The sequence below is a fragment of the Candidatus Chlorohelix allophototropha genome (assembly GCF_030389965.1).
In the GTDB taxonomy this organism is placed as follows: Bacteria; Chloroflexota; Chloroflexia; order Chloroheliales; family Chloroheliaceae; genus Chlorohelix; species Chlorohelix allophototropha.
In genome coordinates, this window is record NZ_CP128399.1 from 230,686 (window position 1) to 346,028 (window position 115,343).

At 46.9% G+C, this 115,343-nt stretch carries 108 protein-coding genes, 1 tRNA gene and 2 other annotated features (2 of these 111 only partly in view); of the genes, 67 read left to right on the top strand and 42 right to left on the bottom strand.

Going from position 1 to position 115,343, the window contains the following annotated elements; genetic code table 11:
• From OZ401_RS01030 to OZ401_RS01045, 4 genes are all read left to right on the top strand, one after another.
• On the top strand, positions 1 to 1,040 hold the 3' portion of the coding sequence (locus tag OZ401_RS01030) for a hypothetical protein (protein WP_341468853.1). The gene continues 304 nt to the left of window position 1, outside the view; the window shows 1,040 of its 1,344 coding nt (coding positions 305-1,344); its start codon lies off the left edge, out of view; it ends in the stop codon at positions 1,038 to 1,040.
• A gap of 34 nt (positions 1,041 to 1,074) precedes the next feature.
• The gene (locus tag OZ401_RS01035; protein WP_341468854.1) at positions 1,075 to 1,947 is read left to right on the top strand and encodes a hypothetical protein; all 873 of its coding nucleotides are present in this window, start codon (positions 1,075 to 1,077) and stop codon (positions 1,945 to 1,947) included.
• 257 nt (positions 1,948 to 2,204) lie between these two features.
• Positions 2,205 to 3,992, top strand: coding sequence for a long-chain-fatty-acid--CoA ligase (locus OZ401_RS01040; protein ID WP_425607618.1), 1,788 nt, complete (start codon positions 2,205 to 2,207; stop codon positions 3,990 to 3,992).
• 126 nt (positions 3,993 to 4,118) lie between these two features.
• Positions 4,119 to 5,078 (top strand): HD domain-containing protein, encoded by a 960-nt coding sequence (locus OZ401_RS01045; protein WP_341468856.1) that lies wholly within the window; start codon positions 4,119 to 4,121, stop codon positions 5,076 to 5,078.
• Between the two features lie 10 nt (positions 5,079 to 5,088).
• Here OZ401_RS01045 and OZ401_RS01050 read toward each other — a convergent pair whose 3' ends face one another.
• Together OZ401_RS01050 and OZ401_RS01055 are read right to left on the bottom strand one after the other, a co-directional pair.
• The gene (locus tag OZ401_RS01050; RefSeq protein WP_341468857.1) at positions 5,089 to 6,111 is read right to left on the bottom strand and encodes an alpha/beta hydrolase family protein; all 1,023 of its coding nucleotides are present in this window, start codon (positions 6,109 to 6,111) and stop codon (positions 5,089 to 5,091) included.
• A gap of 11 nt (positions 6,112 to 6,122) precedes the next feature.
• A complete protein-coding gene (locus tag OZ401_RS01055; protein ID WP_341468858.1) occupies positions 6,123 to 6,806 on the bottom strand; it encodes a GNAT family N-acetyltransferase in 684 nt (227 codons plus the stop codon).
• A gap of 177 nt (positions 6,807 to 6,983) precedes the next feature.
• Between OZ401_RS01055 and OZ401_RS01060 the strand changes: the two genes are divergently transcribed.
• From OZ401_RS01060 to OZ401_RS01130, 15 genes are all read left to right on the top strand, one after another.
• Entirely contained in the window at positions 6,984 to 7,565 is a 582-nt protein-coding gene (locus OZ401_RS01060) for a helix-turn-helix domain-containing protein (protein WP_341468859.1), read from the top strand.
• Positions 7,566 to 7,586: 21 nt separating this feature from the next.
• On the top strand, positions 7,587 to 7,805 hold the full coding sequence (locus OZ401_RS01065) for a PLDc N-terminal domain-containing protein (RefSeq protein ID WP_341468860.1): 219 nt from the start codon (positions 7,587 to 7,589) through the stop codon (positions 7,803 to 7,805).
• 2 nt (positions 7,806 to 7,807) lie between these two features.
• Positions 7,808 to 8,770, top strand: a complete 963-nt coding sequence (locus tag OZ401_RS01070; protein ID WP_341468861.1) for an ABC transporter ATP-binding protein — start codon at positions 7,808 to 7,810, stop codon at positions 8,768 to 8,770.
• Positions 8,767 to 9,549 carry an ABC transporter permease gene (locus OZ401_RS01075; protein ID WP_341468862.1) on the top strand — a complete coding sequence of 261 codons (783 nt, stop codon included), beginning with the start codon at positions 8,767 to 8,769 and terminating at the stop codon, positions 9,547 to 9,549. The genes OZ401_RS01070 and OZ401_RS01075 overlap by 4 nt, the downstream gene beginning before the upstream one ends.
• 610 nt (positions 9,550 to 10,159) lie before the next feature.
• Positions 10,160 to 10,285 (top strand): hypothetical protein, encoded by a 126-nt coding sequence (locus tag OZ401_RS01080; protein ID WP_341468863.1) that lies wholly within the window; start codon positions 10,160 to 10,162, stop codon positions 10,283 to 10,285.
• A 141-nt stretch (positions 10,286 to 10,426) separates the two neighbouring features.
• Entirely contained in the window at positions 10,427 to 11,032 is a 606-nt protein-coding gene (gene recR / locus OZ401_RS01085) for a recombination mediator RecR (protein WP_341468864.1), read from the top strand.
• A gap of 9 nt (positions 11,033 to 11,041) precedes the next feature.
• Positions 11,042 to 13,387: an MGH1-like glycoside hydrolase domain-containing protein gene (locus OZ401_RS01090; RefSeq protein WP_341468865.1), complete on the top strand. Its 2,346-nt coding sequence runs from the start codon at positions 11,042 to 11,044 to the stop codon at positions 13,385 to 13,387.
• 150 nt (positions 13,388 to 13,537) lie between these two features.
• A complete protein-coding gene (locus OZ401_RS01095) occupies positions 13,538 to 13,933 on the top strand; it encodes a hypothetical protein (RefSeq protein ID WP_341468866.1) in 396 nt (131 codons plus the stop codon).
• Between the two features lie 128 nt (positions 13,934 to 14,061).
• The gene (ilvD, locus tag OZ401_RS01100) at positions 14,062 to 15,765 is read left to right on the top strand and encodes a dihydroxy-acid dehydratase (RefSeq protein ID WP_341468867.1); all 1,704 of its coding nucleotides are present in this window, start codon (positions 14,062 to 14,064) and stop codon (positions 15,763 to 15,765) included.
• Position 15,766: 1 nt separating this feature from the next.
• The gene (locus OZ401_RS01105) at positions 15,767 to 16,513 is read left to right on the top strand and encodes a WecB/TagA/CpsF family glycosyltransferase (RefSeq protein WP_341468868.1); all 747 of its coding nucleotides are present in this window, start codon (positions 15,767 to 15,769) and stop codon (positions 16,511 to 16,513) included.
• 10 nt (positions 16,514 to 16,523) lie between these two features.
• Positions 16,524 to 17,543 (top strand): hypothetical protein, encoded by a 1,020-nt coding sequence (locus tag OZ401_RS01110; RefSeq protein ID WP_341468869.1) that lies wholly within the window; start codon positions 16,524 to 16,526, stop codon positions 17,541 to 17,543.
• 9 nt (positions 17,544 to 17,552) lie between these two features.
• Positions 17,553 to 18,557, top strand: a complete 1,005-nt coding sequence (locus tag OZ401_RS01115) for a bifunctional heptose 7-phosphate kinase/heptose 1-phosphate adenyltransferase (RefSeq protein ID WP_341468870.1) — start codon at positions 17,553 to 17,555, stop codon at positions 18,555 to 18,557.
• A gap of 1 nt (position 18,558) precedes the next feature.
• Positions 18,559 to 19,077 carry an adenylyltransferase/cytidyltransferase family protein gene (locus OZ401_RS01120; protein WP_341468871.1) on the top strand — a complete coding sequence of 173 codons (519 nt, stop codon included), beginning with the start codon at positions 18,559 to 18,561 and terminating at the stop codon, positions 19,075 to 19,077.
• A 186-nt stretch (positions 19,078 to 19,263) separates the two neighbouring features.
• A complete protein-coding gene (locus OZ401_RS01125; RefSeq protein ID WP_341468872.1) occupies positions 19,264 to 20,457 on the top strand; it encodes an FHA domain-containing protein in 1,194 nt (397 codons plus the stop codon).
• Between the two features lie 71 nt (positions 20,458 to 20,528).
• Positions 20,529 to 22,031, top strand: a complete 1,503-nt coding sequence (locus OZ401_RS01130; protein ID WP_341468873.1) for a lipopolysaccharide biosynthesis protein — start codon at positions 20,529 to 20,531, stop codon at positions 22,029 to 22,031.
• Here OZ401_RS01130 and OZ401_RS01135 read toward each other — a convergent pair.
• Positions 22,028 to 23,182 carry a glycosyltransferase family 2 protein gene (locus OZ401_RS01135; protein WP_341468874.1) on the bottom strand — a complete coding sequence of 385 codons (1,155 nt, stop codon included), beginning with the start codon at positions 23,180 to 23,182 and terminating at the stop codon, positions 22,028 to 22,030. The two genes, OZ401_RS01130 and OZ401_RS01135, sit on opposite strands and share 4 nt — an antisense overlap.
• 126 nt (positions 23,183 to 23,308) lie before the next feature.
• Entirely contained in the window at positions 23,309 to 23,923 is a 615-nt protein-coding gene (locus OZ401_RS01140; RefSeq protein WP_341468875.1) for a hypothetical protein, read from the bottom strand.
• 175 nt (positions 23,924 to 24,098) lie between these two features.
• On the opposite strand from OZ401_RS01140, the gene OZ401_RS01145 reads away from it, so the two are divergent.
• From OZ401_RS01145 to leuS, 4 genes are all read left to right on the top strand, one after another.
• Entirely contained in the window at positions 24,099 to 24,590 is a 492-nt protein-coding gene (locus OZ401_RS01145; RefSeq protein ID WP_341468876.1) for an arsinothricin resistance N-acetyltransferase ArsN1 family A, read from the top strand.
• A 303-nt stretch (positions 24,591 to 24,893) separates the two neighbouring features.
• Positions 24,894 to 24,966: transfer RNA gene (locus tag OZ401_RS01150), tRNA-Ala, on the top strand.
• Between the two features lie 120 nt (positions 24,967 to 25,086).
• Positions 25,087 to 25,674, top strand: a complete 588-nt coding sequence (locus OZ401_RS01155) for a GNAT family N-acetyltransferase (protein ID WP_341468877.1) — start codon at positions 25,087 to 25,089, stop codon at positions 25,672 to 25,674.
• A gap of 3 nt (positions 25,675 to 25,677) precedes the next feature.
• Positions 25,678 to 28,188 (top strand): leucine--tRNA ligase, encoded by a 2,511-nt coding sequence (gene leuS / locus OZ401_RS01160; protein WP_341468878.1) that lies wholly within the window; start codon positions 25,678 to 25,680, stop codon positions 28,186 to 28,188.
• Between the two features lie 88 nt (positions 28,189 to 28,276).
• Here leuS and OZ401_RS01165 read toward each other — a convergent pair whose 3' ends face one another.
• The 3 genes from OZ401_RS01165 to glpX are packed head-to-tail and all read right to left on the bottom strand — an operon-like array spanning position 28,277 to position 31,647.
• Positions 28,277 to 28,972: a GNAT family N-acetyltransferase gene (locus OZ401_RS01165; protein ID WP_341468879.1), complete on the bottom strand. Its 696-nt coding sequence runs from the start codon at positions 28,970 to 28,972 to the stop codon at positions 28,277 to 28,279.
• A gap of 35 nt (positions 28,973 to 29,007) precedes the next feature.
• On the bottom strand, positions 29,008 to 30,618 hold the full coding sequence (locus OZ401_RS01170) for a glycosyltransferase family 39 protein (RefSeq protein ID WP_341468880.1): 1,611 nt from the start codon (positions 30,616 to 30,618) through the stop codon (positions 29,008 to 29,010).
• A gap of 27 nt (positions 30,619 to 30,645) precedes the next feature.
• Positions 30,646 to 31,647, bottom strand: a complete 1,002-nt coding sequence (gene glpX / locus OZ401_RS01175; RefSeq protein ID WP_341468881.1) for a class II fructose-bisphosphatase — start codon at positions 31,645 to 31,647, stop codon at positions 30,646 to 30,648.
• A 287-nt stretch (positions 31,648 to 31,934) separates the two neighbouring features.
• Here glpX and OZ401_RS01180 point away from each other — a divergent pair, with 287 nt between their 5' ends.
• Positions 31,935 to 33,371, top strand: a complete 1,437-nt coding sequence (locus tag OZ401_RS01180) for a tetratricopeptide repeat protein (protein ID WP_341468882.1) — start codon at positions 31,935 to 31,937, stop codon at positions 33,369 to 33,371.
• 167 nt (positions 33,372 to 33,538) lie between these two features.
• Here the strand turns inward: OZ401_RS01180 and OZ401_RS01185 are convergent, their stop codons facing one another.
• The gene (locus tag OZ401_RS01185; RefSeq protein ID WP_341468883.1) at positions 33,539 to 35,329 is read right to left on the bottom strand and encodes a photosystem I psaA/psaB family protein; all 1,791 of its coding nucleotides are present in this window, start codon (positions 35,327 to 35,329) and stop codon (positions 33,539 to 33,541) included.
• 309 nt (positions 35,330 to 35,638) lie between these two features.
• Positions 35,639 to 37,813 carry a hypothetical protein gene (locus OZ401_RS01190; protein WP_341468884.1) on the bottom strand — a complete coding sequence of 725 codons (2,175 nt, stop codon included), beginning with the start codon at positions 37,811 to 37,813 and terminating at the stop codon, positions 35,639 to 35,641.
• A gap of 248 nt (positions 37,814 to 38,061) precedes the next feature.
• Here OZ401_RS01190 and OZ401_RS01195 point away from each other — a divergent pair, with 248 nt between their 5' ends.
• From OZ401_RS01195 to OZ401_RS01205, 3 genes are all read left to right on the top strand, one after another.
• A complete protein-coding gene (locus OZ401_RS01195; protein WP_341468885.1) occupies positions 38,062 to 39,540 on the top strand; it encodes a TolB family protein in 1,479 nt (492 codons plus the stop codon).
• Positions 39,541 to 39,612: 72 nt separating this feature from the next.
• Entirely contained in the window at positions 39,613 to 41,253 is a 1,641-nt protein-coding gene (locus OZ401_RS01200; RefSeq protein WP_341468886.1) for a UxaA family hydrolase, read from the top strand.
• A 186-nt stretch (positions 41,254 to 41,439) separates the two neighbouring features.
• The gene (locus tag OZ401_RS01205) at positions 41,440 to 41,901 is read left to right on the top strand and encodes a GyrI-like domain-containing protein (protein ID WP_341468887.1); all 462 of its coding nucleotides are present in this window, start codon (positions 41,440 to 41,442) and stop codon (positions 41,899 to 41,901) included.
• A gap of 89 nt (positions 41,902 to 41,990) precedes the next feature.
• Here the strand turns inward: OZ401_RS01205 and OZ401_RS01210 are convergent, their stop codons facing one another.
• From OZ401_RS01210 to OZ401_RS01265, 12 genes are all read right to left on the bottom strand, one after another.
• On the bottom strand, positions 41,991 to 43,436 hold the full coding sequence (locus OZ401_RS01210) for a lysophospholipid acyltransferase family protein (RefSeq protein WP_341468888.1): 1,446 nt from the start codon (positions 43,434 to 43,436) through the stop codon (positions 41,991 to 41,993).
• Positions 43,437 to 43,462: 26 nt separating this feature from the next.
• Positions 43,463 to 43,747 (bottom strand): glutaredoxin family protein, encoded by a 285-nt coding sequence (locus tag OZ401_RS01215; RefSeq protein ID WP_341468889.1) that lies wholly within the window; start codon positions 43,745 to 43,747, stop codon positions 43,463 to 43,465.
• Positions 43,744 to 44,103 carry a putative signal transducing protein gene (locus OZ401_RS01220; protein ID WP_341468890.1) on the bottom strand — a complete coding sequence of 120 codons (360 nt, stop codon included), beginning with the start codon at positions 44,101 to 44,103 and terminating at the stop codon, positions 43,744 to 43,746. The genes OZ401_RS01215 and OZ401_RS01220 overlap by 4 nt, the downstream gene beginning before the upstream one ends.
• Before the next feature lie 167 nt (positions 44,104 to 44,270).
• A complete protein-coding gene (locus tag OZ401_RS01225; RefSeq protein WP_341468891.1) occupies positions 44,271 to 45,377 on the bottom strand; it encodes an NADH:flavin oxidoreductase/NADH oxidase in 1,107 nt (368 codons plus the stop codon).
• 140 nt (positions 45,378 to 45,517) lie between these two features.
• Positions 45,518 to 47,317 (bottom strand): tetratricopeptide repeat protein, encoded by a 1,800-nt coding sequence (locus OZ401_RS01230; protein WP_341468892.1) that lies wholly within the window; start codon positions 47,315 to 47,317, stop codon positions 45,518 to 45,520.
• A gap of 221 nt (positions 47,318 to 47,538) precedes the next feature.
• Positions 47,539 to 48,957, bottom strand: a complete 1,419-nt coding sequence (locus OZ401_RS01235; RefSeq protein ID WP_341468893.1) for a PP2C family protein-serine/threonine phosphatase — start codon at positions 48,955 to 48,957, stop codon at positions 47,539 to 47,541.
• Positions 48,958 to 48,976: 19 nt separating this feature from the next.
• Entirely contained in the window at positions 48,977 to 49,303 is a 327-nt protein-coding gene (locus tag OZ401_RS01240; protein ID WP_341468894.1) for an STAS domain-containing protein, read from the bottom strand.
• Between the two features lie 58 nt (positions 49,304 to 49,361).
• Positions 49,362 to 49,895 (bottom strand): ATP-binding protein, encoded by a 534-nt coding sequence (locus OZ401_RS01245; protein WP_341468895.1) that lies wholly within the window; start codon positions 49,893 to 49,895, stop codon positions 49,362 to 49,364.
• A 286-nt stretch (positions 49,896 to 50,181) separates the two neighbouring features.
• Positions 50,182 to 50,904 carry a DUF4340 domain-containing protein gene (locus OZ401_RS01250; RefSeq protein ID WP_341468896.1) on the bottom strand — a complete coding sequence of 241 codons (723 nt, stop codon included), beginning with the start codon at positions 50,902 to 50,904 and terminating at the stop codon, positions 50,182 to 50,184.
• Between the two features lies 1 nt (position 50,905).
• Entirely contained in the window at positions 50,906 to 52,576 is a 1,671-nt protein-coding gene (locus tag OZ401_RS01255; RefSeq protein WP_341468897.1) for a GldG family protein, read from the bottom strand.
• Positions 52,577 to 53,302, bottom strand: a complete 726-nt coding sequence (locus OZ401_RS01260) for an ABC transporter permease (RefSeq protein ID WP_341468898.1) — start codon at positions 53,300 to 53,302, stop codon at positions 52,577 to 52,579.
• A gap of 4 nt (positions 53,303 to 53,306) precedes the next feature.
• Complete coding sequence (locus OZ401_RS01265) at positions 53,307 to 54,458, bottom strand: ABC transporter ATP-binding protein (RefSeq protein WP_341468899.1); 1,152 nt, start codon at positions 54,456 to 54,458, stop codon at positions 53,307 to 53,309.
• A gap of 459 nt (positions 54,459 to 54,917) precedes the next feature.
• Between OZ401_RS01265 and OZ401_RS01270 the strand changes: the two genes are divergently transcribed.
• The 8 genes from OZ401_RS01270 to OZ401_RS01305 all read left to right on the top strand — a co-directional run bounded on the left by OZ401_RS01270 (position 54,918) and on the right by OZ401_RS01305 (position 64,824).
• Complete coding sequence (locus OZ401_RS01270; RefSeq protein WP_341468900.1) at positions 54,918 to 56,333, top strand: branched-chain amino acid ABC transporter substrate-binding protein; 1,416 nt, start codon at positions 54,918 to 54,920, stop codon at positions 56,331 to 56,333.
• Between the two features lie 170 nt (positions 56,334 to 56,503).
• Positions 56,504 to 57,937, top strand: coding sequence for a branched-chain amino acid ABC transporter permease (locus OZ401_RS01275; protein WP_341468901.1), 1,434 nt, complete (start codon positions 56,504 to 56,506; stop codon positions 57,935 to 57,937).
• Between the two features lie 3 nt (positions 57,938 to 57,940).
• Complete coding sequence (locus OZ401_RS01280; protein ID WP_341468902.1) at positions 57,941 to 59,272, top strand: branched-chain amino acid ABC transporter permease; 1,332 nt, start codon at positions 57,941 to 57,943, stop codon at positions 59,270 to 59,272.
• Between the two features lie 21 nt (positions 59,273 to 59,293).
• Positions 59,294 to 60,088: an ABC transporter ATP-binding protein gene (locus OZ401_RS01285; protein ID WP_341468903.1), complete on the top strand. Its 795-nt coding sequence runs from the start codon at positions 59,294 to 59,296 to the stop codon at positions 60,086 to 60,088.
• 13 nt (positions 60,089 to 60,101) lie between these two features.
• Complete coding sequence (locus tag OZ401_RS01290) at positions 60,102 to 60,836, top strand: ABC transporter ATP-binding protein (RefSeq protein ID WP_341468904.1); 735 nt, start codon at positions 60,102 to 60,104, stop codon at positions 60,834 to 60,836.
• Positions 60,837 to 61,014: 178 nt separating this feature from the next.
• The gene (locus OZ401_RS01295) at positions 61,015 to 62,703 is read left to right on the top strand and encodes a methyl-accepting chemotaxis protein (protein ID WP_341468905.1); all 1,689 of its coding nucleotides are present in this window, start codon (positions 61,015 to 61,017) and stop codon (positions 62,701 to 62,703) included.
• 74 nt (positions 62,704 to 62,777) lie between these two features.
• Positions 62,778 to 63,473: a PspA/IM30 family protein gene (locus OZ401_RS01300; protein WP_341468906.1), complete on the top strand. Its 696-nt coding sequence runs from the start codon at positions 62,778 to 62,780 to the stop codon at positions 63,471 to 63,473.
• A gap of 205 nt (positions 63,474 to 63,678) precedes the next feature.
• Positions 63,679 to 64,824, top strand: coding sequence for a DNA adenine methylase (locus OZ401_RS01305; protein ID WP_341468907.1), 1,146 nt, complete (start codon positions 63,679 to 63,681; stop codon positions 64,822 to 64,824).
• A 57-nt stretch (positions 64,825 to 64,881) separates the two neighbouring features.
• Here the strand turns inward: OZ401_RS01305 and ftsH are convergent, their stop codons facing one another.
• Both ftsH and OZ401_RS01315 read right to left on the bottom strand, forming a co-directional pair.
• On the bottom strand, positions 64,882 to 66,846 hold the full coding sequence (gene ftsH / locus OZ401_RS01310) for an ATP-dependent zinc metalloprotease FtsH (protein WP_341468908.1): 1,965 nt from the start codon (positions 66,844 to 66,846) through the stop codon (positions 64,882 to 64,884).
• Positions 66,847 to 67,216: 370 nt separating this feature from the next.
• Complete coding sequence (locus OZ401_RS01315; protein WP_341468909.1) at positions 67,217 to 68,122, bottom strand: tetratricopeptide repeat protein; 906 nt, start codon at positions 68,120 to 68,122, stop codon at positions 67,217 to 67,219.
• A gap of 391 nt (positions 68,123 to 68,513) precedes the next feature.
• Here OZ401_RS01315 and OZ401_RS01320 point away from each other — a divergent pair, with 391 nt between their 5' ends.
• The gene (locus OZ401_RS01320; RefSeq protein WP_341468910.1) at positions 68,514 to 69,431 is read left to right on the top strand and encodes a hydroxymethylglutaryl-CoA lyase; all 918 of its coding nucleotides are present in this window, start codon (positions 68,514 to 68,516) and stop codon (positions 69,429 to 69,431) included.
• Between the two features lie 40 nt (positions 69,432 to 69,471).
• On the opposite strand, the gene OZ401_RS01325 is transcribed toward OZ401_RS01320, so the two are convergent.
• On the bottom strand, positions 69,472 to 69,726 hold the full coding sequence (locus OZ401_RS01325) for a hypothetical protein (RefSeq protein ID WP_341468911.1): 255 nt from the start codon (positions 69,724 to 69,726) through the stop codon (positions 69,472 to 69,474).
• A gap of 26 nt (positions 69,727 to 69,752) precedes the next feature.
• Here OZ401_RS01325 and OZ401_RS01330 point away from each other — a divergent pair, with 26 nt between their 5' ends.
• The gene (locus tag OZ401_RS01330) at positions 69,753 to 69,950 is read left to right on the top strand and encodes a hypothetical protein (protein WP_341468912.1); all 198 of its coding nucleotides are present in this window, start codon (positions 69,753 to 69,755) and stop codon (positions 69,948 to 69,950) included.
• A gap of 150 nt (positions 69,951 to 70,100) precedes the next feature.
• Here the strand turns inward: OZ401_RS01330 and OZ401_RS01335 are convergent, their stop codons facing one another.
• Both OZ401_RS01335 and OZ401_RS01340 read right to left on the bottom strand, forming a co-directional pair.
• Positions 70,101 to 70,427: a hypothetical protein gene (locus tag OZ401_RS01335; protein ID WP_341468913.1), complete on the bottom strand. Its 327-nt coding sequence runs from the start codon at positions 70,425 to 70,427 to the stop codon at positions 70,101 to 70,103.
• Positions 70,414 to 71,349 (bottom strand): hypothetical protein, encoded by a 936-nt coding sequence (locus OZ401_RS01340; protein ID WP_341468914.1) that lies wholly within the window; start codon positions 71,347 to 71,349, stop codon positions 70,414 to 70,416. Before OZ401_RS01340 ends, OZ401_RS01335 begins: the two co-directional genes overlap by 14 nt.
• Positions 71,350 to 71,665: 316 nt before the next feature.
• Positions 71,666 to 71,925 (top strand) — a binding site (T-box leader).
• Between the two features lie 54 nt (positions 71,926 to 71,979).
• Between OZ401_RS01340 and trpE the strand changes: the two genes are divergently transcribed.
• From trpE to aroF, 13 genes are all read left to right on the top strand, one after another.
• Positions 71,980 to 73,491, top strand: a complete 1,512-nt coding sequence (gene trpE / locus OZ401_RS01345) for an anthranilate synthase component I (protein WP_341468915.1) — start codon at positions 71,980 to 71,982, stop codon at positions 73,489 to 73,491.
• A 38-nt stretch (positions 73,492 to 73,529) separates the two neighbouring features.
• Positions 73,530 to 74,099 carry an anthranilate synthase component II gene (locus tag OZ401_RS01350; protein WP_341468916.1) on the top strand — a complete coding sequence of 190 codons (570 nt, stop codon included), beginning with the start codon at positions 73,530 to 73,532 and terminating at the stop codon, positions 74,097 to 74,099.
• Between the two features lie 12 nt (positions 74,100 to 74,111).
• Positions 74,112 to 75,098 (top strand): tryptophan--tRNA ligase, encoded by a 987-nt coding sequence (gene trpS / locus OZ401_RS01355; RefSeq protein ID WP_341468917.1) that lies wholly within the window; start codon positions 74,112 to 74,114, stop codon positions 75,096 to 75,098.
• Between the two features lie 53 nt (positions 75,099 to 75,151).
• Positions 75,152 to 76,183 carry an anthranilate phosphoribosyltransferase gene (gene trpD / locus OZ401_RS01360; protein WP_341468918.1) on the top strand — a complete coding sequence of 344 codons (1,032 nt, stop codon included), beginning with the start codon at positions 75,152 to 75,154 and terminating at the stop codon, positions 76,181 to 76,183.
• 12 nt (positions 76,184 to 76,195) lie between these two features.
• Positions 76,196 to 77,029: an indole-3-glycerol phosphate synthase TrpC gene (gene trpC, locus OZ401_RS01365; RefSeq protein ID WP_341468919.1), complete on the top strand. Its 834-nt coding sequence runs from the start codon at positions 76,196 to 76,198 to the stop codon at positions 77,027 to 77,029.
• Positions 77,016 to 77,702, top strand: a complete 687-nt coding sequence (locus OZ401_RS01370) for a phosphoribosylanthranilate isomerase (protein ID WP_341468920.1) — start codon at positions 77,016 to 77,018, stop codon at positions 77,700 to 77,702. The genes trpC and OZ401_RS01370 overlap by 14 nt, the downstream gene beginning before the upstream one ends.
• 14 nt (positions 77,703 to 77,716) lie before the next feature.
• Positions 77,717 to 78,952 (top strand): tryptophan synthase subunit beta, encoded by a 1,236-nt coding sequence (gene trpB, locus OZ401_RS01375; RefSeq protein WP_341468921.1) that lies wholly within the window; start codon positions 77,717 to 77,719, stop codon positions 78,950 to 78,952.
• Complete coding sequence (locus OZ401_RS01380; RefSeq protein ID WP_341468922.1) at positions 78,952 to 79,575, top strand: HAD-IB family phosphatase; 624 nt, start codon at positions 78,952 to 78,954, stop codon at positions 79,573 to 79,575. Before trpB ends, OZ401_RS01380 begins: the two co-directional genes overlap by 1 nt.
• Before the next feature lie 16 nt (positions 79,576 to 79,591).
• Entirely contained in the window at positions 79,592 to 79,993 is a 402-nt protein-coding gene (locus tag OZ401_RS01385; protein WP_341468923.1) for a DUF4267 domain-containing protein, read from the top strand.
• Entirely contained in the window at positions 79,990 to 80,784 is a 795-nt protein-coding gene (gene trpA / locus OZ401_RS01390; RefSeq protein WP_341468924.1) for a tryptophan synthase subunit alpha, read from the top strand. Before OZ401_RS01385 ends, trpA begins: the two co-directional genes overlap by 4 nt.
• 75 nt (positions 80,785 to 80,859) lie before the next feature.
• A complete protein-coding gene (gene map, locus OZ401_RS01395; RefSeq protein WP_341468925.1) occupies positions 80,860 to 81,648 on the top strand; it encodes a type I methionyl aminopeptidase in 789 nt (262 codons plus the stop codon).
• 54 nt (positions 81,649 to 81,702) lie between these two features.
• Positions 81,703 to 81,984, top strand: a binding site (T-box leader).
• Complete coding sequence (locus tag OZ401_RS01400; protein WP_341468926.1) at positions 81,945 to 82,106, top strand: hypothetical protein; 162 nt, start codon at positions 81,945 to 81,947, stop codon at positions 82,104 to 82,106. (Overlaps the previous feature by 40 nt.)
• Before the next feature lie 118 nt (positions 82,107 to 82,224).
• Complete coding sequence (gene aroF, locus OZ401_RS01405; protein ID WP_341468927.1) at positions 82,225 to 83,265, top strand: 3-deoxy-7-phosphoheptulonate synthase; 1,041 nt, start codon at positions 82,225 to 82,227, stop codon at positions 83,263 to 83,265.
• 63 nt (positions 83,266 to 83,328) lie between these two features.
• On the opposite strand, the gene OZ401_RS01410 is transcribed toward aroF, so the two are convergent.
• On the bottom strand, positions 83,329 to 83,757 hold the full coding sequence (locus tag OZ401_RS01410) for a cyclic nucleotide-binding domain-containing protein (protein ID WP_341468928.1): 429 nt from the start codon (positions 83,755 to 83,757) through the stop codon (positions 83,329 to 83,331).
• A gap of 108 nt (positions 83,758 to 83,865) precedes the next feature.
• Complete coding sequence (locus OZ401_RS01415; protein ID WP_341468929.1) at positions 83,866 to 84,573, bottom strand: class I SAM-dependent methyltransferase; 708 nt, start codon at positions 84,571 to 84,573, stop codon at positions 83,866 to 83,868.
• Between the two features lie 301 nt (positions 84,574 to 84,874).
• Between OZ401_RS01415 and OZ401_RS01420 the strand changes: the two genes are divergently transcribed.
• The 9 genes from OZ401_RS01420 to OZ401_RS01460 all read left to right on the top strand — a co-directional run bounded on the left by OZ401_RS01420 (position 84,875) and on the right by OZ401_RS01460 (position 92,940).
• Positions 84,875 to 86,152, top strand: a complete 1,278-nt coding sequence (locus OZ401_RS01420) for a tyrosine-type recombinase/integrase (RefSeq protein ID WP_341468930.1) — start codon at positions 84,875 to 84,877, stop codon at positions 86,150 to 86,152.
• A 101-nt stretch (positions 86,153 to 86,253) separates the two neighbouring features.
• Entirely contained in the window at positions 86,254 to 86,709 is a 456-nt protein-coding gene (locus OZ401_RS01425; RefSeq protein ID WP_341468931.1) for a GatB/YqeY domain-containing protein, read from the top strand.
• 43 nt (positions 86,710 to 86,752) lie between these two features.
• A complete protein-coding gene (locus tag OZ401_RS01430; RefSeq protein ID WP_341468932.1) occupies positions 86,753 to 87,352 on the top strand; it encodes a hypothetical protein in 600 nt (199 codons plus the stop codon).
• 34 nt (positions 87,353 to 87,386) lie between these two features.
• Positions 87,387 to 88,199, top strand: coding sequence for a mechanosensitive ion channel family protein (locus OZ401_RS01435; RefSeq protein ID WP_341468933.1), 813 nt, complete (start codon positions 87,387 to 87,389; stop codon positions 88,197 to 88,199).
• Positions 88,200 to 88,213: 14 nt separating this feature from the next.
• The gene (gene nadD, locus OZ401_RS01440) at positions 88,214 to 88,828 is read left to right on the top strand and encodes a nicotinate-nucleotide adenylyltransferase (RefSeq protein ID WP_341468934.1); all 615 of its coding nucleotides are present in this window, start codon (positions 88,214 to 88,216) and stop codon (positions 88,826 to 88,828) included.
• A gap of 11 nt (positions 88,829 to 88,839) precedes the next feature.
• Positions 88,840 to 90,264 carry a PQQ-dependent sugar dehydrogenase gene (locus tag OZ401_RS01445; protein WP_341468935.1) on the top strand — a complete coding sequence of 475 codons (1,425 nt, stop codon included), beginning with the start codon at positions 88,840 to 88,842 and terminating at the stop codon, positions 90,262 to 90,264.
• 38 nt (positions 90,265 to 90,302) lie between these two features.
• The gene (locus OZ401_RS01450; RefSeq protein WP_341468936.1) at positions 90,303 to 91,040 is read left to right on the top strand and encodes an HAD family hydrolase; all 738 of its coding nucleotides are present in this window, start codon (positions 90,303 to 90,305) and stop codon (positions 91,038 to 91,040) included.
• Between the two features lie 92 nt (positions 91,041 to 91,132).
• Complete coding sequence (locus tag OZ401_RS01455) at positions 91,133 to 92,326, top strand: acetyl-CoA C-acetyltransferase (protein WP_341468937.1); 1,194 nt, start codon at positions 91,133 to 91,135, stop codon at positions 92,324 to 92,326.
• Positions 92,327 to 92,412: 86 nt separating this feature from the next.
• A complete protein-coding gene (locus OZ401_RS01460; RefSeq protein ID WP_341468938.1) occupies positions 92,413 to 92,940 on the top strand; it encodes a mismatch-specific DNA-glycosylase in 528 nt (175 codons plus the stop codon).
• Positions 92,941 to 92,974: 34 nt separating this feature from the next.
• On the opposite strand, the gene folE2 is transcribed toward OZ401_RS01460, so the two are convergent.
• Together folE2 and OZ401_RS01470 are read right to left on the bottom strand one after the other, a co-directional pair.
• Positions 92,975 to 93,787, bottom strand: coding sequence for a GTP cyclohydrolase FolE2 (gene folE2, locus OZ401_RS01465; RefSeq protein WP_341468939.1), 813 nt, complete (start codon positions 93,785 to 93,787; stop codon positions 92,975 to 92,977).
• A 249-nt stretch (positions 93,788 to 94,036) separates the two neighbouring features.
• Positions 94,037 to 94,528, bottom strand: coding sequence for a hypothetical protein (locus OZ401_RS01470; protein ID WP_341468940.1), 492 nt, complete (start codon positions 94,526 to 94,528; stop codon positions 94,037 to 94,039).
• A 453-nt stretch (positions 94,529 to 94,981) separates the two neighbouring features.
• On the opposite strand from OZ401_RS01470, the gene OZ401_RS01475 reads away from it, so the two are divergent.
• Genes OZ401_RS01475 through OZ401_RS01490 form a run of 4 tightly spaced genes read left to right on the top strand, consistent with a single transcriptional unit; the run spans position 94,982 to position 99,006 of the window.
• Entirely contained in the window at positions 94,982 to 96,064 is a 1,083-nt protein-coding gene (locus tag OZ401_RS01475) for an RDD family protein (protein ID WP_341468941.1), read from the top strand.
• 6 nt (positions 96,065 to 96,070) lie between these two features.
• Positions 96,071 to 96,880, top strand: a complete 810-nt coding sequence (locus OZ401_RS01480) for an RDD family protein (protein WP_341468942.1) — start codon at positions 96,071 to 96,073, stop codon at positions 96,878 to 96,880.
• Between the two features lie 23 nt (positions 96,881 to 96,903).
• Positions 96,904 to 97,956, top strand: coding sequence for a ThiF family adenylyltransferase (locus tag OZ401_RS01485; RefSeq protein WP_341468943.1), 1,053 nt, complete (start codon positions 96,904 to 96,906; stop codon positions 97,954 to 97,956).
• 21 nt (positions 97,957 to 97,977) lie between these two features.
• The gene (locus OZ401_RS01490; protein ID WP_341468944.1) at positions 97,978 to 99,006 is read left to right on the top strand and encodes an ADP-ribosylglycohydrolase family protein; all 1,029 of its coding nucleotides are present in this window, start codon (positions 97,978 to 97,980) and stop codon (positions 99,004 to 99,006) included.
• Here the strand turns inward: OZ401_RS01490 and OZ401_RS01495 are convergent.
• The 3 genes from OZ401_RS01495 to OZ401_RS01505 all read right to left on the bottom strand — a co-directional run bounded on the left by OZ401_RS01495 (position 99,003) and on the right by OZ401_RS01505 (position 102,732).
• Positions 99,003 to 100,262 carry an N-acetylmuramoyl-L-alanine amidase family protein gene (locus tag OZ401_RS01495; RefSeq protein ID WP_341468945.1) on the bottom strand — a complete coding sequence of 420 codons (1,260 nt, stop codon included), beginning with the start codon at positions 100,260 to 100,262 and terminating at the stop codon, positions 99,003 to 99,005. The genes OZ401_RS01490 and OZ401_RS01495 overlap by 4 nt on opposite strands.
• Before the next feature lie 232 nt (positions 100,263 to 100,494).
• Positions 100,495 to 101,592 (bottom strand): mannose-1-phosphate guanylyltransferase, encoded by a 1,098-nt coding sequence (locus tag OZ401_RS01500; RefSeq protein WP_341468946.1) that lies wholly within the window; start codon positions 101,590 to 101,592, stop codon positions 100,495 to 100,497.
• Between the two features lie 156 nt (positions 101,593 to 101,748).
• Positions 101,749 to 102,732: a DMT family transporter gene (locus OZ401_RS01505; RefSeq protein ID WP_341468947.1), complete on the bottom strand. Its 984-nt coding sequence runs from the start codon at positions 102,730 to 102,732 to the stop codon at positions 101,749 to 101,751.
• Between the two features lie 232 nt (positions 102,733 to 102,964).
• On the opposite strand from OZ401_RS01505, the gene speB reads away from it, so the two are divergent.
• Positions 102,965 to 103,879 (top strand): agmatinase, encoded by a 915-nt coding sequence (gene speB, locus OZ401_RS01510; protein ID WP_341468948.1) that lies wholly within the window; start codon positions 102,965 to 102,967, stop codon positions 103,877 to 103,879.
• A gap of 18 nt (positions 103,880 to 103,897) precedes the next feature.
• Positions 103,898 to 104,389: a GreA/GreB family elongation factor gene (locus tag OZ401_RS01515; protein ID WP_341468949.1), complete on the top strand. Its 492-nt coding sequence runs from the start codon at positions 103,898 to 103,900 to the stop codon at positions 104,387 to 104,389.
• 76 nt (positions 104,390 to 104,465) lie between these two features.
• On the opposite strand, the gene OZ401_RS01520 is transcribed toward OZ401_RS01515, so the two are convergent.
• From OZ401_RS01520 to OZ401_RS01555, 8 genes are all read right to left on the bottom strand, one after another.
• Complete coding sequence (locus OZ401_RS01520) at positions 104,466 to 106,427, bottom strand: hypothetical protein (RefSeq protein ID WP_341468950.1); 1,962 nt, start codon at positions 106,425 to 106,427, stop codon at positions 104,466 to 104,468.
• 29 nt (positions 106,428 to 106,456) lie between these two features.
• Positions 106,457 to 106,618, bottom strand: coding sequence for a hypothetical protein (locus OZ401_RS01525; protein ID WP_341468951.1), 162 nt, complete (start codon positions 106,616 to 106,618; stop codon positions 106,457 to 106,459).
• Positions 106,619 to 106,728: 110 nt separating this feature from the next.
• A complete protein-coding gene (gene radC, locus OZ401_RS01530; protein ID WP_341468952.1) occupies positions 106,729 to 107,457 on the bottom strand; it encodes a RadC family protein in 729 nt (242 codons plus the stop codon).
• A gap of 46 nt (positions 107,458 to 107,503) precedes the next feature.
• Positions 107,504 to 107,944 (bottom strand): NADH-quinone oxidoreductase subunit B family protein, encoded by a 441-nt coding sequence (locus tag OZ401_RS01535; RefSeq protein WP_341468953.1) that lies wholly within the window; start codon positions 107,942 to 107,944, stop codon positions 107,504 to 107,506.
• Positions 107,941 to 109,329: a proton-conducting transporter transmembrane domain-containing protein gene (locus tag OZ401_RS01540; RefSeq protein ID WP_341468954.1), complete on the bottom strand. Its 1,389-nt coding sequence runs from the start codon at positions 109,327 to 109,329 to the stop codon at positions 107,941 to 107,943. Before OZ401_RS01540 ends, OZ401_RS01535 begins: the two co-directional genes overlap by 4 nt.
• On the bottom strand, positions 109,330 to 110,091 hold the full coding sequence (locus tag OZ401_RS01545) for a hypothetical protein (RefSeq protein WP_341468955.1): 762 nt from the start codon (positions 110,089 to 110,091) through the stop codon (positions 109,330 to 109,332).
• Positions 110,092 to 110,095: 4 nt separating this feature from the next.
• Positions 110,096 to 112,102 (bottom strand): proton-conducting transporter transmembrane domain-containing protein, encoded by a 2,007-nt coding sequence (locus OZ401_RS01550; RefSeq protein WP_341468956.1) that lies wholly within the window; start codon positions 112,100 to 112,102, stop codon positions 110,096 to 110,098.
• Positions 112,103 to 112,105: 3 nt separating this feature from the next.
• Positions 112,106 to 113,185 carry a hydrogenase large subunit gene (locus OZ401_RS01555; RefSeq protein WP_341468957.1) on the bottom strand — a complete coding sequence of 360 codons (1,080 nt, stop codon included), beginning with the start codon at positions 113,183 to 113,185 and terminating at the stop codon, positions 112,106 to 112,108.
• Between the two features lie 471 nt (positions 113,186 to 113,656).
• Between OZ401_RS01555 and OZ401_RS01560 the strand changes: the two genes are divergently transcribed.
• Positions 113,657 to 114,208 (top strand): hypothetical protein, encoded by a 552-nt coding sequence (locus OZ401_RS01560; protein WP_341468958.1) that lies wholly within the window; start codon positions 113,657 to 113,659, stop codon positions 114,206 to 114,208.
• Positions 114,205 to 114,903 (top strand): ribonuclease III, encoded by a 699-nt coding sequence (rnc, locus tag OZ401_RS01565; RefSeq protein WP_341468959.1) that lies wholly within the window; start codon positions 114,205 to 114,207, stop codon positions 114,901 to 114,903. The genes OZ401_RS01560 and rnc overlap by 4 nt, the downstream gene beginning before the upstream one ends.
• Here rnc and OZ401_RS01570 read toward each other — a convergent pair.
• A protein-coding gene (locus OZ401_RS01570; protein WP_341468960.1) for a long-chain-fatty-acid--CoA ligase crosses the window boundary here: on the bottom strand, positions 114,900 to 115,343 show its final stretch. It continues 1,101 nt past the right edge of the window; only the last 444 of its 1,545 coding nucleotides appear in the window; its start codon lies off the right edge, out of view; it ends in the stop codon at positions 114,900 to 114,902. The two genes, rnc and OZ401_RS01570, sit on opposite strands and share 4 nt — an antisense overlap.

The window sequence follows — 115,343 nt, forward strand, 5'->3', positions numbered from 1 at the left end:
TCGGTAAATTCTACGCTCTACTCGACCCAAATTTAAACTATGTACTGGGTCGTGGTTTTATCCCATTGATAACCCAGATTCCTTGGTTTTTTTACTTTATTTTCAAAATCCCGGTGATGCTGGCGGACATGGGTATAATGGCGCTTCTTTGGAAAATGGGTGGTAAGGCTGTGGCACGGCGCTATGCCTATAGCCCTTACGTTATTGTGGTGGTGATATGGACTTTTGACCCAATCATGATTTTTTTTATGTTATTGGGTGTTTACGCGCTAGAGCGTAAAAATTACGATCTGTCAGCAATCTCTTTTGCTATGGGTACTGTCATTAAATTTGTACCTGTATTCATAATACCAGCGATTCTACTTTATCTGGTGCGGAAAAATGTAACCTTCCTAGGTTTATTACGTTACATCGCGGTATTTGGAATTACAGTCGGTGTTCTTATATTTCCTTATTTAAAAGGCACCCTTTTCACGCTTGAATTTCACGGGGCACGTATCGGGGGTGGTTTGAGTTGGCAATCCATTTTCAACCTAGTGCTGGCATGGCTCCCTCAATCTATGTCCGTAAGTAATGCAACTGCGCTTTCCGCTGCGCTTGGAAGCCTATTCTTGCTGGTGGGAATGATGGTAATTTATGCCTACACCTACCGCATGAATCTGACTCTTAACTCTACTATTGTGGTGACAATACTGGGCTATTTGGCTTTCACCAAAATTGTAAACGAAGTTTACGCTCTAGCGGTAATCCCTTTTATTTTGCTGGATTTAAAAACACACAGCTCCGCTAAAAAGGAGCGTTTTTACAAATTATTTTGGTCAATACCTTTAGGTTGGTCTATCATAAATGTGCCAGCCTATCTGGGGTTTGCTTGGATAAGCGCTACCTTTGATGCTTATAACTATCCCTCATTGCTAGGCTTGTCAATTTTGAGCGATCAAAAGAGTCCTATGCTGGTTTACTTTGTGGTTGGTTCGTTTTATACCCTCTTATGTTTGTCCGGGATTTCACTTTTCAGTATTAAGGAAACCAAAACCTAGTCTTGTTAGACCAACCCAGAAAGGAGTTGCCTGCTTGAGTGTGACGGAAACGGAAGAAAAAACTTCTGCAAAAAGCCCGGTGATGCGTTTTATCACATACCTGCTGGATAAGCAGATTCACTTTATTGTACTAGGACTGGCAATTGCATATCTGGCTTACTCGTGGTTTTCGATTCAAGTGAAGTACACCCAGATTCAATCCTATGATTTCATGGGTGCCATTTCTATCTCTTATCGTGATACAAATCTGTATTTTTTCCGGGATACTGGTGATAGCCGTCCGGTTATTGCCAGCCAAACCAGTGATCGGTTGCTGGAGTATAGGGATTGGAATAGTAGTATTACAGTCAATGGGAACAGCCTTAAGTTATGGGATACCTCAAATGGTTACAATGTGGATTCCCAGAACGCCAAATTGTACCAGTCAATGAGTCGCAATGATTGGGTAGTATTCAAAGAGGTTACGCTTGGACCTGACCCTAAAAGAGTGCTGGTGGAATATTATTATCGGAATGATAAGAGAGCTTCGGATGTGAGTCTGGAATTGGGACACTACGGCAACTTTGTTTCCACCAAAGTAAATAAAGATAATTTTGAGGCGGTAGTAGGCAGTGGTCTGTATGTGGTGACACCCAAAGCAGGGCAGGCAAGCGGGCAAACCGGATTAGAGCCTTCGGTTATTGGGTGGGGTACTACGCAATCGCAAACGCCCCGTTATTTGGTAAATCTCAAAATTAACACTGCTGCACTGAAAAACGTAGAGCTAGCCATTAAAAACGGTAGTGACGTGAGCGAGCAAGGCACCTTGCAAAATGTTGTTACTACCTATTCTCTGAAATCTATATCGCTTAATCAGCGTGTGTTATTGGCTTCGGAGGAGATTATCTGGCAAGACTTAAGTAACTAGATTACTAGGTTTAAAGCGGCAGGTTTGTCGATGTTCATTCGCTGTTAAGTTTGCCGCTATACCATTCAAAACACTCAGGCAGACAATGTCGTTTACCTGAACACGGCAATGAAGTCCGAAAAGGAGTATCCCATATGAGTTCCTCTGACAAATCTGGTTCCCAAAAAGGGAGTTCCCAGCTTAAATCCTCGCAACATCACTCCCGTACAAGTAGCACACTACGACAAGCGGCTGAACTGGTTGATCATGAAACGCTACTGCTGCGACCATGGCTTAAAGCCTACGAACTAGGCGTACCGCCCGACTTACCTTTACCCAATCGAACCCTCGGCGAATTACTGCGAGATACTGCCGCCAAATTCCCTGATAAAGCTGCCATCTACTTCTACGGTAACAGCCTGACCTATAGGGAAGTAGATATGCTGGCAAACCGTTTTGCGTCCGGTCTGGTGGATATTGGGGTTAAGCCGGGCGATAAAGTAGCGTTACATCTGCCTAATTGCCCTCAATTTGTAGTTGCCTATTACGGGGCGTTACGAGCAGGCGCAATAATAGTTCCCTGTAACCCGACCTACGTTGAGCGCGAGCTAGAGCAGCAATTAAACGATAGCGGCGCACAAGTAATAGTAACCTTAACCATGTTTTTTAACCGGATTAAGGCGATTCGCTCCCGCACCGCTCTTCAGCGGATTATCGTGGGCAATATCAAGGATTATTTTCCGCCACGTCTGAAAGCGCTTTTTACTTTATTAAAAGAGAAAAAGGGTGGTCATAGGGTTGCTTACAAGGGGCATGAGGTTTATGGCTGGCTGGATTTTCTTGAAGCTTACACCCCTGTTGCGCCTGAAATTAGCCTTGACCCCGATGATGTAGCAGTTTTTGGTTATACCGGAGGTACTACGGGTGTTCCTAAAGCGGCGATGTTGACTCACCGCAACCTTATCACCAATGCCGAGATGTGCCATGTATGGAGTGGTTCAAGACCGGAAGGCTCGGATGTTTGCCTGTCGGTAATCCCCTTTTTCCATTCATATGGCATGACAGTGGGGCTGAATAGTAGCGTAGCGCTTGGCACTGCGATGGTTTTGCTGCCTAAGTTTGAGCTTATCGAAGTTTTGAAAGCGATCGCACACTATCGCCCCACCCTATTTCCGGGCGTTCCGGCAATGTATATCGCCCTGTTAAATGCTAAACACTTGATAGCCTACAACCTCAATTCCGTAGAAATTTGTTTGAGCGGCGCTTCTCCTCTCCACGCGGATGTTCAGAGTCGTTTTGAAGCGGTAACAGGCGCGAAATTGGTAGAAGGTTTTGGCATGACTGAATGTTCTCCGGTTAGCCACAGCATCCCAATTTTTGGCAAGCGTATGGCGGGCAGTATTGGTGTGCCTCTGCCGGGTATGGATTCCAAAATTATGGATCTTGAAACGGGGGAAACTGAGTTAGCGCCCGGTGAAATCGGTGAATTGGTAATCAAGGGACCCACTGTGATGAAGGGCTATTACAACCGCCCAGATGAAACTGCTCGGACTTTGCGCAATGGCTGGCTTTATACCGGCGATATTGCCAAAATGGACGAAGACGGTTTCTTCTATATCGTGGATCGCAAGAAGGATATGATTTTAAGCAATGGTTTTAACGTGTATCCACGTGATGTTGAAGAGGTATTGTTTACCCATCCTGCTGTCAAAGAAGCGGTGGTAATCGGCGCGCCCAATGAACGTGGCGACACTACCGTGAAAGCTTTCGTGATTTTACGGGACGGGATGGTGGCTACTTCAGAAGAAATTATCGAGTTCTGCCGCTTGAATTTGGCGCGGTATAAAGCCCCACGTGTGGTTGAATTTCGCGATTCTTTGCCCAAAACCCTAATCGGCAAACCGCTACGGCGGGTGCTGGTAGAAGAGGAAAAGCAAAAACTGGCAGCGAAACATGCCTTGGAAGAAGCTCAACCGCATATTCCAATCCCTCATACAAAAAAGATTCGGCTACCGCTGCCAAAAATCGGCTTGCCGCTCAAGTTTGGTCGCGGCATTATACATTGATATTTTTCTCCCCCTTCGATACGTAAGGGGGATTTTTAATCCGAGATTAATCTTTGCAACTTTTTCCGGTTTTTGCACGTATATTCGAGATGCATTTATTTAGAGAAAGTGAAAGGAACATTATAATTGTTTGACATAGACATAAAAACGCTGGAGGAAATTGAAAAAACCCTCGGCGAACAGGACATCCTTACCAAAGATGAGCCTGAAATGAAAGTAAGTTTGAAGGAAGAAGATCGTGAAGAGGCTATTCCCACTGAAATCCCAACCGCCGATGTGGAAGTTACGCCTGAAACTACCCATAAATCGCTGGCGCGAATCACTGTACCGGTGCGGCACAATGATAAGTTGACGGCTATTCTTGAGCGGGTCAATCAGGATATTGAGCTACAGACGATGTGGCGGTGTGCCAATATCAATGCGGTTGATCGGCTTGGTATTAGTGATCATGGGCGTGTACATGTGCAGATAGTGGCGAATATTGGTCTTAAGATGTTGCGTTTGTTGCACGAAGCGGGGGTTGTACCTAGTATCGTTCAGCATCACAATCTGAGTTTTGAAGATGCGGAAGTGGTGGTGGTGCTAGGCGCTTTGCTACACGATATCGGTATCTGTGTGCATCGGGAAGAGCATGAGCATCATAGTTTGTGGCTTGCCGATCGCAAAATGATCGAATTGCTGGATGGAATTTACGATATTGAACAGCGTACCATCGTTAAATCGGAAGTACTACATGCCATAATTGCCCATGCGCGTAGCCAGAAATGCCTGACTATCGAAGCGGGAGTGGTGAAAGTAGCGGATGCACTGGATATGGCGAAAGGACGCTCACGGATACCCTTCGAGGCAGGACACATCAATATTCATTCCGCTTCGGCGTACGCTATCCAAAGCGTTGAGCTAAAAGCCGGTGTAGAAAAGCCGATTCACATTCAGGTGAACATGAGCAATTCCGCCGGTATTTTCCAGATTGACGAATTGCTCAAGAAAAAAATCCAGAATAGCAGCATCAAGGACTATCTGGAACTCGTTGCCAGTATCGGCGCTGAAACCGAAGAGAAGCTAATCCCGGTTTACCACATGTAAGCTTAGCTTCTCATCCAGCCAACCACTTGAGGAAGAATTCGCGGGCGGCGCGTCTGCCATCGCTCGTGAAGCCTGCGCTCATATGCCCAAGCGGTATGCGGGTAATCATTGCACTCCATTGTTGCGCCAGCTTTTCGGTTTCGGAAACCGGACAAGCTCGGTCGGCAATAGCCTCAATAATCAAGATGCGCTGTGAATCAATAGCAGGTTTATGATTGGCGGGGTTAATTGCTGCCAGCGCTTCTTCGGTTTGTGCTTCCGAAATACCCAACTTTTCTAGGTCTTTACGCACCAACCGGGTGTAGGTGCTGTGCCAGAGCGAGGCGCTGGCGCTAACTGCCGGGATAATCAATACCCCACAACTAATGGACGGTTCTGCCACAAGTACCAAACCGCTCATTAACCCGCCCAGACTCTTGCCAAGCAAGCCAATCTGCTTAATTCCCCGCCCTCTTAGCCATTTGATGATAGCGCGAATGTCGGCAACTGCCTGTCGCGCCCCTTCAAACCCTGCCGTTAGGTCGGCGGTTATACTCATTTCACCGCTTTGTGCGCCGGGTGGGGTGCGGCTCATATGGAAAGGCAGTTCCAGCATTAACACGTTATAGCCAAGCAGTTCGACCCATCCTATGGGTAGACGCAACCATATATGGGGATCGTAAGCCATCCAGCCATGCGCGAAGACAATAGTGGGCGCTTTCTCTCTGCCGGGCTGATATAACCACCATGCCTTTACAATATCATTTGATGGGTTTCCCGTAGGCATTGGGCTAGTGAAACTGAGTTGCTCTAACTGATATTCAACTCCTACCGCAAATAACTGGGGAGGGCGCTTGCTAATTTTTCGGCTAATAACCGGCATTTCCGGCTCAGGAAATAGAATTTCTTCTGAGACTCCGCTCCATGCGGCGAGCTTAGCCAATTCTTCGGGCTTACAACTTTGATGGTGCAACTTGTGTCGTTGTACTTGCATCAGGGCTGTAAGGGTTACGAAACTAACTTCGTCAAAAACTGATCCTAGTTTTTCTATCATAATAAAAATCTCTAACGGGGTTTTTCAAGTCTTACTGCGAAGAATAAAGCAATTTCACGGTTAGCATAGTATGAGCTATTGTAACCGCAAAAGAAAAAGCCATGTTGTTGGCAAAAAGCAATTGCCGGGTAGTTTTTGGTTTGAAGCTCCACCATTATCGAACGCAAGCGATAACGATCAGCCCAACGGCGTGCTTCGGTGAAAAGGGCAGTTCCAATACCGCGGCGACGGTACTCCATTTGAATACTGGCGCTGGTAACCCACGCGATATGGCGTGGTCCATCCACCGTCAAACCTACATAGCCGATTAACTCTTTATGGGTTTGTTCTGTGCCTGTTTGGGGCGAATGTTCTGGGTCATAGGCTTCTGCCACCAGCAGAAAATCGGTGCGCTTCCACTCACTCAGCAGATATTGGTCGCTCCACGGAGAAGGCATTGCCAGCGGTCGCGGCAAGCGACTCGGCACAAACTCAACTTTGTAAGAAGGTAATTGACGCTTATCAGGTTTACCGACCAACTGGGAACGGGCTTTGGAGGGTTGTGACTCAGCTTCTTCCTGATAATCAGTATGGTCGTTAAAATTTTCCGTCATCTGCCAGACATGGGTAGTAACGTAGCCGCTGTCAATTTCGAGGCATAAAGGTAGGTCATCCAGTTCGGCGGCGCGTAGCCGATAAGTTAGCGGTGTAGGCATAATGTATTTCAGCAGCTAATCACTATTTCAACATGAGCCTTTTTCAGTTTAACACATGTTTTATCCGACTGCATATCTATGCGAAGTAGGTCTAAAGGCTTATTGAATATTACCAACAATGAGAATATAATCATTTGTGGGAACGGGAAATCTTGCATAGATTAAGAGGGGTTTCTTTTGAAAGAACTGAATAAAAAGCTTGAGTTAATACTGCATCCGGTGCGAATAAGGATTTTAACCGCGTTGCATAACCGCAATCTTACGCCACAGGAATTATCGGATGAGCTGGTTTCAGTGCCATCCGCCACTCTCTATCGCCAGCTTAATCGCATGCTAGAGGGTGGGCTGGTAAAAGTAGCGGAAGAGCGTCCGGTACGAGGTACGGTTGAAAAAGTCTATGCTCTTAATCTGGAAGCGCCCGGTCTTACGCAGGCGGATTTGGAAAAAGCTACCCGCGAAGATTTACTCCAGCTTTTTACCCTTTTCACTATTTCATCTATTGGCGATTTCTCGCGTTACTTGCAAGCGGTTGAAAAACCTGATTTCCTGAAGGATGGGGTGGCTTTTACCAAAGCGCCCTTATATCTAAGCGATGAAGAGTTAGCTCTTTTGAACAGGCAGATAGCCGAGCTTTTGTTAAAGGCGCTTGAGAACAAACCCTCACCGGAAAGACGTTACCGTTTCTGGAGTACGATTGTGATGCCATCGCTTGAGCAAACTGATGATTTACCGTTAAACGGAAAGGAGTTGGGCGACTGAGTTCACAGCCGCTCTCAAATTATGGATACAGGCACAATTATAATGGCAGTTTTACCACTGGCGCTTATTTCGTTGGCTTTGGAGATTTTTGCTCTGGTAGATTTAATCCGCCGCGACCGCCGCGAAGTGCAGGGCGAAAATAAGTGGATTTGGGTGGCTATCATAGTGTTAGTCAGCACCATCGGCTCGCTTGTGTATCTGTTAGCCGGGCGCAAGCCACGCATAGAAGGTATGGAGTAGCCATGAGTGATGCAATTGTATGCGAGGGGCTGACAAAGCAATATAACTCGCGGGTGGTTTTGAATAACCTTTTTCTAAAGGTTCCTGAAAATACCGTATTCGGTTTCCTAGGTCCGAACGGAGCAGGAAAAACCACTACGATGAAGATTTTAACCGGGCAAATCAAGCCTTCTGGTGGCAAAGCGCACGTGGCAGGGGTAGAAGTGAAAATCGGTTCACCGGAGAGTCGGCGGTTTACCGGCTATTTGACCGAGACTCCCAACTATTACGGCTGGATGACCGGGCGAGAATTGTTGGAATGGGTGGGCGAGCTTTTTGGTATGACCACTTCAGATCGGAAGGCTCGTTCTAAAGAATTATTGCGGCTGGTAGGCATTGAAGAGGCGGGAAATCGCAAGGTTGTCACCTATAGCGGCGGTATGCGCCAACGTCTTGGCATCGCTCAAGCCTTGGTGAATCGTCCTAAAGTAGTTTTTCTGGATGAGCCGGTGAGCGCACTTGACCCGGTTGGTCGGCGCGATGTGCTGTTATTGTTGGATCGCATCCGGCAGGATACCACCGTTTTTATGTCCAGCCATGTATTGGCGGATGTAGATAGGGTTTGCGACCATGTTGCCATTCTAGATAAAGGCAATCTGGTAGTGTCGGGTTCTACGACTGAGCTTAAAGAGCGTTATTCCCATCCTGCTCTTTGGATAACCTTAGAAGGGGGCTACCCGGAAGCCGTGAAACTGGCAGAAAGCTTGAAAACCCTGCCGGAAGTCAAATATGCTATCCCTGACGAGTACGGGCGAGTTAACCTTGAATTGGTGAATGAGCAGGCAGTTCATAAAGCCGGGCAATATATCCCGCGAATGATTAGTGAAATGAACCTGAATCTAGCGGGCTATCAGGCTGCTATACCAAATTTGGAAGAAATATTTATTCAGGTGGTAAATCAAAGAGAAGGAGTGCAGCAGGCATGAGCACTACAGTACCCCTATTAAAAAAAGAAATGCTAGAGCAATGGCGCACCAATAAACTGATAATTGCCTTTGTAGCTTTTGTAATAACGGGTTTGCAAGGTCCGGTAATTGCTAAAATTTTGCCCGATATAATAAAAAATGCCAGCGGTAGCATGAGCGGTATGCAGATTATTATTCCAAAACAAACTAGCCTAGATGCAATTTTATCATTTTTCAATAGTATGGCTACTATGCCTGCGCTGATAATGATTTTGCTGGCGATGGGTTCAATTGCCGGAGAGCGCGAAAGAGGTACGCTGGTTTTTATGCTCACTAAACCGGTAAGTCGCACCAGTGTAATACTGGCAAAATATTTCACTTATCTGGCGGTGGTTATTGGCGCAACTCTGGTAAGCGCGCTGGTATCAGGTTATTACACAATATTACTGTTTGATAGCAATTTTGAATTTGGCAATTATTTGCTGTTAAACCTGACAATGATAGTATTTGAGGCTTTTCTCCTTGCAATAATAATTCTAGCCAGTAGCCTTTTCAAAAGCGGGATTGCGGCAGGGGGCATCAGTTTGCTGACAGTGTTAGTTTTTACCACTGTTATACAATTTTTGCCGAGCTATCAAAAATATTCTCCACAAGCTGTATTTGACCCCACTTTTGGTAGAGAATTGATGACCGGAGTTGCGCCACTTTCAGATTTGTTGTTGCCAAATCTGGTCGGGATAGCTCTATCGGCGCTGGTATTGGCAGTTGCTTGCTTTGCTTCAGAACGTCGCGAAATATAAAAAAGGTCATTTTGATAGTTACCTACCTCAGCCAGGTGCAATACTTGGCTGAGGTTTTATTTCAAATGTGGAATCACCCCAAGCCTTAGTGCCGTTCCGGTTCGGTTTTCTCCTCTCCTTCGATTCTTAATATAGCGAAATTGCCTAGGTCGCTATAAACTGCCGCTCCACTGATTTAAATTATCTCCGCAAAATATTGTGAAAAATTAAACTTAATCATTATAATGCAAAAATACACATATCTTAATTAATTGCTAAACGGCTATGTAGCCGTGAGAAACAGGCATGCAGCAAACGGCGCTATATATTTGCACTTTACCAAAGGGATAATCTATATTATCACAATTACTTTGTGAAATAGCGTTCTAAATTTAGACAAAATGTGAAAATTCGCACTTTGTTGATTAATCACAATCATTTTGTATAATTATTTTACAAGTTCGCCGGATGCTGTGCAATTTCACACAAACTGCAAATCCCCGGAATTTTTCGGAAAAGCGAGCATTTATAGATACGGTTGGAGTAAAATACCCGGCGCTGCTCATTAAACCGTAACAGTTTTAACCTCTGCGATATTTCAAGGAAGAAACTAAGGAAAGGATTTGCCGAAATGAATAAACTTCGCACTCGCCCGGATTTGGTCATCGCTCTGTGTATTACGATTCTTGCTATCATTTTCGCATTGATTATGCTTGTGACCTATATGCCCGGCTTGCCTTACATAAAGAACTACTAGATTCACTGGTAGTAATAAGAAATTTGAGAGCGGTAGCCCGTTGGCTCCGCTCTTTTCTTTTCCCTTTTTGGCGCTTGATGCTAAAATAGCAGATATGTGCCTGAGTTAATATTTATCCGGTTTCTTCAAAGGGATTTGTTGATGAAAATTTTGCCTGAACCGATTACCCGGCTGATAGATGAATTGAACAAGCTACCCACTATTGGACCTAAAACCGCTTCTCGTCTCGCTTTTTATATCTTGCGCGAACCGAAAGACGATGCCGAAGCGTTGGCTCGCGCTATACGAGATGTCAAAGAGCATATAACCTATTGTTCAGTGTGTTACAACCTCAGCGATGGCGAACTCTGCACCGTTTGTAGCAGCCGAGAGCGCGATCGGAGTGTGCTGTGTGTGGTGGAAGACCCGCTGGATGTGCTGGCTATCGAGAAAACGCATGAGTTTAACGGGATGTACCATATCCTGCACGGTCATATTGACCCGCTGAATAATGTAGGTCCTGAAGACTTGCGTATCCGAGAGCTAATCAACCGGGTCAAATTGAACACTGGTGAAATCAAGGAAGTAATTCTGGCGCTGAACCCTAGCGTAGAAAGTCGTCCTACCGCCCATTACTTGCATCGCCAACTTGTACCAACCGGAGTTCATCTAACGCAACTGGCAACCGGCTTACCCGCAGGTGGCGATTTAGAATATGCCGATGAAATTACTCTTTCCAATGCGCTAAAAGGGCGTAGATCAATTTAGGGAAAAATTATGTTTCCACAAGATGAATACACACCACACGGTTATCTTGATAACCCCGCCCATGCTTGGAAAATACCGGGTCCGGGTGGGGTATTGCGTTCGCGTCCTGCTATCGGAATGGGCTGGCACTATCCAAGCTATGCCGCCGCTTACAATCGCAAATTTGTTTACACTTGCCATCTACAAATCGGGCTGGCGCTGGAAGACGGTACGATTTTGCTGGATAGTTCCGATTTCAAGCGAGGTGGTGTTCGACTAAAGAGCAGCTATCATAGCAAGAATATAATGCGCTTTGATTTTCAGGTAGGAGAAATCAGTGGTAGCGCCGGGTTTTATGTGGGCGACCCGGCAGGTGGTAACGCTTTGCTATGCGATTTTTCAATCCGCAATCTGAGTTCAGTTCGGCGCAAAATCGGGGTGCTGGCATTGCTGGATTACGAGCGCAATTTGGGACAGGGCTTTACATGGGAAAGCGGTATATATGCTCGCTCGTATGAGAATCCCGATTATGCCGGAGAAAATAGCCGGGTTCTTGCCGGGCATACACTAGGAGTTTATCAGGAAGGCACACAATTTCATCTAGCGGTAGCTTCTTTGGATTCTGAAAATGCGCTACCTGTCAGTAATTATACCAACTTGTCAGATTTTGAGGCAGTTCGGGAAGCGTTAAGTAAAGGCAAGTCTGCAACAGCAAGCAGCAACCCCCGTATTAGCTTTAGTCGAATAGAACTGGATTTACCACTCTCCGAGAATGGACACAGCCCGGCTAAGAGGCTATTGTTGGCGGTAGGGCGTGGCGAAAGCGAGAAACAGGCGATTGATATTATTTCGCCGCTGCTGGCAGATAATGGGCATGCCGCGCATGAAATTGCCGAGCATTATCGCAAGGAAGATGGTGACTTCTGGGGGAATGCCCCCAAACTGGGCGGAGATTGGTCTCCTTACCTGCGACGGGGCGTAATTTATGATGTTGAAACCTTGCGTTCGCTAGTGCGTCGTCCTGCCGGAATCTACCGTTATCGTTGGGATGCAATGCAACTGCAAGTCCCTCGCGTGGTATTGGCAGAAGCCGCTTTGGATATGCTCATTCTGAGCTATGCCGACCCCGAAACCGCTAAAGAAGTGTTGCTCGGCACTTTCGCCGACTCGCCCGAACCCAACATCCCGTGTAGCCGTGAAGATGGTTCGTACAACATGATTGCGGCAGATGGCACACCCTGCGGAACTGCCCCCGAATGGTGCTTTCCGTTTCACTGTATTGACCTCGTATATCTGAAAACGGGCGACCACAAATGGTTAGCACAGCTTTATCCCTATCTTGAGGATTATATCGGTTTTTGGATTACGCAACGTTTGGATACGCAAGGTCGCCCTTTTTACATGTGTAGTTGGGAAGCAGGGCAGGATAATTCCCCACGTTTCGGTATCAAGGATGATCCCAGCGGGGGTGGGGCGCTCACTCGGCACATCTACCCGGTTGATTTGCAGGCGGCGTTGGCACAAGCTTGCCGTTTGCTGGCACAATGGGGCGTAGAATTAGGGCAAGACTCTTCCCGTTGGCAAGCATTGGGCGACAGTTTTGCACTTGCCACTCAGCGCATGTTCCATAACGGCTGGTTCCACGATTTCGATACTCGTCAGAACCGCTTTACCGAAGTGCTGGATACAATGCAGTTAGCGCCTTTGCTGTGCCGCGCTGCCACTGCCGAGCAAGTACAAGCTCTCTATCCTATGCTGGCGAATCCGCCTAAACATGGGCAGGTATTTCATCCTTTGATGTGGCCCAGTGTGGCATTTTGCCTGATTGAAGCCTGTCATCAGAGCGGTAGAGCGGACTTAGCCGCGCGTCATAGCTGGAATATCATCGCCCCGGTATATCGCTGGCTAGATTCTGACCCTACCAACGTAGATGTTGACAGTGGTGGGTTGCCGGGTAACGCTCGTGAATACTGGACACAAGTGGTAGCACCGAACGCAGAACCCCCCATAGGCGGTGGCGGCGCTGAGGTTTACGGTTGGGGTTGCCTGACTTCTATGCTATTGTTCCGTTATATCATCGGTTTTGTAGAAGAAGCGCATGGTTTCCGCCTGACACCCAATCTGCCTCCCGAACTATTGCAGGCTGGCAAAACCTATCGTGTTAGCCTGTTGCGCTGCCGCAATGCCAGAGTCGCTCTTAGCTATACTGTGGCTGATAAGCTCGAAATCGCCTTTGAAATCTATTGTGAACGAGCAGCAGCAATAACAATAAAGGACGGAAGCGGCACTTTGCTTTACGATTCACCTCAAGCGATTTATCATACTTTCCGGTTAATTCTTACCAATGCTAGCTCGCTTGATGTCTCAATAATTTAGCCTACAAAGAACCAAGCCCCAGATTTTGTAGCGGAAGTCACCCGGAAGGGTGGCTATCTTTGCTATACTTTTATACTAGAAAACTCGGTTTGATTCTAATGTATTTTCTGGCGTTATTACGCCAAGATATAAATGTGCTGGAGGTGTAGCATGACCCGTTTTGAAGAAACCATCCTGATTGGTGACCCGGTTATGCGCGGGGAAACTCCCAAAGATATACGCGCACTTCAGATGTTTTATCGTCAGGAACAAGCTCAGCAATTAGTGGCACAAATCAAGGCGTGGGGTTTGAATCCTGATGAAATAGAGTATTATCAGGCGACTTTTGAGAAAAACCTATGCGCAGGCACCGGCTTTGAAAGCGAAGGTGGGATTCTCTACAATCGGCGTACAGGCGTTTCAGCGCCTGTTTTGCTGGAATGGGTTTGTCAGTGGAATTGTGGGCTACCTCAGTGGCGCGGGCAGTACAAACCGAAGGTGGAAACCTGCAAGCCTACCTACTTTTTCGCAGGCTATCTCGATGATGACATCGCTAAGTTAAGATAACTTCTTTCGAATTCACCCCTCTACTGACTAGGTAGAGGGGTTTTGTTTTTATGGGGGCGTTAGGTTTGTGGTAAAATTTGAGAGTTCGCAACCTGTAATTGCGCATTTTTGAGAAAGGTTGAGGAGTGATGGAAGAAAATAAGACCAACGGAAATAATAAAAGAAGTCTAAAAATACGTAGTGGCATGACTACAGATGGGCTGGAACGTTCTCCGAATCGTTCGATGCTGCGGGCGGTTGGTTTTACCGATGAAGATTTTACCAAGCCAATGATTGGCGTTGCCAGCACGTGGGCGGAAATTACCCCATGCAACTATCACATCAACAAACTTGCCGAAAAGGTTAAAGAAGGTGTTCGCACTGGTGGCGGAGTACCCCAGATATACAATACGATTACCGTAAGCGATGGAATCTCAATGGGTCACGAAGGCATGAAATATTCCCTACCAAGTCGCGAGGTTATTGCCGATAGTATCGAATTGGTGGCTAACGCTATGCGCTATGATGGGGTGATTGCTATCGGTGGTTGCGATAAAAACATGCCGGGCTGTCTTATGGCGTTAGCGCGTTTGAATATTCCTAGCATTTTTGTGTACGGTGGCACTATTATGCCGGGTACTTGCGGTGGGCGCGATGTGGACATTGTGAGCGTTTTTGAAGCGGTAGGGCAATACGGCGCAGGTACAATCTCAGTTGAACAACTCAAGGACGTAGAAGATAGCGCGATTCCCGGTGCGGGCAGTTGTGGCGGTATGTACACCGCCAACACAATGGCGAGTGCAATTGAGGCTTTGGGAATGGGCTTGCCGGGTAGTAGTTCTATGCCTGCCGTCAGTAGCCGCAAGGAGAGAGAGTGCTTTGAAGCGGGACAAACGCTAATCAAATTACTCGAATTGAACCTGCGACCAAAAGATATTTTGACCAAGGATGCCTTCGAGAACGCTATAACGCTGGTAATGGCGTTGGGCGGTTCCACCAATGCAGTGTTGCACCTCATCGCCATTGCTCGTCAAATTGACGTAGATTTGAGCATGGAAGATTTTGACCGTATCAGTCGCCGCGTACCACACCTCGCCGACCTCAAACCGGGCGGAAAGTATGTGATGGTTGACCTCGACCGGGTAGGTGGTGCGCAAGCGGTATTGAAAGTTCTGCTGAAAGCGGGCTTGCTACATGGGGATGCAATGACCGTATCGGGCAAAACTCTCGCCGAGAATCTCGAAAATGCGCCTGATTTGTCGCTCGACCAGACTATTGTGATGCCTTTGGCTAACCCGCTACGGGCGAGTGGTCCACTCGTTATTCTTAATGGCAACCTCTCACCGGAAGGGGCGGTTTGTAAGATTGCCGGGTTGAAAGATACCACCCACCGAGGACCTGCTATTGTCTTTGACTGCGAAGAGGATTGCTTCAAAGCGATTATGGAAGATCAGGTTAAGGCTGGCGATGTGGTAGTGATTCGTTACGAAGGCCCAAAGGGCGGACCCGGTATGCGCGAAATGTTGGCAGTAACCAGCGCCATAATGGGTAAAGGTCTTGGCGACTCGGTGGGATTAATTACCGATGGGCGTTTCAGCGGCGGTACACACGGCATGGTAGTCGGTCATATTGCGCCGGAAGCCGCGCTAGGTGGCCCAATCGGACTGGTGCAAAACGGGGATATTATCGAAATTAATGCCGAAACCTACTCCCTAAATCTGGAAGTTTCGGAAGAGGAACTGGCGAAACGCCGTGAGGGTTGGACAGCGCCAGAACCGCGCTACACTCGTGGCGTGCTGGCGAAATACGCCAAATTGGTGCGCTCGGCGGCGGAAGGCGCGATTACCGATTAGGATGCAATCGCGCAATATTTTGGGAGTACGGGTTGACGATGTGACGTTGGACGAAGTGGTTGCGCTCATCGAAGAGTGGGCGCATGAAAAAGACTCGCTTAGTCGTCTAGTCGTTACCGCAAACCCAGAATATATTATGGCAGCCCGGAGCAACGCCTCTTTCCGAGAATTGGTTAACTCGGCAGCACTGGTAACACCAGATGGGGTTGGATTACTCTATGCCGGTAAATTGCTACGGCAGCCCTTCCGGAGTAGGGTTACAGGCGTGGCTTTGGTACATGCACTGGCAAAATGCAGCGCCGAAAGCGATTTAAGCTTGTTTTTGCTAGGTGCGGCTGAGGGAGTGGCGGAAGCGGCTGCTGAGTCGCTTCGAAAGCAATATCCGGGCGTGAAAATCGCCGGGTGTTTTGCCGGAAATGCTGCCTCTGATGGTGATTTCGAGACGCTGACAAAAGTCCGTAGGGCGCAACCACACATTGTATTGGTTGCTTATGGAATGGTGAAACAAGATTACTGGGCTGCACGTAACTTAAGTAAGAGCGGTGCGGCGCTCTCAATTGGCGTAGGCGGCGTTTTTGACTATATTTCAGGACGCACCCGTCTTGCCCCATTATGGGTCAGGCGAGCTGGTTTGGAATGGCTTTATCGCTTAGGGCGAGAACCCAAGCGCTGGCGGCGCATTTTAGAGGCTGTGCCCTTTTTTGGGGCAGTGGTATTACTAGAAGCCGCCCGTCAGCGGTTACGTTAGTCTGGAGTAAATGGTGTCAACATCACATCGAAATGAAATAGATAGCAATCCGAACCCGGAAGATCGTCTTTATCTTAAATGTGGCGCGTGCGGGAAAGCAGTATTAACCCGTGATATGACTTTAATTGCGGAAGGAGTGCGCTGCCGGGAGTGCATGGCAAAAATTGATTCGCAGTACGCTTCTTTCAAGGCAAAACTTAATGGGGATGAACCCTCGCCCCAATTTACGGGAACTACCACCGAACCGCCGCCTCAAGCTACACGACCTGTAATTGAAATCAACGTAGATACTACTTTCTGCAAACGTCATCCTACAATTGAAACAGGCTTGAAGTGCGGGCGCTGTGGCACGCCCATTTGCCCACGCTGTATGGTTTATACCCCGGTTGGAGTGCGCTGTCCAGATTGCGCCCGGACACCTGTGCCCACAGTAGGTGTGTCTGGAAACACTCAGGCACAAGCCAAACCGCGTGATACCGGATTTCGCACCTATTGGAAGCGCGAAACACTGAGAGAACCTATCCGAACTCGCCACTATGTGTTGGCAGCATTGGCAGCAGTTGGCACGGCGTTTGTCGCTGCACTGGTCTGGGGCTTTCTACTGGGCAACACCTTCAGAGGTATCCCTGTTTTTGTACCAGAGTCGACCTGGTTTTCAACCCCAACGAGTGATGAGCCGAACCTGCTGGCGCAATATGTCGCACGTTCTTTTATTGGCTCAATCCATCTTTTCCCGGAAATATTTCTAGCGTTGCTTGTAAGCGAAGCAATTTCACGAGCTACCGGAGATAAGCGCACCCGCGGGTTGCAGTTTATTGCGGTTGGTGGTGTGCTGCTTGGTATTTTCCTTACTTTTGTAGTGTTGAGTGCGCGTATTTTCATCAATTACAGCAATGGGTTTCCACCGCTTATGGATTTGCTTAACTCGGCAATAGGGGCATTCGGTCAGATGTTTCAGGGCGATAATCTGGCAGTGCCTATTTTTTGGTTTGTGGCTTTGGCTTTGTCGTGGATGCGTCTTAGTCGATAAAAATATAATATGCTAACTTCAGAACGTCTCAGGAATTACCTGCCTCTTTTCGAGGGTAAATGCGTGGTAGTGGTAGGTGATTTATACCACGATGAATATATCATGGGCAAACCCAGTCGGATTTCGCGGGAAGCGCCCATTGTGGTGCTGGAATACCGCAGCCGCCGTATTGTGCCGGGTGGGGCAACTGCCCCCGCTTGTAATGTGGTCGCGCTTGGCGGCAAAGCCTACCAATTAGGTGTAATCGGTAATGATGCGCCGGGAAGTGAGTTGCTAGAAGCTCTCAGTTCAAGGGGCGTTAATATCGATGGGTGTGTGGTTGACTATGCACGCCCTACTACCAATAAATTAAGAGTGGTTGCCGAAGGTGATCATATCTTTCCACAGCAAGTTGCTCGTATAGATCATGCCGTTCGCACTCCAATTAACGGTGAGGTAGAACGGCAGTTGGTAGATTACTTGCGCCGTATTACTCCACAGGTAGATGCAATTTTATTTTCAGATTATAAATGTGGGGTAGTACAGGAAAGGGTTATCGCCGCCGCGCTGGAGGTAGCAGCAGAGTATAACACTCCCATCATCGTTGACTCTCAGGGAGACTTAAGCAATTTTCGGCGTTGCACCCTGATTAAATGTAATTTGCAGGAAGCAGAAACCTATCTTGGTTTTGCACTGGAAAATGAAACTATATTTGCAGAGGCAATGAACCGTCTTTGCAGCGAATTACAGGCACAGGTGGTAGTAATCACTCGCGGCGCTGACGGTATATCGGTGGTAGATGCGAGCGGACAATATTTTCACACTCCTGTAGCTGCGCCCAGTGAAGTTTTCGATGTCACAGGCGCGGGTGATGCGGTTATCGCCGTGTTGGCGTTGGCGTGGGTAGCTAAAGTTCCGCTTCAAGATGCGACACACTTGGCAAATTCGGCTGGGCAGGTTGTAATTCAAAAACTCGGTAATGCTACAATCTACCGTCGTGATTTGGATGAAGAATTAGGCAAATTGCGGGGTTAAGATGAACGAGCGAATACTAGAACGTGATAATCTGGCAGAATTTGGCGAACTCTGCCGCAAACAAGGCAAGCGTCTGATTTTCACAAATGGCGTTTTTGATTTGATGCATATTGGACATGTCCGATGTTTGTGGGCTGCCCGGAATATGGGCGATTTACTGATAGTGGGTGTAAACAGTGATAGCTCTACCCGCAAACTAAAAGGAAACCTTCGTCCGCTTATCCCAGAGCAAGACCGGGCTGAAATGTTACTCTCTCTGCGCTGCGTGGATTACGTAACCATTTTTGAAGAAATAAGCGCCGATGAGACTCTTATGTTGTTAAAGCCTGCGCTCTATGTAAAGGGTGGCGATTATACTCTCTCCGACCAATCAGAGTCTAAACCCGATGCCAAACCGTTGATGGAAGAAAAAACTGTTAAGTCCTATGGTGGCGAAGTAGCATTGATTCCCTATTTGAAAGGTTATTCTACCACCTCATTGATTGAGAAAATACTAACTGTCTTCAGGTTAAGTAATTGATTGATAATAAAAGTATTTGTATAATGAATTCGCTGTACTTTTCACTAAAGGGCATTATTATCATTTCAACCTGTATAATAATATTAATATCCAGCTTTATTCTGGCGGTTAGGTTCTTGGACAAGGGAATAACTTTCACCCGCCAACGCGCCATAGTTAAGAACTAAGAAAGGTAGGTTATTACCTATGCAATTGGTAGTGCAGAGCGGTGCTGAGCCTGGACGCACATATGACCTGAGACCCGGCAAATTATCTTTAGGTCGTCAATCTGTAAATGATGTGGTAATTAGCGATGAACAGGCTTCCCGGCGGCATGCCGACTTGGAGGTGACTGCAAACGGTCTATTAGTAACCGATAACAATTCTGCTAACGGTACTTTCGTTAATGGAACACGGGTTAGTTCACCGCAGTTGTTAAAACCCGGAGATACTTTGCAAATAGGCACTACCGTGCTAAAACTTGTGGATGGACAAAGTGGCGCCAGCACCATACCAAGCGGTTACGAGCAACCCGCTCCCCCCGCGCTGGCACAGGATTTTAATGCACCTTATTCCCCGCCCGCTGCTGCTCCTCAATCGGCATACGGCGCACCCGCTGCCCCGGCTGCGGATTACAGTGTATATGGGCAAGCTGCTCCTCCGGCTCAACCGGCATACGGTGGCTACGAGCAGCCAGCACAGCAACAATATGGTGGCTACGGTCAGGCGGCGGCACAACCCGCCCAACCGGCATACGGTGGCTACGAGCAGCCAGCACAGCAGCAATATGGTGGATACGGGCAAGCCGCTCAACCTTCCCAACCTGCATACGGCGGTTATGATCAACCACAGCAATATGGCGTTCCACCTTATGGCGCTGCCGCCGCACCTGCTAAAAAAGGCAAAATGGGCTTACTTATCGGCATTATCGGTGCCGTAGTAGTAATTGGTATTGTAGCGGTAGTCTTGTTCGTGTTCGTACTTGGCGGTGGCGGCGGAAGCGGCTTGGGAGATTTGCCTGCGCCCAACAATTCCGAGAAACTCACTGTAAGCGATGCGGATCAAAGCGTGCTTCAAAACAGTACTGGCTTTCCGAAGGGCGGTAAATTTGCTTATTATAAAACCTCCGAAAAACCGGATGCTCTGAAAACCTTCTATGAAGGCAAGATGAAGGATAAAGGCTGGACTGCTAGCCCCGGCAATATTCTTGCTAGCGGCACATTGTTGCTGGTATTTATTAAAGGTACAGACGGAGCAGAGGTGGTTGCTGCTACTCCTACGAAAGATTCCGATATTCAGGATCTTGAGAAAGGCGCTCCTTCTTTAAAGGGTAAGCTGAAAGTCGGCGATACATTGGTAATTCTCGTTACTGCCAATGCCAAAGACTTTGCCGGTAGTTAGTCTAATAAATCCACATTTTGGGCTGTCAGTCAGGCTTATGCGCTGGTTGGCAGCTTTTAATTTTTATACCAATGACGCATAAAAGATTTCTGGGCGCAATGCTATGGGCGCAATTAGGGCGGCTTGGCGAGGTAGGCTTGAGCTTGCTCTTTATTGTGCTGGTGGTACGTTGGCTCTCCGAATCTAGTTACAGCACCTATACCACTGTTATTAATCTCTTGAACCTGTTCGGGTTGCTTTTCGGGACGGGTATTTCCGAGGGGTTATTGCGGTTTCTGCCGCTGGAACGACAGCAAAGCCCCATTGCCTCTTTTTGGTTATTTCGCCGCCTCTTTTTCGTACTAATTCTTGCCTCCCCTTTGCCTATTCTTTTATTGGTGTTGGGTAAAGACTGGTTGGCGGACTGGCTTAATCAAGCGATTTTTGCGGTTGATCCTTGGTTGCCGGCTACTTTGTTGCTTTTGTTTAATCTGCACGACTTTACAGGTACTTATTTTGTCGCCTCGTTCCGGGTAGGGCGTATCGTGTTAATTCGTTTTCTAGGACAGCTTGTCAATATTTTGGTATTGGCAGTGTGGTTCTGGTTCACCCCGCCCACGGCTGAGATTTTGCTGGCAAGCTTGGCGCTGGTCAATACTGGCATGGTGCTTGCAGTGTTGGTATTACTGGTACAGGACGGTTTGCTGCAAAGAGCAAGGCATAAAGGGTCAATAATACAGACTAAAATGGGGGAGTTGGTGCGCTATTGCCGCGACCAATATGTCATCGGTTTAGCCAATATCGGGCTGATGGGGCAAATCGACATTATATTGTTGGCGTTATTGGCTTCCAATGTAGCGGAAGTTTCCTACTATAGCATAGCTGCCCTTTTAATCTCACGCCTTTACAATCTGATTACAGGGTGGAGCGCGTCCCTCAACTCGATTATTTCTACCGTTTATCTAGAAAAAGGGCAGGCTGGGCTGGCACGCTATTTTACCTATTACTACCGCTTTAGCCTACCGTTGCATCTTATTTCGGTAGTAGGGCTATGGGTGGTGTCGCAGCCGTTGGTTACATTGGTTTTCGGTGAGCGTTATCAATCGGTAGTAATCCTGCTCAATCTGTTTGCGCTTCAACAGATGTTAATGGCGTTGTTGGGCGCTAGCGTTTGCCCTGCTTTTATCAATACGCTTGGGCGACAAAATTATATGGTGCGGTTGCGCTGGCTCTTTGGTCTGCTCAATGTGCTGCTTGATGTTTTGCTTATACCATCATATGGGGCATTGGGCGCGGTAATTGCCACTTCGCTGGCTAATGTGCTGACACGGGCAGCCGAGGCATGGTTGGTGAGAGAGCTTATCGCCAATTTGGGTTTTGCTTATATCCTGAAGATTGGTGCGGGTGTGGCTGTGGCAGGCTTGCTTTGCGCTTTTATTGGTGATGCCGGGTTGGTGATATTGCTGGTACGTGGCACACTTTTTGTGCTAATCTTGTTTGGTATTTTTTATCTGATAAAGCCGGTGGAAGCCGCCGACCGCCTATTGATAACCAATTTACAGCCACGCCTGGCGCGTTTTCTGCTCATGTTTTAGCCCACATATAAACGCCTTGCCATTTCTGTAGCGTACATACGTGTGTAATGCGCCAAAGTTCTATAGTTGCCTACTTCTAGAAATACCGTCGGGTGCTTTGTGATAACAGTGCTTAGGTAAGGCAACGCCTGCGCTGGACGCTTTGCCAGCAACAAGCCGAGTGACATTAATCCAAGCGCGTGGAGTCGGGTTTTCTCCTGCTCTTCTTCGGCTATTTCGGTTGCCAGCAAAACCGCTGCTACCCCTTTTTCAGCTAAGTCATGTCCTCCGTTGAGCGCATACATTTTCAGATAGCTGATAAAAAGTTGCAGCGAGTAGAAAAGGTGGGGCGCTTTCAAATGGGCTTGTTGGAGATGGTATAGTGCCTCTGTTTCGTTGCCGATTGAAAGAAACTGCCCTGCTGCCAGCGCATGGTTGACAAGATAACTGAAAGCCCGATAACGGTGATACTTGATAGGTAGGTTCATTTCTCCGAATGCTTTATCCAACCGTGCAAGATTGCTTTGTACCATCCGGTGGGGGTTACGTGAAGTATTTTGAGCATGAAAGCGATATTGCCATAGCGGCAAAGGCACATGTGCAGGCTTGTAACCCGCTAGTAAAGCCCGTGTAATCCAATCCCAATCCTCAACCCCTATAAGCTTTTCATCTAGCCCCCCGATTTTCTCCCATAAATCACGGGTAATCATCGAGCCGCCGATGGGGAAATAATTATAAGCCAGCACATTTGGCAATCTTACTTCGGCTGCACGCAACCGATGATGCGCTTCTTGAACTTTGCTGTTTATATCAATCACTTGGTAATCCGAGAAAGCCACGCCACTTTTGCGGGCGGCGGAATGCAACACTTCAATATGATTTGGCAATAATCGGTCATCCGCATCAAGCATTAGCAGAAATTTCCCATGGGCAGAATTAACTCCCCGATTACGGGCGACGGGCTGCCCTGCATTTGGCTGCCGAATAAGCCGGATAGTAGGTTCACTTTGGCGCATACTTTCCACCACTTCGGCGGTGCTATCGGTGCTGCCGTCGTCCACCACTATAATTTCTTCAGGAGCAACGCTCTGACGCAATGCGCTTTCCAGAGCATCGCCTATGAATTTCTGCCCGTTATAAACCGGGATGATAACGCTTATACTCGAAAACACGACATATCCCCATCACTTTAGAATCTAGAAGCTCATAGCATTTGTTATGGTTTTGGTTCTAGTTTAGATTTTGCTTCTTATTTTAATATTCGCCTACTAATTTCGGCGACAAGTCTATATAACTTATCAGATATGGGCGGTTGTGGGTAACGTATAGGGTATGTTCCGGCTAGCTAACTGCTCTTGGACTGCTCCAGCCCATTTGATGGGTAAATCTTCCGTGTAGCTGCTTCTACGCCCTGCCGAATCGAGATACTTCACTTTTAGCTTCATCCCGATGAAATAATAAGAAATGATGGTGTGATACGGTATGTATCTTGCTGTGCTAATAATCCCGTTTTCTCTGAATTCAACTTTGCCTAGAGGAATAAATAAAGTTGCGAAGAGGTTGATGGTCAAAAGGCTAAGGGAAAAGTAAAAGGGAAGAGTTTCTGATAGCATAGCCTTATCAGGCGTTAAAGTTAGTGTTAAGATTAAAAAAATCGAGGCAAAGGCACCTATAATAATTGAAACTAATCTCCACCTTGTATCAAAGCTGCACAGCAACACGCCCGCGCTATTTTTCAAGCGGTTTACCTTGCCTCTTTGAATGGCGCTTACAGCGACCATGAAAACGATGTTGAACCCATAAAATATAGCTAAAGTGGGAGGATTATCTTTAACAAGCTGGTATAGAGGGAAGAACCCTAGCAAAATAATGATGCTTATTATTACTGCCAGTGCCTTCTTCAAGCCAACCATTTTAACCTCGATTTCTATGATAAATTTCAGCCTGTAATTTATTAAAAAGTATTGCTAAAGCCTTGTCAATCGTAAAATTAAACCAGGTGAGGTATTGCGCCCACTTTTTTTGCCGATTTGCTACAATACTGACCAAAACTATCTTTAAGTACATTTAGCACTAGGAGAGGTAACAGTGCAAATAAGAGCAGCCCAACTCAATGACTCCCACGCTATCACCGAGATTTACAATCAGGGTATAGATGATCGTATTGCTACCTTTGAAACACGCTCACGCTCTTCCGAAGATATATTGAGCTGGTTTGATGCGCAACATCCAATCGTGGTGATAGAAGAGGCTGGAAAAGTAATCGGTTTCGCTTCTACCTCAGATTACCGGAAGAATCGGGAATGTTATGCCGGTATCGCCGAATTTTCGGTTTATGTAGCGCGTGAAGCACGGGGACGTGGTGCGGGTAAACTGGTGTTGGAGGCTCTTATATATGAGGCGGCAAAAGCTGGATTCTGGAAATTGGTTTCGCGGGTTTTTGTAGAGAATAATGCCAGCCTTAGCTTATTGCGTTCGATAGGGTTTAGAGAGGTTGGCATTTACGAAAAACATGCCAAATTGGAGGGTGTGTGGCGTGATGTGGTGATTGTAGAACGCTTGATTGAGGCAAATCTTTGACGGAGTAACTTCACATAATCATAAGCATAGGGTTATACTTTCAGCCAAAAACCAGATTTTGCGCTTGCAAAAATAATGCGCTTGTGATAATATTTTAGATGCGCCGGGAAGCCGTCGCAATAAGGTTAATAACTGCGAACGGAAGTAGTAAGCCACCGCACCACAGAGAGTTTCCGAGGGTGGGAAGGAAACAAGCAAAGGCTGAACTCGTCCGGGAGTTGCAGCGGTAAACCACACAGGTAGCCGTCGCCGGGAAAGCCCGTTATAGCCGAATCAAGCGGATAGCGCCTTCTACGTTTGCATGGGGATGTAGCTCAGTTGGGAGAGCACAACACTGGCAGTGTTGGGGTCAGGGGTTCGAGCCCCCTCATCTCCATCTTTTTATTAAAGGGTAGGCTCTATCAAGTAGGGTGGTACCGCGCAAGGTCAAACGCCTTTCGTCCCTAAGCAGTCAAGGCTGGCTTATGGGAACGGGGCGTTTTTTGCTTTTATAATTATGATTACATATTACGAACAAAAACAAGATTTGATAAATTACACCATCCGGTACGCCACAGAGGCAGATATTCTTGCGGTTCGAGATGTGGCGCGTATAAGCTGGGATGCTACTTATTCGGAAATAATTCCGCCTGAAACTCGCGCTATATTTATCAAGCGCAGTTACTCCGATCAGGCTTTGAGACATTTTTTGAATCGCGCTGGGAAGGATAACTGGTTCTTGGTGGCAGAATCCACAAGTTCGGGTGTGGTTGGCTTTTGCGAAGTAATGTTGCGCCCCGGCTATAACCCTGATGCCGAAATAACCCGCCTCTATTTCCTTCCAGAGTGGCAGGGGCACGGCATTGGTACTGCTCTTTTGAATGAAATGCTGGCAATACTGCGCGGTCTTGACCCTGAATCCGGTCTTAGACCGCCCCGACTGTGGTTGACGGTGGCAGCACAAAACCAGCCTGCCATTGCCTTCTATCAGCAGCGGGGCTTCCAGTTTTATCGCGATTATGCTATCAACCTCCCCGAAACGCACGGTATAGTGCAAGCGTTGGAGGTAAAAGAATATATGCTGGAATTGAATTCACGGAGATAGATTATGGATACTCAAATAAAACCTGAAGTAAACAGGGCGGAAAAGCCGGTATATCGTCCGGCAGATATAGAATCGAAATGGCAAAAAATATGGGAAGAAGCGGGCGCAAATCACGCCCCTGATGATGATTCCCGCCCTAAATTCTATAACTTGGTGATGTTTCCTTATCCTAGCGGTGATTTGCATATCGGGCATTGGTACAACTACACCGGGGTAGATGTGTTCGGTCGTCTGATGCGGATGAAGGGCTACAATGTGATGCAACCGCTGGGCTTCGATGCTTTCGGTTTGCCTGCCGAGAATGCCGCTATAAAGCGTGGAGTACATGCGCGCAAATGGACTTTGTCCAATATTGCCAAAATGCGCTCACAATTGAAAACGATGGGCGGTATTTGGGATTGGCAGCGCGAAGTCATTACCTGTAACCCGGATTATTACAAATGGACTGAGTGGTTCTTCCTAAAGCTGTACGAGAAGGGCTTGGCGTATCGCGCCAAAGCGCCAGTTAACTGGTGTCCGAGTTGCCAGACGGTATTGGCGAACGAACAGGTGTTGGCTGACGGCACTTGTGAGCGTTGTAGTACGCTGGTGTACAAGCGCGATTTGGAGCAATGGTTCTTCCGTATCACCGCTTACGCCGACCGTTTGCTGGAATATAAGGACGTTAGCTGGCCCGAAAAAACCATGCTGATGCAGCGCAACTGGATTGGACGCAGCGAAGGAGCGCGTGTCAATTTCAAGGCTACCGGATGGGATGGTCAGGAATACGATTTGCCGATATTTACCACTCGTCCCGATACGGTGTACGGTATCACCTTCTTTGTGTTAGCGCCGGAACACCCGTTGGTAGAAAAGCTGACTACACCCGACAAGCAAACTGAGGTAAACGCTTACATCGAGAAAGCACGTGGTGAAACTGACATTGAGCGGCAAAGCACCGATCGCGAGAAATCGGGCGTGTTTATCGGCAGTTACGTAATCAGTCCTTTCACGGGTGAGAAAGTGCCGATTTGGATTTCGGATTATGTGCTGATGGGTTACGGTACAGGCGCAATTATGGCGGTTCCTGCTCACGATCAGCGTGACTTTGAGTTTGCCCGCAAATTTAATCTACCTATTCGCTTGGTTTATATGCCGGACGATCGCGAGTTGAGCGAAGATTCGATGAGCGAAGCGTTGGTACATGAAGGGCATGTGGTAAACAGCGGGTCGTTCAACGGTTTGCCGGATAATCAGGAAACCGTCAAGCAGTTTATTGACCATATCGAGCATGAGGGTTGGGGCAAGGCAGAAGTCAATTATCGCGTGCGTGACTGGTTAATCAGCCGCCAGCGATATTGGGGTGCGCCTATCCCGATGGTCTATTGCGACACTGATGGTATCCAGCCTGTGCCGGAAGAACAGTTGCCGGTATTGCTGCCGGAGGAAGTGGAATTTAAGCCCACCGGGGAGTCACCTTTGAAGTACATCCCTGAGTTTGTGAACACCACCTGCCCTAAATGCGGTGGTCCGGCGCGGCGCGAAACTGACACGATGGACACTTTCATGTGTAGCTCTTGGTACTTCCTGCGCTATTGTAGCCCGATTTTTGAAGGGGGCGCGTTTGAGCCGAACCTGATTAAAAAGTGGATGCCGGTTGATCAGTACACCGGCGGGGCGGAACACGCCACTATGCACCTGTTGTACGCACGTTTCTTTACGATGGCGCTGCACGATATGGGCTACCTGAGCTTTGAAGAACCTTTCACACGCCTGTTCCATCAAGGTACAATCTTGCGCGACAGTAAGAAGATGAGCAAATCGAAAGGGAACGTGGTTGCGCCAGATGTGCTGGTTAATCAGTACGGGGCGGATGCGGTGCGTGCCTTCCTGATGTTCCTAGGACCCTTTGATAAGGGCGGTAACTGGACAGACACTACTGAGATGCAGATTGGGGGAATCTACCGCTTCCTAAGCCGTGTATGGGCGCTGGTGACAGATACGGTGGCGTTCGACAAGGGCGGTAGCGTTGATTCTAAAATCGAAGCGGATGTGCGCCGTTTGCAACACAAGACGATTCGGCGCGTGCTGCAAGATTTGGAGTCGTGGCAGTTTAACACTGCCTTGTCCGGCTTGATGGAATATAACAACGGCTTGATAAAGATGGCGCAGGATACTCCCGCCGTTCAAGCCAGCGCCGCTTGGCGTGAGGCGTTAAATACAATGCTGGTGTTGTTGGCTCCATTGAGTCCGCATATCACCGAAGAGTTGTGGCAAATTACCGGACACGAAACCAGTATTCATATCGAGACTCTGCCCATCTACGATGCAGCATTGGCAGCCGATGACTTGGTGACGTTGGTGGTGCAAATCAACGGTAAGTTGCGCGAACGTATTGATATTCCCGCCGATATGGGCGAGGATGAGGTTAAAGAGACGGTGCTGAGTGCGCCGAAAATCGCGGCAGCCATCTCTGGCGCTACCCCGAAGAAAATCATCTACGTGCCGGGCAAACTGGTAAATATAGTGCTGTAACCAGAAGAAAAACGGAAGGGCGGAGTGTGATGCTTCGCTCTTTTTTATTGCAAATCAAAGAGGCGTTGTAGCCAGTTTATTGAAAGAGTTACAACCCCCAAGGATTATTGCGCTGGAGTAGCGAGAAGAATTTTTGCTGAACCTCGCTGCTCACCTTGTCGCCGATACGTACCATGAACATATTGGCAGCGTCCATAATGACATTCGGTTCGTCTGTATCGTATTGATCGAAACCCCCCGATTCGATGACACGTTTGAGCATTTTGCGATATACAAAGCGATTCAAGCCCACTGCTTCGCTATCCCAATGCCATGCGAACTCGTAAGAGGTGACGATTTTGTCGCGCAACCATTCCTCACCTTCGAAAGCAGCCCGCATAAGACGATAACTCAAACCCACGCCACGCCACTCCCGGCTAACCTCGATTGCGCCGAACTCGTACACGTTGGGCGACATATCCACTTCATTCAGCCCATACCAGCGATCGTATTCGTCTATAGGGTGCATACAGATATACCCAGCAATTTCACCTTTTGCAGTATGCACCAGCACCACGTTGCCAAGCTCCATCCCCGCAATTTTTATCAGATTGGCTTTCTGGCGTTCTAGGTCATAGCGAAAGAATATACCCAAGCCTTCGCTCAAGCTCATTTTTTCGATAAAAGAAGCGGGTACACGCCGCCGGAAGTAGAATACCTCGTTCGGAGTTGTCAAGCTTAAGGTATCTAGCAGAATACCTTCAGGCTCAATAGCAAGCCTTTGCAGGGGTGTTGAATCGGTCATAGCTTTCTCTATTACCTCTTCGCTCAGAATCGGATTTACTGTTGATATAATACCAGCAAAACTCGGTCTAGCTCAACCGCTTGCACCCGGGTATATTTGCGGTCGAAGTCTGCCATTAAGCTTACCTGCCAGTCTTTGCTATGTGCCCAAGGTATATCTAACCCAATCGGCAACGGTCGCGGTTCGGCTAGCGGGTTATCGCCCTGATATAGTTCAAAAAGTACCCAAAAACGCTTGAAGCGTTTACCTACATCTGCGCTGGCAATAGTTTCGGAATGTAATTTTTCTACTAACAACGGAAAAATATTGGGGGTAGGGTAATCCGAGAGGGAATATTTGGGCGGCAACGCTTGCGCCCCGTAGTAAACCAGTGGCAGCCACGCAATATCGGTGGCAGTTACAACCGCCTCGGCAGGTTGCTGTGCAAGGTAAGTGTTAATCTGATTAACATTATAACGGGCGATATATAACGGTTGCAGTTTGCCGTTGTAAATATCAGGCAGATAGAGGGAACTCCATAACAGCGCAATTACCAACGGAATACCCACTAAAATTGCGCCACCCCACTTTTGTGTACCCGGTTTAAAAATTGCCCAGCCCAGTAATAGGTAATAAAACGGCGAGCAGGCGATAAGCGCTTTATCCAAATAGAGCGATTGAAATGCCAGCGAAACCAGAATTACCAACCCAAGCGGTGCAAACAGCAACCACAGAGTGCGTGCCAGCCCGGAATCGCGCCTTTCTCGCCACCACGCCGGAATCGCCATAACGAGAGTTATTGCCAGCAATACGAAAGCAAGCGCGAAAGCCAATATAAATAAATCGGCTGGTGCAGCGCCGAAGATAAAAGTAAAAAAGGTACGCAGTATTATTAGTGGCTCAGGCTCTGGTATCCAGAAATTATTCTTAATTGCGTCTAACCGACTGGTAAGTTTGGGGAATAGGGCAAATCCGGCTACTACCCCTGCCCCTGCCCCTGCGCCCCACATTCGCAACAGGATTCCTTTTTCCCAATATAATCTGGCACGAAATAGCGGATAGAGGTAAAGAGCCGCTAGGTAAAAAGCTCCGGTGAAATTATAAATAATAGCCAGTGCACTGACACTGCCCAAACCCAGCCAATCCAACCAGCGCGAATTTTCCAAACCCCGCAACCAGAACCAGATTGCCAGTAAGACCCAAAATTGCATAAAAGAGTAGTTACGGGCTTCCTGTGAAAAATATATCTGGAAGGGGTTGAGTGCCATAATAGCGGTTGCGCTTAGCGTGATACTAGACTGTTCTGGGAACAATCGGCGACCGATAAGCCATACCAGCCAGATTGCGCCTACCCCCGGCACTACCGAGAGCAAACGGATGGTCGCATCGCTGTAACCGAACAAATCTATCCAGAATTTAAGAGTTAGATAATAGCCGAAGGGATGGTTATCGCCGTTATTAAGAGCAAAGAGAGTTGAAATATCCTGACGAGCGTAAACCGCACTAATCGTCTCGTCAAACCATAGCGGTCGTTCACCTAGTCCGCTCAATCGCCGCGCCAAACCCAATAACAGCAAGCCTAGCGCGGCAATATCGGGATTTATTTCATTCCAGAACGCGGCTATTTTTTGTTTCAATTTAATCAGAGGATTGGCTTGAGCGTTCAATAAAGAGCGCCCAAGCCATAATGTGTTTTATTTCTGGCTAGGGGCAAGATATTCTACTTCGCTATATGCCATCAGCTTATCAAGGCTATGCCGCGCTCGAATGTCTCGGACGGTGCCTGATTTGCTACGCATAACCAGCGAATGGGTTTCTATATGCCGTTCTGAATATTTAACACCATCCACCAACTCACCGTTAGTTATGCCGGTAATGGATACAAAGACTTGGTCTGAAGCTACCAAATCATCTATGGTATAGAGTTTATTCAGGTCTGCACCCATTGACAAAGCTTTGCGGCGATCTTCCTCGTGGCGTGGATAAGGGCGGCACTGCATTTCGCCACCGATACATTTTAGAGCGCACGCAGTGACTACCGCTTCAGGCGAACCACCGATACCCATCAATACATCTACGCCCGTATCTTCGAGCACTGTCATTAATGCACCGGCAATATCACCGTCAGTAATCAGTTTAATGCGTGCGCCGGCTTCGCGAATTTCCCGCATAAGTTGTTCGTGACGAGGACGATCAAGCACAACCACAGTCAACTCTTCCAAGGGGAGGCGTTTGGCTTCGGCAATACTTTTCAAATTCCATTCGACCGGTTTATCCAAATCAATTGCGCCTTTAGCGCTAGGACCTACGGCAATTTTATTCATATAGAATATTCCGGGGCTGGTATAAAGGCTACCTGCTTCGGCTAAAGCAACTACTGCTATTGCATTGGGTAAACCCAGCGAAAGTAAACGAGTACCGTCAATCGGGTCAACAGCAATATCTACCTTGGGGGGTTCGCCGTTGCCGATTTTCTCACCGATATAAAGCATAGGAGCTTCATCTTTTTCGCCTTCACCGATTACAACTGTACCGTCCATACTAATGCTGCCCAATGCTATGCGCATTGCTCTTACTGCTGCTCCATCGGCTTTGTTCTTATCGCCGCGTCCCATTAAACGTGCTGCTGCCATTGCGGCGGCTTCTGTTACACGTACTAGCTCAAGTGAAATATTCCTATCAATCTTCTCAGGCATACAGTTCCTCCTAACAATACTTTTACTCAAGTATTGTTGCACATAATTTTAGTCCACACATTGAATTTCTCTCGGTACATTCCCGCCGCTTCCTGTGTAACCTTTTAATGTTGGGTATTAGCCTCAATATAATCGGCTGAATATCCGTTGCTTGCGGCGGAGTTTCTTTATTGGCACAACACTTTTTGGCATTGAACAACACGCCTGATTTGCCGCAGTTCCAATTATGCTTTATATAATAACCTTAACTTATCGAACAATCAACGTAAAAATCGCAGGAGAAATGCATGCAAAGGATTAATTCGCAATTCTTAATTCTTTTGATTCTAATCTTAATTCTTTTGCTCGGTTTGTCGTCTTGCGGCGAAGAAAAAAACCCTACAGTCCCAGTAGTAGTGGTCACTCACGCTGTTTTTACCCCTACCGTTACGCCACAACCGCTCACTCCATTACCCACTCTTGTATTTGCTACTCCTACCTTAATACCGATTTCCTCTCCGACTCCATTTCCTACGCCAACTTACCGCCCCACCTCTACTCCTGAAACCAAACCTTTGCCAACCCCACCACCGTTTACAATTGCTAAACCCGACCAACTTGCCAACAGCATCGCCGCTTGGCTAAACAAGCAACCTGATGCCTTGCCCTCTAAAGACCCGGCAATTGCTAAGAATCGTCTCCGTGATTTATTACTAAATTGGAATGCTATCGGTTTAAATAGCGCGGTGGAAGCTGCCGATCTGGATGGAGATGGGCAGCCGGAACTGGTGGCGACCGTTGCTGAAAGTTGGAGCGAGGTACCCACCATTCAACGAGATGCCGGGTTTCTATTGTTGCTAAAAGGCAACAAAAACCAATGGAGCGCTAGTTTTTTACGTTCTCGAACCCTCAAGCTTGATGCCGAAGAAGATTTTTTGCACCCACAACTGGAAAAGATTATTGATCTTACCGGAGATAAATTGCCTGATATAGTTTTTTCTGAGCTTATTTGCGGTTCAAACACCTGTATTTTACGGTTACATGCAGTAAGTTGGAATAATGGCAAGTTTACCGACCTGACTCCTGACGTACCTTCAATGCCCACTGCCCAACTAAGTATTGAACAAAACCCTGTCGTTGGCACGTTACCAGCTTTGATACTTATCGGTGGCACTATTAATTCGCCAAGCGCCGGTTTGCAGCGCACCCGTTCCGAATATTGGCGTTGGGATGCTGCTAGTAAAAGTGTGAAGTTGGCTGAAACACGCTTTGCTACTTCTTTCTTCTTATATCATCGTGTGTTGGATGGCAATGCGGCTCTGGACAAGGGTGATTTAAACCAAGCAATTGATTTGTATTATGGCTCGTTAACCGATTCCACTCTCAAACTCTGGTTCGTTGAGTCTCAGGGAACTTCTGAAGATGCCATTCAGGAACGCGAGGTACTCACCGCTTTTGCTCGGTTTCGTTTGGGCATAGCCTACGGTTTAAAAGGAGACCTTGAACGGGCAAAAACGGTAATGGAGGAGGCAAGCTTGAAGGATGGGAATTATGCAGGTTGGGCTAAAGCTTTTAATATTGCGGTAAGCTCTGGCAAATTCCCCTCAACTACCGCTGCAATTGCCGAAGGTTGTGCCACGGCAATTAATTATTCACAGCAAAACCGCAGTTTGATAGAAGCGATGAACCGTTTTGGAAGCGCTAATCCGGTTTTCAAACCTGAGAATATTTGCCCGAAATTATGAAAGGGCTTTCGCCTTTTCAGGCAAGGGGCATAATCTAATCCCGGTTCATTCTTTCTGTTTCAAGCGATCAAGCGAGAAAGTCCTATAAAACAAAAACCCCCGCCTATACAAGGCGGGGTGTTGTTGAGTTGAAGTGGTAAACAGCGAAAGTTAGTCCATCGGGTTTCTTACGGGGCAGGCAGTGGTACTAAAACTGGCACCCCGATATTCGGTCTCCAGGAATAACCTACTGCTAGGTAGGTAAAGATGCAGGTGAAAGTACCGCCATAGTAAAAGCATGTACCGAGGAAACGGCTACCCACTAGGGTAGTGACGAACTGCTCAGGCACTAGATTGATGTTAAAGTGCCGCTTGAGGAAGCGTGATAGTATGTATGCACCTTCCAGACGTGAGCCACGGTACATAAACCAGAACATAAAGCTTAGTAACCAGATCAAATGACCATAATATAATATCATAGTTAGATGACCATCATTCCATATCTTACTAGTAGCTTGGAAGATATAGAACAAAGTACCTGGCCTACCGGGGAAACTCAGAGGCCCGGCGGGGTCTTTCGGGTCGATAGCATACTGGAAGCTGCCAAAGTACGCTCCCATCATGTACCAAACAATGACGCTCAAGGGTTTGATAGCCCACAACATCGCCAACCAGATTTGATCCTGGATGGAGAAACCGCACGTACCACCGTAAGCGGGACCAAGGCAAGGATAGTCAAAACTACGTTTGGTTATGCCTTTTGCATCAAATAGCGGGCTGCGCCTGGTGAAGAAGACCGCACGTGAGAGCGGTATCATCACGAAGAAGAAGCCAGATGTTAAGGCGTGTAAGAATACCCAGTCGCTTACACTGGTTTGATAACCGGGCCAGACATGTAATATACCGGGCCAAACAGTTTCAAGTATATAAGGGCGTAGCCAGTCGATATACCACTCTGGTGGGAATATCTTGAAGTCCACCAGTGAGTTAATACCCATTACACCCCAAGCTGAGAAGCCAGTGAAGAAGGCGAAGAAGAAGCATATGACCGATATATCTACCTGCCTATCTTCTTTGTCAAACCACCTAATCCACTTGGATATAACCCAAGGATTCTTGGTGTCGTCGTCACGCACATCCCACAAATATTGAGCGCCGTGGAACACACCACCGAAGATATAAAGCGCGCAACAGTTGACATGGTTCCAAACAAATAGGTTTAGAGTCACGTCGCTCCATTGCCCCAAAGCGGCACTTTCACCTCTAGGGAAGGTGAACCAAGCGAATGCGCTGTAAAGCATGCCCGTCCAGCCGAATATCACGAGGTTAACGTGCAATTGCGCTTTCGGGTCTTCCAAATGCCGATTAAATGTTGGCGGTTTTCTATACGTAACTACACCAGCTATAAGTAAAGCACATGCCAGTAACAATAGGAAACCGTCAAAATTCATAAGCGGAATGATTTTAGCTTGCCTCTGTGCGGCATCGGTCAAGCCTATTCCAAAGAGAACAGGACCGCGCTGCATAACCAGCAGCGACCACAGGTTCCAAGCAAAGCACCACCATGCAATGTAAATTAGGTGACCGCCCCATGCTTTTGCATAGGTTAGAGCCGCAGCTTGCAGGATGCGGTTGCGGTAATGCCACCAGCCAAACAAAATGAGACCTAGCCCACTGATTATGTGAATCAGTGCATAGGTTAGCACCTTCTCTTTAGTATCGATGCCGAGGTTATATAGTTGCGGCTCGATGGAGAGAAAAAAGTAGTTTCCCGGCGCTGTAATACCACTCCCGATATTAAAAGCTACCATTACCCCGATCATACCTGAGACAATCAGGTGTCCACCGAATATTTGGTCTTCGGTACGTGGGAAGGCGAACAACTGATACCAGTTATAGCCTCGCACATGGAGTTCGGCGGCCTTGTTTAAGGCGGGACGGTTGATTACTGGTGCAGCGGGACGTAGCTGAATACTCATAAAGCTGCGCTCCTGTTCCAGTGTCCAGAAAGCCCGTATGGGGATTTTGTATCTGGACCTTTACAAAACCCAAATAGGATATACTGACCGACCCAACCAGTTTTGGATAACACCAAACCGAGCTAACTTAAGCTAGCATGTTTCAACCAGTCGAGACAGTTTGAGCCATTTACCTTGTTTGCATGATAAAGTAAGCTCAAGAATGCTTCAGTAGTTTCCACTACACCTCTATTTTTTGTAGAACTAATTACTCTGATGTTAAATACTGTAAAAATTGAGGTAAGAAGTGATGATAACTCTTATGCTAGGCTAACTTTGTAAGCTCAAATCACCAATTGCAAATGCCAAACGGCGTGTATCACTGAACGGCATTTGTAGCTCTTGTGGAAAGGCAGCGGGCAATAAACTGGTAAAACTCAACAAATTGCTTCCGGTTTTAAGGTTAAGTTTTAAGGTTTGTGGTTGAGGTGTTTGCGTTAAGTTCAACTGCGGTTGGGTTAACCCATTTAAGGTTATTTCGAGATGGTTGCCTGCTGCCAAGCTCCATGCTTGTAAATCGAGTTGTACTTCCCCGGCTTTTGCTGTCACAATCTGAATTTCCAACCGATTCTCCACCCAGCGATAGGCGCGTCCATCCGGCAATTTCTGAACTTCATAGCCACCACCGCTCGTTGCCAGCAACGCTGTCTGGCTATCAGTTGCAGACGGCACATGGAAAATTGCGGTACGCCCATCATCAAATACCGCAGCGCCGCTCAGCCCCTTTAAATATTCCTCAAGACCTTTTATATCTTCCTGACTGAATAAGCCTTCATCTCGGTATAAAACCACATACCGGATGTTGTAAAGCTGTAGCAATTTTAGTTGCGGCTGTGGGTTAGCTGCAAAAATAGCCTCCGACTTTTGTGGAGGGAAATTGAAAAACGCGCCGATTGGCTCTATTCCTTCGTAAAGCTGGATTACACGTCTGGAAACGTAACCTCCCGCAATAGGGTGTTGGTGGATGGTCTGGAAGAACATACGGCGACTGTCGCGGGTATAGTGGGAGGTGATAGGCAACTCCAACAGACCATAACTGCGGTCGGAATCTTTGCCGATTTCTTGAAAATAGGTGGGGTAGTATAACGAGTCTTGTTTAAGCGGTAGCGCCAAAGTATCAGCTATGAATAAAGCCAATAACAGAGTGGCGGCTATTCCATACCTAGATTTAGGGAATCGTAGGAAATGCCATTTACTTATGATCCAGCCTGCCCCATAGCCTGCCATCAGGCTGATACCTAGCGTAGCCAGCGAAAGCAACCGTAACGGGCTACGTGCTAAATTCAAAAGAGGGATTTTTTCAAGCAATTGGTAGGGCATTGGGATGCCGCTACTCAATAGTGTGGCAGGATCATCGCTAAAGTTAAGACGCAAATATGGACCGAGACTAAGGCTCAATGTTACTAGTGTTATTCCGCACCACCACCACAGCCAACGCTTATTTTCACTTCGCCACCACACCCACAAGCCTAATCCTGCCAATGCCAACGCTACAAAGCCCAGATAATAGGGATTGGTGCGGTAACCATCACTACGTTCGGGGTTAAATAAGCCGAAGAGTGGGCTTGATTCGAGGATGGTTTCTTGCCTTGACAGGTCGTAATTGAAAACCAGAAAACCATCGCTGTTGCTACGAAAAGCTCCAAGCGCAATAGGGGCTGGCAATAGTAACCCGCCTGCTCCAATGCTTATAGCTCTAAGACTAAGTTCGCGCCAGTTGTACCCTTCTTTGCCCTTCCTGAAACTGCGCCAGATCATAAACAGGTATAAGGCTACACTATACATTCCCAGATAGGTAAAATAATACCAATCGCTGTAAAAAGTCAGCCATAGGCACAGGATTGCCAGCATTGGGTACAAATAAGTGTTTTTGGTGGAACTTTTCGACAGAGCTTTATGCAGAAATAGTAGGTAGAGCGGTATCCATTGTTGCCAGTGAACGTTGATTTGTCCGCGTCCCACACTGTGCTGGTGGTATGCCCCAAAGTTGTAGAACGCGCCCACCAGAAAAGGAGCAATGTAAGAAGTGTAACCCATGAAATAACGCGCCAGCGCATACGCTGCCCAACCTGTAGCAACATATCCGGTTAAAATTATTAGGTTGAAAGCTGCCGCGTTGCCCAGAAAACTTGCTAATATGCCACCCGGAATACTCAGGGTAGGTTGCAGCGTATGGTAATAAAGCTGAAGAGGGTTTGCAGCATTTCGGTAAGGATAGAAAAGTACGTCGGTAACATAGGGGTTTTTGAACCGTTCAAAAAGGGAGGTGCGTACCCACCAAAAATTCCAGATATTCTGGTTGCTATCGGGGTAACTTGCCGGGATAGATTCGGTTAGGTGCAAAACCAGAGGATAGGTGTATAACAATGCCAATAGCAGGTAAGCCAGCGGTACTACCAGTTGAAGCCCTATACTGGATTTGGTACTGCCGACGGGCTTTTGCACCAGAAGCTTCCTTTTGCTAGAGATTCTTTGTATAAATGTTCCAGATGTGCAAAAAGCAGAATTAACCTATAAGAAATCCAACTTTTATCTACCCAACAACCGGGCGAAATTATAGCACAGGAGTTTTTAAAGTCGCAAATAAGCTAAATCGCGTTAATTGAGCTTCGGATTCGCTACAAGTTACTTACAACCTCTATTTAGTGATAAAATCAGCACAAATCAAAACCCCTTAATAGAAAAGGATAACTATGAAAGATAAATTTATATGGGTTGGGCGTATAATGCCCGTTCTGGCACTATTAGGCTTGGTGCTGGCAGCGTGCGGAGACGAGCCAAAACCCACTTCTCCTGCCTCTACAACTGTTGCGCTTGCAACTACCGCCAGTGCTACCTCTACCCCGGTGGTACTGCTTCCTACCGTCGCACAGACTGCACTAGCAGCGACTACTGCGGCTACAACTGCCCTTTCAAATACTGTTGCGCCTGTAACCGCTACTTTGCCACCTGCTACCCCGCAACCGCTTCCAACGGGCTTACCGGGTAAAATTAGTATTGTGGGCAATGATGGACAACTTTATCTCTCTCGTCTGGATGGAAAAAGCCCACAAATTTTATTGGGACAAGCAGGTGTTAACCCGGTTCAAAGCGGCGATGGTCAAATCTTTGCTTTCCCGACATGGAGCAAAGATGGTAAGAAACTGGCAGCTATTTCTCTGAATATAAAGAGCGGGGCGTTGGTCACCTCGGATGTGTGGGTAGTAAAGGAAGACGGTACAAGCGCCTATAAAGTACGGGATAGTGAGCCAACCGGTGGTATTTATCTGAACTTCTCACCGGATGGAAACGTTCTTAGTATGTTGGTGGGCGGAAATGGAACGCTTGAATTACAGGTGGCTGATACTTCTACTGGGTCTGTAGCTAAACCATCTGCACCCCGCAAGTTGCTGGAAGGGCAACCAGTGTACAGTAGTTGGGCTTCAGACAATGCTACTTTGTTAGTTCATACTACTGATGCTAATAATGACACTCTCAATATTATTGATGCAAAAAATCCGGGTGGCAAGAATCAGAATATTCCGTTTAAACCGGGTTCTTTTCGAGCGCCGGAATGGTCGAGTGACGGCACACGTTTTGCCTATGTAGCTGCGGCTGATAGTCCCGGTAAACCACAGGCGTTGGTTATTTCAGATAAAGCTGGCAAAGAATTAAGCCGTCAGGTTGGCAACGGTGAGGGTATGTCCTTTAACTGGTCGCCGGATGGCAAGCAACTGGCTTTTATGTCACAAGCTACTACCGGGGATTTTTACGATGCTTTATATCTGGCGGATGTTACCGCTGCTACCAAGACCAAAATTGATGATGGAATCGTGCTGGCGTTTTTCTGGTCGCCCGATTCTCGCAAAATTGCCTATGTCACTCTCAACCCTACTTCCAATATTTTCACTTGGATTGTGTACGATTTAGTTTCTAAAAAAAGCGCGCTGCTGATGGAATGGGGACCGAGTGAAGCAACCGCTCAGATTTTGGGCTATTCTGATCAGTATAGCCAGAGTGATTCTATCTGGTCGCCGGATAGCAAGGCGCTGGTTTTCGGGGGTTATGATAAAGCTGCTATCTTGCAACCACAGCCGGGTGAGCCGCAAATTTATATATTGCAGGTGGATGGTACGAACAGCGGACAATATTACAAAGCAGGGGTTGGTGAACTGGCTTTCTGGAGTAAGTAGTGGCACATATATAGCTTATTGGACTAGAATAGCAAAAATGACTTTAAATTCAAGATTGGCGATAGGAAAATTATGGATTCAGTGCGTATGAACTCGAATAATATAAATCTGGCGATAAATTCTACTCCCAAGCGGGGAGAACCTGTAAACTTGCGCGAGGTAGCGGTGCTATTACATCCCGGCGATGATGTAGCAATCGCTCGCATGACTCTGCTGTCAGGGGCGCTACTGCGCTTACCCGATGATGCGCAAGATGCCGGAAAATTGGTGGAAGTAGTGCAATTAATTCAGCCGGGGCATAAGGTGGCGCTGCGGGATATTGCAGTAGGAAGTCCGGTGCGCCGTTACGGTTCGGTGATCGGCTTTACCACGCAAGCGGTTCAAACTGGGCAGCATGTTCATACCCATAACCTGAGCGTAGGCGCGTTGAACCAGAATTATGAATTTGGAGTAGATTATAGCCAAGTAGAATATGTAGCGCCCGAATTGCGCCGCACCTTCATGGGCTACAAACGTCCCAATGGGAAAGCTGCTACCCGCAATTATATTGCCATTATCGGTACGGTCAATTGTTCAGCCAGCGCCATTCGCCTGATTCAAAATCGTTTTGGAGAAGCAACCTTGCGTGATTTTCCAAATGTGGATGGGGTAATCGGGCTAACTCACAAGAGCGGTTGCGGAATGCGCCTTGGTAGCGATGCGGTTGAACAACTCCAGCGTACTCTGGCGGGTATGGCGGTTAATGCCAATGTGGGCGCATACGTATTGGTTGGTTTGGGCTGCGAAATCAATCAGGTGCGTGACATGATTGAGAGCATGGGTTTGTCGGGCGAAAACGGCAATTACTCAAGCTGGAAAAAGCCGCTTTTCTACACTATTCAGGAGAATCACGGCATCTCTGGGGTAGTGGCTGAGGTTTCACGCATCGTGGGTGATTTATTACCGGAAGTAAACGCTGTCAAGCGTGAGCCGATTCCTGTCTCCGAAATAACGTTGGCGCTACAGTGCGGTGGGAGCGATGGCTGGAGTGGCATCACTGCTAATCCGGCACTTGGCTTTTGCGTGGATGAACTGGTAAGGCAGGGTGGCACGGCGATTCTCAGTGAGACTCCTGAAATTTACGGGGCAGAACATATGCTAATCCGGCGCGCCAAAAGCCGAGAGGTCGGCGAGGCGTTGCTGGAACGCTTCAAGTGGTGGGAACATTACACCTCGATTAATGGAATGGAAATGGATAATAACCCTACGCCCGGTAACAAACTGGGCGGTCTTACTACGATTTATGAAAAATCGTTGGGCGCAATAGCGAAGGGTGGCTCTACCCCACTGAACGCAGTTTATAAATACGCCCATCCTGTCACCGAGCGTGGTCTGGTGATAATGGATACGCCCGGCTATGACCCGGTTTCAGCTACGGGGCAGGTAGCGGGTGGCGCAAACATGATTGCTTTTACCACCGGACGCGGTTCTGTATTTGGCTTCAAGCCCGCGCCTTCCATCAAAGTTTCCACCAATTCAACCCTTTATGAAAATATGCCGGGCGATATTGATGTAGATGCGGGCGTGGTGCTTGATGGGATTAGCACTCAGGAAGTGGGTAGGCGCATTTTTGAAGAGGTCATTGCGGTTGCCAGTGGTAAGCAAAGTAAGAGTGAGGCGCAGGGAATCGGTGAGGAAGAATTTTGTCCCTGGATTCTTGGCGCTACGCTGTAAGGTTGGCATGCGTGGAAACTAATAGTTAGAAATATAAGGTCGGGAAGTCACAAGTTTGCAGTCTTTCCCTTTGAAATGTATAGAACATTTTTACTAAAATTAATGTCAGTTTTGACTAATGCTTGCTATACTATTTATGCCATCTGATTTTATAGAAGTGTGCAATAAGAAAGGAGAACGGGCATTATGGGCTTAACCTGTGGACTTGAAGAGTTAGCTGCGCAACCTGTATTATCCATGCGCACTAGAACCAGTGCACAAGAATTACCTCAGTTTTTTGGCAAAGCTTATGGGATGGTTTTTCAATATCTGAGTAAATTGAATGCGCCACCTGCTGGACCACCCTTTGCTATGTACTACAATATGGATATGCAAAACCTTGATGTAGAGGCAGGTTTCCCTGTTTCCAAGCCGCTTGCAGGCGAAGGCGAATTTATCGCCAATGAAATAGCGGCTGGAAAATATGCTACCTGCTTATACAAAGGCTCGTACCAAGAAGTTGGTTCTGCTTATGAGACTCTTTCTACTTGGATTAAAGAAAATGGCTACACTCCGACCGGAATTGCCTGCGAAATGTATTTGAACGATCCTGCTGACACTCCTCCCGAACAGTTACTAACAAAAGTCATGTTCCAACTGCTCCCCTAGCGAAAGTGAAATCTGCTATTCCACTAATCAAAAAAGGGCTTTCCGGTTAATCTCCGGCAGCCCTTTTAATTTTATTACTGTTACTAACTTTATACGGCGTTGCCCTGTCGGCGGTAATTTTGGAAAGAAATAACATTGTCGGTTTCGGCAACTTGCTCTTCCACCAAATCTCGCGCTTCCAGCAAACTCATCAGTTCATTTGCACAGTATAGTACCGGATGATCACCGGGTTTGTGGCATTCCTTGCGGTTTAAAGCCAGTACATCTAGCGCTAACCACTCGCTGTCTCGCACTTGCGCTTTGCTTTCCTGTCGCGTCACTTCGGAGAGAAAAATCCCACCTTTGCTTTTGCAATAATGAATATAGCTTTGCAGCCTTTTCTCAAATCCGGCGCGAGTTTCAAGCCGCATATCCACTTCAAGCCCCGTTGCTTTAAGCTCACAAAGTTGATTCCAAAGTTCATCGCGCATAATAGCGTAATGAACTTTATCCTTGCCGTTTTCAACCGCTTCTAGCAAGTAACGACTGGCAAGCCCGCTCATCGTAAGAACGGCTAATCCGGCGATTTCCTTGCCCACCAAATCTGCCAGTTCATTTTTGGGGAAGCTTTTAATATTAGTTATTTCCTTGCCGATTACCATAATAGCTTTAGGGCGACGAACTGAATCCATGTAATCATAGGTGACATTGGCGGGAAGCATACGAACTTCGGTACGTGCTCCTTGAACTACTCTGGTAAGGGCGGCACGTATTTTCCCGAAACGACCGTTAGGTGTTACCTTGCCTTCGGGGAAAATGAAAATTGAGCCACCTCGTTCGAGGATACGTGTCATACCATGCAACTGTTGTTTCATCAACTGGTAATGGCGCTCACGAATACGGATATACAGGTGCTCTTTGAAGATGCGTGGCGTGGCATATTGAGATAACAAAGCTAGGGGGGCACGCAAGAAAGCATCCTTCAAGGTTAAACGAGGGTTATTTGCTTCTGTACCCAGCATTTTTACCCGCCACTCGTCCTCAATTGCTTCAATCGCCTTCAGATTGCCTTCAATCCGAATGGTTTCCTGCAAAAGTTGGCTAATAGTCTGCTCATCCGGTAATTTAACGGGGCAGGTTTGCAGGTCGCGCATCGGACGCGCAATATTGATACGGGCGAGTACAGGTCGCGCCCAATCCAGCCATGGAAAATAAGCTACCAGAAAGCCTTTTTCCATAAAATCGTCACGGGTTACTTCGTATAATCCGCGCATACGGCGTTGGCGAGTAGGACGGCGGAAATTGTATAAATGAGGTATGACTATAGCGACATCGGCATCGCGCTTATGACTACATGCAATCAAAGTTCCGGGGGTAAAGGTAAAATTTTTACGTCCACGAATCTCTACATCAAAGAAGGTCTCAGAGGCAGCGTAGAAAAGGATTGATACTCCATCCCGGTAACGTTGTCGCAACTCTCGCCGTCCCTGCGCAAACCAGAAAGGAATAGGAGTTAGATCTACCAGCTTTTTGCCAAGTCTAAATAAGGTCTGCATTTTTTCAGCCAATTCGTATAGTACAACTAAGCTTTGGTTTTAAGGATACGATAAGTTGGGCCATACCCGTCATTAAAAGCGCGTCTAATTTTGCTTGCGTTTATACGCGCTTCCAATTCAATTTTCCCGTCCACTACCATCACCGGAATAGTGTATTTGTAACGTTCATAAAGCGTAGAGTCTTCGTTAATATCAAACTCTTCCAGAATAAAATCAAATTCGCCGGAGAGTGAATTGAGCGCTTCCTTTGCATCTTCACAGAGGTGGCATCCGGGTTTGCTGTAAAGAACAATTTTGTGCGAATTCTTCATACCGAACCAATTATTGCAATAGCTTCTTGCGCCATGTTTTCCGGCACGTAAATATGAACTTCTTGCATATCCCCAAGCAGCACTGTTGCTTCAGACTCCAGATAGACCGGAATACCGGAAGACTCAAGTTGAGCTTTTAAAAGTTGCGCATTCATATTGCCGCCAACCCGGGTTATCATTTTACGCTTTTGCCCGGCGGGCCATTCCAATTTTGTGCTAATTAAATTCGAAATCAAGCTGGAATTTGTGCCTACTTCTTCCAGATTAACTTCGCAGAATGGGCAATCAGGACCATCCCAATCGAGAGGTTCGTAAATTCTGCCACAGGAAGGGCAAGTTTTATCTTTTTGCGCCATTACTATTTACAATCGAAATCGCGGTATGCACAGCCTGTCTATAAAGTTTTGGTGTAATATCTGGCTGATGCTTTTGATACTAACACTAAGTGACCTTGAAAGTGAAAATAAGTCAGTTTTTAATATTATAACAGACTTCCCTTAAAAGTGAATTTGCCGATTGACCATTATTTTGCCCGCATATATTGGGGCGACCATGTAATGTCCTGACCAAGTTCTCTGGCAGCTTGCAATGGAAAATAGGGGTTGCGCAGGAACTCACGCGCTAACGCTACAAAATCTGCCGCGCCACTATTTACAATTTGCTCTGCCTGTTCTGCTCCGGTAATGAGACCCACCGCTACCGTCAATATCTCTGCACCTTGCCGTATGGCTTCGGCAAAAGGAACTTGATAGCCGGGTGCAAGCTGGATTTTCTGGTTATAGGCATTTCCACCGGAAGAAACATCAATAACATCAACCCCTTCTTCTTTCAATAGGCGGGCTAACTGCACTGTATCTTCTAGTTTCCAGCTATCGGGGTTATCGGGTAGCCAATCGGTGGCAGAGAGCCGCACCAATAAGGGCAACTCGCTAGGCAACTCGGCTTTTACCGCTCTCACAATTTCTAGCAATAGCCGGGCGCGATTCTCAAAGCTGCCGCCATATTCATCGGTTCGCAGATTAGAGATGGGCGAGAGAAATTCGTGAACTAGGTAGCCATGTGCCCCGTGAATTTCTATTACTTCAAATCCGGCGCTAACCGCACGTTTGGTGGCGACTCCAAAAGCGGCGATTACCTCTCCGATTTCAGCGAGGGTAAGCGCGTGCGGTACGGGATGCGATGGTTCAAAGGGTACTGCGCTAGGCGCAACAGTTTGCCAACCACCCGGCTTCCCGCCCTCCCAGGGTCGTGCCACGCCGGCTTTGCGTCCGGCATGCGCCAGTTGGATTCCTGCCACTGAACCGTTCTCTTTAATAAAGCGCGTAATTCGGCTGAGCATTTCTATATGCTCGTCTTTCCAGATTCCCAGATCGTTGGGGCTGATGCGTCCACGTGCCTCAACTGCGGTTGCTTCGGCAATAATCAAACCTGCTCCACCCACTGCTCTACTGCCGAGGTGTACTAGATGCCAGTCGTTGGCGAACCCATCTTCACCGCTATACTGGCACATAGGTGAAACCACTATTCGATTGCGAAAAGTCACGCCTTTGATAGTGATAGGCGAGAAAAGGTGCTTATCAGTGTTTGTAGTATTTTGAATAGTTTCCGGTTTATTATCGGTCAAGCTCACGTTATAAAACCTTTCTAAAACAATACATTGTTCTTGTATAAATTTGCACGGCTATTATAAATGCAGATACCTATACTTTCAACAAGCTCAAAAACCCCTCTTGATCATGGAGGGGTTAGGGGAAGCAAAATAGAATTGCACTAATTTTTACTTAAAGATATACCCGGTTGGGCGGTGTTTCCATTGATCGCGGAGCTAGAGTCTTGCCGAGAGTTATAATGAGAATGCGGCATATTGCGAACAATGCGCGCGCGAATTTCAGCTGCTTCCATTTGGGCAGGGGTAAGTTCTCCGTTACGTTGCTTTTCTTCTAACTGTTCTTTAAGCGCTTTTTGGAGATTCGCCGAGTTATTGGAACGCTTAACCTGAATGCCTTTCAGCCGTTCGTACTCCCTGATGTGTTTAAGACCGTCATTGGCATTACCCACTCGCAAATAGGTTGCGCCCAAATGGAAATGAGCCATGTAATGTTCCGGTCGCACTTCTACTACTTTGCTGAGTAGTTCGATAGTTTCTTCCAACCGCCCGATTTCTTTGTAGGCAACTGCTAGGAAGTATGCCGTTTCAAGGTCATCCGGGTGCATTTTGTAAACCGACTCGAAGGCTTCCGCCGCTTCGTAGTAGCGCCCTCGTTTGAGGTAAAGTAACCCTAAGTCATAACGGGCAGCGCCCCACCGTTCGTCTAACTCAATCGCGCGTTTCCAAGCCGCCAACGCCCGCGATTCGTAACCGGCGCTTATTAAGGCGCGTCCGAGTCGGTAATGCACTTGTGGTTCTTCTGGTAGTAGGTAGGCGGCACGCTCGAAGGCTTTTATAGATAGGTTTAGCTGCCCTAAATCGGTCAGGACTATTCCCAGACCCAGAAATATTACGCCATCATGGGGTTGTTGGCGCGCACATTGTACTAGGGTATGATAACTTTCCTTGAGACGTTGTAGCGCGCGATACGCCAGCCCAAGTTTATAACGTGCCGCATAAAATTCTGGATCATCTTTCAGCACACGCTTATAATCGACAATAGCACGCTCCCATTCTCGCTGGCGTGCCATAATATTTGCCATATAGTAACGGGCGCGGGTTTCGTCGGGCTTTGCTTGCAAGAGCGCTTGATAGGCGCGTAATGCCCCAACCACATTTCCCTGTGCCTTGAGTTCGTCCGCCAAACGGTAATACCAACTTGGGTCTTGCTCACCGCTTCCAAATTCGGAGTCTACCACCGCATTGGCGTTTCGCATATAATCAGGTTCAACCTGAAGCGCTTCGGCAAAACACTTGGCGGCTTGTTTCATTTCACCGTGTGCCTGATGCAACAAACCTTGGTAATAGATTGGTTCAGCCGCGTTAGGGCGAAGTTGTCGGGCAATCGTGTAAGAAATATAAGCGTGAGCGTAATCGCCTAACTCGTGATAGCACCGACCAAGCGCAAAGCGGGCTTCGTATAACTCAGGGTTATACTGGAGGGCGTATTTGAAAGCTGCAACCGCTTCATACAGTTTGCTGAGTGCCCGGAACGCGACTCCCATATTGTAATGCGCCTCCGCCAGTTGACTATCAACCTGGGTGGCGTTCATATATTCGTTTAGAGCTTCGTTCCAGGAATCCTGAAAGGCGTAGGAATTGCCGAGGTAGAGATGAATTATGGCGCGTTCGCGATCCCAAATCTGGGTGTTCTCATTACCTTCTACGTATGCGGCGATAAGCGCTTGCTTGAATTCTTGAACCGATTCGGTATAACGCCCATCAAGATACGCGCGCATACCAGTGCCGAAAGCTGCCCCGAGGCTGGAGCCGCTCATGAAACGCTCACTGCCGATAAAGGTGTCAAGGTCAAGAATCAACAATCGGTCATCCAGCTTTTGATAGCCTTCTCCGATTTTGGCAATCGGTTGGTTGCCGAGAGATGCAGGTGCCGGAGTGTTACTTTCCCGACCAAAACTCATTTTTACCACGCCTTTCGAGCTTTAAATTCGAGGGAATTTTCCCCTTAGCTCTTTGAATCTATTACCCTGGCAGTATCCGGTCTAAAACTAAGAACCGATTATTTATGAATACCCTTCTCATAACGGCAATTCTTTGCCAACCGCTTTAGGCTATATCCCTATTTTATATTAACAAATAGATATAGCAATAGTTTCTTTAACCAATTAAGACCTTGTAATATTTAGATCCAATTAATCGATTCGGTTTCCATCTCTATTTCAGAGACACTCTTATCAGAGTTTTTAAGCGGATTTGCTCCCGAAAACATCAACTCCAAATCGCGCTTTTGCTCTTCTGGATCTGTTTTGGCAGTAACTGGCAGGTATTGCAAAACCACTATAGTAATATCGTCGCTTTGGGGTGCGCCCGCAGTAAAATCCGAAATCTCATTAAATAATCTGTCGATCATTTCATGCGTTTCGTAATGTTGGTAATATTTGATTGCCTCACGGAACCTATCAAAGCCATACATTTCGTTTTTCACATTTATGGCTTCTACTACTCCATCGGTATAAAAAATCACTTTGGTGCCGGGCGCAATTTTTATCTGGCGCTCTTCGTATTCGACTCCCTCGGCGATTCCCAAAGGCAAACCCGGCATTGCTACTTCTTCCAACCGTTCATTGAGAATGATCGGGTAATTATGTCCCGCATTAGCAAGGTGCAAGGTATTGGTGGTGGGGTCAACAAAGGCGTATAGCATTGTGACCATCCCGAAGCCGCGTTCTGCTTGGAGTGCTGTATTTACCGAATAAATAGTTTCGCTAGGAAAGATACGGCGACGCGCTTCGATGCGGAATACAGTACGCACTACTGCCATTTGTAGCGCGGCGGGAATACCTTTGCCGGCTACATCGCCTACGGCAATACCGCCAATTTTATTGAGATATGGAATATATTCGTAAAAATCCCCGCCCACTTCCTGCGCCGGAACTGATCGGGCAACCATACTCCAGTTATCGGTAGTAATTGTATTGGGTGGCATCAGGCTGGACTGGATTTCGTGCGCAATTTTCATTTCGCTGGCTTTGCTCTCGGCTTCCTGTTTGTAATGGTCAATTACTAGGTTTTGTCTACCCATGTATAAAACGAGAGTCAAACCCAAGGAGGACAAGGTTACGATTACCGGCACTACAATCTGTATATCAGGTTGAGCTTTATTCCAGCCGGTGAGCCAAAAAATCAATTCAGCAGCAGCTAGAATAATTGAAGCCAATGTACTCAAATAGACAATCAATCGCCCGTTGTTTAGGCGTTGCCCGGCTGCCAGAATTAATGGCACTTGCAGAATATTTAGGTATAGCCCTGTCATGGTTGAGAAAGCAAACACAGTTCCACTTATAATAATCGCCCCGGCAACCCAAACCTTGTTTGAGAATTTTCTGGATAAGAAGGGAATATCAAATATTAGTACATAGGCAAATACAACCGTTGCGGTCAGAAGTTGGAGCCAGATTTTCCTGCTGTTAGTTTCTTCATTTGCAAGGAGTCCCACTAACAGCGCTATAAACGCTGAAATAACCCCAAACCCGAATATAATCCAGTAGAGTCGTTTTTCAGAACTGGTTTTTTTTGTATTTTCAGGCTGCTGCAAAACCATCAAATTGCTTTCGTTGTGGTTATGATTTTCTTGCCGGGAGGAAATCTTCCATACGAGCGATTGGCATATATCTCAACATATCTACCATTTCGAATACCTTGCGATGATGAGCAGTAACGTTTACTGCGTATAATTTCTTACCCTGTTTGCGTGCTTCTATAACCAATTTGAGTAGCGCTGAAATTCCGGCTGAATTGATAAACATTACTGCGCCGAAATCCATAATGGTGATGGGCTGCATTTGATCATTAGCAGCGGCGATTTCACGTGCAGAAACTGCATCTATGCTATCGTTCATTATGCGAATAATAGTGAGTTCATTAGCTTGCTCAATTTTGAGCGTCATGTTTTTAAATCCTCTCTACTTAAATAAAAAAACCATAAGTTACTGTATAGACGGCTATCTAATAAATTGGTTCTGGACCTTCCATTTCGATATTAACGTTCTGTGAATTGTTTTTACCCTTCTGAATATTAAACCACATGGTAAATTGTGTTCCCCCTTCTTCACTGGCTGTCAATTCGGTATTATCGGCGAGGTTCTGAATCAGGAAAAATCCCATACCTCTTGTCAGGTCTTGCTCTAACCGTTCTTCTAGATTCCATTTATCGGGAATGTTATCCATTGCACCCAACGCGCTTTCCCATTGCCCTTTATCAGTGACCTGTACTGCAAGCTTGTCCTGACTGATTATAAATTTAACGCCTACTTTTATTGAAGTGTTACACTGGTTTCCATGTTCGATAGCGTTTGTCACTGCTTCACTGACTGCCAGTTGCAAGTCGGCAATGCGTTCTTCGACAAATCCAAGGTGCTTTGCCACTACCACGGCGCTTTCCCGTACTACTCGTTCGAAAACAAGATCGCTAGGAATATGTATTTCAATGTCATTAATGACATGCGAGTCATAGGTTATATTATTTAGATTCATTGACATTAGCTATTCCCACCTCTTTTAAAAAAATGCTCTACAATTGATTTCTAGAAATTATTTCTACAGCCTCTTCAAGTGGCATAAATTACAATTTATTCAAGTAATAAACATATAATATGTCATAAACATTACAAAAAGGGTTAAGTATTTACTAATATATTTTAATGCTCCTAGGTAACAGCCCCAAACCTTAAAAAATTATCACATAATTAGAGTATAAATGAAATACTTCAAAAAAAGAGACGCACCGGAGTGCGTCCCTCTAAGGTCTATTAATTACTCGCCTTAGTTATTTTGTAGTAGGTGGCGGTGCAGTTGTAGTTGCTGCGGTCGTGGTTGCCACTGTTGTTGTTACGGGTGTAGGCGCAGGTGTCAGGTTTGAATCCGGTGTCCCGCTAGCCGCTACTGTAGGTGATGGTGTAGGAGTAGGCGGTAACGTAGGCAACGGAGTAGGAGTCGGTGGCAAGGGCGGCGGTTGGTCAACCCAACCTTTTAGCTGATCAATCAAACCGGGTGCTAAAGCCCAGATTTTATTCGAATCTGCCAATTTAACGTAATAAGCTCCGGTTACAGTGTTGCTGATGCCGACCTGAAGCGTTTTGTTAAAACTACTACCGGAAATAGTGATTTCAAAGGTTGGTTTGTCCAGCCCTGCGGTGGCAAGGTTCGTACCATTTTCATCAACCAGTTGAGTGCCGTTCAGGTTGCTAAGCGAACGCACAGTATCGGCGACTGTGGTGCTATCCAGCACAAAGCTGTCTTGCCCCTCTACTTTCCAGTTACCATCCACTTTAAAAACTGTCGTTTTAGCCGGGTTAGCCCGTTTAAGCTCCAACCGGGTGGGGCTTTCTTTTTCGGGAAAACTGATAATTTGCAACTTTAGTTGTTCTGCCGATACCGTTGGTGTAACATTGGCAGGTGCCTGAATTGGACTCGGCTGAGTAAGCAGCACTACAACTAATAGCGCTGCGAAGAAAACGGCGATTGCAATTGCGGGGCGATAACGTTTCAATTTAGCGCCTCCTCCACCAGACTACAAAGCCGATAAAGAATACCAAAATCGGTAAACCGAATACGACTGAGTAATAGATAAATGTATCCTGCGCCTTGCTGATGGTGATAGGCGAGGTATCCTGTGTTTTGTTATTGATCACTATTGCATCATTAGCTTCTGCCAGCCAATTGATGGAGTTCACAAAAAGGTTGAAGTTACTACCTTGATTTATACCAACCGAAGTGTTGTCACTGGCAAAGTTAGTACCTGCAAAAAGCACGAAGCGCGTTTTGCCATTTCCGGTTGGGGCTGGCGTAGGCGTTGTGGCGGTTGCTGTGGGAGTTGCGCCTGTGGCTGCACTAACACTTGCGGCGGTTTCGTAGCTGGCAGCTACAATTAGCGGACCGCGCTGGTCTTTTTGTGCATCAAAAGCTGCCTGATTTTGGGACAATTGTGTGGCATCCGTTTTAATGTACGAAGATGCGCTAGTAGTAAGCAATGAGGTAAAACCGGTAGTGTCTGTGCCTTTATCGATTGAGCCACTGATTGCATATACTACCGGTTGGTTAGAACCAATACCACGTGTAATGTTCTGGGTAGCTTCTACGTTGGGTATCAACACTGTCGGATTTTGAGGCGAAACGTAACCGGGGTCTGTTTCTAAAACCAGCCCTTCCTTGAACTTTGGCGCGCCGTCCCATTGTTTCAAGATGTCGTTTATGCTAGTGGTAGAATTTGACTTTAGCAGATTAGCCGGGTCATAAAAGAACATCGCTCGTCCGCCCTGCTTCAAATAAGTAGTTACAAACTGGATTTCTTCCGATTTCATCGGGCTGGAAGGCGCAACGAAAATTAGAATGTCGGTAGCCGGAACCAGTTGAACGGGTTTTTTATCTCCCCCGGTTCGGGTAATCAAATCCAACGTATCAACTTTATAATTGTTGTTGGTAAGGGCAGCGGATGCCATACTAAAACCATCGCCCTGAGTGGCATCACTGTTAAAAGTAGGTCCGCGCTCACCATGACCCGTTACAAAAAACACCCGTCGGTCAACCTTAGCGCCAAGATTGATAATTGCGCGGGTTAAGCCCTGTTCGTCTATGGTAGCAGCGGTTTCCTGCTTAGTTCCCTGCTCCACCACAACGGTAGGGTCGGTAGCAACTTTCATATCCCGCGCTTTAGTGAAACCTTCCAATGATTGGAGGTCGTAGATTTGGTAGTTTATCTTATCGGTACGTGCCTTATACTCGTTAACCAAGTCAATCGCGCTGTCGCGTTGTGAAGCTGAAGTTGTGCTATAGAAAATATTGACTTTAACCGGCTCGGATAGCTTATCCAGCACTTTAACGGTTGAGTCTGAAATGCTAAAAGTCTGATTTTTGGTGGTATCGACCCGCACCGTAATACGGGTTGCCAGCACATTGACCAGAACTACAATTCCCACAACCGATATAACGATAATAGTGGTTACGACCACGTTTCTGACGGCGTGGGTTCTGAATATCATGCCAACGGTTTGGGGGTTAGTTGCGGTGAATAGTGCAAGACATATTCCCAAACCCAGCAGGAAGACGATAACTATAGGTTCAAATTTTTGGAAAGTAATGAGGCTGATTATGCTGGCTATAAACAACGGTACTATCAAATAGCCGGCAAAAAGCCCAACTTGTTTAGTTGCAGAACCACGCATTTAGGCAGCCCTCCTTGTGCTGATGGATTGCCCCGTACCGTACAGGAAGAGCGCTATCAAGGATATGAAGAATATAATGTCACGCAAATCCAGTACGCCCTGTGCGAAGCCTTGCATATGGGTTTGCAGGGTGATGAAGTTAAGGGTGTTTCCAATCCAGTCGGTAGTGCCGGATCTTACCACCAATGGTCCTAAAATATAAAGTATCAGGCTGAATACTAGGCTTAAAACCGCCGCAATTACTTGATTAAAGGTGAGGGCGCTGGCAAACAAGCCGATAGCCGAGAATACGCCTGCTTCCAGCAGTAATCCGAGGTAACCAGATACTAACGGACCAAGATCAACTTTGCCACCAAGGATTACTAGTATAAGCAAATAATAGAAGGTGAAAAGTAGCGCTACTCCAAACAGTACCATTGAAGCCAGCCATTTACCTAGTACCACTTCCCAGTTGCGTACCGGTGAGGTAAAAAGCAATTCTAAAGTACCGGTGCGCTGTTCTTCCGCAATCAGGCGGGTAGTTACGATTGAGCCGAAGAAGAGCATAAAGAAGCCCACCAGATTGAACCACGAGCGCATAATCTGGTTGGCTTCCTGTACATCAATGGCATAACTATAAAAGAAGATGCCACTGAATACCAGAAAGACTGCCATAATCACATATGCGATTGGTGAGGCGAAATACGCATATACCTCTCGCTGGGTGATGTAATAAGTGTTTTTCATGGATTTATTTTTTCCTGTCCGAATCGCGCTTGTCCGACGAATCGGGTTCAATTAACTCGCCGTCTTCATTTTCGCTTAGGAAGGAAGGAGCCTGTTTGATTCCATTTTTGGAAACAGCAGGTGCGTCATCCAACTCCTCATCTTCTTCCTCTTCGCTTTCATCCAGATTTTCCTCTTGCTGGTTTTTGGTTTCGAACTCATCTTCGATAGGCAAATCTTCAGTAATAATTTTTACGAAGATTTCCTCAAGGGTAGGAACGGCAGTTTTAAGTTCTAACAAACCAAAGCCATTAGCGGTAAGAGCAGATACTATAGCCTCACGAGGGTCGCCACCGGGTTCTCCATCTACGGTGTACCGATTAATTGTTCCCGGTTCTACATCATCTTTTTGGTTGAGATTGGCTTGGGTTATACCGGGCAGACTTTGCAAAGTATGCAGAATTAACCCAGAATTCCCTCGTACTTCCAGTTGCAAACGTTCGCTCTCTTGCCCCTGTCTTTCCAGATTGGCTAGAGTATCATCAACCAGTACGCGCCCCTGATTAATAATAATTACCCGGTCGCACAAGGTGTTGACTTCTTGCAGGATGTGCGTACTGAGTATCATTGAGTGGTTTCCCGCCAAATTGCGAATAACATGGCGGATTTCGATTATCTGGCGCGGGTCTAAACCTACTGTTGGTTCGTCCAGAATAATTACGTCAGGGTTATGTACGATAGCTTGCGCTAACCCGACCCTTTGTCTGTAACCGCGTGAGAGTTTGCCTATTACCCGACCTGCCACATCGGAGATTCGGCACATATCAATCACTTCTGCGATTCGGCGACGGCGGTCACGGGATGGTACTCCTCTTAGCTTGGCAGTAAAATCCAAATATGCCTGTACGGTCATATCATTATAAAGGGGTACGGTTTCGGGCAAATAGCCTAACCGCTTTCGTACTTCTAGGGGGTTTTCGCTGACATCGAAGCCCGCAACTACCGCCCTGCCACCGCTGGCATTGAGGTATCCAGTAATCATGCGCATGGTAGTGGTTTTACCCGCGCCATTAGGCCCGAGCAAACCGACAATTTCGCCGCGTTCAACTTCGAAGCTGACTTCACGTACAACTTTACGGCGCCCGTAATACTTGGTTAAATTCTCGGCTTTAATCATTTTTTGATGAGCCTATCTTCTTGAAATTATAATTTTGCAAATTCGCAAAAAAGCTATCAAATTCTACAGAGGCGCAATAGGGGAGTCAAATAGAATATGGTTCTAATTCTTAAAATTTTGTAAAAAAGCTACAAATTTTATTCCACATCCGCCAAAATGCCGATTTGCTTGACAAAGTAAGTCAATCGGCTTATAATCCCCCGTCAAAGCGAAGTCGCTATTTTCCTTAACTTTTTACCATCTTTATACTCTCCTCGCCCGGTAGTGTCTGGTTAACCTATCGGCTGCAAAGCCCTGTTACAGGGTAGCTTACATGATTGTGTAAAGCTTAGTTAGTAGAATCAAACCACGTTTTTTAGTTAAGTTGGCTTCAGCTTTATCTAGTATTTTACTGGATTACTCGGCTGTAACAATTAAGAATGAGTTGTTCAAGGCAATTCAGGAGGAGAAATTCAAACAATGAATAGTGTGACCAGGAAATTCCGGTTGCTTGCTTTGCTGGTAGTTTCTTTCACCGTGATGGCTCTGTTGGCTGCTTGCGGCGACAATACTGCCACTCCAGTTCCCGCTACCACTGCCGCAGCTACTAAAGCAGCTACCACTGCTGCTGGCGCTACCACCGCTGCAGCTACCACTGCCGCTGGCGCTACTACTGCTGCCGGTGCTACTACTGCCGCTGGCGCTACTACTGCTGCTGGCGCTACTACCGCCGCTGCCGGTGCTACTAGCGGTACCATTCGCATTTACTCAAGCTTGCCGTTGACCGGTTCGAGCAAGGCTCAAGCCGAAACTTTAGTAAACGCCGCGAAATTGGCGCTGGATGACTTTACCGGCGGTACCGGCAAAATCGGTAATTTCACCATTGACTACGTGGCGTTGGATGATGCTACCGCTGCCAAAGGTCAGTGGGATGCCGATCAGGAAAAAGCAAACGCCAACAAGGCGCTGAATGATCCTGATGCAATGATCTACCTTGGTACTTTCAACTCCGGTGCTGCCAAAGTTTCTATCCCGTTGCTAAACCCTGCTAACATTGCGATGATCAGCCCTGCCAATACTTATCCGGGTCTAACCCGCGCTGCCAAAGGCGTGACTGAGCAAGGTGAGCCGGATGTATATTATCCTGCCAAGACTCGCAACTACTTCCGTGTAGTAACCGCGGACGATGTACAGGGTCCTGCCGATGTTGAGTTTATCAAGTCCTTAAACGCCAAGACCGTTTTCGTAATCGATGACTCCCAAGCTTATGGTAAGGGCGTTGCCGATGCAGTTGCTGCTACTTGCACCTCTGCTGGTCTGGATTGCAGCAATCGCGCTTCGATCACCGGTAAAGAAACCGACTACAAGTCTTTGGCTGCTACTGTCAAGTCCAAGAACCCAGATGCCATCTTCTTTGGTGGTATTACCCAGCAGCAGGCTGGTAAACTGGTAGCCGACATCCGCGCTGCCGGTATCAAGGCTCCTTTCATTGGTCCTGACGGTATTAACGAAGAAGCTTTCATCAAGGACGGTGGCGCTGCTGCTGAAGGCGTGTACTCCAGCATTGCCGGTACTCCTGATGACAAATTGCCTGCCAAAGGTCAAGACTTCCTGAAGCGCTACAAAGCCAAATACGGCAACGTAGAAGCCTACACCATTTACGGTTACGAGATGATGAGCGTCGCTTTGACCGCTATCAAGACCGCTGGCGTAAAGGATCGCAAGGCTATTCTAGCCGCTGTAGCTGCTACCAAGGATTTCGATGGCGTGCTCGGCAAGTGGAGCTTTGACAAGAACGGCGATACTACCCTGACCGACTTCGTGATCGATCAGGTCAAGGATGGCAAGTGGGTCAACTTCACCGTAGTGAAGCCGAAGTTCACTCCCGGTTCCTAATTGAATCTATAAGACAAGGGGACGGGCTTAATTGCCCGCCCCTTCTCTATTGCGATTTTGTTCTGGTCCCCTCACTGTGGAGTCTCGAAACGAACACTACTGCTCTCTGTCATATTTATGCAGTTTACTTGCTCGACATAATACTAGTGGAATAGGAAATACAATATAGGATGGAAATCATTGTAAAGCTTCTACTCCTCCTACTTTGGGCAGGATCAGGTGCTTATGGCGCACACCTGTTGGTAAAAAAGGGTTATAACGCGCGTTGGTTACGAACTGCCGCTTTTTATGCGCTGCCTGTTATAACCGTGCTTTATTTTATTTTCAACGCCATTCAGGATAATTCAACCCCCTGGCCCGCTAACCTACCCGGTTCATTATTGAATGTAGCCTTAACGGTTCTACTTATGGGCGTTAGCCCGGCAATTCTGATTGCTGCTTATATTCTGCCTGTTTATGATAAATCCGATCCAGTTCGGGCTGCTGTCCTACGCGAAACTATTTCTCAGAAACAGGGTTGGTTGGTGTTCGGTGGAATTGTTCTGATTTCGCTGATTTTACCGCTGATAGCAGAACAATTATTTAAAGAAGCTCCCCGCTATGATAGCGTAATAAGCGTAATTATTAACGGCTTATTGAGCGGTTCACTTTTTGCGCTGGTGGCACTTGGCTATACCCTAGTTTACGGTATCATTGAGTTGATTAACTTTGCACACGGCGATGTATTTATGATGGGATCGCTGGTGGGTTATGCCGTACTGACTACCTTATTGGGTGCCAAAGAAGGACGCCCGGTTAGCGCTAGTACTTCTGTATTTTTCGTGATATTTGCAGTATTGCTGGCAATTATTATTGCGATGGTGGTGTGCGGTTTGTTAAACTATTCAATCAATCGCATTGCTTACAAACGGTTGCGCAATGCTCCGCGCCTTGCCCCCTTAATTACTGCTATCGGGGTTTCGTTTATTCTGCAAAATATTGCATTGTATCTCAATAGCTCCACTCCCAAGAGCTACCCGCTGTTATTCCCTAACTCCTCCAGAGTGTCAAACGTTGACCTAATAAGTGACATTATCGGTCGAAACGATACCCTTATTACCTTTCCGGTAACCGCAATTCTGGTACTAGTCGGCGCTGGTGTCCTTTTACTGGGGTTACGCTATTTAATCAATAGCACCAGAACAGGGAAAGCGATGCGGGCGGTGGCACAAAATCGGGAAGCCGCAGCTTTGATGGGCATCAGTATTGAAGGCACTATAAGCTTCGCCTTTTTGTTAGGTGGGGCGCTGGCAGGTGCAGCAGGCGTGATTTACGGAATTTATCAGGTTCAGGGCACTGTACGCTATGACCTAGGCTTTGTGAACGGGTTGTTCGCCTTTACTGCGGCGGTGCTAGGCGGTATCGGCAACGTGAACGGGGCAGTATTGGGCGGCTTGTTTATCGGTCTGATTTATTCGATTAGCCAGTCTAGTGTATTCCAGCTTACTTTTAATTACCTTAACCTGTCAGTTTGGGCGGCGGTATCCGTGTTTGTAATTCTGGTGTTGGTGATGGTATTCCGCCCTACAGGTATTTTGGGCGACAACGTGCAGGAGAAGGTGTAAGCTATGGCAGATACCAATACCCAAACAAAACCACAATCTACGCCTTCCGGTAAAGCTCCAAATCCTTTTGCTCGGTTTCAAGGCGGAAACACCAAATTAGTCGGGTTCTTCGTGCTGGCGGTTTTCTTTTTGGCATTGCCTTTCGTGGCAAAACCTATTCTCGGAAACTTTGGACCTACGGTATTCCCAGATACTTTCTCGGCAGTTAACAGTACCCTCATCTTTATACTGTTGGCGCTAGGCTTGAATATTGTGGTAGGCTACGCCGGGTTGCTTGACTTAGGTTATGCCGCCTTCTTTGCCATCGGTGGTTACACGATGGGTTTTCTCACTGCATCCCAGAGCAAGTTATATGATACGCCTTTTCACACTAATTTTTGGGTAGCGCTTCCTATCAGCTTTTTGATGGCGGCTCTTTTCGGCGTATTATTGGGTGCTCCTACTCTTGGTCTACGCGGCGATTATTTGGCAATCGTTACACTTGGCTTCGGCGAAATTGTTCCGATTACCTTTAACAACCTCACCCAATTGACAGGTGGTGACACCGGTCTGGCGGGATTGCAGCAACCCAAACTGTTTGACTTCCAGTTTTCTTCATCGACTATCGAGGCATGGTATCTGATTGCTCTAGTGGTAGTCTTCTTCTCAATATTTATGATAAGAAGGCTTATAGATTCACGTATAGGTAGAGCATGGATGGCAATGCGCGAAGATGAAGTAGCGGCTTCCGCGATGGGTATTGACTTAGTAAAAACCAAATTGCTGGCTTTCGGTTTGGGCGCTTCGTTCTCCGGTTTTGCCGGGGCAATTTTCGCTAACAGCTTAGGTTCAGCCAATCCTTCCCAATTCAAGTTTGACGTTTCGATTTTCGTGCTGTCAATGATTATTCTCGGTGGTCTGGGCAACCTATGGGGCGTAATTTTCGGCGCCGCGGCTTTAGCCATGACCGACCGTTACTTTATACCATTTTTTACTGAGCAAGTTCGTAAAGTGGCGGACGGTATTCAGCTTGATTCTAAATTGGTAGATGGAGTCAGAATCACTGATCCAAATATTCTGAAGGATATTTTGACTAATGTGGCTACGAACTCCCGCTTGCTGCTGTTTGGTCTGATTCTGGTGACAATGATGTTGGTACGCCCGGAAGGTATATTCCCAAGTGGACGGCGCAAGATGGAATTGCATGCTGGTTCTAGCAAAGATATGCAGCCGATGTTGATCGGTTCGGAAGACCCTCTGGAACAAATGGCAGAGAGCCATTCCCTAACCTTCAATCCTTCTGTAACTGAGTCAACAATTCAGGATAAACATGACAAGAAACACAAAAACAAGTAGATCGGCTCTTGGTGGGAATATATGAGCGTAAATATATTAGAAGCTGCTGGTATATCTAAGAACTTTGGGGGTATCGTAGCAGTTCAGAAGGTGGATTTTACAATTCCACTTCGAAGCATCGTTAGTCTTATCGGACCTAATGGAGCCGGTAAAACTACCTTTTTCAACCTTGTAACCGGAATTTATGAACCTACAACCGGTAAAATCACTTTTGATGGTAAGCAACTGGAAAGGCTGAAGCCGCATCAGGTAACTCAGCGTGGTATTGCCCGCACCTTTCAGAACATTCGGCTATTTTCCAATATGACCGCGCTTGAGAATGTGATGGTCGGGGAACATTATCGCCTGAAAGCCGGGTTGTTAGGGGCTATCTTCCGACCTCCACGGGTTGTAAAAGAGGAAAAAGCGGCATACAGAAAGGCGCTCGACTTGCTCGAATACGTAGATTTGGGTGGTAAGGGCGAGGAATTTGCAAAAAACCTTTCTTATGGCGATCAGCGCCGTCTGGAAATTGGACGCGCCCTTGCTACCGATCCCAAGTTGCTGTTGCTCGATGAGCCAACTGCCGGTATGAATCCTAACGAAACAGCCCGCCTTACCCGTTTTATCGATCAGTTACGGCATGACCGCGAGATTTCCGTACTGTTGATTGAGCACGATATGAAGGTGGTTATGGAAATTAGCGATCGGGTTACAGTGCTGAACTTTGGCAAGAAAATCGCAGAGGGACTGCCCGCAGAAATAAAGGCAAATACTGAAGTGGTAGAGGCTTATCTCGGAAAAGCCTATTCTCAGAACAAAGATGAACAAAAATAGAGGGTAAGCATAAATGACTGTTGACAACAAGACGTTACTGATACTTGATAAAGTTTCCAGTTTTTATGGCAATATCCAGGCTCTTCGGAACATTTCGCTTACTGTTAATCCGGGAGAAATTGTTACCCTAATTGGATCAAACGGAGCAGGAAAAACAACCACCTTGAAGACCATTTCTGGTCTCATCAGACCCCGTACAGGGCATATTTACCTTAAGGGTGAGCGCTTGGACGGTATTGATGCGCAGGAGGTGGTCAAGAAGGGTATTTCACATTCTCCTGAGGGGCGCAAAATTTTCTCTCGCATGACCGTGCTGGAAAATTTGGAGATGGGTGCGTTTCTTCGAAATGACAAGGCAGGTATCCAAGAGGATTTAGAAAAAGTATACGGCTTGTTTCCACGCTTGAAAGAACGTATTAAGCAAAAAGCCGGAACTATGAGCGGTGGCGAACAGCAAATGTTGGCAATAGGTCGTGCCATGATGGCTAGACCTTCGATTCTGTTGCTGGATGAGCCGAGTATGGGTTTGTCTCCCAAGTTGGTGGAACAAATCTTTGAGATTATTCTTGATATTAACAACCAAGGTACAACTATTCTGCTGGTAGAGCAAAACGCCCTTGCTGCGCTCAGTATCGCGGCACGCGGCTATGTACTCCAAACCGGTTCGATTGTTCTTGAAGATAGCGGTCAAAACTTGCTATCCAACGAAGCAGTAAGGCGAACCTATCTAGGCGAAGAAGTAGCCTGATAGGTCTGAACTATTATGCAAGCCCCTTTCTTCTGATCTTCTGGGATTTGAAAGGGGCTTTTGACTTTAAAATTCCGCGGGTTTTCAAAATAGCCTATTGACTTGACTCCGGTAAGACCGATATTATAATCCTGCCACTTATTGACAATCGTTTAAACCACAAGCATTGGGACAAATAATGACTGCTAATCAGACTCAGCTACCAAAACCTGCTGTTTCAAAATTACTGGTTTATTCTATAACAAGTATTTTGACTATACTTGCTATTACAATCTGGTGGTTTTACGGTAACTCAGCCGGTAATAATTACACCAATCAAGTTTTCTGGAAGTTTCTGATTGATCTGGTATTGGTGCTGGCATTGGGGCTAATGAATATTCAGGTAGCAGGAACCCGCTTTAGTATTGCTACCACTATTATTTTTTCGGCTATGTTGACCTTGCCGATTATTCTTTTACCGGTGTTTGCATTTATTATTGTAGCGGTATACTACTATCTGCTTCCTACTAGCCGGGGAAACTGGCGCACTTTTTACGGTTTTATAATGTTTAATCTGGTTTTTTTTGCAGGGGCTGCCACCTTCCGTTTGTTTGGTTCTACCAATATTGAAAAATTAACCGGGCAGCAACTAGTGGCTGTTTTGCTGGCATTTTCTGCATGGGTTATATCCAATTATGGGTTAATCATTTTAAGGGATTATCTTTTAGGTGTTGAAAGCCCCTTCACGGTTATAAAGCATTTGCCGGCAAGCCTACCGATACAGTTAATTGTAATTCCTGTTGGACTTTTGCATAGCGTTATATTAACCAACTATGATAATGGCATGGTTGTATTATGGTGCTTGGTGATTGTGGCAATCGGGATATTTACCAACCATCTTGTGTTGTTACAGGAACGATTACAGTTGCAAAATGATCTTCTTTCGCAGCAAAAGGAAGCACTGGAGAGCGTGCAACAGCGTGAACTTGGAACCGGGAACGCTTTAGCCGATTCTGCCGGAGAGTTGAGCGCAATAGCGTTTGAACAAAGCGCCAGTATTTCCCAGCAATTTATGCAGCTCAGTGAATTATCCAAAATTGTAGATCAATTAAATCGAAGCGCAGAAATCATTGCCGAATCAGCTTATCGGGTTTTGCAAAGTACCGAACAGAGTTTGAGATCGGCAGAGGTTGGGCAAGATTCCTTGAATACCAGCTTGGAAGAACTGGCAGATTTGCAAATAAGTCTTGAGGGATTGGTAGAACAGACCACCGAAATGGCAGCCCAATCAAAAGAAATTAACCAACTTTCTGAGGTGTTACAAGAGATAGCCGAAGAAACTCATTTGCTGGCGGTAAATGCTACAATTGAAGCCAGTAGCGCCGGAGAATATGGTCATAGGTTCGCTGTGGTGGCTAACGAGGTCAATCAACTTGCCGGACGTGCCAGAAGTGGTAGCTTGCAAGTTCAGAAGGTTATTTCGCGTTTGCGTAAAATAGTGGAAAGTGTACTTGATCGGATAGAGCAAAGCCGTGATCAGAGTCGCGAGGCGGTTGACAGCTTGACTATTGCCAGCCAGCGAACAGCACAGGTTATTGAGGTTACACAGCACGCTACGGTGCTTTCCCGACAGATTTCCGGCGCTTCTCAACAACAACGTAGTGGTACGCAGCAAACTGCTAACGGGCTTAGCCTCCTTTTACAAATAGCGAATGAAGCGGTGAAAATTTCAGAGAAGAGCCGTGAAACTGCCACTCGTCTAGATAATTTGTCCAAAAATTTGCATAAGGGTTCCAGCCAGATTCCACCTAACGTCCCTCCCGGTAGATCAGATACCGCTCAGATTTCGCCACTGGTTTCAGGAAACTTTAGCCCACAAAAAGCGTAGACAATTAATAGTAAATGAACAGGCTTATTGAAAATAAAAGCTGACTTCCTCATTATTGGAATGGAGGGTAATTTATGGCAGGAATTATTGACCGCGTGACGATGATTGTCAAGGCAAATGTAAATGATTTGCTGGAGAAGTCTGAAAACCCAGAGCGCCAGTTGAACTATTTTATTTTGGAGATGGAAGATAGCATCAAGGAAGCTGAAAATACCGTTACAGGCGCTGCTACTCAGGCAAAAATGCTGGATTTGCAGGCACAGGAAGCTCGGCGTAAAGGGCAAGATTGGGAGCAAAAAGCCGAGCGTGCTTTGAAGGCGAATCGTGAAGATTTGGCGCGGGAAGCCTTGCGGATGCAGGCTCAAGCGGACGAAGAAGCTAATGCTTATCAGGCTCAATACGAAGAGCAGAAGAAGATACAAGAACAACTGCGCTCTCAAATGACCCTGTTGCGGCAAAAATACAATGAGTTGCAAAGTAACAAACCGACCCTTTTGGCTCGTTACGGTATGGCAAAGCTGACTAATAAGGTGTATGGAGAAAAAGACCCTATTACCGGAATTAATACCGGAGCTTCTTCTCGCATGGAGCGCAAAATTATGGCGCAGGAGGCTTTGAGCCAGATGGGTGGCGCTGAAGTAAAGGCGGCTCAAACTGAAGCCGAAATTAATAAGTTGCCGGATGACGACCTAGATTCCGAGCTTGATGCGCTCAAACAAAAGATGGGTTTGGGGAAGAAAGCGGACGAGCAAAAAGAAGGACAAGCTTGATAGCTGCATAAAATTTATTTGGGCTGTTTGGTGGGGCGTAGTTATTTACGTCCCCTTTTTTATGCAGCGGGTATTATCGCTTGGAAAGTAGAGTTTCAATTCGAGAAATAATCTTGCTGAGATTGTATTGACATAATCATGCTCCTCACATTATAATAAGTTTACATAAGCATGGCTCAGTTTTTGTTCGGGAGAGGGCGCATAATTGAACTATATCGGCAGCAAGTGGTCTTTACTTCCCTTTATTCAGAATCTTCTCGATGCCAAACAGCTTAACGGCGGGGTTTTTTGCGACCTGTTTTCAGGTACAACCGCAGTGGGGCAATTTGCCAAGCGTTTGGGGTTTCAGGTTGTTTCAAACGATTGGCAGTATTATTCCTATGTACTGGGCAAAGCCTTTTTGGGATGCAATCAATATCCTACCTTCGAACTGCTTTTAAAGGCTTACCCACAAATTTCAGAACGTCAGGTTCAAATCCAACCACCTTTACCCTCCTTTTCCGGCGATAAAGAATACAATTTGCGGTTGCCTTTACTAAAAGTAGTAGATTGGCTGAATTCGCTATCGGGGATTGATACAGGTTTTGTCTTCAACAATTATTGCTATGGTGGCACCAAAGATTCGGAACATTCGCGCAACTATTTTTCCGATGAAAACGGGCGAAGCTGCGATGCGATTCGGCAAACATTGGAAACTTGGAAAGTTGCAGAGTTGGTAAACGAGGATGAGTATTATTTACTATTGGCGGCATTGCTAGATGCGTTGGATAGCGTGGCGAATACAGCCAGTGTTTATGGTGCGTTTCTGAAACATCTAAAAACAACTGCTCGTAAACCCTTAAAACTGAAAACCCCTGTGATTATTCCCGGCGATAAGCCCCACAAAGTATTCTGTAGCGATGCGAACCAGTTGATCCCGCAACTTGATTGTGATGTGCTGTATCTTGACCCGCCCTATAATCGTCGCCAATATGCCACTAATTACCATTTGCTTGAAACGGTGGCGCTTGGCGATAACCCCGAACTAAAGGGTAAAACCGGGCTACGCCCTTATGAGCACCAACGCAGCCGCTATTGCCTGAAGCTAGAAGTAGAAAGGGCATTTACCGACTTGGTAAGCCACGCACGCGCGCGCCACATTATCTTGAGTTATAACGATGAAGGCTTTTTAAGCCCGAAAGAGATTGAGCGCATCTTTGGGATGCGTGGCAGAGTAGAAACCCATCGCCTTACTTATCGCCGCTTCCGTGCCGATAAGAATCGCGATAACCGCAACTACGCCCCTAACCAGAATGTGTATGAATTCCTATTCTATGTTCGAGTAGAGAATGAAGCCGAACTGGCAGCTTAAATAAAAAAGGAGCGAGATATTGCACTCGCTCCTCGTTTCGATAAATTTGTGTTACTTCTATGCCGAACCGGTGGCAGGGCGTAAAGCTCCCGGAATGATCTGGTCTTTGTAGATAGCTGCTGCTGCCTGACCTTCGTTTAGGGCAGCTGGCTCTACGCGGAACAACGGCTTAGGTTCAGGGCGTTTGGTGTCAAACATTGCCTCGAAATCTTCCCCTTCGAGAGTTTCGCGCTGAATTAATAACTCAGCAACCTCAATGAGTTTCTCGCGGTTTTCGCCCAAAATCTTCTTGGCGCGTTGGTAGTTAGCGTCAATTATTGAACGAACCTCTTTATCGATCTCGTAGGCGATTTCATCCGAGTAGTTGCGCTGCTCGCTGATTTCGCGTCCGAGGAAGATGAGTTCATCTTTTTGACCAAAAGCTACAGGACCAAGCTTTTTGCTCATACCGTATTGAGTTACCATTCGACGCGCCATATCGGTTGATTTCTCAATGTCGTTGCTTGCGCCGCTGGAAATCTCGTTGAAGATAATTTCTTCGGCAGCGCGACCACCCAGACCCCAAGCAATTTGATCTTCAAATTGCGCTTTGGTGCCTAAGAAACGGTCTTCGCTTGGCAGTACACGAGTATAACCACCCGCCATACCACGCGGTATAATCGAGATTTTGTGAACCGGGTCTACATTAGCCAGCATACGCGCGACTAAAGCGTGACCAACTTCATGGTAAGCAGTAATCGCTTTTTCCTTGTCAGAAATCACACGACTTTTGCGTTCAGGTCCGGCGATAACACGGTCAATTGCTTCTTCCAACTCGCTCATGCTGATGCTTTTCTTGTTGCGGCGGGCTGCCAGAATAGCCGCTTCATTGATTAGGTTCTCAAGGTCTGCGCCACTGAAACCCGGCGTTTGTTTTGCCAGAGTTTCCATTGAAACTTCCTTGTCGAACGGTTTGCCGCGTGAATGCACATCCAGAATAGCCATACGACCGCGAATGTCAGGGCGATCCAGTACTACTTGTCGGTCAAAGCGACCGGGACGCAATAGCGCAGGGTCAAGCACGTCAGGGCGGTTGGTAGCGGCTATCATAATTACATTGGTATTGCTATCAAAGCCGTCCATTTCCACCAGAATCTGGTTTAGAGTTTGCTCACGTTCATCGTGGCTTCCACCCAGACCAGCGCCACGTTGGCGACCTACCGCGTCAATTTCGTCGATGAAGATAATGCAGGGCGAATTGCGTTTAGCCTGATCAAACAGGTCACGCACGCGGCTTGCGCCCACACCCACAAACATTTCTACAAATTCACTACCGCTGATGCTGAAGAAGGGTACGCCTGCTTCGCCTGCCACCGCTTTGGATAGCAAGGTCTTACCAGTGCCCGGAGGACCTACCAACAACACGCCTTTAGGGATACGCGCTCCCAATGCAGCGAATTTATCAGGATATTTGAGGAATTCCACCACTTCTGCCAATTCTTGCTTGGCTTCATCCGCACCGGCAACATCGTTGAAGGTTACGCTGGGCTTGTTGCCCATAAACATACGGGCACGACTTTTGCCAAAAGAAAGCGCCTGATTGTTGCTACCTTGCGCCTGTCGCATCATAAATACCAGCACCCCAATGAATAACAGAGTAGGGAGCAAGAAGGTTAGGGTATTAAGAATACCACCCCACTGGGAAGACTCGTTTACTTTGAGGTTAAAGCTGGATTTAGTCAGGTCAACTCCGGCGTTGCGTAGCAAAGAACCGAAATCGGTAACACCGGTCTCACGGCGGAAAACTTTTTCGGTGCCATCGGTGTATCGGATTCTACCAACATCACTATCGTTGGTAATGACAATTTCTTTGATTTTGCTGCTTTGATTTGGGTCTGCGGCAGTTCTGATAACTTCACCTAATGTAATGGTGTTGTTACTATCTTTGCTACCATTACCCAGAATGGTGAAGAACAGTGCAAGTACGGCTACCATGATTATCAGGTAGACGAAACTGTTCCTTAACCATTTATTTTCACCCATAAATAACCTCCGCTGTCACTTCGCCCGGCTCCCGGGTCAGGGAATTAACTGGTTGCCTTTCCGCGCTGCCAAGACGAGGGGAGCTTTGAGCAGGGCAGAAGTGAATTATTATTATGACCATAATGGTCAGGTATTTTTATATAAAAAAGCAAAAATCGGTTTCATTAACTGAAAATACCCCTTCAATTATAACAAACCTTATTTGAAAAAGCCATTTGCATAAAGCCTGTTCAAGCAAACACTAACAAAAGGTTCACTAATCAGGTTATCTGTAATAAGAACTTACGCGCTGCCAGTTTTGAAAGTTTCATATTTTGCCAGCATACTCTATCTATCAAGTGTTAGAGTTATGTTAGTTTTTTCTGGTTTCTTATCGGGGGGGCAGGTCATGTCCGTTCAGAATCTCATCAAAGCGGGGGTTTCCTCGCAAGTGATCGAGTTTATCGTCTTCCAACGCCCACTCGCGCACTCCTTCGGTATCTAATGCCGCAGCACGTCCCAAATGGTAAAGCGATTCACTTATTCTGAAATTTTCGGCATAAAAACAAGCTAGGTGGTAATGTGCCAGCAAATATTCGGGGTCAATTTCTATAGCCTTAAGCAAGGAGGTTTCGGCGCGCTCGGATTCTTCTAGCATAATGGCAGACAGTCCCAGATTATGCCATGCAATCTGGTCGTTAGAGTCTATTTTTAGGATAGACTCAAGTTGTTGCGCCGATTGGTGATAGTCGCCTTGTTCCCAGAAAATATCAGAGAGCTTAAAACGGGCACGGGTATCCTCTGTTTTTTGCTGGATAGCTTTTCCCAGAGATGAAATCGATTTGGAAATTTCACCACGCTCGTAGAGAATTTCGCCCATAACTCGCCAGGCATCGGGATAGTTGGGGTCTGTGTCAAGCGTTTTTTCAAGAAAAAAGTGGGCGGTATCTAATCCGTTCTGAAGCAAAAAATAACCCAAATTGTATAAAACTTCGGGGCGTTTGGGGTCAAGACGGAGTGCCTGTACATAGTGCATCAAGGCATCTTGGTAATTACCTTGTTCAGCGCAAATTGTGCCGAGGTTATCGTGAAGGGCGGGCCAATTAGGGGCGTATTCAAGGGCTTTACGCACCTCTGCTTCCGCATCCGCGAACCGTTCGGCTTCATAGTACACTTTAGCGCGATCATTATGCCCACGCGCCAATTGCATCAGATGTTCATCAGATGCTTCAAAACCGCTTTTATTTTCGCTGCTTTCCCACTCAAAAGACTGTGGATGGTTTTTGTCTCCCATCATCCTACCCGGTTACTCCCCTGAAATTCACTTCGCCTTTTCAAACTAGCCTATTATAACAGTTCTGAACAAGAGTGTGCATGGAAATACCTTTTCGAGCAGGGCGGATGCAAGTTCGGAAGGGGAGTGTAACCATACGGGTTCATATCCTTTCAGGGCACAGGCAGGCAGTGGGATGCCTGCCGAGGCCGCAAGGGGTGTTCTCTTGAACTAACCCCTCTCTACTTTTTTCCGGCGGGAGCAGCAGGTTATTGCCCTAAAAACGTTTCTTGCAATAGCCCTGCCCAATCAAGCGAGTTACTAAAACACTTCGCCATATTTTGACAAACTGAGGAAGCCATTCTAATAATTGTTCCATTAGCAAATAAGTGTTTAATTCAGCCAGAAGGGAATTATGAAATTACCTAAAACCGCTAAAATTCATGAGGTTGGTCCTCGCGATGGGTTGCAGAACGAGAAAGCGCCTGTTTCTACAACAGATAAAATCGCGCTGGTAAATGCACTGGCGCAAGCGGGTTTGACAAGCATTGAATACGGGTCTTTTGTAAGCCCTAAATGGGTTCCGCAAATGGCAGATAGTGATGAGGTAGGTCGCCTTATTACTCGTTTGCCGGGTATTAGTTACCAGGCATTGGTTATGAATATGAAGGGCTATGAACGAGCCAAAGCAACTGGGATGGATTCGGTTAACATCGTTACGGGTGTTAGCGAGACTTTTAACCGCAAAAATATGAACGCTGGCGTGGATGAGTCGCTGGAAAACTACCGTCCCATAATTGCCCAGGCGCGTCAAGATGGGATTCAGATTACGGCGTATGTATCCACTGCTTTCGGTTGCCCTTACGAAGGAGAAATACTTTTCGCAAATGTTCTAGAGGTTAGCCGGAAATTCTTGACGATGGGGGCGGATGAAGTGATTTTGTCCGATACTATTGGTTGCGCGCATCCTAAACAAGTTAGCGAGTTGCTAGCTATGCATCTTGAGCATATCCCGGTGGATAAACTCGGTGTGCACTTTCATGATACGCGCGGTTTAGCATTGGCAAACGTGTTGGCGGCGCTTCAGCTGGGAGTGAATCGCTTTGATGGTTCAGTAGGAGGAATGGGTGGTTGTCCCTTTGCGCCCGGTGCACAGGGTAACGTCTGTACCGAAGATTTGGTTTTTATGCTAGAGGAAATGGGTGTCGAGACAGGCGTGAATGTTCCCGCGCTTATTGAAGTGTCTCGCACGGTTGAAGGGTTGTTAGGACGTGCCTTGCCCGGTCATATCAAAAGCGCAAAACACAAGCCCAGTTATTTGGAGAGAAAATAATGCGGTGTAGATTCAAGCAACTTATCTTTGGCAAGGTATCTTACGCTTTGTAAATCGCACGTTTAAATTCATTGAGCATTGTTGAGTGCCAGTCGCGCTTTCCTTGCCGCAATTCGCTCTCAACTGCTCCCAAATAGTGACCGCAGGTTACACAAAAAACTGCTATCAGAGTTTCGCTTTCCTCTTCATCGTCATAATCATAAATCATTTCAGTTTCATCGAAAGGATAAACAGGTTCACTGGCAAGATTGGTGCTGCTGCAATGTGGGCATTTCCCACTAATTTTGTTTTCCATGGCTTTCACTCCTTTTGAGAGGTGAATTGCGGAAGGAGGCAATTCCGCGTGTACTGAGCGCACTGAAGAAGCTAAGAAAACTGGCAAAACTCAAAATGCTGCCAAAACTTGCAATGCTGGTTAATGATAGCAAACTGAACGAACTACCAATAGATAGAATACTGTTGGAACTGCCAATGGAGAGTACACTATTGAAACTACCGATTGAGAGTATGCTATTATAACTTCCTATGCTAAGGATACTGTGTTTTTTGCTTTTTTTACCAATCTTACTAGCTATATCTTGTGCTAATTTTCCATTAGCAATAGGGCTATCGGCGAGTTCCATTTTTTTTCTAGCCTCCATAGTTTCCTCCTTGTTTTCGAAATGAAGACTATCTTTTCGAGCGGGTACGCATAAAAGGCACCGTCACTGATAATATTACCAGTAACAGGAAGATTCCGGCAAGAATGAGTATGGCAGGAGGTCCACCCCCTTCGGTTTTGGGGCTTTCAGGTTTTGGAGTTGGCGTAGGTAGCGGCGTAGGTGTCGGTGGTATAGGCGAGGGAGTTGGGGCAACCGCAGTAATTGTAGCTTGCAAGAGGATATTATTTCCGGCAGTAACCGGCGTTAAGAATATAAAAACGGCTATAATTCCCAACACCATTACAAGTAATGTGAGGATTAAAAGCCGTTTGATTGGAAAGTTATTTACTCGCATTCTTGCTGTTTAACACCACATCGCGCAAATTTTCAAGCGCGGCATTTTCACTGGAGAAAGTATCGGTCATTTGATTTTTTAGGTCAAAGGCTGAATTCCAGAGCGTTTGGTTATTGGTGTTCAAACCATCTTTAAGTCGAGCGTAATACATCTGACGGGTATATAACATATCCAGCATTCGTTGCTGATGTATTTCCGCTTCGGGTGGCACTAACCCCTGATCTTTCATAACCCTGAGTTGATTAATTGTACTCTCAATCACCTTCAAGGTTTCATCACAAGCACGTACAAAACGTTCTTTGTTGTTAGGGTTACGCCAATAGGTAAAGTTGCTTTTATCCGGCACATCTCCGGCAGTGATACGGAAGTTTTCAATTGCTTGTGTTATATTGCCACGCACCGGTAGAACTTGCTGGTAATATTTCATAGCAGGGGTAGTGGCTACTGGAGTAGCATCGGTTTTGCCCTTGAATAGAAATAGATTGCCCGCCAACATAAAAGCCAAAAACCCAAGAATAATAGCAGGTAAAACCCAGCGTCTTTTACTACGCCAGTATTTGTTGAAAGCGGCTGCCAGAAAATCCTGAGCTTGATATAGGAACTCGGAGAATCCCGGTGTAGCTCTTGCGGAGACCTGCCTTCTCGCAATATTGGCTTCGTAGTAAGGGGAATGTAACCCGGAAGGTATATAGATAACCTTGTGGCAGAGATCGCATTTCTGAACAAGACCACGCCTTGCCGTCTCATCCGAATTTTCATTCTCACAAGATTTGCAGACAATTACACCCCGGTCGTAGCCTACCCATGGAAGGGCAGATTCGGGTTCGTTACGCGCTTTTTCTGCTTCAAGCCCACATGCGGTACAACGCTGCAACCCACCCGGAAAATTATTACCACAACGAGGACAATGCTGTTCTGGCAAGCGTTTTGGTAATTTTATAGGCTCGCTAAAGTCGGAGTAATCTTTAAAGTATTGATTATAATTTCTGATAGGACGCGCCCTCCATAACAGGCAAACTCACGATACATTAACGACGCATCGTTGCCGTAGTTTGGTAGCCTTTCAGATGAGATTTTAAGCAGTTAAGATACCCTATGTATAATTTGGATTCTAACCCCATGTGAAAATTTTGTCAAATGTTGTTAAGGTATTTTAATTGCTTTTGTGTTTTGCTTCGGGGTAGTTGACAGACCGGAAAAGGGATGTTATATTTTTCTACAGTTAAATAGTGACCTTTTGAAAAACTATGAACAGAACGAGTAAGCTTGAAAGCGAAGCTTCAGAGAGTCCGGTAAGGTGTGAGCGGGCGCTGGCGCGTAGGCTGAATGGATCTGGGAGTTGCAAACCGAACGTTTACCCAAGTAGGCTTTGCCGGAGTCCCTCCGTTACAGGGGAAAGGTATCGGCGTAACAGCCCGTACCCGTTGAGAAGCTGTTCTGTGAAGGCAGCTTGAAGAAGGGTGGTAACACGAGAGTAAGGTTTACTCCCGTCCCTTTATGGGATGTGGGGTTTTTTGTTTTATACGGCAAATTGAGTAAATGAGGTATAGCTATGCAGAGCGGTCAATACATACCCAGCCTTGAACAGGTAAAAACACTGGCAGGCAAAGGGAATATCACCCCGGTATACCGCGAGATTTTTGCAGACCTTGAAACGCCCGTTTCAGCCTATCTGAAAGTGTGTCGTGATGAGCCGCACAGCTTTTTGCTGGAAAGCGTTGAGGGTGGGGAACGTCTGGCGCGTTACAGTTTTATGGGTTACAACCCCTACCTGACTTTGCGCTTAGATAAGGGCGTGGCAAATGCTCGCCAACATGGCTATAAGCAAAGCATTAACTATGATGACCCACTTCAAGTTATTTCTAGTTACCTCCGCGCCTATGAACTGGTGGAAATCCCTGAGTTGACCAAAGAACTGCCCCGTTTTTACGGTGGGGCAGTGGGTTACCTGACCTATGAGACGGTGCGCTATTTCGAGAAATTACCCTCTCCTGAAAATGATGGACTTGGTATTCCAGAGGGCATTTTCGTGTTTTGTGATACCGTATTGGTTTTTGACCATCTAAAAAGGCGCATCAAAATAGTCTCACATGTGCATTTGGATGGTAGCGATCAGGAAATTGAAGCCAGCTATAAGGATGCGATAGCGCGTATCGAGAAACAAGTTGAGCGTCTCGAAGGTCCTTTACCACTTGAACTGATTAAGGGGAAGATGGAAGGCTTTAGTGATGGGGCTGTAACCAGCAACGTTACTAAAGAACAGTATATAGAGCGGGTTGAGAAGGCTAAAGAATATATTCGCGCCGGGGATATTATTCAGGTTGTACCTAGCCAGCGTCTCTCACGCCCAACCAGCGCAAAAGCCATCAACCTTTATCGGGCGTTGCGGGCGGTAAACCCCTCACCTTATATGTATTATCTGCACTTTCCTGAAGTTGATATTATCGGAGCATCGCCGGAATTGCTGGTGCAAGTCGAGAACGGCGTGGTTAGCACCCACCCGATTGCCGGAACGGTGCGGCGTGGCGGTAGTGACGAAGAAGACCGCGAGTTGGGCGCAACCCTCGCTGCCGATGAAAAAGAGCGTGCCGAACATGTGATGTTGGTGGATTTGGGGCGAAATGACATTGGGCGGGTGAGCGTGCCGGGTACGGTGAAGGTTACCCAATTAATGGATGTAGAACGCTACTCGCATGTTATGCACCTTGTTTCTCATGTGGAAGGTCAACTGAAATCGGATATGACTGCTTACGAGGCGTTGAGCGCGTGCTTTCCTGCTGGAACGGTCAGCGGCGCACCCAAAATCAGGGCGATGGAAATAATCGCAGAATTAGAGAACGACAAACGCGGTTTGTACGCGGGGGCGGTGGGTTATTTCAGCTTCAGCGGTAACCTTGATACCGCTATTGCTATTCGTACCATTGTATTAAAAGATGGGGTGGCGCATGTTCAGGCGGGTGGTGGGGTCGTAGCCGATAGTGACCCTGAGAAGGAATATCAGGAGACCTTGAACAAGGCTTACGGGATGCTCAAAGCGCTTGATGAAGTGGAAAAGTTGGCATGAAGTATTTTAGGATATATTTTTAAGGGTAGGTGGCGTGTATGCTGTTGATGATTGATAATTACGACTCCTTTACCTATAATCTGGTGCAATATTTTGCCGAGCTTGGCGAAGAAGTGTTGGTGTACCGCAATGATGCCATTACCCTCGATGAAATCAGCCGCATAAAGCCAGCGCGCATCGTTATTTCGCCCGGTCCCGGCGAACCCAAAGATGCAGGAGTAAGTGAAGATGTTATCCGGCAATTTGGTACCGGAATACCTATACTCGGAGTTTGCTTGGGGCATCAGGCAATCGGTGAGGTTTTTGGCGGTACAGTGGAACGCGCTCCTGAACTGATGCATGGCAAAGTCAGCCCGATTCATCACAACGGGGAAGGCGTGTTTGCGGGTATTCCGCAGAATTTTAAGGCGACTCGTTACCATTCGCTGGTGGTGCGCCAAAGTGACCTGCCTTCCGAATTGGAAGTGACTGCCTCTACAGAGAGCGGTTTGATTATGGGCTTGCGGCATCGCCAATATCCGATTCACGGCGTTCAGTTCCACCCGGAGAGCATTTTAACCGAAAACGGTAAAGATTTACTCCGTAACTTTTTATCAATTAAAAACTAGCGAGGTCATAGAATGGGCAAAAGTGCCTTTAGCGGTATCCAACCTAGCGGTGATATGCATATCGGCAACTATCTGGGCGCAATTCGCAACTGGGTAGTTGATTATAATACTGACGAGAGCATTTATTGTATCGTAGATTTGCACGCCATTACCGTGCCACAAGACCCGGAATTATTGCGAAATCGCATCCGCAGCCTGACTAAAATTTATATCTCCTGTGGGCTTGATATAAATAAAGTGGCAATTTTCGTGCAATCGCATATCAAAGAGCATGCCGAATTGGGCTGGATTTTCCAATGCCTGACCCCGCTTGGTTGGGCAAGTCGCATGACTCAATATAAAGAAAAGAGCGCGGATAAAAAAGAACAATCCAGCGTAGGTTTGCTGGCTTACCCCATGCTGATGGCGGCGGATATTCTGTTGTATCAGGTGGATGGCGTTCCGGTAGGCGATGACCAGAAGCAGCACGTAGAATTGACCCGCGACATTGCTCAGAAATTCAATCGCGAGTACGGCGAAGCTTTCAAAGTCCCCGAACCGTGGATTAGAGATTCGGGCGCACGTGTAATGGCTCTGGATGAACCTACTAAGAAGATGAGCAAAAGCGGTGGACCAAACAACGCTATTATGCTGCTCGACTCGCCTGCTGTAATAAAGTCTAAAATTATGAAGGCTACTACCGATAGCGGCAGAGAAATAAAATTTAACCCGGAACAGGCGGGCTTATACAATCTGCTTACCATCTATGAGCTTTTTGCGCCCGGTAATCCAACCCGCCCTGAAATTGAGGAGCAATTTGCCGGGCAAGGTTACGGCGGACTCAAGAAAGCAACGGTTGAAGTAGTGGTGGAAGGCTTGCGCCCCATTCAAGAGAAATATGCTGAGCTTTCCAAAGATGAGGGCTATGTTGAGCAGATTTTGAAGGATGGCGCGGATAAAATTCGCCCAATTGCAGCTAAAACCTTGTCTGAAGTAAAGCAGCGGATGGGTATCGGTTAGTTAGAGCGGCTGAATAATTAAGTGCAAAGCAAACCCAATAAAAGAGAAGCACAATGATTAGAGAAGCAATTGCGAAACTGGTAAACGGCGATTCACTCAGCTATGAAGAAGCTGCCGCCTCTATGGAAATGATAATGACCGGAGAGGCAACCCCCGCGCAGGTGGGGAGCTTCCTGACTGCCCTTCGTATGAAAGGCGAATCGGTGGATGAGGTGGCAGGGCTTGCACAGGTGATGCGCGAGAAAGCTACTGTGGTTCACCCCCCCACTAACTTGAATCGCCCGTTGGTGGATGTGGTGGGTACAGGGGGAGATGGCAAGCACACCTTTAATATCAGTACTACCGCCGCTTTTGTAATTGCGGGTGCAGGTGCGGCAGTTGCCAAGCATGGCAATCGGGCTGCCAGTAGCCGTTGCGGTAGCGCCGATGTGCTGGAAGCGTTGGGGGTAAATATCAATCTGAAACCGGAACAGGTCGCTGCTTGCATTGAGAAAGCCGGCATCGGTTTTATGTTTGCACCGCTTTTCCACCCTTCCATGAAGTACGCTGGTCCAGTCCGGCGTGAAATCGGCATCCGCACCGTCTTTAATATCCTTGGACCTTTGACGAACCCGGCAAGGGTGCGCCGACAATTGTTAGGCGTACCTGATCCGGCTATTGCCGCAAAGATGGCAGCCGTTCTGAAGCGATTGGGCTGTGACCATGCGATTGTGGCATGTAGCTCGGATGGAATGGATGAGATTAGCATTGCCGCTTCCAGCCACTTATATGAAGTACGTGCCGATGGTAATATGCATGAGCAGGTTATCAAACCCGAAGATTTTGGCTTTAACCGGGCTGAGTTAGATACTATGTTGGGTGGCACTGCCGAGCAGAATCGCGAGATTACCCTGCGCATTTTGCAGGGCGAAAAAGGCGCACAGCGGGATGTGGTTTTGCTTAACGCGGCGGCGGCTTTAATGGTTGCCGACCTTGCCGGAGATATGTGGCAGGGTATCGAAATGTCGGCTCAGTCAATTGATAGCGGCGCAGCTTATGCCAGTTTGAACTCACTGGTAGCAGTTAGCCAGAGCTTTGCAGCGTAGGAGCTTGCTGATATGGGCGATATTCTTACCGAAATAATCCAGCAAAAACGGCTGGAAGTAGCGCAAGCCAAATTGACCGAGCCGGAAAAAGCCTTGTTAGCGAGAGAGCAAGCTTTGCCGCCCCCGCTAGATTTTGCAGCGGCGTTGCGTAAACCGCGCTTTGCTATTCCGGTGGCATTGATAGCCGAGATTAAAAAGGCTTCTCCTTCCAAAGGGTTGATAGCGCCTGATTTTGACGTTGAGAAAATCGCGGGGGCATACAGTGCGGCAGGCGCAAGCGCGATGTCAGTTCTTACCGACGAAAAGTTTTTTCAAGGTCATTTGAGTTACATAGAGGTAGCAAAAAAGAGTAGCGGCGGGCGTGTGCCTATTTTGCGCAAGGATTTTATAATTGACGAATATCAGGTCTTGCAAGCGCGGGCGTATGGGGCTGATGCCATATTGTTAATTATGGCAGCGTTGGATGATGCAACGGCTACAATGCTCCAAGAAAAGGCGCAGAGCTTCGGACTGGGCGTGTTGGTAGAAGTGCATGATGCGGCTGAATTGCAACGCGCTTTGTCTATTGGCGCAGATATAATCGGCATCAATAACCGCAATTTGCACACTTTTGAGGTTGATTTGCAGACTACCGCGCGGCTTGTGCCGAACATCCCATCGGGTAAGATTATCGTCAGTGAGAGCGGGATAGCCCGGAATGAAGATATAGTTTTACTAGCGCAAACAGGGGTGCATGCGGCATTGGTGGGAGAGTCGCTGATGCGGGCGGCTTCAACTGCACAGGGCTTAGATATACATGCGCTTCAAACCATGATTCACGAACTGTTTAGAAATGCCGAAAGTTAAGGTTAAAATCTGCGGGGTAAAGACACTGGAAGCGGTGCAAGTGGCGGCACAATCCGGAGCGTCTTTCGTGGGGTTGGTGTTTTATCCGCCCAGTCCTCGCTACCTCACATTAGAAACGGCTCGCGAAATATTGAGTGTATTGCAGCAATTACCAGATGCGCCAAAGTCAGTAGGGCTTTTCGTGAATGTAAGCGTGGCTGAAATGGTTGAAACTGCTGAGAAATGCGCACTGGCTTACCTGCAACTGGCAGGCGATGAAACGGTTGAATTATGTCGGGCAGTTGCTAAGGTGCATCCTGTGATAAAATCGATACGGCTGAAGCCACCCTTGACTTTAGATGAGGCGCTTACTGCTGTTGCTCCCTACGCTGAACTGGAAAATGTGACCGTTCTACTGGATGCTTACAAGTCTGGTTTTTATGGCGGTACAGGCGAGCGCGGGGATTGGGAGATTGCGCGGGAAATTGCGCGGCGTTGGCGTTTGATTCTGGCGGGAGGGCTAACTCCTGAGAATGTAGCGCAGGCGGTAACGGCAGTGCAACCATGGGGAGTAGATGTGAGCAGTGGGGTGGAAAAAGACGATCAACCCGGTATAAAAGACTTGGAAAAAATAAGAAAATTTGCGAAACATGCTTTAAGCGTGCAAAATAAGATAAATCACTCAACATTTTAAGGAAGTGAGCAAAAATGACCCAATTGGCTGACCTGCAAACCGGAGATGAAAGCCATTATAATTACCCAGATGCGAATGGACATTTTGGTAGTTTCGGCGGCAAATACGCTCCCGAAACTCTTATGCCCGCGCTTACCGAATTGGAAGAAGCGTATGTGGCGGCTAAAGCAGACCCTTCTTTTAATGCCGAATTGCAACAACTGGCGAAGGATTATATTGGCAGACCGACCGCTCTTTACCATGCAAAGGGATTGAGCCGGGAACTGGGCGGGGCGCAAGTCTATCTGAAGCGGGAAGACCTAGCGCATACCGGGGCGCATAAGATTAATAATGCGCTGGGGCAGGGATTGTTGGTCAAGCGGATGGGAAAGAAGCGCGTAATTGCCGAAACCGGGGCAGGGCAGCATGGGGTTGCTACTGCTACCGTCTGTGCCATGCTTGGGCTGGAATGTGTAGTTTACATGGGCGAGGTGGACATTCAGCGACAGGCATTAAATGTATTCAGGATGAAGTTATTAGGGGCGGAAGTCCGCAGCGTTACCAGCGGTAGCAAAACCCTTAAAGATGCTATCAACGAAGCTATTCGCGATTGGGTCACTAATGTGAATACTACCCATTATTTAATCGGTTCGGCAGTAGGGATGCACCCCTACCCATTGATGGTGCGCGATTTCCAGTCTTGTATCGGTAGCGAGGCTCGTCAGCAGATTCAGGAACAAACCGGACGCTTGCCCGATTATGTGCTTGCTTGCGTGGGTGGTGGTTCAAACGCTATCGGCACTTTCTATCCCTTTGTAGAAGATGCAGGTGTTAAGCTCATAGGGGTGGAAGCCGGAGGCAGCGGGGTGGAAAGCGGCAAACATTCCGCCACATTGGTTGCGGGTAGGGTTGGAGTTTTGCATGGCTCAAAGTCTTATTTATTGCAGGATGAAAACGGGCAAATAATTGAAACCCATAGTATCAGCGCGGGTTTGGATTATCCCGGTGTTGGACCTGAGCATAGTTTCCTGAAAGAAATAGGACGCGCCGAGTATGTAGCTATTACCGATGAAGAGGCGTTGGATGGCTTTAAACTACTCTGTCGCACCGAGGGGATTATCCCGGCGCTAGAACCTTCGCATACTTTGGGCTATGTCAAAAAGCTCGCCCCTACTTTGCCAAAAGATAGTATTATTCTGGCAACGCTTTCAGGGCGTGGCGATAAAGATATTTTTACGGTAGCCGATGCTTTCGGGGTGAAGTTACACTAATGTTGCTACTTTGTGATTTTGACGGCACAATTACCGAACAGGACATTACTAATTTAATCTGGGATCACTATCTCGATTATGATTGGCGCGAAGATTTGATACCGCACTTTCGGGATGGCAAATTCAACCATTTTGAGCTTATGGCGATAGGCTACGAGCCGATTACCACACCGGAGAGTGAACTGCTGGATTATGTGCGTCCATTGGTGCAATATCGCGCCGGTTTTGAACAATTGGTGGACTTTTGCAAGGAGAAGGAATTTCATTTCGCGGTTGTAAGTGGTGGACTAGATTTTTATATTAAGCCCTACTTGCCATTGGAAATTCCATGCTACTCCTATACCGCCGAGTTAAACGGGCATTGGGAAGTAAAGTTACCGATTGGGGTGACTCCTGAAGAAGGCGAGAATTATAAAGTGTTTGTTCTAGAGAAACTCAAACGCGAATATGGTGATCGAGAAGTAATATTTCTGGGGGACGGGCGCAATGATTTTCAGGCAGCCCAACATGCCGACCGAGTTTTTGCAGTGACAGGCAGTAATCTTGCACAATTATGCCGCGAGGCTAATATACCCTGCATCGAGTTTGATGATTTTCATGAAGTAGTAGCACTATTGAAATAAGGGGAATGTAGAAGTTATGAAAAAAGCAATCGCTTCATTATTAGGGTTGGCAACCCTAGGCGTGGGTATAACCGGAATTGTTTCACCGAAGTTTTTAAGCAAGGTGATGGGCGTAAAAGCCCCAGAAGCTAGCCACTTTTTGCTTCGTGCCATAGGTGTTCGAGATGTGGCATTTGGTCTTGGGATTTTGGCACATCGCAACAAACCGCGTGAGGCGGCATTTTGGGTTTATTCTATAGGTGCGGTAGTGGCGGCAGATGGTATAGGCAGATTACCGGGCGTGAAAAATGAAGGAGTGAGAGCCGAGGTTTATCAGGCTGCTGGTGTTGCAACCGCTTGTTTCATTACCGGATTTTTGCTTTCCAGTTCGGTAATCGAAAAAGAGGAAACTCCGGCTCAAGTGGGTGAGAAAAAATGAGTAGGATTAAGGCTGCTTTTGAAAAAATCAAGGCAGAAGGGCGCGGCGCGTGTATCGCCTACGTTACTATAGGTTTCCCGCATCTTGAGGATACTGTGCCGTTAACGCTGGCGTTGCTGGAAGCCGGAGCCGATATGGTGGAACTGGGCGTGCCTTTCAGCGACCCTTTAGCAGATGGTCCGACTATACAGCATGCTAGCCATATCGCTCTTGAAAATGGAGTTACTCGCCAATTTTGCTTTGAAGTGGCAAGGGAGATTCGCCAGAAAACCGACAAACCCTTGCTTTTTATGGGCTATTTTAACCCGATTTTTTCGTATGGCGCTGCCAGATATATTGAAGAATGTGCGGCTGTCGGGATTGATGGTTTGATTGTGCCCGATCTGGCGTTGGAAGAAACGGATGAATTGTTAGGCTTGTGTCGCGAAAAGCAAATAGACTTGATCCAGTTTATTGCGCCTACCAGCACCGATGAGCGCATCCGCAAAGCGGCAGAGGTTGCCAGTGGCTTCATCTATTGCGTTTCGATTACCGGAGTTACCGGGGCGCGTACCAACTTGCCCGACTATCTGCCCGAATACATAAACCGGGTACGCAGTTTTAGCGATAAACCGCTGGTAATAGGTTTCGGTATTAGTAGCCATGCGCATTTCGTTCAGGCTACCGGGCTGGCGGATGGGGCGGTTTGTGCTAGCGCTTTGCTGGATGCTATTGAGAAAGCGCCGGAGAGCCAATTGATAGCGACAGGTGTAAACTTTATTAGAAATCTGACCGGAACAAGCAAAAATTAGGACTTGCCAAATCTTTTAAAATCAAAATGCCCGAATAATAATTTGTATAGTTTTGAGAGGGAAATTTTTAGAAAGATGGTTATCTGCAAATCGAAAGCCGAAATAGCCGAAATGCGTGAAGCGGGGCGCATTGCAGGGCACACGTTGGATGTGCTGGCAACATATATTCGCCCCGGTGTAACCGCCAATGAACTGGATAAAATCGCCGAGGAGACAATCCGTTCGCAGGGTGGTATCCCCACTTTTAAAGGTTATGACCCCGGACAACGCGGCTATGACCCGAAATTCAGAGGCTACAACGGCTATCCCAGTACAATTTGTATCTCATTCAATGAAGAGATCGTACATGGTATTCCAAGCAAACGCGCTTTAAAAGAAGGCGATATTATCGGAATTGATATTGGCGCCACCTACAAGGATTGGGTTGGGGATACCGCTCGCACTTTTATGGTGGGAAAAGTATCCGATGAAGCGCGAAAGTTGGTGGAAGTAACCGAGCAGTCGCTGCACATTGCTATCGAAAAGATGCGGCTTGGCAGTTATTTGTTTGATATTTCAAATGCTATCGCCGATTATGTGGATCAGTTCGGATACGGCATTGTCCGCGATTATTGCGGTCATGGGGTTGGACATCGCATGCACGAAGACCCTAACGTGCCACATAACCGACAACAAACCCGCGGAATGGCTCTTCGGCGCGGTATGGTGCTGGCGATTGAACCGATGATTAACCTAGGCACTCACCAGACCCGCGTCAAACCCGATAAATGGACGGTAGTGACGGCAGATGGCTCACTTTCGGCTCATTTTGAGCATACCATAGCGATTACCGACGGCGACCCTATAGTGTTAACGTTACCTTAATAGTATTGACAACGGCTATGCTATTATGCCATAATCTTCCACAATCGAATAAGGTTATTGACGGTGAAAGAGACATAGTAGCACAGCCCGGTAACTTTCAGAGAGCGGTTGGTGGGTGCGAAACCGCAGCACTGGTTGTAAGCGAATTTCCCTCTAGAGTCGATGGTACAAAGCGATTAACTATCGCAAGTAATATCATCCGGGTGCGCCCGTTACAGCGACGGGCTATTCAACCCACTTTTCAGAGCGGGGGCGTAGTTGGCAAGGTTGTGGCAGGAATGCTGCGGCGAAGTAAGGTGGTACCACGAGATGGTTTTGAGGCTTCTCGTCCTTACACTGCAAGCTCAAGGGAGCAAGGCGCAGTGATACATAAGGGGCGAGGGGTTTTTTATTTCCCGGTTAATTTACCCCATCACTGCATAAAATTCCCCGAACGCTGGCGTGGTTGGCGTTACTAAACCCGCCGAACCAGATTGGTTTGTTTTTTTCATAATTAAAACGTTCATAATTTTTAACAACACATGTTGTTAACCTAGGGGAACTTGTATCACCTAGGGCAAGAAAGGAAAGCCTTCGATGATTGTAGTGATGAAAACCGGCACCCCTGAACATGAAATTCATGAAGTTATTAAACGTATAGAGGAACAGGGCTTGATTGCACACCCGATTTTTGGTGCAGAACGTACTGTCGTTGGTGTGGTCGGCTCATCTTTCAGACAGGATTTAGCCGATATGTTGAGTTCCGTAGAAGCGGTGGAATCGGTAATACCGGTTAGTAAAAAATACAAGCTCGCCAGTCGCGAATTTCACCCGGTTTCTACTACCTTTAAGGTGGGTGATGTTGTTATCGGTGGTGAAGAAGTGGTGGTGATGGCAGGTCCATGCTCAGTGGAGAACGAAGAGCAAATTGTCACCACTGCCCGCGCTGTTAAAGCTTCTGGCGCTCGCATCTTACGAGGCGGAGCATTCAAACCGCGCACTTCTCCTTACCAGTTTCGCGGCATGGGAGAAGATGGGTTGAAATTGCTAGCAACCGCTCGTGCCGAGACCGGGCTTCCGGTTATTACCGAAGTACTGACTCCCGCCGATGTGGAACTGGTGGCGCAATATGCCGATATATTGCAAATAGGGGCGCGCAATATGCAAAACTTTTTGTTGCTGGAGGAGTGCGGTCGTAGCAATAAGCCAGTTTTGCTCAAGCGCGGTATTAGCGCCACCATTGAAGAGTGGTTGCTGGCGGCAGAATACATCCTGAACGCCGGGAATAAAGAAGTAATGCTGTGCGAACGCGGTATTCGAGGCTACGACACAATGACCCGCAATATCTTTGACTTAAGCGCCGTACCGTTGGTGAAGAAGTTGAGCCACCTGCCGGTAATCGCCGACCCCAGCCACGCCACCGGAAAGTGGTATTTGGTAGAACCGATGGCGATGGCATCAATAGCTTGCGGCGCGGATGGCTTAATTATTGAAGTGCATCCGAACCCCGACCACGCTCTCAGCGATGGACCGCAATCGCTAACTCTGGAGAATTTTGCCAAACTTATGCCCAAGGTGGAAAAAATTGCCGTAGCCACCGAACGGCATGTCCTTCCGAGGCTTTCGCAAGCAAGATAATTTTTAGAACCGAAATATAAAAGCAGGGGCGATGTAAGCCCCTCTTTTTATTTGAGCCGCATTCTAAACTTCGTGGGCAGCTTTGGTATAACGCTTGGCTATAACCGGGAGCATATGCACTGCAATAGTGGGATTGCTTTCAATTGCGCCGTTGAAATGCCAGCGAGTAATTACATAACAGGTGCTTGGTTCTGCGGCAATTACAGTGGCAGAGCGAGGGGTTTCCTCGAATAGCGCCAGTTCTCCGAAAAATTCACCTTCTCCAATTTCGGCTACTTTTTTCGGTGTTCCGTCTATCACTTTTTGAATTTCGACCAGCCCGGAAGCCACAATGTAAAACCCGATTCCATCATCGCCCTGCTTTACAATCGTATCACCCGCTTCAAACTGGCGCACCGTAATGATTTTTGAGATGAGACCAAGATGGTGTTTGTCCATGCCGGAAAACAAAGACACTTGCTTGAGTACCTCAATGATATGTTTCTCGTCCATTTAATACCCTGCTCTCTGTACTTAGAAGAAAAATAACTAGGAATTTAGAGGTATCTTAGCAACTCTTGAAGCGATTTACAATATTCTGATAAGCTCAAATTCAATTAGCTATACTTGCGCCCAGCCTATCACAAATAGCTTACGGGTGGTCAGGCGCGCACTGGCTTTACCTACGCCCGCTACTTCTTCTAACAGCAATTTTAATCGCTCAGGGCTGTAGCGAATTTTTAGCACTCCTCTAACCCGCCCATCCTTGAATTCTCGTTGCTGAATCTCTTCATCCGGTCGGTCGGGAAACGGCGCGGATTCCAGCACAAGAATATGCCCACCCGGTCGCAAGACTCTTTTAACCTTTTGCATAAATCCTGCCGCTCTTTCGGCTGGAACATGCCCAAGCCAAAAGCTCAGCAAAACGCCATCAAAGCTATGGTCGGCAAAGGGAAGATGGTAGGCATCTCCCCGTATCAGGCTAACCGCTTCAACCAACTCCAATTCCAAAAGCCGGGCATGTGCCATTTCTAGCATCGCACTCGACCAATCTAAAGCTACGATATGCGCGTCGGAAGGTAAAGTACGGGCGAGTTGCGAAGTCCACCAACCCGTGCCGCAGGCAAGGTCAAGTGCGCGCACCCCACTAGTATGCGGCAAACTGGCGGCGAAATGAGTTACTTCTCTGCCGAGTTCGTGGACTTGCGCCAGAAAAACGGCATTGGAAGAAGGTTCGTAAAATTTGCCATGCCTCGTCCAATAGTCATCATATCCGGCGGCGGTTTCATGGTAATAGAGGCGCATTGCCCCGTCTAACTGGTCATTCATAGGCTTACCTTGCAACCTTTCTACTTACCCTGAAATTGTATCACAGGGGCGTCGCAAGAGGGTTGAAATGATTCAGCCATTGATTCACTGAATCGATTCATGAATCAATCGGCATGCTGATTCAGGCTAAATTAGAATCAAAACAAACTCATCATGACGCACAACTGAATGTATATACATTCAAAGCGTAATAAAATTGACATAAAATTCGTTATAAAAATACCCTTAAACCCCTTTTCTCGTTTTACATAATGTGCTAAAATAACATCAATTAAAAGCCTTGCGTTAAAAGAGGGTGTATATGATGCAGAAAAGGATTGACGAATTCCTTAAGTCTCTTACGGACGAGAAGGACTTTTCTGACAACACTTTAGCGGCATACAGTAACGATTTGACCCAGTTCCGGCAATTTCTTCAGAATGAAATCAACGAGTTAATTGCCGATAACGTGAGCCAGCTTGATTACCCTTTTGAATCCAATGGGAGCAGCGCAAAGCGCTCAAATGCGCGGAAGCGGCGTACCGCTGAGCCTTCCAACGGAACCAATGGGACTAACGGGCATTATGTTCATGTGGCTGAACCAGTTAAGTTAATTAATGGTCGGCACTATGATAGCGATTATGGCTCGGAACTAGAAGAAATTGATGCTGAGGACAAAGTTGTCGCGGGTGGGGTTCAGGGAAGTAAAATAGGAATATCCGAAAGAAACAAAGCTCTTACCGACTGGCATGAAATCGGTAAAGAGGATATTGTAGATTACATACTGTTTCTTAAGGAACGCGCCTATGCTACTTCTACCGTAGCGCGCAAGATAGCAGCTATCAAGTCCTTCTTTCACTATCTGGCAGATCATGGGTTGGTTGATTTTGATGCAACCGAAAACCTTGATTCGCCTAAGGTTAACAAATACCTGCCAAAAGCTATTTCGGTTAACGAAATCCACCTTTTGTTAGAGCAGCCGGATAAGCACCAAACCCCTGAGGCAGTGCGCGATAAAGCAATGCTTGGTTTGTTGTATGCTACCGGGATGCGTGTTACCGAATTGGTTTCATTGGATTTGGAAGATGTCGATCTCGTAAGCGGCAAGGTTAAGTGTCTGGGTAAATCTAATAAATCGCGCATGATTCCAATTCCTGAGGAACAACACATCAGCCTTGTGGAATACCTAAATGTGGTACGTCCTCATCTGGTCGGCGCAAATAACGAAATTGCCGTTTTTGTCAATCATCGTGGCAAACGGCTGACTCGTCAGGGCTTCTGGCTAATTCTGAAAGCCTATGCCAATCAAGCCGGAATTTCAGATATTACTCCTCATACTTTGCGTCATAGCTTTGCGGCTCATATGCTTGGAGATGGTGAGAATCTGCGACGGGTACAGGAATTACTGGGACATGCCAGCATCAGCACCACCCAGATTTACACCCAACTTAATGCGGAAACACGTCGTTCTGACCCTAACCGGGTTATTAGCATCGGTGGTAAAGAAGTGGCTATTAACGCAGAGGATGTGGCTCCCGCAGTTCCTCCCAAACGGGGTAGAGGAAGACGCAAGGCGGTAATTGCCGCAACCGGAACTTAGTTCTCTGACCAATTTCCCATTGGACTGGGAAATCAAAATGGTATAATGAAATCCGGTTCAGGTGAGCCGGATTTTTTAATTTCTAAGGAGAGATGCTAACAATGGGTTTGAAAGAACAGTTACAAGCGGATATGGTTGCTGCGATGAAGGGTGGCGACAAAGCTCGTACCGATGCAGTACGCTTGATAAAAGCGGCTATTCAGCGTTTTGAGCTTGACCACACCGACTCAAAAAGCCCGCTCTACGGTAAGCCGATTACGGAAGATGATTATCTCGGCGTAGTGGCTAAGGAAATTAAGCAGCGGCGCGAGTCGATTGAGCAGTTCCGCAAGGGTAATCGCGAGGATTTGGCAGAGAAGGAAGAGGCTGAAATACGTATCTTTGAAGTATATTTGCCTCGCCAACTCACGCGCGATGAGATAACCCTGCTTGTAAGCTCTATAATTGAGCGCGAAGGCAAAGAATTCAAGAAAGTTATGCCTTTAGCTGCGAAAGAATTTAAAGGCAAGGCGGATGGAAAACTGGTAAGCGAGGTTGTACGCGAACTAACCAGTTAAAAAGCCTGGCGGGCTGCTTCTGGGCAGTTTCGAGGAGGCGCTTATGGAACGTCTGCGAAAACACGGAATTTATCTAATATTGACGTTGGCGCTGTTGGTTACTTTTCTTTTAAGCGCTTGTGACGATGCGCCGGAGCAAGGTAATAAAAGCCAGTATGTACAGGATGCCGTCAATGCAGTTAATGGCGGCACACCTATACCTGTACCTACCGTCGATCCGCAACAAATACTAAATTTACAACTGTTTTTAGGGCAGGTGGATTATACACGACAGAAAGACCCTGCCCCAAAGGTGGTACTATTTGTTCTAAATACCGGCAGAACTACGATTTATATTAGTTCCTGCGAAGGCACAATTTTACAGCGCAATGAAAATTCCACATGGATAAATATTGCTGCGGCGCGTCCCTGTGGAACTAAGCCTCAGCCGCTTGAACTTAAACCCGGTCTTGAATATAATCTATCATTCGAGTTTCTGAAAGCGAGTCCTTATAAGGGTCAGAGTTTTTATGTGGATGGGAAATACCGTTTGGTAGTGAATTTTGCCACTGCTTGCCCACTTGCCAATGCGGATTACTCACAATGTATAAATCGCAACTGGGTCGCTTCGTCTGAATTTGATCTATTTCAACTACCTCAATAAAGCTTCAGAATCAAGGTGACAAAGGGAAAAGCCGGTGGGCGAAATCTGGGATGAACTGGTAAAGTATTTTACAACTGGAAAATCGGGCAACTCGCTGGTGGACATCCTGCTGTCAATATTTGTGTTTTTTTTCTGGTTATTGTTGCTACTGTGGTTAGGTCATATCTCACGGCGTGCCCTTCAGAAATTTGCCGTCCGCAATAGCCGCAATCCCAATTTGGGAGTGTTGCTGGGCAACATCGCCTACATGTCGTTCCTTACGCTTGCACTCCTCTTAGCTATAACTTTTTTGACCGGAGCTTCGATCAACAATATATTTACCTTTTTGGGCTTTGTCGGCGCAGGTCTTGGTATTGCTCTGCGCGATGTAATATTAAGCATTATCGCGGGAATCTGGATATTGCTGGAAAAGCCTTTCAAGATTGGGGATATTATCAAGGTAAAAGAGGTAGAAGGGCGTGTAACCGGCATTCATATTCGCACCACCCATCTGAGGTCTCTTACCGATATACCCTTGATAATCCCTAACTTTATTCTTTTTTCAGAAATTGTCACCAATCAGTCTGATGGGGATAAAAAGCAGGTAATCTTGCGGCTTATGTTGCCGGTTACCACTTCATATGAGGATTTAACGGCGCGAGTTAAAGAGGCAGTTCAAAAACTTGAAAAAGTAGATGAGTATAGTCGGGGCGATCCAGTGCTTTATCTAGAAAGAATCCGGGGTGATAGGACGCTGATTAGAGTTGAGCTTCCGGTTTCCTATACCACCGACCCACAATTTGGTACACAGGCTGGATATGCAATCAGACAACTTTTGCCGGAAGCGGAAATACTTTCAATTGAATAGAGAGGCAGAGATTATTGCAGCGAATCGGCATAATCGGCGGCACTTTTGACCCGATCCATACCGGGCATTTGATTATAGCGCAGGAAGCCGCTTGGCGGATTGGGTTAGATAAGGTCTTATTTGTACCGGCGGGCAATCCACCGCATAAACGCAATCAGCAGGTTACGGAGGCGTATCACCGCCTTGAAATGGTGCGGTTGGCTATCGAAGGAAATCCACTTTTTGAGCTTTCTCTGGTGGATGCTGAACGGCTTGGCTATTCTTATACCGCCGATATGCTACAAGAACTCCGCCTTGAGATCAGCGATTCCGAACTGTACTTTATTATCGGTGCAGATGCTGCCTCCGAATTGGTAAATTGGTACAAACCGGAAAAAGTGCTGGCACTGGCTAACTTGGCGGTGGTGAGTCGTCCCGGTTATAGTCTTAATCTTGATGATTTAAAAGAACGCTTTCCTGAGATTGAAAGCCGCATGGTGTTAATCGATTCTGCTATGATACAATTGGCGGCAAACCAGATTCGCCAGTATGTGCAGCAAGGTGAGCCGATTCGTTATCTTGTCCCGCCTTCGGTAGAAGCCTATATTTACAAGGAGCGTCTCTACTCTCCGCCTGAGAGTTCAAAATAAAGAGGTATAATGTGATTTCAAATAGATTTAAGCCTATGGCATTAATTCTGGCGCTATTTGCTATCATTAATTTGCTGGTAGCCTGTGGCAACGAAGCCATTACTACAATTACGCCAGCCACAACTACTTCCACAACTCTTGCCACTACTAGCGCTTCTACTACTGCTGCGACAACGCCGCTTCAAACCAGCGCCACGACCGCTACTACTGCTGCAACTACTGTGGTGTCAACCACGCCCGCAATAATCGCTTCTAAGGTAGCAACCAGTGCGCAACCTACGCCCACAATCGGAAATGTTTATCCTTCCGGTCCTGCCCCAACTGCGGCTACACCCACGGGTGGTTTAGTGTCGGTGCAATTGCAAATACCTGAGCAATTACGTAAGCGCGGTTTTACTGTCTCCCACACCTTAAATTTACCCGCCGGGTTTTCCGCTTCACTTTACGCCTTGCTGGATGAAGGGGTACGCTTTATGACCCTCAGCCCGGATGGGGTAGTGTTTGTCAGCGAAATGGGTAGCGGTCAGGTGGTGTTGTTAAAGGATAACAACGGCGTGGCGGAACGGGTCAGTTTCGCTGTTGGGTTGGATGCGCCGCATGGTTTGGCATTCCATGTCAGCAATGGTATTACCTACTTATACGTGGCGGAAATGACTCGCGTGGTGCGGTTCGCATATCAACCCGGTCAACAACGCGCCGATAAAAAAGAAACCATCGTTACCGGAATACCGGGTGGGGGTAATCATCGCACTCGCACAATTGTGTTCGGCAAGGACGGCAAGATGTATCTTTCAGTGGGTAGCAGTTGCAACGTGTGCGAGGAATCTGACCAACGCCGCGGTTCGGTGCTACAATTTAACGATGACGGTACTAACGGGCGTATATTTTCCACAGGACTACGCAATGGGGTTGGTCTGGTGGTGAATCCGTTTACAGGCGAACTTTGGGAAACTGAAAATGGGCGTGATAGTCTCGGCGACAATATACCTCCCGAAGAAATAAATATTCTGACGGATGGCGGACATTACGGCTGGCCCTATTGCTATAGCAACGGCGTGTGGGATGGCAATTTTGGTAAGCGCGATCAGGCGTTTTGCAACACTACCATTAAGCCTGTCTTGCCAATGCAGGCACACAGCGCGCCACTTGGAATAGATATTTACACTGGAAAACAGTTCCCGGTGGATTATATGGGCGATGCCTTTGTAGGCTTTCACGGCTCATGGAATCGTAACGAAAAGACTGGCTATAAAGTGGTGCGGTTGAGGGTTAAAGATGGTCGTCCGGTAAGCTATGAGGATTTTGCTACCGGGTGGTTGGTAAATGGACAAGCTTGGGGTCGCCCGGTAATGCCGATGATGGCGGCAGACGGCAGCCTTTTGCTTAGCGATGATATGGCGAATGCGGTTTACAGGATTACATATACCCGGCAGTAAGTATGCCACCAACCACAACGCTCAGGAGGAAACTGGAAATGACAATTAGAGCGGTGTTGTTAGACCTTGGAGATACCCTGATAAGCGGCAATATAACCAGCGGGGATACCGAAACGATCTGGGAGGAAGTTTATTGTACCCTGATTAATCCCTGTCACGATTCTTCTATACCTTCACTCCCTACCATACGTGCTGCTATCAAAGAGCATGTACATAACCAAATGGCGCAAGTTTGGAAGTATAAAATCGAAAAAGAACAAGATGCGCTGGAAATGTACAATATTGCTTTTGCGGCGACAGGGTTTGAAGTGGATACTTGCTTTATTCACCGGGTACTGGAGTTGGAACATAAACTACTATATAGGCATCTGGTGCGAGTCGGTCCTACCGTTTTTTCCACGCTACAGCTCTTGCGAGAACGGGGCTATTTGCTAGGATTATGCTCTAATTTCTGCAACCTGACCGAAGTGGTATATGAGAGCTTGCGAGAAGTAAAGTTGCTTGAGCAATTCGATCAGACTGCGGTTTCATGTGAAGTAGGCTGGCGCAAACCTTCTCCCCGTATCTATGCTGCCATTTGCGAAAGACTGGCAGTTGCGCCGGAAGAGTGCCTATTTGTGGGTGACAGACTAATTGAGGATGTAAAAGGTCCGCAGGAATATGGCATGCGAGCTATCCTGACGCATGAGTTCAGACAAGAAGACCCTACCCCTGAGATACAGCCCTTTGCAGTGATTACTCGACTGGATCAACTTCTTGCACAGCTTGAGGAATGACAGCTTTTACCGCGTTTGTTATAATAAAATTATTATAGTGCACAGTAAGAAGTAGTGTATCCCTATTCAAGCATATAAAGGAGTTTGCGAAGATGGCTCAGAACAAGAACGATGCAGTTATCGTAAGCGGGGTGCGCACCCCAATTGGCAAGTTTGGCGGCACTTTGGCAGATACTCCCGCCAGCAAATTGGGCGCTATTGCGATTTCAGAGGCGTTGCGCCGCGCCGATATCAAGCCAGATCAGATTAGCGAAGTAATAATGGGAAACGTTTTGCAAGCCGGTCAGGGCATGAACCCGGCTCGTCAAGCTACTCTGAAAGCCGGATTGCCCGTAACCGTTCCCGCTTTGAGTATTAATAAAGTCTGCGGTAGCGGCATGAAAGCGGTTATTTTAGCGGCTCAGGCGGTGCAATTGGGCGATGCCGATATAGTAGTAGCGGGTGGTTTTGAGAATATGAACCAAGCCCCTTACCTATTGCTTAAAGCCCGTAACGGCTATCGCATGGGTAATGGTGAAATCATTGACTCAATGGTCAATGACGGTCTGTGGGATGTATTCGAAAATTATCACATGGGTATTACCGCCGAGAATGTAGCCAAAGAATATGACATTTCTCGTCAAGAACAGGATGAATTTGCCTTGCGCAGCCAACAAAAGGCAGCGGCGGCTATCGCGGCAGGTTATTTTAAGGCTGAAATCGTGCCAGTAGAAATCAAGGCTAAAAAAGAAACCGTCCAGTTCGATACTGACGAGGGTGTACGCGGCGATACTACTCTTGAAGGTCTTACCAAGCTGAAACCGGCATTTCAACCGAATGGCGGTACTGTAACGGCGGGTAATGCCAGCAGCATAAATGATGGGGCTGCCGCATTGGTAATAATGAGCCGCGCACGCGCCGAGGAATTGGGTTTGAAGCCACTGGCGACAATTCGCGGTTATGCCAGCGCCGGGGTTGAGCCTCGCGTTATGGGCATCGGACCCGTTCCTGCCAGCAAGAAAGCCCTTGAGAAAGCCGGACTGACCGCTTCGGATATCGAACTGGTAGAAGCCAACGAAGCTTTTGCTGCACAGGCTTGTGCCGTTGGTAAAGGACTAGGCTTGAACGGTGACATCGTGAACGTTAGCGGTGGCGCGATTGCATTGGGTCACCCGATTGGGGCGAGCGGCGCACGTATTTTGGTTACCTTGCTTTACGGCTTACAGCGTTTGGGTAAGCGCACCGGTCTTGCTACTCTCTGCATCGGTGGTGGTCAAGGCATTGCGGTTGTAGTCGAACGCGAGTAATTCTTTTAGACAATGTGAGGGATGCGGGATAGTTTTCATCCCCATCCCTTTTTCTTTTGACTTTCCATTTGTGACTCTGAAAAACTATGACTTCATCAAGAACAGAACTTTCTGACATTCTCGAACCGGGGATAAAGCTGTTAATAGTGGGCTTTAACCCCTCGCTGGTATCGTGGGATAAAGGGCATCACTACGCCAACCCGGTCAACAACTTTTACCGCTTGTTGTATCAGTCGGGGCTGACTCCGCGCCTGCTCAAGCCGGATGAGGATGGCATGTTACCGCAATACGGTATCGGGCTGACCAATTTTGTGCTACATATCCCCTCTGCCAACGAGAGTAAAGTACCAACTTCGGTGTATCGCGCCGGGATTGAAGGGTTGGACGAAAAAGTTAAACGCTATAGCCCCAAACTGATATGCTTTAACGGTATGAAGCTGTATAGCTATTATTTCAATAAGAAATTGCCGGACTTTGGTTTGCAGCAAGATACGGTGGCGGGTAAGCCTCTTTTTGTTACGCCAAGTAGTAGCGGTGCAGCAAATATGTATTTTGCCCGTAGGCAAGAGCTATATCATGAGATGAAAGAACTGCTGGACAGCTTTGAGGAATAAAAAAGCCCCCTCAAGAGGCTGAAGGGGCGAAAAATTATTGAGCTTGTGGACGCTTGTCCATTTCGATAAAGGCGTAGGCATTGTGATTGTGAATGCTTTCGTCGTTATCGCTTTCCACCGTGAACCAGTCAATACGGGGGTCATCCAATAAAACCTGAGTTAAATCACGTACCACATCTTCAACGAATTTTGGATTCTCATAGGCTCGCTCGGTTACGTACTTCTCGTCCACGCGCTTAATCAGTGAATAAACCTCGCAACTACCACTCTGTTCGGCGATACTAATCAGGTCTTCCAACCAGACTAATGCGTTAGAGCGAATTTTAATGGTCACAAAACTTCGCTGGTTATGTGCGCCATAATCGCTGATCTCTTTCGAGCAAGGACATAAAGTTGTAACCGGAACTTCTACCATCGTGATAAGGTCGGTGTTACCATCGGGACCCTGCATTGCTGAGAATCCGCATTTATACTCCATCAAGCTTTTGATACGGCTGACAGGAGCTTCTTTGGTCAGAAAATAAGGAAAAGTTACCTCAAAATGCGCTTCAGCTGCGGTCAGCTTTTCACGCATAGTAGCGAGGATTGTTTCTATATTGGCTGGTTCGATTTCGCCTTCAAACTGGTTAAGAATTGCGACAAAGCGACTCAAATGTGTACCTTTGAATTCTTTAGGGAGGGACACATACATATTGATGTCGCCAACGGTGTGTTGCAAACCGTTGTCGCGCTCTTTCACAGCAATGGGAAATCGAATATCCTTGATACCGACTTTATTGATGGCGATGTTTCTTTTATCAGGTCTGCTCTGAATGTCAGGTAGAACCCGATCATTTATTTGAAGCATTTATGTTAATATCCTTCCTAAAAGCTACTCGGCGCAGGTGGGAACAAAGCCCTGAAACCAACATGCAAAACCGTGCAGCCCCATAAAAATAAATCTGCGTGTTAATTCTATTCCAATCAATTAGCAACTGCAACGGTTAATAAGCAAACTACCCTTTATATATCCTTATTTATAACTTCTTATCAGGGAAAAATAAAAATCGGCGGTTGTTTAGACCGCCGATAGCGAAGGAGGAGAAAAGCATATTATTTAGGAGAGAGCTTCATTTTTGAATTGGTAAACCCCAACCGGGTTTTTAGTTTCCGGGTGATTCGTAGCTTTAAAGGCGAACATAGCCAGCGAAGAAGGCAACGCCCACGCAATCCCGGTCAATAAGCCCATCTGAGCATAAGCAACGCCACGAGTGAAAATTCCGGTAATCAGTTCTATAAAATCTACCGATGGTGCTGCATGCACCGCATTATTCAAAATTTGAGCGCCTATCACGCAACCACTCCATATCCCGAAGGCTGCAACTGCAAAGAAAAGAGGCGCTAACAGCAACCAAACCACCGGGTGAAGGTTAAACTCAAGCGCTTTGCGCGTAAAATATCGCGCGACCAATGCTGCTACCAGAATAATAAAGAGCGGTGCAATCGCATTGTAGTTGAAACTGCCTACAATATACAGATAAGCTGCGGTTATAAGTGCTCCGGTTGCGGTGAAAGCGATATTGATTATTTGATGACTGCGACTATTCATATGGCTACCCGTTTCAAGTCCCTATCACATTTGCCTTCTGATAACTACGTTGCTTTATAATTCATCTACTAAAATAATAACTCTCCAACATTACAATTAGTATGACGTAAATCATAATCTATAAAAATAGGCTGAAAGTCCCTATGCTGCCTATTACTTTTGGGTTTTACCCCTGTTCCCATAATTAATTCTAGCTCTAGTTCCTTTTTGGCGCATTGGTCTAAGGGTCTAATTGCTGGTTTAACCTTTGGATAAGGTCATTTAGAATATGGAAGTTGGGGTAAGAGTTACGCCCAAGGCATTGGCGAAGGTAGTGAAAAATACTATGTCAGCTACAAAGTCCGTATCTGTATTGACCTCCTCTACCAAGTTTTTACCTTGCGCTTGGCGTAGATATGAATTATTATCATTCCCAGACAAACGGTAAGAGAATCCAAAAGAAACGGATCAAGGATGTTTTGTATTAAATGCGGCAAAGAAAACAAGGAAGGGTCAAAGGTTTGCTACTACTGTGGCGCATTGCTGGTAAACCAAAAACCACCAGAGCAAACTTCGACTGAGATAGATGTGAATCAGGTTTCCAGCGATGAAACTATTTCAACTAATTGTTATAAGTGTGGCAAAGAAAACAAGGAAGGGTCAAAGGTTTGCTACTACTGTGGCGCGTTGCTGGTAAAGCCAAAACCCCCGGAAGTGGAAAAGGTGGAAACCCCGCCCGTTCAATATCCCACCGCAACGCCTGTTATACCGCCCACTTCTAACAATGCGCCCGGTAACTTCCCACCTTACTATAACCCTACATCTGGAGGTTATTCACCACCCCCGTCCCAAAGAAGCCCTTACCCTCCCGGTTATCGTTCTCCCTATGGTATGCCTCCTTCGGCTTGGCGTGGTGGAATGGCGCAACCCCGTTTTCCGATAGCCCCAAACGGTGTACCTTATGTGGTAAACGAAAACCCGCAAGCGTTTCATAGCTATACCAAAGAGGGCAAGCAGGTTTATGCTATTTTCGCCAGCTTTTCCATTCGCGTATTTGCGGCATTTATCGATACAATGATAATGTCGATTCCGGGTTTTATGCTTTCGTTGCTGGTGTACTGGGTAACCTTACCTGCTTCGGTACTAGAGTCAAATTCTATTGACCCAACAAACCCCGATGTAGTAAGCGCTTCAAACTGGTTAATTCTGCTGAACGGTACCATCTACCTGTTATATTGTGTTTTTATGACGGCACGCTTCGGACAAACAGTAGGACACCGCTTGATGGGTTTAAAGGTTATGAAGCTGGACGGTAGCAAACCGGATTTATCTACCGCGCTGGTTAGAAACCTTTTTGGCTATAGCTGGATTATCTCGCAAATATTGAGTGCGGTTGATATTGGGCTGGTAAATATACTGGGTTTTATTCTGACTGTAATGGTAATGATTGGTTTTGGTTCGGTAGCATGGGCACCCCGGCGACAGGGTTGGCATGATCGCTTGGCAGGGACGATAGTGGTACATCGGGCTGAGTTAGTCAAAGATTTAAATTTCTAGGCGGTAATGTACTGTAATAATTGTGGAAAACTAAATCTTAAGGAAGCAAATTTCTGTTATGGGTGTGGTAAGGCTCTAGAACTCGTCACCGAATCGGTACAGGTTCCGCCTGCACCTGTTTCATCGGTCGCTGCAAATACGCCACCCCCATATTATTCTACAACGCCCTCAACTTATTACAGCGACTATTACAATACGTGGCAATATCCTCCCGCCAATTATAACCCGGTAAATAGCCCGAACTTTTTATATCATCATCCGCTGGCATATAACGCGGCAGGACTAACTTATGATATAAGCGGGCAACCGAGCGCATTGTACAGCTATGTTGATGAGCAAGGTAGGCTAGTATTATTAAAAAGGGCGAATCATGGGAAACGTTTGCTAGCCGGAATTTTGGATTGGGTGCTTGGCTCTTTACCGGGTTGGCTTGTAATTATTGCTGCCGATAATAACTTGAGTTATATCTTGCCCTTCAGCCAGGGAATTTCTTGGTGGGCTTCGCTAATTTCAACACTTTGCTTTTTCGGCTATTTCTTGACGATGACTGCGCTTGCCGGGCAAACCCTCGGTAAGATGGCGCTAGGCATTCGAGTGGTGCGCTACGATGCGAAAAAGCCCGGTTGGTTACTGGCTTTTATTCGCCAATGTTTGGGTTACCCGCTCAGCATTGCCGGGTTTATGTTGGGCTTTGTATCCATATTTGTGGATTCGCGCCGCCAGAGTTGGCACGATAAAATGGCACGTACCCTAGTGGTGGAAGAGCGTATTTATATTGAGGGTCGCGATTTTAGTCTCCCGCCCTTTTCTCAATAAAAAAATTCAAAACGGAACTATATATGAACATTAATGAAAATAAAAACGAGCTTGCCCGCTATGCTCGTCAAACTTTGTATCCCGGAATCGGTCTGGAAGGACAGAAAAAATTACTACAATCTCGCGTTCTAATTGTAGGTTGTGGCGCGTTGGGTACAAGCCTCGCCAACCACCTTGCCCGTGCCGGAGTGGGTCATTTGACCATCATAGACCGTGATTTTATTGAACTGAATAATTTGCAACGCCAGACCCTTTTTGATGAGGAAGATTTAAAGCACGCTTTACCTAAAGCGGCGGCGGCTACTGCTAAGCTACGCTTGATAAATAGCGAAATTTCGATTGAGGCGTTGGTTGAAGACTTCAATTATGATAATGCGCTTGAACTGGTTAAGGGTGTTGATGTGGTGCTGGACGGCACCGACAATTTTGAGACACGCTATCTGATAAACGATGCCTGTGTAAAGCTGGGCAAAGCGTGGGTTTATAGCGGAGTTATTGCGGCTTACGGCATAACTTCTACTATTGTACCCGGACAGACCCCTTGCTTGCGTTGCCTGTTCCCCGACCCGCCCCCACCGGGCACTACGCCTACCTGCGATACGGCGGGTATTATCGGCAGCATTGTAGGGGTAATTTCTTCTATAGCGGCGGGTGAGGCAATCAAATTGCTGGTGGGTAAAGGAACGCTCAATCGCGGGTTGCTCTCGGTGGATTTGTGGCAGAACAGCTTTGAGAAACTTCCGATAGAAACGCCCCTGCCCGATTGTCCATGTTGCGGCAAGCGTAAATTCGAATATCTTGAATCGGAAGGGGCGCGTGGAAGTCACGCTGCCAGTCTATGCGGGCGAAATGCTGTTCAGATTTCGGTGCGCCCTGCGGCACAAATCAACTTAGAAGAATTAGCGATGCGTTTGCAGGTTGCTGGTGCGGCGGAAGTAGCTCAGAACGAATACCTGTTAAGGTTTAAACTGAACAGCTACGAGTTCACAGTTTTCCCCGATGCGCGCGCGATTATCAAAGGCACTGACGATGAGAATATGGCTAAGACGCTATATTCCCGCTATATCGGCATATAAAAGCTGCAAAGAGAGGGAATCATGGAGATTGCGGACAGAGTTTCAGGTTGCTTCTTTGGGTTGGCAATTGGGGATGCTTTTGCAGCAAGAACCGAGTTTATTTCAAGTGTCGAACAAATCTATCTGAAATATCCCCCTGATGGTCCACATGACTTGGAAGGCTCACCTTCGCGTGTAACCGATGATACGCAGATGACTCTCGCGGTGGCAAGGGCGCTATTAAATGCTCCGAGACCGTTTTCTCCAGCGGGACTCGAAATGACTTTGCGACACGAATTTGTGAAATGGTTGCTCGATCCCGAAAATAACCGCGCCCCCGGTCTTACATGCTTGGATGCTTGCCAGAATCTTAAAAAGGGGCTGATCTGGCAGCAAGCGACGGTAGCTCATTCAAAAGGTTGTGGGGCGAATATGCGGGTAGCTCCGGTTGGTTGGATGCCTGCTGGCAAGTTTGGGATTGATTCTAGCAGCCGTGCGGCTATTGCTCAGTTTCAGGCGGCTCTAACGCATGGACACCCTACCGGGTTGGCTGCTTCTGACCTCACTGCCGCTACCATAACTTACCTTTTGGAAGGTGGAAAACCTGCTGAATTGGTAAGCTGGCTAAAAGAATATTCTCACTCGCAACGTCTGGTTTATCATACTGACTGGTTGGGTTCACTTTGGGATCGTAGTACATTTAGCAATCCACAGAACTATATTGCGAAGGGCTGGGATGATTGTTTGGGAGTACTTAGCAGGCTTGAAAAGGCGCTCCTGAGACAGGATTATAAGACCGACCCTTGCCAGCAAACAGGCGCAGGCTGGATAGCTGAGGAAGCTCTCGCCACTGCTTTATTATGTTTTCTGCTCTACCCGGATGACGCAGTTTCGGCTATCCGGCGCGCCGCTATTACTTCCGGTGATTCAGACTCAATCGCTTGTCTGACCGGAGCGTTTGCGGGTGCATATTTAGGGGCAAAGGCTTTCCCCCAAAATTGGCTTGATAGAATTGAATATCGCGAAACAATACTTGAATTAAGCGAGGGCTTTACAAAGCTGTTTGCTTAGCGCGGGATACTTACTACTGTGGCATCGCTCTTTTTAATGAAACCGCCTTGCTCAAGAATCGGCAACCAAATTCCATAAGAGCTATTATTTTCCGTGTAATTGGTAAAAATCTGTTGTTGCGAGACATAAGCGATCACGGTACCGTTATCGGCTGTGCTAAAAACAGGGGTGCGGTCAAGGCGTGCTTCAATAGCGGCTGCCAACCCTATAGGTTTTTCGCGTTGCTCGAAAGGTGGTCGCTGGTTAAGGAATACGATAATACCGTTGGCAAGCCCTCGCGCCACATCATCGGCACGGTTAACCAGTATTTGCGAATCGTTTGGATTGGTAAGAAAGCCTAATTCGATTATTGCACCGGGCGTTACTTTACTGATGGCATAATAGCGATACGCTGAATTGAAGGAATAATACTCGGTCATGCCATCGGTAATACTACCGTCACGCTTCATTAATGTTGCGGCTTCGTATTGGCTGTAGATCGAATTTACCAGTGTATCGTCAGTTTTGGGGATAGCGCTGTTCCAATAGTGCGCCAATTTAAACCCGCTTGGACTGCTATTAGTTACCGCGTCACAATGAATGGCTACAAAGGCATCGGCAGTATATGCGGGCGGGACAGTAGCGGGTAACAAATCCACCGTCACGCCTCTTGAGATGAGCAATGCGGCGGTGCGGCGGGCTATATCGTAGTTAATCTGCACTTCCGTATAGCCACCCCCGCTACCGCCTGTCTGGTTACGCAGCGCCGCCCATTCATCCGGCAGTTTGTCTATATCCAGATGCCCGATTTGCAACCCTACACGCGGTTTTCCATTTATACCATAATTGGGTAATAACGTTGGGATTGGTTGACGGGTTTGCGGTGGGGCAATGTAGGGAATCAGCGGCACCCCATTGATTAGAGTCAGGTTCTCAGGCTTCAGATTTGCGGCGGAAATGCGCCCGCTATAACCGTAATTGCGAGAGGCTTCAAAAGTGGCAAGGGGCGGAGGCGTTATAAAAATTTGATAGCGTGGTAGTGGGCTACCGCTTACTATATCTGCCGGAGTAGGCGGTGGCGCATAGCTAGAACCGGTTTGTAGGGTCGAATTCGGGCTAGGGGCTGGCAAAGTATCAATAAGTGGCGCAAAGGTCGGAGCGACAAGAGAGAGTTGTGGGGCACGAGTAGGGCGACTTTCATCCTCACAAGCGGTGAGCAGCAAACCGACAACTACTAGTCCCAACAAGAAAATTGATTTGAGTTTATTGGTATACAACGGATTGTTGTTCCGGACGATTAACGCAGCGCCTTACCTTGCGGTTTTGTAGCTTGCTTTGGCGTTTGCGGCATTCTTATTAACAAATGTAACTGCCAAACTGACTAGAAGCAAACTTAAGCTCTATGGTAAGAGCGCTGTGTCATGTAGGTTTGGCAGTGTTAATTTCACACAAAAAATCATCAACTTAAGCCAGAATAATCTCCTCAAAATCAGATGACATTATATTGATTTAGAGGTATTTATCCAATCCTAGAACCTTAAGTTTTTCTACTATCTTGCGCACATCTTGGTTGTTCTGGCGTTTGCAGACCAGCAATACATCGGGCGTATCTACCACAATAATATCTTCAAGCCCGATAGTAGCCACTAACTTTTGCTGGTTTGCAGTATAAACCAGTGAATTAGTAGTTTCGATGCCAAGATGGTGTCCTATAATGGCGTTGCCATCCTCATTGGCATTGCGTAGAGCGATTAACTCTGCCACTACCGACCAGTCGCCAACATCGCTCCAACCAATGCTAACCGGCAAAACTGCCATATGGGCTGATTTTTCGGCGATGCCCACATCGATTGTCTCGGGCTTTATTACATCCCAGATTTTGTTAAGTGCTTGCCAATAATTATCCTTGCCATAAGCAGCTTTTATCTGGTTTAACTGTGCATATAGTTCAGGCTGAAGGGTTTTATATTCACCCAAGATAGTGGATAATTTCCAGATAAACATCCCACTATTCCAGCTATAGCGTCCTGTAGCTAGATATTGTTCGGCTATCTCTCGTGCTGGTTTTTCAACGAAACGATTGACCTTGTAACAATCCAGTTCGTCAATGGTTCTTAACAACGCACCACGTTCGATATAACCATATCCGGTATGCGGGCTATCAGGTTCAATACCGAGAGTAACTATGAAGCCTTGTTCTGCCATGTTAGCGGCAGCAAGTACGGTTTTACGAAATTCATCGGTTTTGGTGATGACATGGTCGGCGTGAAAAGAGCCGATTACAGGGTCAGACTCGCCTTTTGCAGCGGCAAGCCGTTCGATATGAATTAACCCCAACCCGATAGCAGGTGCGGTACCTCGTCCGCTGGGTTCAATCAGCACGTTTTCAGGATTTAGCTCTGGTAGCTGCTCCCGGGCTTTTTGTGCTTGCGAATCGCCTGTTACTATGACGATATTTTCGATAGGAATTATGCCCTGTAACCGCAGCACAGTTTCCTGTAGCATGGTATGTTCTGAAACAAGGTCGAGAAGTTGTTTAGGGCTTGTAACGCGGCTGCGTGGCCATAGTCTTGAGCCAATTCCACCTGCAAGCACAATTGCATACATCCAGCTATGCTCCCCTTAAGTTTACAAGAAATGAACAAATAAGAAATACACGAATTTATTATACATTATGTAGCTAGACTTATTTTCCTGTGAGTTTTACAAATAAATAGACCCGCATTAGAACTTGATGCGGGTCAGAAAAATTTATATGTTGTCTCAGGCGTGCGCAAATTCTTCCGCAGGTTTGCGGCTTAGGCTGAGAATTGCCAGCACTATTAAAAAGCCGCCCAACAATTTAGCTGCATTAATACTTTCATCCAATAGCAGCGCCCCCAATAGCACTGCCACCGCCGGTTCACTGGTTGCAACTATTCCAGAGCGGGTTGCTCCAATTATATTGATGCCCATCAGCAGTAAAAACACCGAAAATCCGGTCAATATTCCAATTGCTATGCAGCATATCCACCCCGCTACTGTCATATCAAAACGAAAAGTACCGGTCACGCTTACATACAAGGTGAAACACACCGCCGTAACCGGGATGCAATAACCTGCCATTATCAGCCCGTTTGTATTTTTCCCGAAGTGTTGCGCCAGAACAGAGTACCAAGAATTGCTGAAGGCAGAACCGAACACATATAATGCGCCAAGCCAGCTAAAGGTAGCGCCCGCCATAAAAGCAGTACCAGGGTCTACCGTCAGGAAACAGCCCAATAACGCCAACCCAAGCGCTATAGTTTTAGTCCAACTCAATTTCTCATTGAAAAACAATACCGACCAGAGTACAATCAGCACGGGAAATACGAATACCAATAGAGCAGCAGTTCCGGCTGGCAGTAACTCTAGACCCATATAATAAAAAAGCGCGTTGGTAATCCAGATTAGCCCCAATAGAAAAAAGCTCAGCGCTTTCCGACGTGGTTGACGCACTTGCAAGCGCACACCACGCCGAATCAATAGCCAGATTGTCAGCCAAATTACCAGCCCGGCGCCAATGAAACGGATGGTTAATAACGATGCAACGTTGGCATTTCCTTCGTAGGCATATTTAGCTAGCACCGATTGTACGCCGTAACTTGCGCCTGCTATAGCTACAATGCCGATACCTAACCAGTGTCGCCCACTGCCAGTTTGCAGTTTTGTTTTGAATGAAATTGATTGGATTGGAGCAGTTTCAGTGAGCTGCTCTAGCTGGTTCATTTAGTAAAGTCTCCTCATTACTGTTGATTTACACTCAAATAGTTTGACTTTTGCCCTTACTAAAGTCAATAGGCATTATTGCGGCAATTTTTAACACCCTTTTTAACTAGGCGACAACTTTACAGTATGGGTGCGAGTGTTATAATACTTTTAACCGTAATTTTACGCCGCTTGCCTTTTTTTATAAGGTAGCACTCTTCTTCTGTTAATAACAGCGATGGAGATAAATTCAGTGACTTTTGTGAACATTCAGCTTGAGGAAATCGAAATAAAGGCGAACGCTATACAGTTTCTTGAGCCGGGCGAAGGTTATATAAAATCTTTTGAGGAGAGTCGGATAGCCATTATTCCGGCAGGGCTGGAACAAACTACTAGCTATATGCAGGGAACAGCCAGAGGTCCTGCCGCAATCCTAGCAGCCAGTTCTCAAGTTGAGCTTTATGATGAAGAATTGGATGACGAGCCGGTAGAATTGGGTATATTTACTCTGGATGAGCTTGAGTTCGGTGATAAAACGCAGGAGCAGAGTCTCGCCCTCATCGGTTCTGCCTTCAAAACTTGTATGGATGCCGGGAAGTTTACGGTTACACTGGGTGGTGAGCACTCGGTTACCATCCCCATCATTCACGATCTTAAAAACCGCTTCTCTGATTTAGTAGTTTTAAGCTTTGACGCGCACGGCGACTTGCGTATTACCTATCATGGAGAGCTAAGCCACGCATGTGTTATGCGTCGTATCTCCGATATGGATGTGCCGCTTTACGTTATCGGGGTGCGGAGCGTATGCCGTGAGGAAGTGGAATTTGTACGCTCTAACTCCAAAGTCGAGGTGCTGTTTGATTACCAGCGTGCCGAGCGCAAATTTGAGGTAGCTGACCTGTTGAAATGGGGCAAGCATGTTTACGTAACTGTCGATTTGGATGCGTTTGACCCTGCCGAAATGCCCTCGGTTGGTACACCCGAACCGGGAGGTTTACGCTGGCGCGAGTTTTTCGCAATTTTCAAAGAAGTATGTGAAAATTTCAAAATTGTAGGGTTTGATATTATGGAATTAATGCCCCGCGAAGGTCAGGAAAGAGCCGATTTTTATAGTGCAAAACTTATCTATAAAATGTTAGGCTATATGCGACGGGCAGGGCAATTTTAATAAGGAGGCAGTGCATAAATGGCTAACCCCATTAACCAATTGACGGCTGAAGCCAAAATCTCGCTTGAAGCTGAGTTAAAAGAATTACTAGAAGTGATTGAACCCGATTTGGTGGCACGTGTCGGAGATGCGGCATCGCAGGGAGATTTACGCGAGAATTTTGCATACCACGACCTGCGCCGTGAACTTGGTATAAAGCGTGGGAGAATACAGGAATTGCGCACTATTCTAAAATCCAGTGTAATAGTTGAAGTACCGATAAACGATGGCTATGTACGTCTTGGTTCTACTGTGGTAGTTACTGAAGATGGGTTTGATGATGAGGAAGTTTTTTGGATTGTGACCGAGGCAGAAGCCAGTAATCAGTCTGATTCTTCTAGCGGGAGAATGAAACTGTCGGTAGGTTCACCACTAGGGCAGGTGTTATTAGGTCGCAAAATTGGCGACAAGGTGACTTTTACTGCCCCTACCGGCGCTAAGCTGGCTTTTATTGTTAAAAGAATCCAATAAAAAAGACTTCAGAATAAGAGTTTAAAAGCAAAAACCCCATCTCGTTGAATCGAGATGGGGTTTTTAAGTATAGGCTTTACTTTTTCACGCCACCTATACGGTAGGTGAAGTATTCCGGGTCGGTAAGGTCGGTTCGGAAGGCGCTATTTCCACTGGATAGGAGGTTGCGCAGATATGCCCGGCTGAAAGGTCGCTCGATATTGACCAGCGGATACAGGTCATTCAAAGATGCACGCAGCAAATCCGCTTGCTTTACGCCCACAAGTTCAAAGGCGTTAGCCACCAGAAAGTCGGTTTTCTTGCGGTCTGATTCTTCGAGACGTTTCTGGTTATCAAGTTTGCTGAAGCGTTCGGGCGTAAGAATTTCGTTCTCATTTACCTGGCATTCAAAACCAATGGTTCGGTAAACGAACTTCTGCCGTCTCTCATCGTAAAACAACAGACGACGTTCTTGTTCTTGGCTACTAACCTCGTACTCAATTATAAAGTGATTAGTGCGAATGCCCTGAGTTACCAGCAATTTTGCACCCGGTATCAGGTTGTTAGCATAGAAGTCTTCCAACCCGGCAATCCACCCGCCGCGAGTACCACTTGGAAAGTGCAACTCGGCAGTGTAGGTAAATTCCAGTTGGGGCGCTTCAAGGCGCAGAATGACCAACTTCTGTTCTTCTAATAAACCGGACGGGAATAAACTACGGGCGTTTAAGTCATAGGGCAGCAAACCATTTTCGTACTCGTAAAAAGTAATGGTATGCTCCCATTGTTTGCGTCCTTTTACGGTAGTTAGAACAATCGGGTCATTTAAGTTTGTATCTTCGAGGAACTTATAGTCTAACCCGATTTCGGATGCCTTGCGTTTGCCTGGACCAAGGGCGTTCATACCCGGTGCAGTCCAAATGCGATCGTCTTCCGCGCCAACAAACTCGAAATCTTTCTTTTCGCGAGAAAGGCGGAAGTTTAAGGAGAAGCGTTTCGCTTCGTAATCCTGATCATTATTGCGTTTGTTAAAGACATCCGTCAATATAGCGGTGTCGGTAACAGGCCCGCCAACTTCATTCATATAATCGCGAATGCGGCGGAAATCCCCTTTGGTCAACCTTTCGGTTTGATCTTCGAGGAACCAATCATTGGCAAAGTTGATAAAGCGCAAATCCTGATTCAAGCTGGTAGCCAAAGCAGAAGAGAAATAGTCACCATATGTATCCAGAATTTCACTGGCAGATTTGCTCAAATCGACTTCAACGCCTTCGTCCAGCGTCACAATAACAGGTCCTGCTGGCGCAGCAACCGGTTTAGGCGCGGCTACAACAGGTTCAGCGACAGGAGGCTTGGCTTCAATCGGTTTAGGTGCGGCTACAACAGGCTCAACGACAGGAGGCTTGGCTTCAATCGGCTTAGGTGCGGCTACAACAGGCTCAACGACAGGAGGCTTGGCTTCAATCGGTTTAGGCGCGGCTACAACAGGCTCAACGACAGGAGGCTTGGCTTCAATCGGTTTAGGCGCGGCTACAACAGGCTCTTTTGCTGCAATTTTCTGCTCGGCATTGGCTGTTTTTGGTTCTGCCGCAAACGGTAAAGGCAGCGCAAATGTAGAAGTCGTTTCTTGGCGGGCGGGTACATCAACCGCTTTAGCATGTAATTCTTCATCAGACATAGGCACTACCGCTTTGGCTCCTTCAAAAAGGCGAGTTTTAAAGCTGTGATGGTCATATACAACCGGCCCGGGAGTAGGAGCAATCCCTAATTTAGTGGTTTTGAATGTAATTTGCCCTTCTTCGTTTTCTTCTCGTAAGAAAACGCCAGGGTTAGCGGATAGAGCTTTGTCAATAATGGGCGCTAGCGCATCAATGTTGTCAAGCCCCTTATATTTTTCATCGGCAAAAAATTGAGCCAGATTCTCAAGAGACTGGCGGATATTGGCGCGGGCGGACATAGTCACACCTTGCATTCGCATCAGCGCAAAAACTTCCTGAGCAAGGCTTTGTTCTTCGGGAGTACCTGCGAGATCCAATTTGGGCGGCTGATATAGCTGTGCCATTGCTTAAAAATACCTCTCCTTAATCTGCGCTATTTTACGCCAGCGGATTCCTTTAAAAGCTCGATATACCGCCTAGTCAGGGATTTCAAACTTTGTGGTCTGTTGGATTTGCGCAACCATTCTACCAGACGTTCGAGTTGAGTAGCATCAATTTTGTAATTTGTTTCTACTTTTGAAAGATTATTTTGCATTATTTTCTCTTTGATTTATTTCTTAGAAAGGCACACCAAACCTAATACCCCTCGTTGGGAGTTTATGAGGGTATCATACACCATGTTGCTGTAATATTCAATTCGGGACGTTATTCGTTGAATCCTAGCCCTTTTTCCCGCATACTTATAAAACGTTGGTGACCAATAACAAGATGGTCTAGCAATTCTATATCCATTAGCTTACCGGCTTTCTGCACATCTCCGGTAACCCGCACATCATCCGCGCTAGGGGTTGGATCGCCGCTTGGATGGTTATGCGCCATAATAATCGAGGTAGCGTTTTGCCTTATAGCTTCGCGAAAAAGCTCCGCTACACGCACATTACTGCTCATTAGTGTACCACGATATACCTCGATTATGCGGATAATCTGATTCTTGGTATTCAGTAATACTACTTTGAGCACTTCTTGTTCAAGCTGGTTCATCTCCAGCATCAGCATACCTACTATATCGTTAGGGCTACGCACTGTTGAACGTGCTTCAGGGTTTGCCACCAACAAGCGTCGCCCCATTTCCAGCGCTGCTTTTAACTGACTGGCTTTAGCTTCACCCAACCCGCGCACTTGGCACAATTCATCAAAAGGGACTCGACTCAAACCTGTAAGCCCACCGTATTCATGCAACAAGCGTCGGCTTAATTCTAGCACGCTTTCACCGGATATCCCTACCCTTAACAGAATAGCCAGCAATTCGTCATCGGATAAACTCACTGCACCGTTTTGTTGCAGTTTCTCGCGAGGCGGTATCTGGTCGGGAAAATCCCTTTTGAAGCGGTGCTGTTGCGATTTAGGTTCTGAAAGCGATTTTGATTCAGACATATTGCCACCTCTTAAAAGACATATCCCTTACAGCGATGGTTAAACCTTACTTCGCTTGATATAGTTCCAGAATTGCATTCAGAATACTTTGCGGGTCAGGCGGAGAACCTGCCAGATAAGCATCAATTTTCCTGCCTACCGATAGCTTTAAATCGGTTTCTTTAACCGATTCTGAAAGCTGGATTGGTCCAGCAACTCCATAACAACTGGCAAAGGGCGCACCGCTGATGGTATCAGAACCTAACACCAGCAATTTTACATCCGGCGAGAGGCTTTCCACTAAACGCATGGCATGTTCAGCTGCTTTCACTGTGCCTATTCCTGTAATAACAAGTAGGTCGCATTGTTTGGGACTGGAAGTTAAATAGATACCGAAATGTCCGGCATTGTAAGGTGGCACAAAAATAGACTCAAACTCCAACTGCGTAGCGTTGGAGCCTCCAATATTGAGTGGGAAAACTGCAACCGATAGCCTGTTTTTTTTCATGATGCTTTCAGCGCACTCCCCAACCAATCCAACGGTAATGCCGACCATATGCCAAAAAATATCATTACAGCAATCAGCAACAAGATTATTGCGCTTGTACCCATAGGCTCGGCTTTTGTTTTTAGTCCAGGTATGCCTCGTCCCATAAACTGATTATGGAAAAATCGCAAATAGGCAAGTAACCACAAAGTGATGGCAAGACCTCCAAGTAATGCCCAACCGATCCCCTCTTGCGCGGCACTTTGCAGAATTAGATATTTGCCCGGAAACCCACTGATTAGGGGTGCGCCCGCCAATGCCAGCATCCCGAAGCTCAATCCTACAGTTGCCACCGGCATATGCCTTCCCAACCCGCTAAGCCCCGTCATCATCCGTTCGTAATTGCAATAGTATATTACTGCCAACGATGTGAAAATGAGCAATTGTGCCAAAGCAAAATTCGCCGCTTCAAAAACTGCTCCGCGTAACCCGGTAGTGTGGGGTGTTGCCAATCCGAATAGTACGAGGCTCAAATTTCCGCTTCCGGTATAAGCCAGCATTTTACCAAAACTGCTCTGTGCCATACCAAATAACCCTGATAAAACTGCTCCTGACATGCCAAGCGCCATGACAGGCAAAGTCTGGCTAGTATTATTTAGCAAAAGGGTGGGATTTTGTTGTAAAAAATCTACTAGAAATATAACTGCCGCACCGTTTATAAGTCCTAGCACCAGCCAACTTGCTAAGGCAGGAGCATCTTCAATTACTTGTGGTAGCCAAAGGTTAAAGGGGAAAACACCAAAACGCAAAGCGAATCCGGTAATTGCAAGCGCCACGATTACTTTAATCAAGCCGATTTGTTGTGGGTCGAGGCGAACTCGCTCCAAAAAAACCTGTGCCACAAACAAAAGCAAGCCAAATAGCACCGTGACTATCAAGTAACGTACCGCGCTTTTAACCACCCGTACAAAGCGTTCTTCGTCTTCTGCACCTACATCCACAACTGAAATAATGCTAAAAAACTCGGCGGCTACAAAGCAAAGGGTTACTACAAATACGTTATTAATAAAAAGCGCTGCATTAATTGTGCCGCAAACTGTGAGTGTTACCGGAGCATAACGTCCACTTTTCAGGTTATCGGTAAGATACGCTACCAGCAGGCTGATGCTCGCTAGGATAAAGAGGAATGTTAAAAATAGTTGGGCTATAGGAGTGAAGAAGAAAGCATTATCAGCGTTTGTCGGGTTTTCAATCCACACCATTACAGTACTTGCCACTAATCCGGCTACCGCTATAGTCACTGCTACTTTATAGCTCCAGCGATATTTTTCAGCCGGAAATAATGCCTCAATCAGCACTAGAAACAGTGTAGCTGCAAAAGGTAGTACGATAACCGTAAAAGGCACTTATTTGACCGCCTTTCTTCCGGCTGTGAAAGCATCACTCAGGTTTAGCGTTTTAAGTTTATTATAGAAAAGTATGGCAAGGTATGAAATCAGAAGCGCCAGCAAAATGGTGATTGCCGCGCTAAAGCCCAACACCAAAGGATTATCACCACTGCGTAATAGTGAGTAGAGTAGGTCTGCACCGTTTAAGGCAGTTAACAAGCCAATTCCCAGTTTGAGAATATCGCTGCCCACTACCATAATGGTAACACCAATCGAGAATGTCCAGTAGAAGGCGAAATCGCCCAAAAAATTGCCGGAGAAAGGCAACAACGTTGCAAATGCATAGGTGGCTACTGCTGCAATAATGCTTGTACCTATTGGCAGCATATAATCAATATAGCGAAAACGGCTAAGTTGTTCTTTTTGCTGGCGGCGAAAAAAGCGGCGCAAACCCCCGGTTCCGGCTGCATCTTCCTCAGCCTCTTGCTGCTTCAGCCTGCGTCGCTCGATTATAATTGCATACCCGGTTAGAAAAATTATTAACGCCGCAATAACCCCCGACATAGTTTTGAGAAAAACTGCCAGTGGTATTGAACCGAGCATTACACGCTGGGCAGTTCCATTCTGATCGTTAGCTACTACTGCCACCACAAAGTATTGAAAGACCAGCGCCGGGGTTATAATTACCCAGTCTTTGTACACTGCCAACGCTACACAGGATGCTACCAGTAGCCCTATATAGAAAATATAATTACCAGCGGTAAGTGTCAGAAAATCCACAAAATCACCTTGTTAGCAGGAAGATAAAAAGGATTACCACCAAAGCCGCCAGCGCCGCATAAAATTTCTCGGTCATCCATTCCAGCACCCACACAATAAAACCTAGAATTTTAAGACCGATTCCACCAAACCAACCTCCCAAAAAGCCGGTATCGAATATGCGTATTATATAGCGGGCAGTTTGCTGGAAAGAGCTAAAATAATCATTAATGCTCAGGCGAGGTGGGATTTCACCACGCGGGGCGGTAGGTTTGATGGCTTCCGTGCCGATTTTGAAAAAGTCATCATCAAACCCGGCAGGAATGCTTTCCTTGTAAATTTTCAGGCTCTTTTTTTTGCTCTCGCGTCGGCGTTGCGCTTCTTCTTCTTCCGCCCCAAAAAGTAAACCTCCCTGATAGGCAGGGGAGGCATGTACACTGCCAAACTTGAGGTAAATTCCAAATAATACCAGTGCGCCTATTACTACTATTAGCCCCAACCATCCGGTTGAAATAAAATTAGCGTTTACTGTGGGTGTCGTTTCTGCGCTCATCTTGGTTGGGAGTTGCTCTACCCAACCAGAAGCTAGAGATGGAGAAAAACCGCTTATTATCGCGAAGAGTCCGAAAACGCTCGCCATTCCCGGTGGTATCCATGCTACGAGATTGCGCCCATCCACCGTCTGTCTTTCTACGGTCAGAAAGGTTATCAGCCCATTTGAAAGCCCAATTGCCAGTATCATCAAGCCAATCAACGCTACCAATAAGTAAAAGCCATAGCCCTGTGTTGCTAGATTCTCCAGAGTGGTATAGCGCGAAATATAGGCAGGAGTGAGCGGTAAACCCACCGCTACTGCCATTCCAAGCAAATAAAGCGCTATCAATGCGCCTCGGTAGCGGGGTGAACGTTCTAACGGTTTGGGAGTTTCTCGTCCTTTTTTCAACAAAGGCGTATTTTCAATTTGGAGCAAATCTCCGCATAAAAACAGGATTGGAACCGATAAGCTAAGGGCGAAAAATTGCCATGCCGCAGCGTTGAACTGTTTTAGACCTAGCGCAATTATCACAAAACCAAACTGGGCGGAAGCCGCATAAGCTGCTTTGCCTATCAGGTCAGCTTCTTTGGCTACCATCCAACCGCAAGCCAATACAGAAATAGCTCCTACGGGTAATAATAACGGTGAGGCTGCTTTAAATAAGTCTAATCTGTCACCGGCTATGCTATTCAACCGTGCCGGTAAATAGAGCGCTAACGGTAAGATACCACCTGCCATTAGCAGTGCAAATGCGCCTCCCGGCAAGTTTTTAAGGGAACCAGACCAAGCTTGGAAGGGGAATTGCGCGGTTTTAATCATCGCCCCGACCCATACCAGTACAAAGAAAAGTGTTTCGATGGAGGACGGTGAGATTGCAGTATATTGGGTGATGCCACCGTTGCGTGAAACTATCACCAATAAAGGCGCAAGAATAACAAACCCACCCGCAACGCTGACAACATAGGCATAGAAACTGGAACGCGAGGAACTTGCCCCACGCAAACCCGGTCCTGCCAGCAAATAGAGCCATAAGCCTAAAGCTTCTAGCCAACCGTATAACCAAATGAGGTCAGAAGAATAGAAAGCAGCTAAGGCTGAACCTTCTACCAGAAATAGGAGACCATATAGTCTGCCGCCGGTTATTGCTTCGCCTTCTTCGGCGGAAGGTTGCCGAGCTACTAGATAGATGATAACCAAGAAGCCCAAAATCGCCAGTGGAAGGGTGAAGAAGTAGGAGAGTATATCGGCGCGAAAGGCAAATTGTACTTTTGCTTCCGGCAGGGGCGACCAGCTAAACAATGTAGCGGAGGGATTGCCAGAAGCGACTCCAAAACCAAGCGCTATTTGCCCTGCCAGTGTAACCATACTAACCAATACCGCCAGCGAGGCAAGCGCGGCTTGTTCTGTTTCAAAAAGCCAGCCGAAGAAGAAGAAAGCAACGCCTACTATGAGCGGTAAAATGATGCTTATAGGTAACAAAATGTCAAAGGGATTCAAGTGTTACCTTTCTCCACATGCCATGCAATAATCCAGCGATACAAGCAATGCTCCCGCATCCTCAACGTCCTGACCGAGCAACGAGAAGGGTAAAGCAGGCAGGTTACACATTGTAGGGGGGCGTAGCTTTAGCCTTGCTATACAGCCTTTCTCATCCGAAGCAACATAACAAAAAAGTGCGCCTCTCGGTGATTCTACCAGAGAATACACTTCTTTGTCGGGGGGGAAAGCTGCGGGTAGAAGCTGTTCATCCTTCAGGTTGCCTTCTGGCATTTTAAGAAGTGCTTGTCCTGCTAGGTTAAGACTTTCTAGAGCTTCTAGCAAGCGTACTACCAGCCGCGCATAAAGACTACCACTGTTCTGAGTTACTACTCGGAAATCAAGCTCGCCATATGCAGCGTAAGGTTCTGATCGGCGGATGTCATCAGGAATATCACTGGCACGCGCGACAGGACCAACCAACCCGTATTCATCAGCCAGTTCTGCTGATATTATTCCGATATATTCGGTGCGGTGTTCGAGTTGGTGGTTTTCCAGCAATTGGCTAACCGATTCATACACATTCTTACGTAAACGCTCAACCGCGGCTTGAAATTCCATCGGTAATGGTAACGTGCGCATGATTCCACCGGGGATTGTGAAGGTATCATGTATGCGGTTGCCGGAAGCAGCCATTAACTGGCGCACTCCTTCGGCTTCTTCCTCAAGACGGCTGGCAATCAGGCGTTTTCCAAGCATTCGGAGGGTACGTGCAGAATTGGCAAGATGGCTGGCGGCGCGTTCGAGTTCTGCCATTACGGTGCGGATATAGCTGGCGCGAAGTGGGGGATTAAGATCGGCGAGCTTTTCAAGGGCTAATGTTACTGCCAAAGTATTGGCATAAGAGCATTTTCCGCAAATTTGAGCAACCACGCCGGGCAATTGATGCGGCAAAAGGTGAGTCAATAAACCCTCAACCCCACGATGGTTAAAGCCAAGCTCAATTTCGACCTTTTCTATTTTAGTTCCGTGTATTTCCAGCTTATAACAAACAGGTTCATCTAGCGCCGGATGCCACGGACCAATAGGTAACAGGTAGGGCATGGGTTATTCCTCAAGCCGCAATAGTAGCAGCTTGAAATTACCCCGTCAAGTCAACATGAGTTCAAGCGTATCAATTCTGATACAAGCGCAAATAAAAGGCTCGCCTTCTAAAAAGGCGAGCCTTATTTTGTATCAGCAAAGAAAGGAACCTCGTGATTTTAAAAAAAGAAAAGGACTTTGGTTATTTATTACAAAAGTAATTGTATGAAATTGATATAAACAAGTAAAGGTACAGTAGAACCGAATAAGAATGGAATTAATTTAGGCATATTGCACAAAGGCTTGCCTTATTGCACAAAAACACCATATAGTGATAGCTTTCCGGCTTATTTAAGATTCCTTTGGTGAAGCGATAAAGGTTAAAAAATTAGTTTTGACACTTGCCGATTTTGATATTACACTAATTCTATAGAAACCTAATGTCACTAAAAAAATGATGTGATCGGTCATTGGAAAGGAGCGATTTGAGCTATGAGCCAGCCTCAACAACCCCCTCAACCGCAACAACAACCTCCGGTACCCGGAACGCCTCCGCGTACTGCCACTGTTCCACCACCACCGGGCATGTATCAAGCACGGCAGCCTCGCAAAATGATTACCAACGAAGCCGAAAAACGAGAACAAGCCCGCACTCTGATTTATAGCCTTGTTTTCATTGTAGTAGTACTTATCGTTGGTTTTGTTGCCGGTGTAATCGATCAGGCTATACACTCCAGCAGCGCCGACCGCAACCAGAATTATTTCTTGCTAAACGCGCAAGATATTCTACTGATAGTTGCCAGTATGGCTCCTTGGGCGGTCTTATTTTTCCTGATTTGCGTGGCGTGGACTTATATTACTAACCGCTTGTTTACAAAGTGGAATAGCGCGCTGGCAGATGATGAGAATGACGAAGCTTACGGTAAAGGTCTGGTTTACGAAATAGTACACGATAATAATGCAGCTGCAGCATTAGTGTTAATTATGCCTATGTTGGTAATCGCGGTTGCTCTTATCTTTATTGTGATTCTTATCAAGCAGTGATAATTTCAGACGATTTGGTAGATTTGGAGAAGCGGCTTGGGTTGGAATTCAACAACAAAGCCCTTCTTCAGTTAGCTTTAATACACCGCTCTTACTTGAATGAGAAGGGCGGTATGCTTGAGTCTAATGAGCGTCTAGAGTTTTTGGGTGACGCAATATTAGGCGCAATAGTTGCTGAGTATCTTTACCATACTTTCCCTGACCAATCGGAGGGGGGTTTGACAGATTTGCGCAGCGCGCTGGTTCGTCGCGAAACTCTTGCGAAATGGGCTGCCACTTTTGAGGTTGGCGAGTTTTTATTGCTTGGCAAGGGTGAAGCTAATACCGGGGGACGAAGCAGACCGGCTATTCTCTCAGCAACCTTTGAAACGATTTTGGGGGCAATGTATCTTGATAAAGGAATTAAGCAGGTTACCGAGTGGTTGTTGCCGCTGGTAAGTGCAGAATTGCAAGTGATTTTGCAGGAAAATCGCCATCTGAACTATAAAACCCGCTTGCAAGTAGAAATACAGCGGCTCCACCATATTGCTCCGGTTTACGAGTTAATCGAAACAAGTGGTCCAGAACACCATCCCAATTTTGTGGTTGAAGTAAAACTAGGGGATCAGGTTTTAGGGCGAGGGAGCGGTACTACCAAGCAACAAGCTCAGCAGGAAGCCGCCCGCGCCGCCCTAGAGTTTTTGGAAAAATCCTAGTCCAGTGTCCGCAATTCGCGCTTCAGGATTTTCCCGGTAGCGTTCTTGGGTAATTGCTCTCGTCGAACCTCGATATAGCGCGGGTACTTATAAGCGGCAATCCGTTCTCTGCAATATTCCCGCAATTCATCCTCTGATGCTGAAGCATTATCTTTTAGCACCACTACCGCTTTAATTTCTTCCCCATGTACTACATCCGGCACGCCGACCACCGCACATTCTGCAACCGCAGGGTGCGAGTATAGCAATTCCTCGATTTCACGCGGGTACACATTAAAGCCGCCTCGAATGATCATATCTTTCACACGGTCAACGATAAAGAAGTAGCCATCTTTGTCCACTTTGCCGATATCTCCAGTGTAGAACCAGCCATTGCCACGAATACATTCGGCGGTTGCTTCCGGTTTGCGATAGTACCCTTTCATTACGTTGTGTCCGCG

Excerpts from the sequence above, each read along its gene's own strand:
- OZ401_RS01050 (WP_341468857.1), bottom strand. The coding sequence starts at position 6,111 with ATGATAGAAAAACTAGGATCAGTTTTTGACGAAGTTAGTTTCGTAACC.
- OZ401_RS01055 (WP_341468858.1), bottom strand. The coding sequence starts at position 6,806 with ATGCCTACACCGCTAACTTATCGGCTACGCGCCGCCGAACTGGATGAC.
- OZ401_RS01520 (WP_341468950.1), bottom strand. The coding sequence starts at position 106,427 with ATGGCACAGCTATATCAGCCGCCCAAATTGGATCTCGCAGGTACTCCC.
- OZ401_RS01350 (WP_341468916.1), top strand. The coding sequence starts at position 73,530 with ATGCTGTTGATGATTGATAATTACGACTCCTTTACCTATAATCTGGTG.
- OZ401_RS01385 (WP_341468923.1), top strand. The coding sequence starts at position 79,592 with ATGAAAAAAGCAATCGCTTCATTATTAGGGTTGGCAACCCTAGGCGTG.
- OZ401_RS01490 (WP_341468944.1), top strand. The coding sequence starts at position 97,978 with ATGGAGATTGCGGACAGAGTTTCAGGTTGCTTCTTTGGGTTGGCAATT.
- trpA (WP_341468924.1), top strand. The coding sequence starts at position 79,990 with ATGAGTAGGATTAAGGCTGCTTTTGAAAAAATCAAGGCAGAAGGGCGC.
- OZ401_RS01105 (WP_341468868.1), top strand. The coding sequence starts at position 15,767 with ATGCAATCGCGCAATATTTTGGGAGTACGGGTTGACGATGTGACGTTG.
- OZ401_RS01485 (WP_341468943.1), top strand. The coding sequence starts at position 96,904 with ATGAACATTAATGAAAATAAAAACGAGCTTGCCCGCTATGCTCGTCAA.
- recR (WP_341468864.1), top strand. The coding sequence starts at position 10,427 with ATGAAAATTTTGCCTGAACCGATTACCCGGCTGATAGATGAATTGAAC.
- OZ401_RS01535 (WP_341468953.1), bottom strand. The coding sequence starts at position 107,944 with ATGAAAAAAAACAGGCTATCGGTTGCAGTTTTCCCACTCAATATTGGA.
- OZ401_RS01555 (WP_341468957.1), bottom strand. The coding sequence starts at position 113,185 with ATGCCCTACCTGTTACCTATTGGTCCGTGGCATCCGGCGCTAGATGAA.
- OZ401_RS01110 (WP_341468869.1), top strand. The coding sequence starts at position 16,524 with ATGGTGTCAACATCACATCGAAATGAAATAGATAGCAATCCGAACCCG.
- OZ401_RS01455 (WP_341468937.1), top strand. The coding sequence starts at position 91,133 with ATGGCTCAGAACAAGAACGATGCAGTTATCGTAAGCGGGGTGCGCACC.
- OZ401_RS01500 (WP_341468946.1), bottom strand. The coding sequence starts at position 101,592 with ATGTATGCAATTGTGCTTGCAGGTGGAATTGGCTCAAGACTATGGCCA.
- aroF (WP_341468927.1), top strand. The coding sequence starts at position 82,225 with ATGATTGTAGTGATGAAAACCGGCACCCCTGAACATGAAATTCATGAA.
- OZ401_RS01155 (WP_341468877.1), top strand. The coding sequence starts at position 25,087 with ATGATTACATATTACGAACAAAAACAAGATTTGATAAATTACACCATC.
- map (WP_341468925.1), top strand. The coding sequence starts at position 80,860 with ATGGTTATCTGCAAATCGAAAGCCGAAATAGCCGAAATGCGTGAAGCG.
- trpS (WP_341468917.1), top strand. The coding sequence starts at position 74,112 with ATGGGCAAAAGTGCCTTTAGCGGTATCCAACCTAGCGGTGATATGCAT.
- trpD (WP_341468918.1), top strand. The coding sequence starts at position 75,152 with ATGATTAGAGAAGCAATTGCGAAACTGGTAAACGGCGATTCACTCAGC.
- OZ401_RS01505 (WP_341468947.1), bottom strand. The coding sequence starts at position 102,732 with ATGAACCAGCTAGAGCAGCTCACTGAAACTGCTCCAATCCAATCAATT.
- OZ401_RS01095 (WP_341468866.1), top strand. The coding sequence starts at position 13,538 with ATGACCCGTTTTGAAGAAACCATCCTGATTGGTGACCCGGTTATGCGC.
- OZ401_RS01335 (WP_341468913.1), bottom strand. The coding sequence starts at position 70,427 with ATGCGAGTAAATAACTTTCCAATCAAACGGCTTTTAATCCTCACATTA.
- OZ401_RS01425 (WP_341468931.1), top strand. The coding sequence starts at position 86,254 with ATGGGTTTGAAAGAACAGTTACAAGCGGATATGGTTGCTGCGATGAAG.
- OZ401_RS01325 (WP_341468911.1), bottom strand. The coding sequence starts at position 69,726 with ATGGAAAACAAAATTAGTGGGAAATGCCCACATTGCAGCAGCACCAAT.
- OZ401_RS01070 (WP_341468861.1), top strand. The coding sequence starts at position 7,808 with ATGAGTGATGCAATTGTATGCGAGGGGCTGACAAAGCAATATAACTCG.
- OZ401_RS01480 (WP_341468942.1), top strand. The coding sequence starts at position 96,071 with ATGTACTGTAATAATTGTGGAAAACTAAATCTTAAGGAAGCAAATTTC.
- trpB (WP_341468921.1), top strand. The coding sequence starts at position 77,717 with ATGACCCAATTGGCTGACCTGCAAACCGGAGATGAAAGCCATTATAAT.
- OZ401_RS01125 (WP_341468872.1), top strand. The coding sequence starts at position 19,264 with ATGCAATTGGTAGTGCAGAGCGGTGCTGAGCCTGGACGCACATATGAC.
- OZ401_RS01165 (WP_341468879.1), bottom strand. The coding sequence starts at position 28,972 with ATGACCGATTCAACACCCCTGCAAAGGCTTGCTATTGAGCCTGAAGGT.
- OZ401_RS01245 (WP_341468895.1), bottom strand. The coding sequence starts at position 49,895 with ATGTCAATGAATCTAAATAATATAACCTATGACTCGCATGTCATTAAT.
- OZ401_RS01430 (WP_341468932.1), top strand. The coding sequence starts at position 86,753 with ATGGAACGTCTGCGAAAACACGGAATTTATCTAATATTGACGTTGGCG.
- OZ401_RS01320 (WP_341468910.1), top strand. The coding sequence starts at position 68,514 with ATGAAATTACCTAAAACCGCTAAAATTCATGAGGTTGGTCCTCGCGAT.
- OZ401_RS01200 (WP_341468886.1), top strand. The coding sequence starts at position 39,613 with ATGGATTCAGTGCGTATGAACTCGAATAATATAAATCTGGCGATAAAT.
- ilvD (WP_341468867.1), top strand. The coding sequence starts at position 14,062 with ATGGAAGAAAATAAGACCAACGGAAATAATAAAAGAAGTCTAAAAATA.
- OZ401_RS01475 (WP_341468941.1), top strand. The coding sequence starts at position 94,982 with ATGTTTTGTATTAAATGCGGCAAAGAAAACAAGGAAGGGTCAAAGGTT.
- OZ401_RS01315 (WP_341468909.1), bottom strand. The coding sequence starts at position 68,122 with ATGATGGGAGACAAAAACCATCCACAGTCTTTTGAGTGGGAAAGCAGC.
- OZ401_RS01270 (WP_341468900.1), top strand. The coding sequence starts at position 54,918 with ATGAATAGTGTGACCAGGAAATTCCGGTTGCTTGCTTTGCTGGTAGTT.
- OZ401_RS01295 (WP_341468905.1), top strand. The coding sequence starts at position 61,015 with ATGACTGCTAATCAGACTCAGCTACCAAAACCTGCTGTTTCAAAATTA.
- OZ401_RS01240 (WP_341468894.1), bottom strand. The coding sequence starts at position 49,303 with ATGACGCTCAAAATTGAGCAAGCTAATGAACTCACTATTATTCGCATA.
- OZ401_RS01210 (WP_341468888.1), bottom strand. The coding sequence starts at position 43,436 with ATGCAGACCTTATTTAGACTTGGCAAAAAGCTGGTAGATCTAACTCCT.
- OZ401_RS01075 (WP_341468862.1), top strand. The coding sequence starts at position 8,767 with ATGAGCACTACAGTACCCCTATTAAAAAAAGAAATGCTAGAGCAATGG.
- OZ401_RS01180 (WP_341468882.1), top strand. The coding sequence starts at position 31,935 with ATGCAAAGGATTAATTCGCAATTCTTAATTCTTTTGATTCTAATCTTA.
- ftsH (WP_341468908.1), bottom strand. The coding sequence starts at position 66,846 with ATGGGTGAAAATAAATGGTTAAGGAACAGTTTCGTCTACCTGATAATC.
- glpX (WP_341468881.1), bottom strand. The coding sequence starts at position 31,647 with ATGCCTGAGAAGATTGATAGGAATATTTCACTTGAGCTAGTACGTGTA.
- OZ401_RS01420 (WP_341468930.1), top strand. The coding sequence starts at position 84,875 with ATGATGCAGAAAAGGATTGACGAATTCCTTAAGTCTCTTACGGACGAG.
- OZ401_RS01080 (WP_341468863.1), top strand. The coding sequence starts at position 10,160 with ATGAATAAACTTCGCACTCGCCCGGATTTGGTCATCGCTCTGTGTATT.
- OZ401_RS01265 (WP_341468899.1), bottom strand. The coding sequence starts at position 54,458 with ATGATTAAAGCCGAGAATTTAACCAAGTATTACGGGCGCCGTAAAGTT.
- OZ401_RS01255 (WP_341468897.1), bottom strand. The coding sequence starts at position 52,576 with ATGCGTGGTTCTGCAACTAAACAAGTTGGGCTTTTTGCCGGCTATTTG.
- leuS (WP_341468878.1), top strand. The coding sequence starts at position 25,678 with ATGGATACTCAAATAAAACCTGAAGTAAACAGGGCGGAAAAGCCGGTA.
- OZ401_RS01065 (WP_341468860.1), top strand. The coding sequence starts at position 7,587 with ATGGATACAGGCACAATTATAATGGCAGTTTTACCACTGGCGCTTATT.
- OZ401_RS01120 (WP_341468871.1), top strand. The coding sequence starts at position 18,559 with ATGAACGAGCGAATACTAGAACGTGATAATCTGGCAGAATTTGGCGAA.
- OZ401_RS01300 (WP_341468906.1), top strand. The coding sequence starts at position 62,778 with ATGGCAGGAATTATTGACCGCGTGACGATGATTGTCAAGGCAAATGTA.
- OZ401_RS01220 (WP_341468890.1), bottom strand. The coding sequence starts at position 44,103 with ATGGCGCAAAAAGATAAAACTTGCCCTTCCTGTGGCAGAATTTACGAA.
- radC (WP_341468952.1), bottom strand. The coding sequence starts at position 107,457 with ATGTCTGAATCAAAATCGCTTTCAGAACCTAAATCGCAACAGCACCGC.
- OZ401_RS01515 (WP_341468949.1), top strand. The coding sequence starts at position 103,898 with ATGGCTAACCCCATTAACCAATTGACGGCTGAAGCCAAAATCTCGCTT.
- OZ401_RS01230 (WP_341468892.1), bottom strand. The coding sequence starts at position 47,317 with ATGAGTTTTGGTCGGGAAAGTAACACTCCGGCACCTGCATCTCTCGGC.
- OZ401_RS01195 (WP_341468885.1), top strand. The coding sequence starts at position 38,062 with ATGAAAGATAAATTTATATGGGTTGGGCGTATAATGCCCGTTCTGGCA.
- OZ401_RS01410 (WP_341468928.1), bottom strand. The coding sequence starts at position 83,757 with ATGGACGAGAAACATATCATTGAGGTACTCAAGCAAGTGTCTTTGTTT.
- OZ401_RS01380 (WP_341468922.1), top strand. The coding sequence starts at position 78,952 with ATGTTGCTACTTTGTGATTTTGACGGCACAATTACCGAACAGGACATT.
- trpC (WP_341468919.1), top strand. The coding sequence starts at position 76,196 with ATGGGCGATATTCTTACCGAAATAATCCAGCAAAAACGGCTGGAAGTA.
- trpE (WP_341468915.1), top strand. The coding sequence starts at position 71,980 with ATGCAGAGCGGTCAATACATACCCAGCCTTGAACAGGTAAAAACACTG.
- OZ401_RS01185 (WP_341468883.1), bottom strand. The coding sequence starts at position 35,329 with ATGAGTATTCAGCTACGTCCCGCTGCACCAGTAATCAACCGTCCCGCC.
- OZ401_RS01280 (WP_341468902.1), top strand. The coding sequence starts at position 57,941 with ATGGCAGATACCAATACCCAAACAAAACCACAATCTACGCCTTCCGGT.
- OZ401_RS01450 (WP_341468936.1), top strand. The coding sequence starts at position 90,303 with ATGACAATTAGAGCGGTGTTGTTAGACCTTGGAGATACCCTGATAAGC.
- OZ401_RS01290 (WP_341468904.1), top strand. The coding sequence starts at position 60,102 with ATGACTGTTGACAACAAGACGTTACTGATACTTGATAAAGTTTCCAGT.
- OZ401_RS01460 (WP_341468938.1), top strand. The coding sequence starts at position 92,413 with ATGACTTCATCAAGAACAGAACTTTCTGACATTCTCGAACCGGGGATA.
- OZ401_RS01275 (WP_341468901.1), top strand. The coding sequence starts at position 56,504 with ATGGAAATCATTGTAAAGCTTCTACTCCTCCTACTTTGGGCAGGATCA.
- OZ401_RS01285 (WP_341468903.1), top strand. The coding sequence starts at position 59,294 with ATGAGCGTAAATATATTAGAAGCTGCTGGTATATCTAAGAACTTTGGG.
- OZ401_RS01415 (WP_341468929.1), bottom strand. The coding sequence starts at position 84,573 with ATGAATGACCAGTTAGACGGGGCAATGCGCCTCTATTACCATGAAACC.
- OZ401_RS01215 (WP_341468889.1), bottom strand. The coding sequence starts at position 43,747 with ATGAAGAATTCGCACAAAATTGTTCTTTACAGCAAACCCGGATGCCAC.
- OZ401_RS01560 (WP_341468958.1), top strand. The coding sequence starts at position 113,657 with ATGAGCCAGCCTCAACAACCCCCTCAACCGCAACAACAACCTCCGGTA.
- OZ401_RS01140 (WP_341468875.1), bottom strand. The coding sequence starts at position 23,923 with ATGGTTGGCTTGAAGAAGGCACTGGCAGTAATAATAAGCATCATTATT.
- OZ401_RS01470 (WP_341468940.1), bottom strand. The coding sequence starts at position 94,528 with ATGAATAGTCGCAGTCATCAAATAATCAATATCGCTTTCACCGCAACC.
- OZ401_RS01260 (WP_341468898.1), bottom strand. The coding sequence starts at position 53,302 with ATGAAAAACACTTATTACATCACCCAGCGAGAGGTATATGCGTATTTC.
- OZ401_RS01130 (WP_341468873.1), top strand. The coding sequence starts at position 20,529 with ATGACGCATAAAAGATTTCTGGGCGCAATGCTATGGGCGCAATTAGGG.
- OZ401_RS01370 (WP_341468920.1), top strand. The coding sequence starts at position 77,016 with ATGCCGAAAGTTAAGGTTAAAATCTGCGGGGTAAAGACACTGGAAGCG.
- OZ401_RS01205 (WP_341468887.1), top strand. The coding sequence starts at position 41,440 with ATGGGCTTAACCTGTGGACTTGAAGAGTTAGCTGCGCAACCTGTATTA.
- OZ401_RS01115 (WP_341468870.1), top strand. The coding sequence starts at position 17,553 with ATGCTAACTTCAGAACGTCTCAGGAATTACCTGCCTCTTTTCGAGGGT.
- OZ401_RS01235 (WP_341468893.1), bottom strand. The coding sequence starts at position 48,957 with ATGGTTTTGCAGCAGCCTGAAAATACAAAAAAAACCAGTTCTGAAAAA.
- OZ401_RS01090 (WP_341468865.1), top strand. The coding sequence starts at position 11,042 with ATGTTTCCACAAGATGAATACACACCACACGGTTATCTTGATAACCCC.
- OZ401_RS01525 (WP_341468951.1), bottom strand. The coding sequence starts at position 106,618 with ATGCAAAATAATCTTTCAAAAGTAGAAACAAATTACAAAATTGATGCT.
- folE2 (WP_341468939.1), bottom strand. The coding sequence starts at position 93,787 with ATGCTTCAAATAAATGATCGGGTTCTACCTGACATTCAGAGCAGACCT.